This is a genomic window from Burkholderia sp. BCC1047, from assembly GCF_902833155.1.
Lineage (GTDB): Bacteria > Pseudomonadota > Gammaproteobacteria > Burkholderiales > Burkholderiaceae > Burkholderia > Burkholderia sola.
The window spans coordinates 56,212-149,420 of record NZ_CADFEH010000017.1 but is presented as its reverse complement, the minus strand read 5'-3'; the positions used below and the strand labels follow the sequence as shown (position 1 = coordinate 149,420).

The 93,209-nt window shown below is 67.2% G+C and carries 84 protein-coding genes, 1 pseudogene and 1 riboswitch (1 of these 86 running past the window's edge); of the genes and pseudogenes, 51 read left to right on the top strand and 34 right to left on the bottom strand.

Features of this window, described 5'->3' with window-relative positions; translation table 11 throughout:
* Positions 1-59: 59 nt before the first annotated feature.
* Complete coding sequence (locus HWX55_RS19060; protein ID WP_175976846.1) at positions 60-971, bottom strand: hypothetical protein; 912 nt, start codon at positions 969-971, stop codon at positions 60-62.
* Between the two features lie 506 nt (positions 972-1,477).
* On the opposite strand from HWX55_RS19060, the gene HWX55_RS19055 reads away from it, so the two are divergent.
* Positions 1,478-1,831: a hypothetical protein gene (locus tag HWX55_RS19055; protein WP_244140596.1), complete on the top strand. Its 354-nt coding sequence runs from the start codon at positions 1,478-1,480 to the stop codon at positions 1,829-1,831.
* A 200-nt stretch (positions 1,832-2,031) separates the two neighbouring features.
* On the opposite strand, the gene HWX55_RS19050 is transcribed toward HWX55_RS19055, so the two are convergent.
* The 3 genes from HWX55_RS19050 to HWX55_RS19040 form a co-directional block, all read right to left on the bottom strand.
* Positions 2,032-3,273 carry an amidohydrolase family protein gene (locus HWX55_RS19050; RefSeq protein ID WP_175976845.1) on the bottom strand — a complete coding sequence of 414 codons (1,242 nt, stop codon included), beginning with the start codon at positions 3,271-3,273 and terminating at the stop codon, positions 2,032-2,034.
* 12 nt (positions 3,274-3,285) lie between these two features.
* Positions 3,286-4,602 (bottom strand): MFS transporter, encoded by a 1,317-nt coding sequence (locus HWX55_RS19045; RefSeq protein ID WP_175976844.1) that lies wholly within the window; start codon positions 4,600-4,602, stop codon positions 3,286-3,288.
* A gap of 133 nt (positions 4,603-4,735) precedes the next feature.
* A complete protein-coding gene (locus HWX55_RS19040) occupies positions 4,736-5,647 on the bottom strand; it encodes a LysR substrate-binding domain-containing protein (RefSeq protein WP_175976843.1) in 912 nt (303 codons plus the stop codon).
* A gap of 195 nt (positions 5,648-5,842) precedes the next feature.
* On the opposite strand from HWX55_RS19040, the gene HWX55_RS19035 reads away from it, so the two are divergent.
* Positions 5,843-6,253, top strand: a complete 411-nt coding sequence (locus HWX55_RS19035) for a TIGR02594 family protein (protein WP_175976852.1) — start codon at positions 5,843-5,845, stop codon at positions 6,251-6,253.
* Between the two features lie 100 nt (positions 6,254-6,353).
* On the opposite strand, the gene HWX55_RS19030 is transcribed toward HWX55_RS19035, so the two are convergent.
* The 8 genes from HWX55_RS19030 to HWX55_RS18995 form a co-directional block, all read right to left on the bottom strand.
* Positions 6,354-8,867, bottom strand: coding sequence for an EAL domain-containing protein (locus tag HWX55_RS19030; protein ID WP_175976842.1), 2,514 nt, complete (start codon positions 8,865-8,867; stop codon positions 6,354-6,356).
* Positions 8,868-9,191: 324 nt separating this feature from the next.
* Positions 9,192-9,962: an HDOD domain-containing protein gene (locus HWX55_RS19025; protein ID WP_175976851.1), complete on the bottom strand. Its 771-nt coding sequence runs from the start codon at positions 9,960-9,962 to the stop codon at positions 9,192-9,194.
* Between the two features lie 26 nt (positions 9,963-9,988).
* The gene (locus HWX55_RS19020; RefSeq protein ID WP_175976841.1) at positions 9,989-10,624 is read right to left on the bottom strand and encodes a hypothetical protein; all 636 of its coding nucleotides are present in this window, start codon (positions 10,622-10,624) and stop codon (positions 9,989-9,991) included.
* A 235-nt stretch (positions 10,625-10,859) separates the two neighbouring features.
* Complete coding sequence (locus tag HWX55_RS19015) at positions 10,860-12,302, bottom strand: efflux transporter outer membrane subunit (RefSeq protein ID WP_175976840.1); 1,443 nt, start codon at positions 12,300-12,302, stop codon at positions 10,860-10,862.
* Positions 12,303-12,320: 18 nt separating this feature from the next.
* Complete coding sequence (locus tag HWX55_RS19010) at positions 12,321-13,895, bottom strand: DHA2 family efflux MFS transporter permease subunit (RefSeq protein ID WP_175976839.1); 1,575 nt, start codon at positions 13,893-13,895, stop codon at positions 12,321-12,323.
* 13 nt (positions 13,896-13,908) lie between these two features.
* The gene (locus HWX55_RS19005) at positions 13,909-15,003 is read right to left on the bottom strand and encodes an HlyD family secretion protein (RefSeq protein ID WP_175976838.1); all 1,095 of its coding nucleotides are present in this window, start codon (positions 15,001-15,003) and stop codon (positions 13,909-13,911) included.
* Between the two features lie 64 nt (positions 15,004-15,067).
* Positions 15,068-15,499 (bottom strand): MarR family winged helix-turn-helix transcriptional regulator, encoded by a 432-nt coding sequence (locus HWX55_RS19000; RefSeq protein WP_175976837.1) that lies wholly within the window; start codon positions 15,497-15,499, stop codon positions 15,068-15,070.
* A 105-nt stretch (positions 15,500-15,604) separates the two neighbouring features.
* Entirely contained in the window at positions 15,605-16,525 is a 921-nt protein-coding gene (locus tag HWX55_RS18995) for a LysR family transcriptional regulator (RefSeq protein WP_175976836.1), read from the bottom strand.
* A 90-nt stretch (positions 16,526-16,615) separates the two neighbouring features.
* Between HWX55_RS18995 and HWX55_RS18990 the strand changes: the two genes are divergently transcribed.
* The 3 genes from HWX55_RS18990 to HWX55_RS18980 all read left to right on the top strand — a co-directional run bounded on the left by HWX55_RS18990 (position 16,616) and on the right by HWX55_RS18980 (position 18,941).
* Positions 16,616-17,044, top strand: a complete 429-nt coding sequence (locus HWX55_RS18990; protein ID WP_175976835.1) for a MarR family winged helix-turn-helix transcriptional regulator — start codon at positions 16,616-16,618, stop codon at positions 17,042-17,044.
* 207 nt (positions 17,045-17,251) lie between these two features.
* Positions 17,252-18,499 (top strand): aconitase X, encoded by a 1,248-nt coding sequence (locus HWX55_RS18985; protein WP_175976834.1) that lies wholly within the window; start codon positions 17,252-17,254, stop codon positions 18,497-18,499.
* The gene (locus HWX55_RS18980; RefSeq protein WP_175976833.1) at positions 18,492-18,941 is read left to right on the top strand and encodes a DUF126 domain-containing protein; all 450 of its coding nucleotides are present in this window, start codon (positions 18,492-18,494) and stop codon (positions 18,939-18,941) included. Before HWX55_RS18985 ends, HWX55_RS18980 begins: the two co-directional genes overlap by 8 nt.
* 20 nt (positions 18,942-18,961) lie before the next feature.
* On the opposite strand, the gene HWX55_RS18975 is transcribed toward HWX55_RS18980, so the two are convergent.
* From HWX55_RS18975 to HWX55_RS18965, 3 genes are all read right to left on the bottom strand, one after another.
* Positions 18,962-19,564, bottom strand: a complete 603-nt coding sequence (locus HWX55_RS18975) for a hypothetical protein (protein WP_175976832.1) — start codon at positions 19,562-19,564, stop codon at positions 18,962-18,964.
* Positions 19,561-20,106 (bottom strand): hypothetical protein, encoded by a 546-nt coding sequence (locus HWX55_RS18970; RefSeq protein ID WP_175976831.1) that lies wholly within the window; start codon positions 20,104-20,106, stop codon positions 19,561-19,563. The genes HWX55_RS18975 and HWX55_RS18970 overlap by 4 nt, the downstream gene beginning before the upstream one ends.
* An 80-nt stretch (positions 20,107-20,186) precedes the next feature.
* Positions 20,187-21,269 (bottom strand): AraC family transcriptional regulator, encoded by a 1,083-nt coding sequence (locus HWX55_RS18965; RefSeq protein ID WP_175976830.1) that lies wholly within the window; start codon positions 21,267-21,269, stop codon positions 20,187-20,189.
* Positions 21,270-21,344: 75 nt separating this feature from the next.
* Here HWX55_RS18965 and HWX55_RS18960 point away from each other — a divergent pair, with 75 nt between their 5' ends.
* Entirely contained in the window at positions 21,345-23,378 is a 2,034-nt protein-coding gene (locus HWX55_RS18960; protein ID WP_175976829.1) for an NADPH-dependent 2,4-dienoyl-CoA reductase, read from the top strand.
* Between the two features lie 197 nt (positions 23,379-23,575).
* Here the strand turns inward: HWX55_RS18960 and HWX55_RS18955 are convergent, their stop codons facing one another.
* A complete protein-coding gene (locus tag HWX55_RS18955; protein WP_175976828.1) occupies positions 23,576-23,980 on the bottom strand; it encodes a DUF2471 family protein in 405 nt (134 codons plus the stop codon).
* Between the two features lie 137 nt (positions 23,981-24,117).
* On the bottom strand, positions 24,118-25,011 hold the full coding sequence (locus HWX55_RS18950; RefSeq protein ID WP_175976827.1) for a LysR family transcriptional regulator: 894 nt from the start codon (positions 25,009-25,011) through the stop codon (positions 24,118-24,120).
* 86 nt (positions 25,012-25,097) lie between these two features.
* Here HWX55_RS18950 and HWX55_RS18945 point away from each other — a divergent pair, with 86 nt between their 5' ends.
* Positions 25,098-25,877 carry an NAD(P)H-dependent oxidoreductase gene (locus HWX55_RS18945; protein WP_175976826.1) on the top strand — a complete coding sequence of 260 codons (780 nt, stop codon included), beginning with the start codon at positions 25,098-25,100 and terminating at the stop codon, positions 25,875-25,877.
* A 90-nt stretch (positions 25,878-25,967) separates the two neighbouring features.
* Here the strand turns inward: HWX55_RS18945 and catC are convergent, their stop codons facing one another.
* From catC to HWX55_RS18930, 3 genes are read right to left on the bottom strand one after another with little or no spacing between them, the layout of a single operon-like run.
* Positions 25,968-26,258: a muconolactone Delta-isomerase gene (gene catC / locus HWX55_RS18940; RefSeq protein ID WP_050017398.1), complete on the bottom strand. Its 291-nt coding sequence runs from the start codon at positions 26,256-26,258 to the stop codon at positions 25,968-25,970.
* A 43-nt stretch (positions 26,259-26,301) separates the two neighbouring features.
* A complete protein-coding gene (catA, locus tag HWX55_RS18935) occupies positions 26,302-27,204 on the bottom strand; it encodes a catechol 1,2-dioxygenase (protein WP_175976825.1) in 903 nt (300 codons plus the stop codon).
* Positions 27,205-27,236: 32 nt separating this feature from the next.
* On the bottom strand, positions 27,237-28,370 hold the full coding sequence (locus HWX55_RS18930) for a muconate/chloromuconate family cycloisomerase (protein WP_175976824.1): 1,134 nt from the start codon (positions 28,368-28,370) through the stop codon (positions 27,237-27,239).
* A gap of 91 nt (positions 28,371-28,461) precedes the next feature.
* On the opposite strand from HWX55_RS18930, the gene HWX55_RS18925 reads away from it, so the two are divergent.
* Complete coding sequence (locus tag HWX55_RS18925) at positions 28,462-29,352, top strand: LysR family transcriptional regulator (protein WP_050017395.1); 891 nt, start codon at positions 28,462-28,464, stop codon at positions 29,350-29,352.
* A 147-nt stretch (positions 29,353-29,499) separates the two neighbouring features.
* On the opposite strand, the gene andR is transcribed toward HWX55_RS18925, so the two are convergent.
* The gene (gene andR / locus HWX55_RS18920; protein ID WP_175976823.1) at positions 29,500-30,465 is read right to left on the bottom strand and encodes an anthranilate 1,2-dioxygenase regulatory protein AndR; all 966 of its coding nucleotides are present in this window, start codon (positions 30,463-30,465) and stop codon (positions 29,500-29,502) included.
* A gap of 213 nt (positions 30,466-30,678) precedes the next feature.
* On the opposite strand from andR, the gene andAc reads away from it, so the two are divergent.
* The 5 genes from andAc to HWX55_RS18895 all read left to right on the top strand — a co-directional run bounded on the left by andAc (position 30,679) and on the right by HWX55_RS18895 (position 35,411).
* A complete protein-coding gene (gene andAc, locus HWX55_RS18915) occupies positions 30,679-31,950 on the top strand; it encodes an anthranilate 1,2-dioxygenase large subunit AndAc (protein ID WP_175976822.1) in 1,272 nt (423 codons plus the stop codon).
* Between the two features lie 14 nt (positions 31,951-31,964).
* Positions 31,965-32,441: an anthranilate 1,2-dioxygenase small subunit AndAd gene (andAd, locus tag HWX55_RS18910; RefSeq protein ID WP_006479528.1), complete on the top strand. Its 477-nt coding sequence runs from the start codon at positions 31,965-31,967 to the stop codon at positions 32,439-32,441.
* Between the two features lie 35 nt (positions 32,442-32,476).
* Positions 32,477-32,803: an anthranilate 1,2-dioxygenase ferredoxin subunit AndAb gene (gene andAb / locus HWX55_RS18905; protein WP_039344765.1), complete on the top strand. Its 327-nt coding sequence runs from the start codon at positions 32,477-32,479 to the stop codon at positions 32,801-32,803.
* A complete protein-coding gene (gene andAa, locus HWX55_RS18900) occupies positions 32,793-34,013 on the top strand; it encodes an anthranilate 1,2-dioxygenase system ferredoxin--NAD(+) reductase (RefSeq protein ID WP_175976821.1) in 1,221 nt (406 codons plus the stop codon). The genes andAb and andAa overlap by 11 nt, the downstream gene beginning before the upstream one ends.
* Positions 34,014-34,124: 111 nt before the next feature.
* Positions 34,125-35,411 (top strand): DUF445 domain-containing protein, encoded by a 1,287-nt coding sequence (locus HWX55_RS18895; protein ID WP_175976820.1) that lies wholly within the window; start codon positions 34,125-34,127, stop codon positions 35,409-35,411.
* Positions 35,412-35,460: 49 nt separating this feature from the next.
* On the opposite strand, the gene HWX55_RS18890 is transcribed toward HWX55_RS18895, so the two are convergent.
* Positions 35,461-35,760 carry an addiction module antidote protein gene (locus tag HWX55_RS18890; protein ID WP_175976850.1) on the bottom strand — a complete coding sequence of 100 codons (300 nt, stop codon included), beginning with the start codon at positions 35,758-35,760 and terminating at the stop codon, positions 35,461-35,463.
* Between the two features lie 12 nt (positions 35,761-35,772).
* Positions 35,773-36,111, bottom strand: a complete 339-nt coding sequence (locus HWX55_RS18885; RefSeq protein WP_175976819.1) for a type II toxin-antitoxin system RelE/ParE family toxin — start codon at positions 36,109-36,111, stop codon at positions 35,773-35,775.
* 374 nt (positions 36,112-36,485) lie between these two features.
* Between HWX55_RS18885 and HWX55_RS18880 the strand changes: the two genes are divergently transcribed.
* The 12 genes from HWX55_RS18880 (at position 36,486) to HWX55_RS18825 (ending at position 52,980) form a co-directional block, all read left to right on the top strand.
* Positions 36,486-38,126, top strand: coding sequence for an acetolactate synthase large subunit (locus tag HWX55_RS18880; protein WP_175976818.1), 1,641 nt, complete (start codon positions 36,486-36,488; stop codon positions 38,124-38,126).
* A gap of 28 nt (positions 38,127-38,154) precedes the next feature.
* Positions 38,155-39,588: an aldehyde dehydrogenase family protein gene (locus HWX55_RS18875; protein WP_175976817.1), complete on the top strand. Its 1,434-nt coding sequence runs from the start codon at positions 38,155-38,157 to the stop codon at positions 39,586-39,588.
* A gap of 229 nt (positions 39,589-39,817) precedes the next feature.
* Positions 39,818-41,401 (top strand): Na+/H+ antiporter, encoded by a 1,584-nt coding sequence (locus tag HWX55_RS18870; protein WP_050017385.1) that lies wholly within the window; start codon positions 39,818-39,820, stop codon positions 41,399-41,401.
* A 474-nt stretch (positions 41,402-41,875) separates the two neighbouring features.
* Positions 41,876-43,009, top strand: a complete 1,134-nt coding sequence (locus HWX55_RS18865; protein ID WP_124655039.1) for a hybrid sensor histidine kinase/response regulator — start codon at positions 41,876-41,878, stop codon at positions 43,007-43,009.
* A gap of 124 nt (positions 43,010-43,133) precedes the next feature.
* A complete protein-coding gene (locus HWX55_RS18860; RefSeq protein WP_050017383.1) occupies positions 43,134-44,810 on the top strand; it encodes a methyl-accepting chemotaxis protein in 1,677 nt (558 codons plus the stop codon).
* Positions 44,807-45,319 (top strand): chemotaxis protein CheW, encoded by a 513-nt coding sequence (locus tag HWX55_RS18855; protein ID WP_175976816.1) that lies wholly within the window; start codon positions 44,807-44,809, stop codon positions 45,317-45,319. The genes HWX55_RS18860 and HWX55_RS18855 overlap by 4 nt, the downstream gene beginning before the upstream one ends.
* The gene (locus tag HWX55_RS18850; RefSeq protein WP_175976815.1) at positions 45,316-46,731 is read left to right on the top strand and encodes a CheR family methyltransferase; all 1,416 of its coding nucleotides are present in this window, start codon (positions 45,316-45,318) and stop codon (positions 46,729-46,731) included. The genes HWX55_RS18855 and HWX55_RS18850 overlap by 4 nt, the downstream gene beginning before the upstream one ends.
* 47 nt (positions 46,732-46,778) lie before the next feature.
* On the top strand, positions 46,779-47,486 hold the full coding sequence (locus HWX55_RS18845; protein WP_175976814.1) for a chemotaxis protein CheW: 708 nt from the start codon (positions 46,779-46,781) through the stop codon (positions 47,484-47,486).
* Entirely contained in the window at positions 47,483-49,798 is a 2,316-nt protein-coding gene (locus HWX55_RS18840; RefSeq protein ID WP_175976813.1) for a hybrid sensor histidine kinase/response regulator, read from the top strand. Before HWX55_RS18845 ends, HWX55_RS18840 begins: the two co-directional genes overlap by 4 nt.
* Entirely contained in the window at positions 49,795-50,814 is a 1,020-nt protein-coding gene (locus HWX55_RS18835) for a chemotaxis response regulator protein-glutamate methylesterase (protein WP_175976812.1), read from the top strand. The genes HWX55_RS18840 and HWX55_RS18835 overlap by 4 nt, the downstream gene beginning before the upstream one ends.
* Before the next feature lie 78 nt (positions 50,815-50,892).
* Positions 50,893-50,998, top strand: a riboswitch (Fluoride riboswitch).
* A 79-nt stretch (positions 50,999-51,077) separates the two neighbouring features.
* Entirely contained in the window at positions 51,078-52,319 is a 1,242-nt protein-coding gene (locus tag HWX55_RS18830; protein ID WP_175976811.1) for a voltage-gated chloride channel family protein, read from the top strand.
* 76 nt (positions 52,320-52,395) lie between these two features.
* The gene (locus tag HWX55_RS18825; RefSeq protein ID WP_175976810.1) at positions 52,396-52,980 is read left to right on the top strand and encodes a hypothetical protein; all 585 of its coding nucleotides are present in this window, start codon (positions 52,396-52,398) and stop codon (positions 52,978-52,980) included.
* Positions 52,981-52,998: 18 nt separating this feature from the next.
* Here the strand turns inward: HWX55_RS18825 and HWX55_RS18820 are convergent, their stop codons facing one another.
* The 3 genes from HWX55_RS18820 to HWX55_RS18810 all read right to left on the bottom strand — a co-directional run bounded on the left by HWX55_RS18820 (position 52,999) and on the right by HWX55_RS18810 (position 56,368).
* Complete coding sequence (locus HWX55_RS18820; RefSeq protein WP_175976809.1) at positions 52,999-53,712, bottom strand: riboflavin synthase subunit alpha; 714 nt, start codon at positions 53,710-53,712, stop codon at positions 52,999-53,001.
* A 158-nt stretch (positions 53,713-53,870) separates the two neighbouring features.
* Positions 53,871-54,413 carry a GNAT family N-acetyltransferase gene (locus HWX55_RS18815; protein WP_244140597.1) on the bottom strand — a complete coding sequence of 181 codons (543 nt, stop codon included), beginning with the start codon at positions 54,411-54,413 and terminating at the stop codon, positions 53,871-53,873.
* 92 nt (positions 54,414-54,505) lie between these two features.
* Positions 54,506-56,368, bottom strand: coding sequence for an ABC transporter ATP-binding protein (locus HWX55_RS18810; protein ID WP_175976808.1), 1,863 nt, complete (start codon positions 56,366-56,368; stop codon positions 54,506-54,508).
* A gap of 489 nt (positions 56,369-56,857) precedes the next feature.
* Between HWX55_RS18810 and HWX55_RS18805 the strand changes: the two genes are divergently transcribed.
* Positions 56,858-57,739: a Dyp-type peroxidase gene (locus tag HWX55_RS18805; RefSeq protein WP_175976807.1), complete on the top strand. Its 882-nt coding sequence runs from the start codon at positions 56,858-56,860 to the stop codon at positions 57,737-57,739.
* Between the two features lie 105 nt (positions 57,740-57,844).
* Here the strand turns inward: HWX55_RS18805 and HWX55_RS18800 are convergent, their stop codons facing one another.
* Positions 57,845-58,246, bottom strand: coding sequence for an OsmC family protein (locus HWX55_RS18800; protein ID WP_175976806.1), 402 nt, complete (start codon positions 58,244-58,246; stop codon positions 57,845-57,847).
* 547 nt (positions 58,247-58,793) lie between these two features.
* On the opposite strand from HWX55_RS18800, the gene HWX55_RS18795 reads away from it, so the two are divergent.
* The 6 genes and pseudogenes from HWX55_RS18795 to HWX55_RS36130 all read left to right on the top strand — a co-directional run.
* A complete protein-coding gene (locus tag HWX55_RS18795; RefSeq protein ID WP_175976805.1) occupies positions 58,794-59,858 on the top strand; it encodes a helix-turn-helix domain-containing protein in 1,065 nt (354 codons plus the stop codon).
* Positions 59,807-61,123 (top strand): Nramp family divalent metal transporter, encoded by a 1,317-nt coding sequence (locus HWX55_RS18790; protein WP_175976804.1) that lies wholly within the window; start codon positions 59,807-59,809, stop codon positions 61,121-61,123. Before HWX55_RS18795 ends, HWX55_RS18790 begins: the two co-directional genes overlap by 52 nt.
* Positions 61,124-61,203: 80 nt before the next feature.
* A complete protein-coding gene (locus HWX55_RS18785) occupies positions 61,204-61,794 on the top strand; it encodes a phosphatase PAP2 family protein (protein WP_175976803.1) in 591 nt (196 codons plus the stop codon).
* Between the two features lie 502 nt (positions 61,795-62,296).
* Positions 62,297-63,085 (top strand): SDR family oxidoreductase, encoded by a 789-nt coding sequence (locus HWX55_RS18780; RefSeq protein ID WP_050017369.1) that lies wholly within the window; start codon positions 62,297-62,299, stop codon positions 63,083-63,085.
* Between the two features lie 37 nt (positions 63,086-63,122).
* Entirely contained in the window at positions 63,123-64,139 is a 1,017-nt protein-coding gene (locus tag HWX55_RS18775) for an NADP-dependent oxidoreductase (RefSeq protein WP_175976802.1), read from the top strand.
* A gap of 84 nt (positions 64,140-64,223) precedes the next feature.
* Positions 64,224-64,337: pseudogene (locus HWX55_RS36130) on the top strand (thioesterase); the annotation flags it as partial.
* Between the two features lie 43 nt (positions 64,338-64,380).
* On the opposite strand, the gene HWX55_RS18770 reads toward HWX55_RS36130, so the two are convergent.
* From HWX55_RS18770 to HWX55_RS18755, 4 genes are all read right to left on the bottom strand, one after another.
* Positions 64,381-65,433 (bottom strand): AI-2E family transporter, encoded by a 1,053-nt coding sequence (locus HWX55_RS18770; protein ID WP_175976801.1) that lies wholly within the window; start codon positions 65,431-65,433, stop codon positions 64,381-64,383.
* A 232-nt stretch (positions 65,434-65,665) separates the two neighbouring features.
* Positions 65,666-66,250, bottom strand: coding sequence for a YSC84-related protein (locus HWX55_RS18765; RefSeq protein ID WP_050017366.1), 585 nt, complete (start codon positions 66,248-66,250; stop codon positions 65,666-65,668).
* 64 nt (positions 66,251-66,314) lie between these two features.
* A complete protein-coding gene (locus tag HWX55_RS18760) occupies positions 66,315-66,692 on the bottom strand; it encodes a DUF883 family protein (RefSeq protein ID WP_175976800.1) in 378 nt (125 codons plus the stop codon).
* A 285-nt stretch (positions 66,693-66,977) separates the two neighbouring features.
* The gene (locus tag HWX55_RS18755) at positions 66,978-68,861 is read right to left on the bottom strand and encodes an ExeM/NucH family extracellular endonuclease (RefSeq protein WP_175976799.1); all 1,884 of its coding nucleotides are present in this window, start codon (positions 68,859-68,861) and stop codon (positions 66,978-66,980) included.
* A gap of 206 nt (positions 68,862-69,067) precedes the next feature.
* On the opposite strand from HWX55_RS18755, the gene HWX55_RS18750 reads away from it, so the two are divergent.
* From HWX55_RS18750 to HWX55_RS18715, 8 genes are all read left to right on the top strand, one after another.
* Positions 69,068-69,421 (top strand): YciI family protein, encoded by a 354-nt coding sequence (locus HWX55_RS18750; protein ID WP_059573772.1) that lies wholly within the window; start codon positions 69,068-69,070, stop codon positions 69,419-69,421.
* Positions 69,422-69,546: 125 nt separating this feature from the next.
* A complete protein-coding gene (locus HWX55_RS18745; protein ID WP_175976798.1) occupies positions 69,547-69,966 on the top strand; it encodes a YciI family protein in 420 nt (139 codons plus the stop codon).
* Positions 69,967-69,992: 26 nt separating this feature from the next.
* Positions 69,993-70,409, top strand: a complete 417-nt coding sequence (locus tag HWX55_RS18740) for a VOC family protein (protein WP_069618560.1) — start codon at positions 69,993-69,995, stop codon at positions 70,407-70,409.
* Positions 70,406-71,674 (top strand): RNA polymerase sigma factor, encoded by a 1,269-nt coding sequence (locus HWX55_RS18735; RefSeq protein WP_175976797.1) that lies wholly within the window; start codon positions 70,406-70,408, stop codon positions 71,672-71,674. Before HWX55_RS18740 ends, HWX55_RS18735 begins: the two co-directional genes overlap by 4 nt.
* Before the next feature lie 263 nt (positions 71,675-71,937).
* Positions 71,938-72,360 carry a rubrerythrin family protein gene (locus HWX55_RS18730; protein ID WP_006479492.1) on the top strand — a complete coding sequence of 141 codons (423 nt, stop codon included), beginning with the start codon at positions 71,938-71,940 and terminating at the stop codon, positions 72,358-72,360.
* Between the two features lie 122 nt (positions 72,361-72,482).
* Entirely contained in the window at positions 72,483-73,820 is a 1,338-nt protein-coding gene (locus HWX55_RS18725; RefSeq protein ID WP_175976796.1) for a heterodisulfide reductase-related iron-sulfur binding cluster, read from the top strand.
* A gap of 29 nt (positions 73,821-73,849) precedes the next feature.
* Positions 73,850-74,431 carry a DUF3501 family protein gene (locus tag HWX55_RS18720; protein ID WP_175976795.1) on the top strand — a complete coding sequence of 194 codons (582 nt, stop codon included), beginning with the start codon at positions 73,850-73,852 and terminating at the stop codon, positions 74,429-74,431.
* Between the two features lie 726 nt (positions 74,432-75,157).
* Positions 75,158-76,099, top strand: a complete 942-nt coding sequence (locus tag HWX55_RS18715; RefSeq protein WP_175976794.1) for a transposase — start codon at positions 75,158-75,160, stop codon at positions 76,097-76,099.
* Between the two features lie 123 nt (positions 76,100-76,222).
* Here HWX55_RS18715 and HWX55_RS18710 read toward each other — a convergent pair whose 3' ends face one another.
* Positions 76,223-77,764: a mannose-1-phosphate guanylyltransferase/mannose-6-phosphate isomerase gene (locus tag HWX55_RS18710; RefSeq protein ID WP_175976793.1), complete on the bottom strand. Its 1,542-nt coding sequence runs from the start codon at positions 77,762-77,764 to the stop codon at positions 76,223-76,225.
* Positions 77,765-78,195: 431 nt separating this feature from the next.
* Here HWX55_RS18710 and HWX55_RS18705 point away from each other — a divergent pair, with 431 nt between their 5' ends.
* The 10 genes from HWX55_RS18705 (at position 78,196) to HWX55_RS18660 (ending at position 91,002) form a co-directional block, all read left to right on the top strand.
* Entirely contained in the window at positions 78,196-79,569 is a 1,374-nt protein-coding gene (locus HWX55_RS18705; RefSeq protein ID WP_124553953.1) for an undecaprenyl-phosphate glucose phosphotransferase, read from the top strand.
* 69 nt (positions 79,570-79,638) lie between these two features.
* A complete protein-coding gene (locus HWX55_RS18700) occupies positions 79,639-81,051 on the top strand; it encodes a UDP-glucose/GDP-mannose dehydrogenase family protein (protein ID WP_175976792.1) in 1,413 nt (470 codons plus the stop codon).
* Between the two features lie 30 nt (positions 81,052-81,081).
* Positions 81,082-81,525, top strand: a complete 444-nt coding sequence (locus tag HWX55_RS18695) for a low molecular weight protein-tyrosine-phosphatase (protein WP_006482944.1) — start codon at positions 81,082-81,084, stop codon at positions 81,523-81,525.
* Entirely contained in the window at positions 81,519-82,697 is a 1,179-nt protein-coding gene (locus HWX55_RS18690) for a polysaccharide biosynthesis/export family protein (RefSeq protein ID WP_124466466.1), read from the top strand. Before HWX55_RS18695 ends, HWX55_RS18690 begins: the two co-directional genes overlap by 7 nt.
* A 50-nt stretch (positions 82,698-82,747) precedes the next feature.
* Positions 82,748-84,973, top strand: a complete 2,226-nt coding sequence (locus HWX55_RS18685; RefSeq protein WP_175976791.1) for a polysaccharide biosynthesis tyrosine autokinase — start codon at positions 82,748-82,750, stop codon at positions 84,971-84,973.
* Positions 84,974-85,035: 62 nt separating this feature from the next.
* Positions 85,036-85,995, top strand: a complete 960-nt coding sequence (locus HWX55_RS18680; RefSeq protein WP_175976790.1) for a glycosyltransferase family 2 protein — start codon at positions 85,036-85,038, stop codon at positions 85,993-85,995.
* 43 nt (positions 85,996-86,038) lie between these two features.
* Positions 86,039-87,184 (top strand): glycosyltransferase family 4 protein, encoded by a 1,146-nt coding sequence (locus HWX55_RS18675; RefSeq protein ID WP_175976789.1) that lies wholly within the window; start codon positions 86,039-86,041, stop codon positions 87,182-87,184.
* A 10-nt stretch (positions 87,185-87,194) separates the two neighbouring features.
* Positions 87,195-88,655, top strand: coding sequence for a glucose-6-phosphate isomerase (locus HWX55_RS18670; protein WP_175976788.1), 1,461 nt, complete (start codon positions 87,195-87,197; stop codon positions 88,653-88,655).
* Entirely contained in the window at positions 88,652-89,836 is a 1,185-nt protein-coding gene (locus tag HWX55_RS18665) for a glycosyltransferase family 4 protein (RefSeq protein ID WP_175976787.1), read from the top strand. Before HWX55_RS18670 ends, HWX55_RS18665 begins: the two co-directional genes overlap by 4 nt.
* Positions 89,836-91,002: a glycosyltransferase family 4 protein gene (locus HWX55_RS18660; protein ID WP_175976786.1), complete on the top strand. Its 1,167-nt coding sequence runs from the start codon at positions 89,836-89,838 to the stop codon at positions 91,000-91,002. The genes HWX55_RS18665 and HWX55_RS18660 overlap by 1 nt, the downstream gene beginning before the upstream one ends.
* Positions 91,003-91,135: 133 nt before the next feature.
* Here HWX55_RS18660 and HWX55_RS18655 read toward each other — a convergent pair whose 3' ends face one another.
* On the bottom strand, positions 91,136-92,371 hold the full coding sequence (locus HWX55_RS18655) for an MFS transporter (RefSeq protein ID WP_175976785.1): 1,236 nt from the start codon (positions 92,369-92,371) through the stop codon (positions 91,136-91,138).
* A gap of 153 nt (positions 92,372-92,524) precedes the next feature.
* On the opposite strand from HWX55_RS18655, the gene HWX55_RS18650 reads away from it, so the two are divergent.
* The gene (locus HWX55_RS18650; RefSeq protein WP_175976784.1) at positions 92,525-92,995 is read left to right on the top strand and encodes a helix-turn-helix domain-containing protein; all 471 of its coding nucleotides are present in this window, start codon (positions 92,525-92,527) and stop codon (positions 92,993-92,995) included.
* 162 nt (positions 92,996-93,157) lie between these two features.
* Here HWX55_RS18650 and HWX55_RS18645 read toward each other — a convergent pair whose 3' ends face one another.
* Positions 93,158-93,209 carry the final stretch of an AraC family transcriptional regulator gene (locus tag HWX55_RS18645; RefSeq protein WP_175976783.1) on the bottom strand. It continues 722 nt past the right edge of the window, so 52 of the gene's 774 nt are visible here — the last part of the coding sequence; its start codon lies beyond the right edge, outside the window; its stop codon occupies positions 93,158-93,160.

Here is a 93,209-nt window from a genome sequence, read left to right as displayed (position 1 = left end):
CCGATGATTTGTTCTTCGGTGAATCGCTTTTTCATTGCCGTTCCTCTCTGGAACGGACTCTACACCGTCACCGTACTAAACGCGGGGAGCAGGTCAACAGAGAGAAATCCCTCGTATAGATCGACGAGATTGTGACTTTGTTCTATCCTTAGTATATCTGCGAGGCCTTCTTCGTTGCCAGGCATCTCAAATGCCAACCGATAGCGCATGTATGTCTTTACACTATCGGCATAGTACCGATGTCTGTCAAGTTTGGCTCTGATATCATCCCGGTACTTCGAAACAGTCGTGCGTTCTTCATTTCTAACGCTTGTGTTAAACGCAATAAACGCGAGCAAACCTCGTTTATAGATCGACCGCACCTCTGTTGCATAGCGCTTTTGACGCTCAAGACCACCTGCTTGCTGCTCCAATGCGATTCGCAGTTGCACTGACCACAGGCTCACACCGGTGTCGAATTCGAGTTTCTGCAACATCGATATTGAAGTTTCAAAATCGCCAGAGAACGCGAAGGCTTCGATCGCCTCAACATATGCCCGGAATAGATTTATTCCGTGGCTGTTGGAGCGAATGCGCTCGGATACCCAGTGAAGCTCGACCTCAATAGGTACGGCCGTCGCTTCCTTTACGCCACTCAACTCCTCAAAGCCTATTGGCGAACGAAGTAGCTCAGGCAACTGCTTGGCGTTTTGTCCGACCACCCACTCGTTGAACGACGAAAAAGACGACGGATGCAGGACTGCACGGGAGTCGAGCAAAAGCTGCAGCAGGTTCGATCTAAACCGCATCGTCGGTGACATCGCACGGTCAGGGGCGTAAGCCTTTGACTTGAATTTTGATACCAACCCCCGATATTTATTCTTCTGTTCGAGCAGCCTGCGCTCAAGCATATTTTGGTCACCCGACAATTCAGCGCTCCCCGAAAAATATTTATAACTTGTATCAGCAACAGCAAGCCGTGTAACGAGCATACCTACTAGAGTATATTGGCAGAACTAGCTCCTGGTCCACGCCTTCTCCTCCAGTCAATTGTTTGCTGTGGTGCACAATTTTCTCGATTCCAGCCATATCGTATTGTAGTGGTCAACCAACCCGGACGTTGCGTTAAGTTTTCCTTCCGCCACGGCGGATGCCAGTCTGTTTGGACTTGCCCCTGTATTTCCGGAACCTGCGTCACACCAAGGATTACTGAATCCGTCGAGTGCCGGAGCTCGCGAGGCGAGCGGTATCTCGGTGCGCTATGGGGATGGCTGCCGGACCGTGTGCAGATCTATACCTAACGGCCAATCCCCCTCATTTCCCCATTTCTGAGATGCCAGCCCGACTACACTGGTCATGAAGCCTTGCTTCTCACCATCGGAAGCTGAACGCAGCCCTCTCCGAACCGATGGTCGAAATAAAGCCGTCTTGCCCAACAAGACACAGCGAGAGGGGAGAAAAAAGGGGAAACCCAAGGCAACAAAGAAGCGCGGGCCGCATGGGCGGCAACCCATACGACCCGCTGACCACCACCAACTCAGATGAGGAGTCGGAAATGGCTGACGCCAATACTAAGCCACGTCGTAGAAAGAACAAACCCGTCAACATGCAGAAGACGTTTGAGCTGGTCCTGCGCAACTACCCGGACCTTCCCAAGCGTGGCTGGCCGTACCTGCCGTGGATGAAGGCGATCGATATCAACTTCAAGATCTTCGGCTTCAAGCCGGGCGACCGCGTGTACCTGAGGGTCAGCGACGTTGACCGGACGATCACGATCACGCCGGATTACAGCCAGTTGGCGCTGCGAGAGCAGCCGTACCACGATCCTGACCGGGGACCGTCGCCGCTCTAACACCTGCAAGGGCCGCTTGATGCGGCTCTAGCGAGTGGAGCGCAGGCGTTGCATGAACACGACTGACCGCCGGGGCGCCACCGCCCCGGCCATTGCCACGAACACCGCGATTCACACCTCTAGCGACCTTCAACAACTGTCACGACCGCAAGGCCCGTGAGGTCGCACCGCGCCTGCCGAAATACCCGAATGGCGTCAAATCACCGCCCGCCAACCCGCCGCTTCACAACCGCCCCCCGCTGCAACACATACTCGACCCGCGCGCCTTCATCGGCCACGACTCCGATATCCTCGAGCGGATTCCCATCGAGCACGACGAGATCGGCGATCGCCCCAACCGCAACGACCCCAAGCTCCCCGGTCATATTCACAATCTCCGCCGCCACCGTCGTCGCCGCCCTAAGCGCCTCCAGATTCCCCAGCACCTCCGCCCGAATCCGAAACTCCCCGGACTGAAACGCGTGCATCTCGCCGAGCAGGTCCGACCCGAACCCCATCTTCACGCCGGCCTTTGCATAGATCTCAAGCGACTCGCGTCCTTTCTGCTGCACGGAGGCCACCTTCGCGATGGAGTCCGCCGGCATCCCAAACTCCGCCCCATGTTTAGCCAACGCGTCATAAGTCACCAGCGTAGGCACCACAAACGCCCCCCGCTCATGCATAAGCATCGCAGCCGCCTCATCCACAAGATTCCCATGCTCGATCGTCCGCACGCCGCACCTCACAGCCCGCTCAATCGCCCGCCCCGTATACGCATGCGCCATCACATAAGTATTCGCGGCCTCGGCCTCATCAACGATCGCCCGAATCTCATCCTCCGAATACTGCGTGTTCGCGATCGGATCGGTCGGCGAAGCCACGCCGCCTGACGCCATGATCTTGATCTGCGTCGCGCCTTTCTGAATCTCCTCACGCACGGCGAGCCGCACCCCTTCGACACCATCGACGACCCGCGCAATCGCCCCCGTCCGGAAACAGCAGGAGCAAGGCTCCAGCACATCGCCCCGAGGCCGGAAATCCCCATGCCCACCAGTCTGCGACAACGCCTTCCCCGACGGAAAAATCCGCGGCCCCGGAATCAGCCCGGTCTCAACGGCCTGCATCAAACCCCAATCCGCGCCCCCCGCATCCCGCACACTGGTAAACCCACGCGACAACATCGCATCGAGAATCGGCAGCGACCGAATCGCCGCGAGAATATTCGGCTGCGTCGCATTCGCCCCAAGATTCGCACTCGACGCCAGCACATGCACATGGCAATCGATGAACCCCGGCATCACGGTCTTGCCGCGCACGTCGATCACCTGCGCATTCGGCAAATCCACCGGCCGATCGGTGATTTCGACGATCCGCTCGCCTTCGATCACGACATGATGATGTTCGAGCAACACGCCTCGTTCGAGATCGAGCACGTTGCCGCCTTGAAGCACGGTAATGGTCATGGGTAAAAATCCTTATCGAGTCGTTGCGGCCGCACGCTTCGCATCCTTCACGAAGCGCGTGCCGACGAAACTGACGGCTGCCGCGAGCATCACGTAGAACGCGGGCGCCATGTTGCTGCCGGTGCGGGCGATGAGCCACGTGATCAGGAACGGCGCGAACCCGCCGAAGATCGTCACCGCGAAGTTGTACGCAACGGATAACCCGGTCGACAGCACCTTGGTCGGAAACAGCTCCGCGAACGCCGCGAGGATCGGCCCCGTATAGGCCGCGATCAGCACGCCGAACACGGCCTGGAACACGATCAGCGACGCGAACCCGGGCGCATGGTTGATCCACGAGAACATCGGCCACGCGAGCACGAGGATCGCGAGCGCCGCGCCGGACAGGAACACGCGCCGTCCCCACGCGTCGGCGAGTCGCCCGACGATCGGCGAGCAGCACATGATCATCAGCCCGCCGACCATGCCGGCCGTGAAGCCGGTCGATTGCGGCAGATGCAGCGTGCGCACGGAATAGGTCGGCATGTAGAACAGCAGCACGTAGGTGCAGACGGTCCACAGGATGACCATCGAGAAACTCGCGAACGTCTCGCGCGGATACGTGTGCAGCACTTCCTTCAGCGGCGAACTTTCCTTCGCCTGCGATTCGACGGCGCTGAACGCGGGCGTCTCGTCGATATGGCTGCGAATGAAGTAGCCGACCGGCCCGACGATGATCCCGAGCAGGAACGGCAGCCGCCAGCCCCAGCTATGCAGCGCCTGCGTGTCGAGCGACGTCGTGACGAACGTGCCGGTCGCCGCACCGAGCAGCACCGCGAAGCCGATGCTCGACTGGATCCAGCTCGAGTAATACGCGCGCTTCTCCGGGGGCGCGTATTCGGTGAGGAACGCGGTGGCGCCGCCCATCTCGCCGCCGGCCGAGAAGCCTTGCAGCAGCCGCGCGACGACGATCAGGAGCGGCGCGGCGATGCCGGCCTGTTCGTAGGTCGGCGCGATCCCGATCAACGCGGTGCCGGCCGCCATCAGCAGGATCGTGAGCGACAGCGCGGCCTTGCGTCCGACCTTGTCGGCATAGACGCCGAGCACGATGCCGCCCACCGGCCGCATGAAGAAGCCCACGCCGAACGTCGCGACGGTGAGCAGCACGGACGTCAATTCGTTGCCGGTCGGGAAGAACAGCTTCGCGATGATCACCGCGAAGAAGCTGTAGACGGTGAAGTCGAACCATTCGAGGCCGTTGCCGATCACGGTCGCGACGATGGCGCGGCGGCGCTGTTGCACCGCCGCATCGACGGAAGGCGCGGCGCGCGGGGAAAGCGTTCCTTGCATGGTCTCTTCCTTGGTCAGAAGACGGGACGGCTGCCCCGCGTGAATCCCATGCTAAGGACAGCCGGATTTTTTTCTGAAACGAAAGATTCGCATGCCTGCATGCGCTGCACGCATGCGTCGCGCTCGGGGGTATTCAGCGCGCGGTCTGCTGCTCCGCCTGTTCGAACAGCCAGCGGGTGAACAGGCGGGCGGCCTGGTTCTGCGCGCGGTCGTTCGGCGAGATCACGTAATAGCCGCCGCCGTGGCTCGCGGACGCTTCCGTCACGCGCACGAGCAGCCCGGCCTCGATGCATGCGTCGATCATGTAACGCCAGCCGAGCGACACGCCTTGACCGAGAATCGTCATCTGCACGATCTGCGGATACGAGTTGATCGTGATGTCCTGCGGCTGCGCCTTCTGCCGGTCGACGTCGTTCAGGTCGAACCATTCGGACCACGACATCCATTGGCGCTGGCCGTCTTCGAGGCGCAGCAGCGTTTCGTTCGCGAGATCGGCCGCATCGAGCGTGCGGCCGGCCAGATAGCCGGGCGCGCAGACGGGGAACACTTCTTCGTCGAACAACCGGCGTGCGGTGTATTCGGCCGGCGCCTGCTGGCGCACGTAGTAGACGCCGACGTCGAATTCCGCGGGCGACATCGATGCCAGGCCGTCGCGCACGATCAGGCGCAGCTTAATGTTCGGATACGTGGCGCGGAAGTTCGGTAGCCGCGGCGTGAGCCACAGCAGCGCGACGCCGGACGAGCACGCGATCGTCAGTTCGAGATCGCCGTACGGTTTCATCACGTCGTGCGTGGCTTCCGCGCATTGCGTGAGCAGGTGGTGGACCTGGGCCGCGTATTGTTCGCCCGCGATCGTCAGCCGCAGCGAACGGTGTTCGCGCACGAACAGCGAGCGGCCGAGGAATTCCTCGAGCTGCTGGATCTGGCGGCTGATCGCGCTTTGGGTCAGGTGCAGTTCGGCGGCGGCTTTCGTGAAACTCGCATGCCGCACGGCGGCTTCGAACGCGATGAGGCACTGAAGAGGCGGCAGGGGCGTGATGCGCATGGCGGGCAGGGAGTCGAGGGCGCTGCCTCCATGATACGGGTGAGCCCGACGAAAATCGCAACCCTGCGAAGGCAGCTGTGGATTCGCCCTATTCAATCGTGCGAAGATTGAGCGAAACAACACCGACACGTACCCGAGAACGACGTGACCCTATCAAACCCTGAGAGCAAAGTGAAAGCCGTCCATCCGCCGTGGATGCCCGTCGCGCTGGCCGAACTCGGCATCCGCCGCCACCCGCCGGGCAGCATCAACCCGCGCATCGTCGAATACAACAACCAGACGAACCTGATCGGCTACGACGACAAGATTTCCTGGTGCTCGTCGTTCGTGAACTGGTGCATGGCGCACGCCGGATTCCGCGGCACCGGCTCCGCGCTTGCACGCTCGTGGCTCGAATGGGGCAAACCGCTGGAGCGCCCGGTCTATGGCTGCATCGCGATCCTGACGCGCGACGATCCGACGAGCTGGAAAGGGCACGTCGGTTTCTACCTGCGTCACGATGCCGAATATGTTCACCTGTTCGGCGGTAATCAACTGGAAGAAGTGCGCGAACTCGCGTATCCGTTGAACGAAGTGATCGGCTACCGCTGGCCGTCCACCGAGTGAGCGTGCGGCAGCACACGCAAGGCAGCAAACAACGCCATTCCCGCTACTGCCAACCTGTCGAGCCGGCATGTCGTACTACACGACGCGCCCCACGACCGCCTCACTCCGTCAGCAGTTCAGCGCCGCGGCGCGACGAGATGCCGACCAGCTGCTCGGCGGGCTGCGGCCGCGCGAACAGGAAACCCTGCCCCTGGTGGCAGCCGATCTCCTGCAGGAAGGCCAACTGCCTGGCCGTCTCGACGCCCTCCATCACGACATCGAGCCCCAGCGCACGCCCCATCGCCACGATCGCGCGCACGATCGCGTCGTCCGTGCTGCCCGAACCGCAGTTCGTGAGGAACGACCGGTCGATCTTCAGCGTATCGACGGGCAGATCCTTCAGATACACCAGCGACGAATAGCCCGTGCCGAAATCGTCGATCGCCAGGCTGATTCCCCGCGTCGCCAGTTCGCGCAGCAGGATGCCGATTTCCTCGCGGGTGTTCATCGCCATGCTTTCGAGCAACTCGAGCTGCAGGTATTCGGCCGGCAACGCGGTTTCGCTGAGAATGGTCGTCAGGTCGCTGAGAAAGTGGTCGGTAAAGCACTGCCGTGCCGATACGTTCACCGACACCCGCCCGAACTCGAAGCCCTCGTCGAGCCAGCGGCGCGCCTGTCGGCAGGCTTCGTGCAGCACCCATTTGCCGATCGGGACGATCAGCGCGGATCGCTCCGCCAGCCCGATGAAGTCACCCGGCGGCACCAGGCCGCGATGCGGATGCAGCCAGCGCAGCAGCGCTTCCACGCCGACGATCCGGCCGCTCGCCAGATCGTATTGCGGCTGGTAGAACAGGCGGAATTCGTTCTGCTCGAGCGCGCGATGCAATTCGCCGAGCGTCTCCAGTTGCTCGATCGCCGACGACGTCATCTTGCTTTCGAAGAACTGGAACACGTTCCTGCCGCGGCTCTTCGCGCCGTACATGGCCTGGTCCGCGAGCAGGATCAAGTCCTCCGCCGCGGTGCCATCGTCCGGATAGATGCTGATGCCGATGCTGGGCGTCACGAAGATCTGGCGATCGCCGATATCGATCGCCCGTCCCACTTCGTCCAGCAGCTTGCGCGCGACGCGGCCCACGTCGCGAACGTCGTCGATCTCCTCGAGCACGAGCGCGAATTCGTCGCCGCCCATGCGCGCGACCGTGTCGTTCGCGCGCACATTGGCGACGATGCGCTCGGCGACCGTCTTCAGCACCTCGTCGCCGGCGTTGTGGCCGAGCGTATCGTTGATCAGCTTGAAGCGGTCGAGATCGAGGTACATCACCGCGACCTTGCGACCGAACCGCTTCGCATGGCTGATCGCGTGCGCGAGCCGCTCCTCGAACAGCATCCGGTTCGCGAGATTGGTGAGCACGTCGTGCGTGGCGAGGTAACCCAGCCGCTCCTCCGCCTGGCGCCGCTGCGTGATGTCGGAAAAGATCGCCGCGTAGTGAGAGATCTCGCCTGCGCTGTCGCGAATGCTGGTGATCGTCAGGTATTCGAGAAACAGCTCGCCGGTCTTGCGGCGATTCCAGATTTCGCCTTGCCAGTGGCCATCGGTCGTGAGCGAATGCCACAACTGCTTGTAGAAATCGGGCGTCTGGCGCCCGGAACTCAGCAAGCCCGGGTTGCGCCCGATCACTTCGTCCTCGCTGTACCCGGTCAGGCGCGTGAACGCCTGGTTGACGCGCTCGATCCGCGCGCGCCGGTCGGTCACCATGATGCCTTCGAGTGCCGATTCGAACACGCGATCCGCCATGCGCAGGTTGAAGCGTGCGAGCCCCAGCGCTTCGTCGCGCTCGCGCAACGCGCTGCGCAGCTCGTTCGCGTATTCGTGCTCGATGCTCTGCAGCACGTCCGCGAAGCAGAGCAGCCCGGTCAGCCGGCCATCCTCGTCCCGGATGCCGACATGCCGCATGTTGTGTTCGGTCATGAAGCGCTGCGCCGCATACAGGCTTTGGCTGGCGGTCAGCATCTGCAGCGGCCTGCTCGCATGGGCGCCGACCGCGCCTTGGGCGCCGCCGTCCGCCAGCAGCCGGACGATGTCGCGTTCGGTCAGGATGCCGTGCTCGCCGTCGTCGTAGCCGACGAGGATCGCATCGAGCCGTTGCGCGCGCATCTGTGCGATGACGTCGTGCAGTCCGGCCTGCTCGGGCACCACGACGGGCGGATGGACGCGGATCGACTCGATCGGCTTCAGGTGCAGGAAAAATTCCGGGCCCTGGTTCACGACGACGTCGGTTTGCGTCAGCACGCCGATCGCGGCGCCATCCCGCACCACCACGAAGTGCCGCACGCCCGACTGCTTGAACTTCATCGCGGCTTCACCGAGTGGCGTGTCGGCCTCGAGCGTCAGCACCGGATGGCTCATCACCTCGCTGACCGGCCGATCGAGCTCGCCCGGATTGTCGCCGGCCGACAGCGCATCATGCTCGGTCCAGATCCCGACGACCTGTTCCTCCTTCATCACGACGATCGAGCTGCACCGTTCGGCGAACATGCGTCGCGCGGCCTCCCGCACCGGCGTGGCGGGTGCGCAGGACAGAATCTGGCGCGCGACGAGGCGCGCAATCGGAACATCGTAGCTGTTCGGGTACATTCTCTGACCAAGACGAAAAATCCTTGCCGGCGCGCTTCGGTCCGGCCACCTTCGGGCGCGCCCGCGCCGGCCGGCAAGGCATGATCTTGCTCGCCTCGACGGGTTGCGCACTCATCGAACTCGCCCACGCGGAATCGATGCCCGGTTGTCCGGCGAAACCGCACGCCGGCCCACCGCCCGCGCACGGGCCGCCGCCCTGAGTTAACGGCAGATTCGGCCAAGAGTTGAGTGCGATGACCCCATTCGGGCCGTACGTCGGCAAGTCGAGCGGCTGCGGGCTGGGCGAGATTGACGGCGCGGCCGTCGCGCCGCCCATTGCAAGGCTTACTGAGGGCGGTATGCGGGTAGCCCGCGCACTTGATCGTCGTACCACGTGGTGGCAGCGAGCCAGAGCGTGGTCAGGTCGTTCGGGGTGAAGATCGGCAATGTATTGCACGCTGCGCGGATGACGTCGAAGTCCCCCGATTCCGCTGCCTCGCTGGCGTTCAAGAGCCAACCCAGCTCGCCATGTCGTTCGAGCAGTGCCCGCCGGATATCGGCGTGAATCGGCGTCGTCGTGACGACGTCCTCGATCGTGCTGCCGAACAGCACATGAACGAGTGAGAACACGCCCGCAATGAACGCGGTAGCGGCGAACCGGTCATCGTCGGGCCGCAGCCGGCCCGCGGCCAGTTCCATGAATCGCGCCCGCGCGCCGCATAGCTGCGCCAGCGGATCGGAGCGCAACGCATCCAGGCGCTCGTCGGCAAACAGGAGCAACTGGGTCCAGCGCGTAATTTGCCGCGTGCCGACCAGCATGATCGCCTCGCGCAGTGATGAAACGGGCTGGCTGAGCCCCACCGCGCTCGAATTGAGCAGCATCAGAAGGGGAATGACGAGGTTCGGAATGCGCTTGAGTTCGGCTTCGAGTTCCACGATCTCCGGTTCGCCGCCCAGAAGCACGAGCAGGCGCAGCAGCGCGTCGCGCGATGGCGTGACGCGCCGCGATGTCAGCACCTGCGGTTTCGCGAAGTAGTAGCCTTGAAACAGTTCGAAGCCCGCTTGCATCGCGGCACCATGGTCCTCCGGCGTTTCGATTTTCTCGGCGACCGACATCTTCCCGTGCTGCTTGACGGTGCCGATCAGTTCGGCAAGGTGCTCGCGCGGACATTCGAGAAAATCGATCTTGACGATATCGACGTAAGGGAGAAATTCGAACAGGCGGGGGAAACCTCGGAAACATCGTCCAGCGCGAGCCGGTAGCCCGCGCGCCGCAGTTCGCTACAGCGCTTGCAGAGCGCGTCGTCGAACGCCACCGTTTCGAGGATTTCGAGTACGAAGCGTCCATGCGGCAACAACCAGACGATGTCGGACATCAGCACCGTTCGATCGATGTTCACATAACCCGTGCGATCGCCCAGTGCGGCGGTGAGGCCGATATCCCCGATGAGTCTTCCGATGACCTGCGCGGTGGCGGCAGCGTCATCCGTGATGTGGGCGCGATTGGCTGTCCCCGAGCGGAACAATAGTTCGAATGCGATCAACGCTCCGCTGCGGTCCAGAATCGGTTGCCGCCCGAGGTAGACGTATTCCGGTGTGCCGGCTTTGGTGCCCGACTCCGGTTGATCGTCCGCGGGGCGGGGCGGCGGTGCGCTCGTATTCAATCTTGAACGGTCCCTTTGAGTTGAGGTCTCGCGGATGCCAGGCGGGTATCCGTCGCATCCGGGGAGTTCGTTGCGCCGATGACTGACGTCATCGCCGGCGCCTTCGATGCTCACGAAGATGCGCGCGGCCCTTCCGGGGCGGCGCCGACCCTCGCGGTTTGCTCCTTCTGTCAGTTTACTCGCGACACGGGTGGCCGCCTAGAAGTTGTCCCGTTCCCCCCGCCGGGGCGGCTTGCTCTACCGGCGCGGCGGGCCGATCCAGCGCTGACCGGGCTGGGGCCGGATGCGTGCCGGACGAGCCGCAGTGGGGTGCGTGTCCGGGCGGCTGACTTCGCATCGGGTGCGGCGCCTAGTTTTTCGCTACGGCCTCGGTTTCCGTCGGCGGCCCGCCCGCCGCATCGTTCCGGCTCCACCCACCCCCAAGCGACCGATACAACGCCACCGCCGCCAGCGCGTGCTCGCGCTTGACCTGATTGAGCGAATCCGAATCGCGTAGATACACTTCCTGCGCCGACAGCACGTCCAGAAAGTCCGTCGCGCCACCCTTATAAAGCTGATTCGCCAACCCGAGCGCTTTATCGGAAGCCGCCAATGCACTATCGAGTCGCCGCGTCGCCTCATCGGCACCGACGAGATTCGCGCGCGCATCCTCGACTTCCCGCAACGCTTGCAGCATCGTCTGCCGCAACCCGAGTTCGGATTCGCGCATCCGGCTTTCGCTCTGCGAGATATCGGCGGTAATCCGTCCCGCGTTGAAGATCGGGCTCGTCGCACTCAGCGCCGCGCTGAACAGGTTATCGGTCAATGTCGGCAACCCGAGATACGAAGCCGCGAGAATCCCGTCCGTCAGGTTCAACGAAAACTTCGGATACCGCTCGGCCTTCGCCACGCCCACTTGTGCCGCACGCCGCTCGACTTGAGCGTAGGCAGTCAGCACATCGGGCCGCCGCAACAATGCTTGCGAAGGCAACGTCCCCGGCGCGCCAATCGGCGGCGCGGGAATCTCGCCGGCCTGCGCCAGCACGAGTCGATCGACCGATTCCGGCGTGCGCCCCGAATATACGGCGATCAGATTCAGCTGATGCGAAATCTGCGCCTGCGTCGGCGGAATCCTGGCTTCGAGCGCATCGAGCTGGTTCTGCGCGCGGGTCACGTCGAGTTCCGTCGACAGCCCGAACGCCTGCCGTTTGCGCGTGAGTTCGAGCGCATGCTGCCGGATCTTCGCGTTGTCCTGCAGGATCTTCAATTCCTGCTGCGCCCAGCGCAGATCGACATACGCGGATGCCGCATCCGCAGCAAGCGCGAGGCGCATCGCATCCTCTGCATGCTTCTGCCCGACCAACTCCGCTTGAGCGGCCAGCAAATCGAGCCGTTCGCCGCCGAACACATCGGGCGACCAGCTCAGCGCGAGCCCCGCACCAGCCTGCCGCACATAACCGAGCGGCGGCGGCGTGTTCTGCCGCGCGTCGGCCGCATGCGCGGTCGCGTCGAGTTCGGGCAGCAGCGCCGCGCGCTTCTGCACGGTCAGCGCCTGCGCCTGCTTCACGCGTTCGGCGGCGGCCTGCAGATCGAGGTTGCCGTCGAGCACGGTCGCGATCAGCCGGTCGAGCACGGGGTCGTGGAATTGCGCCCACCAGGCGGCAGCATCGATGTCCGCGCGCGGCACGTCGGTATCCCATGCGGTGGGCGCAAGCGTCTGAACCGATTCGTTCAACGCTGGATGCTGCGCGGGCTGCACCGCGCACCCGGTGGCGAATGCGCTGACGGCCAGCGCGACGAGTAACTTTTTCATGATGATGATCCGTGGGCCTCAGTGCGCGTCCGGCGGCGGCGCGTTCAACGTAATGGGTTTGGAAAACACGACGGCAAGCAGTGCGACGACGAAGCACAGCGACAGCGCGTAGTACGCATCCGCATAGGTGAGCGTCAGCGCTTCGCGATAGATCAGCCGATGCAGGTTCGCGAGCCCGGCCTGCGCGGTATTCAGCGTATTGCCGGCCACCGATCCCCAGTACGCGGCCTGGCGGTCGAGCAGCGATCCGACCTGCGGTTCCCCGGCGCTCACGTGCTCGTTTAGCCGCAGGTAATGAAAATTCAGCCGGTCGTTGAGCATCGTCGCGCTCACCGCGATACCGATCGCGCCGCCGAGGTTGCGCATCAGGTTGAACAACCCGCTCGCCGATTTCAGTCGCGACTGCGGCAGCGAGCCGAGCGCCATCGTCACGATCGGCGGCACGCTGAACTGCTGGCCGATACCGCGCAGCGCCTGCGGCAGCAGCAGTTCCCGCCAGCCCCAGTCGTGCGTGATCGGCGTGTACAGGTAGCAGCCGAGGCCGAAGCAGATCAGCCCGAACACGAGCAGTGCACGCATGCTGACGTAGCGCGCGGCGAACGCATACGCGCACAGCGCGATCAACTGGAACGCGCCGACCGACAGCAGCGCGATGCCGATCTGCAGCGAGCTGAACGCACGCACCTGCGCGAGAAACAGCGGCGTGAGGAACACGGTCACGAAAATCCCGATGCCGGTCACGAACGACAGCAGGCTGCCGATTCCGAAGTTGCGCACCGCGAGCGCGCGCAGGTCGACGATCGGATCTTTCGCGGTCAGCGCGTGCACGATGAACAGGAAGCCGCAGATGCCGGAGATCCACGCGCAGATCACGATCGCATCGTCGCCGAACCAGTTCTTGCGCGGGCCTTCCTCGAGCACGTATTCGAGGCAGCCGAGGAAGCCCGACATCAGCACGATGCCGAGATAGTCGCCGCGCTTGATGAGGCTGAGATCGGGCGCGTCGATATGCACGTAGCGCGGCACGAGCGCGGCCACCGCGATGCCCGGCACGAGGTTCAGGTAGAACAGCCAGTGCCACGACCATTGGTCGGTGATCCAGCCGCCGATCACGGGGCCGATCGCCGGCGCGAGCGACGCGAGCGCGCCGATGGTCGTCGATGCGATCAGCCGCTGCTTGCCGGGGAACAGCACGAACGCGGTGGTGAACACGGTCGGGATCATCGCGGCGCCGAGCGCGCCCTGCAGGCCGCGGAACAGGATCATCGAGTTGATGTCCCACGCGAGCCCGCACAGCATGCTGGTGATCGTGAAACCGACGGCCGATGCGACGAACAGCCAGCGCGTCGACATCACCTTCGACAGCCAGCCCGACATCGGGATCACGATGATCTCGGCGATCAGGTACGCGGTCTGCACCCACGACAATTCGTCCTGGCTCGCGGACAGCCCGCCGCCGATGTCGCGCAGCGACGATGCGACGATCTGGATGTCGAGCGTCGCCATGAAGAAGCCGACGCACATCAGCGCGAACGCGAACACGCGCTGCCTGGTCGGTTGCGACGCGGGGTCGCCGGAAAACGCGGTGGTCATCGTCGGCTCCCGCTCAGTGCTGGTGGTCGGTATGCACGGTCACGACCGCGGACAGGCCGGGGCGCAGCACGTGCTCGATACCGGGCTGCGGATCGAGATGCACGCGCACGGGCACGCGCTGGACGATTTTCGTGAAGTTGCCGGTCGCGTTCTCGGGCGGCAGCACGCTGAAGGTCGCGCCGGTCGCGGGCGCGAGGCTGTCGACGCGGCCATGCAGGCGCGTGCTCGACGCATCGAGCGCGACGTCGACGCGGTCGCCCGCGCGCATCTTGCGAAGCTGGTCTTCCTTGAAGTTCGCGTCGATCCACAGGCCGGAGGCCGGCACGACGGTCAGCAGCGGCACGCCAACGTTCGCGAGCATCCCGACGCGGCCCGTGCGGTTGCCGACGTAGCCGTCGACCGGCGAATGGATCGTCGTGTATTCGACGTTGAGCGCCGCGACGCGCTGCGCGGCGAGCGCGGTGTTTACGCGAGCCCGCGCATCGGCGAGCTGCGCGCCGAGCACGTCGAGCTGGCGCTTCGACGCGAGCAGCGCGGCGTCGCTGCGTTCGACGGCCGCGCCGGCCTTCGAATAATCGGCGTCCGCGCGCTCGACGATCTGGTTCGATACGGCGTCCGATTTCACGAGCTCGCGGTAGCGGACGCGGTCCGATGCGGCGCGCGTCAGTTCGGCCGACGACGCGTTCTTGTCCGCCGCGTGCTGGCCGATTACCGCGAATTGCAGTTGCTGCTTCGCTTCGAGTTCGGTCACGGCGGAGCGCGCGCTGTCGACTTCGGCGCTGGCCTGCGCGAGCTTCGCGTCGTAGTCGCGCGCATCGAGCTGCACGAGCACGTCGCCGGCCTTCACGCGCTGGTTGTCGGTCACGAGAATCTTGTCGACGAAGCCGTTGACCTTCGGCGCGAGCACCGTCACGTCGCCGCCGACATACGCGTCGTCGGTGCTTTCCTGAAAGCGCAGCACGAACAGCCAGTCTAGCGCGGCGGCCGCGACCACGACGACGACGGCGCCCACCGCGATGCGCATCCACGGCACGCGGCGTCGTTGCTTCGCGGGCCGCTCGGTTGTGGCTGCTTCGCGTGACGAGGCAGCGGCTTGGGTCGTATCCATCGTTTCACCTATGTATATGCACTAATCAAAGCGATCGACGACGTCGTGCCGATCGGGAAAAGGGTTAGCGTTCCGGCAGGTTGTGCGTGATCCGGAACAATTCGTCTCTGAGGCGGGCCGCCTGCGTCGACCCGAAGCGCCGCTCGAACGCTTCCTGTGCGGCGAGCCAGTGCACGTGCGCGTCGGCCACCTTCGTTTCGCCGTGTGTGGTCAGTGCAAACGTCTGACCGCGGCATGGCGGGTCGATCCGCCCCGTCACCAGCGCCGCGCCGACGAGCGGCTTGAGCGCGCGCAGCAGCGCGGTGCGTTCGATCACCAGCACGTTCGACAGCGTCGCCATCGTCAGGCCGGGCCGCTCGCGCAGCAGTGCGAGGATGCTGTACTGCGACGGCGTCACACCCGCCCGCGACAGGTAACGCTCGTAGAACTGCGAGATCCGCCGGGCGGCTTGCCGGACCGCGAAGCAATCGTCATCGGTGAGCGTGGTCTTGTGCATGTGCACATGTTAGGGGGCGGGACGGCGTGAAGCGAGCGGCGGGACAGGATCAGATTGGTGTCGTGGCTGTACCAATCGGCGTCGGAACGGCGCGCTCGCGCCCCGTCACGCCGCCGCCGGAACGCTCCAGCCTTCGCGGTCGCAGTACGCAGCCGTGTAGTCGATGAACGCCTTCACCTTCGCGGGCAGCAGCGAGCGGTTCGCGTACGCGAGCTTGATTTCGACGAACGCATCGACGAGATCGGCGTCTTCCAGCAGCTGCACGAGCGCGCCCGACGCGAGTTGGGCCTCGACGAGCGTTTTCGGGACGACGCCGATGCCGAAGTCGTGCATCACCATTTCGCGGTTGAAGACGGGGCTGTTCGACGAGATGTCGAAGCGGAACGGCACGGTCAGCATGTTGCCGTCGACACGGAACGACAGCGCCGGCCGGCGCAGCGACGGCGAGATCGGCACGAACGGATGATTGGCAAGGTCGGCCGGCGTCTCGGGGCGCGCATGCGCTTGCAGATACGCGGGCGTCGCGACGATCACGACCGGAATGCGCTCGACCAGCCGCACGACGGTCGATTCGCTCGTCAGCATGTACGGCACGACGATGCCGATGTCGTAGCCTTCGCCGACCAGATCGACCGGACGCTCGGTCAGCGTGACGTCGAGGCGCACGTTCGGATGCGCGCGCTTGAAGCCGGCGATCAGCGGCACGAGCCGGTTCAGCGCGGCCGTCGTATGCGCGACGAGGCGCAGCAGCCCTTCGGGCTCGCGCGTATGCGTCTGCGCTTCCACTTCGAGCGCGTCGAGCTCGTCGAGCACGGCCGCGCACCGCTCGTAGATGCGCTCGGCCGTTTCGGTCAGCGACACCTGGCGCGTGGTCCGGTGCAGCAGCCGGCTGCCGAAACGCGCCTCCAGATCCGCGACCGCGCGCGAGACGACCGGCCGCGCGAGGCCGTGCATGTCGGCGGCGCGCGTGAAGCTGCGCATCTCCACCACCGACCGGAAGATGCGCAGCTTGTCGATGTAGTCCATGTCCGTCTCCTTGACGCGATGGCCGGCCATGGCCATGTTACGGCGGAGTGTACATTGACTTTATGCATATGCACATATAGATTCGGAAACATGAACGACATTCCTATTTCCGACGCGTGCAACTGCCTCGCGCTGCGTCAGGCGGCGCGCTTCGTCACGCAACTGTACGAACGCCATCTGGCCCCGGTCGGCGTCACGCCGGCCCAGTTCTCGATCATGGTGAACCTCAAACGCCGGCCCGGCCTGCTGATGAGCGAACTCGCCGATGCGCTCGTGATGGATCGCACGACCCTGCTGCGTGCGCTGAAGCCGCTGCAGCGCGACGGTTTCGTCGCGACGGCGGCGTCCGAGCACGATGCGCGCGCGCATGCGCTCCATCTCACGAAGCTCGGCGAGCGCACGTTCGCGCGGGCGTTGGTCGCGTGGCAGGCCGCGCAGGACGAATTCGACACCCAGTTCGGCCGCGATCGCGCGAAGGCGTTGCGCGCGGAGCTGTTCAGCCTGACGGCGGAACGTTAGGCGAGGCGAGGTGGGCGGTTCGGCGTGGCGATCAACTGGTGCGGAATTCAAGCCATTGATCGCCTCTGTAGCATCCGGTGGAGAGAATTGGTTTTTCTGATATCCGGTTTGATCGAAATCTGGACAGTTTATATTTCCAGTTGTAGAGTCCTCTGACGGAATTCACGAGCCGGCGCGGTCGCCGGTACGCGTCTCGAGGAGCAACCGATGCTGCAGGTGAGTGACCGCGACGACGCAATGTTGCGCGGGGATTTCGGCGACGGCGTCGCCCGCGCGATGCGGATCGTCGCGCGCACCGCGCAAGTGATGTCCGCGCCGCACCTGATCGACATCACGTCTGCCCATATCGACGGCTGTCTGTATCACGGGCAGACGAGCCTCGACTTCGTCGACTATTTCGTCGAGACGGGCGCGAAGGTCGCGGTGCCGACCACCTTGAACGTCGGCTCGCTCGACCTGATCCATCCCGAGCTGTACCACGGCGACCGCACGATCCAGCGCGATGCGCAGCGCCTGATGGACGCGCATGTGCTGCTAGGCTGCGAATCGAGCTTCACGTGCGCGCCGTATCAACTGAAGCATCGTCCCGCGCTGGGCGAGCAGATCGCGTGGGCCGAATCGAATGCGATCGTGTTCGCGAACTCGGTGCTCGGCGCGCGCACGAGCCGCTACGGCGATTTTCTCGACCTGGCCGCCGCGATCACCGGGCGCGCACCGTATGCGGGGCTGCATGTCGACGCGAACCGCGCCGCGCGGATCGTGTTCAACGCGCCGGATTTCACCGGCCTGCCGTCGCGCGACATCTATTTCGCCGCGCTCGGTCTGGCGGTCGGCAAGATCGCGGGCGCGGTCGTGCCGGCGATCGTCGGGCTGCCGGCCGATACCACCGAGGACGAACTCAAGGCGCTCGGCGCGGCCGCCGCATCGAGCGGGGCCGTCGCGCTGTTCCATGCGGTCGGCGTAACGCCCGAGGCGCCGACGCTCGACGCCGCGTTGCACGGCCGCGCCGCGCAGCGCACGATCGATATCGCGATGGCCGACCTCGACGAGATTCGTCGCACGCTGAATCACGGCGCGGCTGGCGACGCGCTCGTCGCGGTCGCGCTCGGCACGCCGCATTTCTCGCTGGCCGAATTCCGCACGCTCGACACGTTGCTCGACGCGTTCGACGGCAAGCCGGCCTGCGATTTCTACGTGAACACGAGCCGCTTCATTCTGTGGGAACTGGAGGAAGCCGGCCTCGCGGAGAAATTCGCGGCGCGCGGCGTGCAGATCGTCGTCGATACCTGCACGTACATCACGCCGGTGATGAAGCGGTTGTCGGGGCTCGTGATGACCAACTCGGGGAAATGGGCGTCGTATGCGCCCGCGAACATCGGCGTGACGGTCGCGTACGGCAGCATGCGCGAATGCGTGCGGTCCGCGTACGAAGGCAAGGTGCGATTCGATGACTGAAGCGATGGGCACATTCTTGACGGGCGACACGCTCGTGCCGGGCAGCGCGTGTGCGCGGCCTTTCGTCCTCGACAAGCCGCTCAGCTTCTGGGGCGGCTACGACTCGGGCGCGGGCAGGATCGTCGATCGCGGGCATCCGCAGGCCGGCGCGAGCCTCGCCGGCAAGGTGATGGTGATGCCGCACGCGAAGGGATCGAGTTCGAGCAGCAGCGTGCTCGCGGAAGCGGTGCGCAACGGCACCGGGCCGGTCGGGATCGTGCTGAAGGAGCGCGACCTGATCATCTCGATCGGCGCGATCGTGGCCGCGGAGCTGTATGCGATCGCGGTGCCGGTGGTGTGCGTGAGCGATGACGTGTATGACGCGATCGTCGCGGCCACGGGTGATGTGCGGATCGAAGCGGGCGAGGGGGACGGCGGCGCGCGGGTTTATATCGGGCGCTGATACACCGAGCGCTCGTCGCGTCAGAGGAAGCGGATGTTTCGCGTCTCCGTGTTCGCGAGCGACAGCGCGTGCTTCGCGGCGTTCATCTCGCGCTTGCCGCCGGGCTGCGTGAGCCGTCGGATTTCGGGCCAAACAATCAGGCCGAACGCGGTGCGCAGGATCGTGCTCAGCACGAACAGGCCGATCACGACTGCGCCGAACCACGCGATCGCGTCGACCATTCCGTCCGTGCTGCGCGCTACCGCGGACATGATGCCGAAGACGAAGGCCAGGGCGATGAGACTGAACAGCATCACGAACCTATCGGTTCGAGCGGCGGCGATTTTCGCGGGGCGCACGAGATAGACGGAGCCGTCGGTCGTGTTGCGGATGCCGTAGACGGCCAGTCGATCCCCGCCTTCGGCATAGGCGACATTCAGCCGGTCACCCGCGACGATGAACAGGCGCTGCGTGCCGTTCGTCCTGAGCACGAGCGGCGTGTCGAATGCATCGAGCTGTAGCGTGATCTCCTCGATGCCTTGTGTGGTCCAGCCGAGGTTGTTGCTCCAGACCTCCGTACTGACGGTCTTCTGGCCGACCGATGTCACGCAACCGGATGCGATTTGCAACGAGCGATCAGTCATGTGGTGCTCCGTTCCATCGTGAAACGGGTGGGCTCGTATTGCCACTTTTGCTGTGCTTCGCGCCGCTGTGGCTTGAAGATGAGGTCGGACAGGCCGGCGAGCGCCAGCAAGCCGCCCAATACGCTGACGATGCTCACGAACAGGGCCAAGGGCACGATGAGCCCCCAGTGCGAGTCGAATGCGGCTGCGCCGATCGCGAGGCTCAGCACCAGCATGCACGACGTCCAGGTGAGCAGCGACACGTTGCGCTGTTTCTGCGCGAGCGCATCGTAAGGCGCAATCGCCACGTCGTTGCTCCTGATCCACGCGATTGCGCGACGGCCACGATCCTCGAAAACGCAGGCGCGCACCGCCATGCCGGGCTTCAATTGATCGATCTGCTTGAATGCTTCCGCGTCGACGTCACCGGCCGCGATGAAGTAGCAGGCGTCCTGCATCGTCACGCGGTAAAGCGGCACTTTTTTGATGTCGGCTTCGATACGGATGAGATTCGTATCGATACGGTCGATCGTCGACTCGATCAGGGTAGTGTGATTGCGCATAGGCAAGACGAGGCACCGGTGTGTCATTGATCATACCGATGAAATTGCGGCCAGGCATCTCGTGCAGATCGCATCCCGCGTCACTCGCGTGCCGCTCTCGCAGCCGCGTCCCGAAACGCACTCGGCGTCTGTCCGGCCCAGCGCCGGAACGCGCGCGTGAAATTCGCCGGGTCGGTGAATTGCAGCCGTTCGGCGATCGTTTTCAGGTCGAGATCCGACGCGGCCAGCAACTGCTTCGCATCACGAAACCGCGCTTCGTCGAGCAATTGCCGATAGCTCGACCCGGCTTCCTCCAGCCGGCGTCGCAGCGTGCGCGTCGACACGAGCAGCGCGTCGGCGAGCATGTCCGGCCCCGGATAATCGCCGGCCGCGCGCGCCAGTTCCGCCCGCACGCGCCCGACCAGATCGCCTTCCTCCTGCCGCACCTGCGCATATTCGCGCTCGACCTGCACGAGCGCCTGCCGGTGCGCGACTTCGTCGGCGAGCGGCAGCGGCCAGTCGAGCACGTCGGGCGCAATCCACAGCGCGTTGGCCGCGCAGCCGAATGCCACCGGCGGCAACTGGTCGCGATAGCGCGCGAAATACGCGGGCTCCGGCCACGCGAATTGCAGCCTGATCGGCGGTGACGTGCGCCCGGACCATTGCGAGATGTTCTGCGCGAGCCCCGTCAGCACGAATTCGAACATCACGTGATGCTGCAGCACGGGGTTCGCCTGCACGCCGTGCAGTTCGAGCGTCGCGCCGCGTTCGTCTTCCGCATAGGTCAGCCGGTACTGGCGGTTGCGCATCCGGAAGTAGCGCTGCGTGACCGATAGCGCGTCGCGGATGTCCCGCGCGGTCAGCGTCGCATAGCCGAGAAAGCCGTGCACGGTTGGTTTCAGCAGCAGCCCGAACGCGAACCCGATGCCTGGATCGCCGCCGATTTCGATCGCGTTGAGCACGAGCCGCCCCCATTGCGACGGCGCGACGCGCGCGTCCGGCTCGGCCAGCACCGCGTCGCGCAGGCCGGTGCCGGCACGCACGGCGGCGAGATTGACACCGCGCGCGGCCAGCGCCTGCAGCAGCAGGCGCGGATAGGCGACCGGAATCGTCGGCCGGCGCAGCCCGAGGCGATCCTTGCGAGACGGGGAAGTCATGTCGATTTGGCCGGAAATGACAAGCATTATGGCTGTTTGCCCCCTCACGTTCAAGGCGGCGCGCGCCTACGATGGCAGGCATCGCTTCTTGGCCGAATCATCATGACGACACCCTTTCCCCACCTGCTCGCACCGCTCGATCTTGGTTTCACGACGCTGAAGAATCGCGTGCTGATGGGCTCGATGCACACCGGCCTCGAGGACAGCCGCAAGACGCTGCCGCGCCTCGCCGAATATTTCGCCGAACGCGCGCGCGGCGGGGTCGGCCTGATCGTGACCGGCGGCTTCGCGCCGAACGTGGCCGGCTGGACCAAGCCGTTCGGCGGCACGCTGATGACGTCGGCCGCCGCGCGCCGGCATCGCGAGATCACGGGCGCCGTGCATGCGGAGGACGGCAAGATCGCACTGCAAATCCTGCATACGGGCCGCTACGGTTATCACCCGTTCGCGGTCGCGCCGTCGAAGATCAAGTCGCCGATCTCGCCGTTCGCACCGCACGAACTGAGCGCGCGCGGCGTCGAGCGGCAGATCCGCGCGTTCGTGCGCTGCGCGACGCTCGCGCGCGAAGCCGGTTACGACGGCGTCGAGATCATGGGCTCCGAGGGCTACCTGATCAACCAGTTCATCTCGATGCATACGAACAAGCGCAGCGACCAGTGGGGCGGGTCGTATGAGAACCGCATCCGCTTGCCGATCGAGATCATCGAGCGCACGCGCGAAGCGGTCGGCCGCGACTTCATCCTGATCTACCGGCTGTCGATGCTCGACCTGATTCCGGACGGCAGCGACTGGAGCGAAACCGTGCAACTCGCGAAGGCGGTCGAGCGCGCGGGCGCGACGATCATCAACACGGGGATCGGCTGGCACGAGGCGCGCGTGCCGACGATCGCGACGTCGGTGCCGCGCGGCGCGTTCGCGTGGGTGACGAAGAAGATGAAGGGCGAGGTCGGCATCCCGCTCGTGACGACCAACCGGATCAACCGGCCCGAAGTGGCCGAGCAGATTCTCGCGGACGGTTGCGCGGACATGGTGTCGATGGCGCGCCCGCTGCTCGCGGATGCCGAGTTCGTCGTCAAGGCCGCGCAGGGGCGGGCCGACGAGATCAACACCTGCATCGGCTGCAACCAGGCGTGCCTCGATCACGCGTTCAAGAACAAGATTGCGTCGTGCCTGCTGAATCCGCGTGCGTGCCACGAGACGGAGCTGAAATACACGCCCGCGCCGCAGCCGAAGCGGATCGCGGTGGTCGGCGCGGGGCCGGCCGGCCTCGCGTGCTCGACCGTGCTCGCGCAGCGCGGCCATCAGGTCGACCTGTTCGACGGCGCGGCCGAGATCGGCGGCCAGTTCAACATGGCGAAGCGGATTCCGGGCAAGGAGGAGTTTCACGAAGCGTTGAGCTACTTCGGCCGGCAGGTCGAGTTGACCGGCGTGAAGCTGCACCTGAACCGCCGCGTCGACGCGAGCGACCTGATCGCGGGCGGCTACGACGAGATCGTGCTGGCAACCGGCGTCGCGCCGCGCGACCCGAAGATTCCGGGGCAGGACGGGCCGAACGTGCTCAGCTATATCGACGTGCTCGCGGGCAAACAGCCGGTCGGCCGGCGGGTCGCGGTGGTGGGCGCGGGCGGGATCGGCTTCGATGTCGCCGAATATCTGGTGCAGGACGGCGAATCGCCGGCACTCGACCTGGACGAATGGAAGGCCGAGTGGGGCGTGACCGACCCGGCCGCCACGCGCGGCGGCGTGACGCGTGCGCAGGTGTCGGCGCCGGCGCGGGAAGTGACGCTGTTGCAGCGCAAGGCCGCGCCGCTCGGCAAGGGGCTCGGCAAGACGACCGGCTGGATTCACCGTGCGACGCTGAAGATGAAGCAGGTGAAGATGATCGGCGGCGTGAACTACGAGCGGATCGACGCGCGCGGGCTGCATGTGTCGTACGGCGAGCAGCGCACCGATCACGAACTGATCGAAGCCGATACGATCGTGCTCTGCACGGGGCAGGAGCCGCAGCGCGCGTTGCTCGCGCCGCTGCAGGCCGCCGGGCGCTCGGTGCACCTGATCGGCGGCGCGGAACTGGCCGCGGAACTCGATGCGAAGCGTGCGATCGATCAGGGCGCGCGACTGGCGGCGCGGCTGTAACGGGCGGCCGCTGCGACGGCCATTCGGAACGTTCGTCGCGTCGCGATAATCGGCTTGAGCGATGGTTCGCGGCTCGCCGCCTGATGCGCCGATTCGCTGGTGCAGGACTGCAACGAGCCGCAGCGTCGACCGCGCCACCACCCAACGTGGCGGCGCGAGCCCGGCAGGCCGTGACCGCGGCGATCGGCCGGCGCGGCTCAGGCCGCTTCGGCCCGCTCTTCCTCTTCCGCTTCGAGCATCGCCTTGACGATCAGGTAGATGGCCGGCAGGTCATCATCGTCGCGGCGCCAGTCGACCGGCTCCTCGACATCCGCGGCGACCAGCCGGCTGCCGCGCAGCCGGATGAACGCGTCGACGACGGCTGGATCGTTGCGGTTCAGGAACCCGGGATTCGAGAACGCCAGCTCTTCGACGTTCAGCAGCGCCTGCCAGCTCATCGTGCGGACGGCCGCCGGATGCGTGCGGCGCCGCAGGCCGAGCGCTCGCTGCGCGGGGCCGCCCGCGACACGCTGTAGATCGACGACCGCACGCTGTGCGGCGCGCTCGAAGTGGACGGGATTGAAGCCGGGTTGCTCGGGATCGAATGCGGATGACTGGAACATGGTCGCCTCACTAAAGACCGTCTCGGGGTGACGGAATTCGGGTCAAATGACGCAGAAACACTGTAAATATATACAGTGATTGGTGGACTTTCAAGCCCCCGATGACAGTAAATGTCAGCCGCGTCGCGACCGGCGTGTCAGACCGCCGCCGCGATCGTCTCCCGCAACCATCGATGCGCCGGATCGCGATGCACGCGCTCGTGCCACAGCATCGACATTTCATAGCCGGGTACCTCGACCGGCGCGTCCACCACGCGCAGCGCGGGCACGTCGCGCACCAGCCGCTCGGGCAGCATCGCGACGAGATCCGTGCTCGCGACCGCCGACATCACGAACAGGAAGTGCGGCACCGACAGCACGACGCGCCGCGCGGCCCCGACCTTCGCGAGTACTTCGTCCGTCACGCCGAAGAAGCCGCCGCCGTCGGGCGACACGATCACGTGCTCGAGCATGTTGAACTGCGCGAGCGTGGGGCGCCGCTTCAGCTTCGGGTGATCGGCGCGGCCGATCAGCACGTAACGCTCGACGAACAGCGGCAGGCGCCGCATGCCGGGCGGCGACGCTTCGGTCATGTGGAAGACCAGGTCGATGCCGTTTCGTTCGGTATCCTGCTCGATACGCGGCGGCACGAGCTCGAGGACGGCCAGCCGCGTGCCGGGCGCGGTCGAACGCAGCGTGCGCAGCGCGGGCAGCACGATTGTCGATTCGCCGTAGTCGGTCGCGGCCACGCGCCACGTGTTCGTCGCGGTCGCGGGATCGAACGGCGTGGCCGGGATCACCGCGCGCTCGACTGCTTCGAGCGCGTCGCGCAACGGCTCGCGCAGCGCTTCCGCGCGTGCGGTCGGCCGCATCCCGCGCGGCCCCGGCAGCAGCAGCGGATCGCCGAATACGTCGCGCAGTTTCTGCAACTGCACGCTGACCGACGGCTGCGACATGTTCAGCTTCTCGGCCGCGCGCGTGACGTTGTGCTCGGCGAGCAGCACGTCCAGCGTGACGAGCAGGTTCAGATCGAGCCTTCTGAGATTATTCATGGCTATAGCTGAAATATCAGGAATTCATTTCAAATATACCGTCGAAGGCGGCATCCTGCAGTCATTCAATCCACGGAGTGACGAACATGAATGTGCTGATCGTGTATGCCCATCCGGAACCGCGTTCGCTGAACGGCGCGCTGCGCGACTTCGCCGTCGCGCATCTCGAGGCGGCCGGCCACGCTGTGCAGGTGAGCGACCTGTATGCGATGAACTGGAAGGCGGTGCTGGATGAGAACGACGTGACCGATCGCGCGCCCGACGCACGCTTCGATCCCGCGCTCGACTCGAAGCGCGCGTTCGCGGAAGGTACGCAGCGCGAAGACATCGCGCGCGAGCAGGACAAGCTGAAGTGGGCCGACGCGGTGATCCTGCAGTTTCCGCTGTGGTGGTTCTCGATGCCGGCGATCATGAAGGGCTGGTTCGAGCGCGTGTATGCGTACGGTTTTGCGTACGGCGTCGGCGAGCATTCCGATACGCACTGGGGCGACCGCTACGGCGAAGGTTCGCTGGCCGGCAAGCGGGCGATGATCGTCGTCACGACGGGCGGGTGGGAACCGCACTACAGCCCGCGCGGCATCAACGGGCCGATCGACGACTTGCTGTTCCCGATCCAGCACGGCGTGCTGTATTACCCGGGGTTCGACGTGCTGCCGCCGTTCGTGATCTACCGGACGGGCAAGATGAACGGCGCGCGTTTCGACGAAACGTGTTCAGCGCTCGGCCAGCGTCTCGACGAGCTGTGGACCACGCCGCCGATTCCGTTCCGCCGGCAGAACGCGGGCGACTACGAGATTCCGGCGCTGACGTTGAAGGACGAGATCGCGCCGGGGAAGGTGGGGTTTGCTGCGCATCTGGCCGCCTGACGGTTCCTGCGCACGTTGATGCAGGAGGCCGACCGGGTCGTGCATCTCGTGGCATCGCGGCCGTGGGTCACGGCCGCGATGTATCGTTGCTTACCGATCGTCTTCCCGCACCGAAGACGGATGCCGGCACAGCGCCCGCACCTCCATCTCCATATACGGAAACAGCGGCAGCTGACTCAGCACGTCATGCAACTGCTGCACGCTTTCGACGTCGAAGATGCTGACGTTCGCATACTGCCCGGCGATTCGCCACAGATGACGCCACGTGCCTTCGTTCATCAGCCGCTGGCACATCGCCTTCTCTTCGGCCTTCAGCGTGGCCGCCTTGACCGGATCCATGTCCGCCGGCAGGCGAACGGTCATTTCCACATGAAACAGCATCCTGCACTCCTTGCGTTGTCGATTCGTCGAACGGGAAGGGCGCTCACGCCTGCGCGCGGGCCCGCTCGACTTCGCTGCCCGGCACGTCCTGCTTGTCCTTGACCAGCGAGAAGTCGAAGTCGATCAGCGCGAACTGCCCGTCGACGCCGTACGGCTTGCCTTCCGCGCCCTCCGCCTGCTTGACCGGCGGGATCAGCCCGTCGCGTGTCGCGAACGCGAAGTCGTCCCACAGATGCGGATCGCCATCGATGTTGATCTGCGTCGTCAGCTTACGATAACCGTCCGCGGAAACGAAGAAGTGAATGTGCGCCGGACGATGGCCGTGACGGCCGAGCTGGTCGAGCAACTGCTCGGTCTTGCTGCCCGGCGGCACGCTGTAGCCGACCGGCAGCACGCTGCGGAAGCTGTAGCGGCCTTCGGCATCGGTGCGGATCGAGCGGCGCAGGTTGAACGCGGGTTGCGACGCGTCGAAGTACGAGTAATTGCCCAGATGGTTCGCATGCCACACCTCGACCAGCGCGTTCGCGAGCGGCGCGCCGTCCTGGCCGAGCACCCGGCCGCGCATGATCAGCGTCTGGCCCGGATCGGTGCCGTCGTCGAGACGCGCGTGGCCGACCGATTCCGGCGCACCGGCGACATACAGCGGCCCTTCGATCGTACGCGGCGTGCCGCCCTGGATGCCGGCCTTCGCCTCGGCTTCGTCCATCCGCACGTCGAGGAAGCGCTCGAGACCGAGGCCCGCGGCGATCAGCCCGAATTCGCGGCCGGCTTCGTTCAGGAAGTTGAGCGCGGTCCAGAACTCGCTCGGCTGCACGTCGAAGTCCTCGATCGTGTAGCAGAGGTCCTTCACGATCCGGTTGACGATCGCGCGCACGCGCGGGTTGCCGGGCTTCTCGGCGGCGTCGTCGAAGGTCTTCAGCAGGGCGTCGATGGCTTGCTTGTTCATCTGTGTCTCCGGTTTCGGTTGTCGTGTGGGGATCAGCGGGCGTCGCGTCGCATCCGTTCGATGCGGGCCCAGTCGAAGGTAATGCCGAGGCCGGGCGTCGCCGGCAGATGCAGCTTGAAATCCTGGTAGCGCAGCGGCTCGACGAGGATCTCCTCGGTGAGCAGCAGCGGGCCGAACAGTTCGGTGCCCCATTTCAGCGAGTCGAACGTGCTGAACAGTTGCGCGGACGCCATCGTGCCGGCCGCGCCTTCGAGCATCGTGCCGCCGTACAGGTCGATGCCGGCCGCCGCCGCGATCGACGCGACGCTCGCCGCGCCCTGCAGGCCGCCCGATTGCGCGATCTTCACCGCGAACACGTCGGCCGCGCGATCCTGCGCGAGCGCGAATGCATCGACGGGGCCGTGCAGCGCCTCGTCGGCCATGATCGGCACCTGTGCGAGTCGCGTGAGGCGTTTGAGCCCCGCGCGGTTGGTCGCGGCGATCGGCTGCTCGACGAGGCTCACGCCGGCTTCCGCCAACCGCGCGCCGGCCCAGATCGCATCGGTCTCGCTCCAGGCCTGATTCACGTCGACCCGCACGTCGCCGCGCTCGCCGAGCGCGCGCTTGATCGCGACCACGTGCGCCACGTCGTCGGCGACGGCGTTCGAGCCGATCTTCAGCTTGAACGCGCGATGGCGGCGGGCGTCGAGCATCGCTTCGGCTTCCGCGATGTCGCGCTGCGTGTCGCCGCTCGCGAGCGTCCATGCGACGTCGACCGCGTCGGTCCGGCGTCCGCCGAACAGTTCGGACAGCGGCACGCCGAGACGCTGCGCCTGCGCGTCGAACAGCGCGGTCTCGATCGCGCACTTCGCGAAGCGGTTGCCCTGGAACAGCTTGCGCGCCCGCGCCATCGCGGCGCCCGGACGCGTCGCGTCCATGCCTTGCAGCAGCGGCGCGAAGTAGGTATCGATATTGACCTTGATGCTTTCGGGGCTCTCCTCGCCGTACGCGAGGCCGCCGATGGTCGTCGCCTCGCCGACGCCTTCGATACCGTCCGTGCATCGAATTCGGATCAGCACGAGCGTCTGGCAATTCATCGTCGCGACCGACAATTTGTGGGGCCGGATCGTCGGCACGTCGACGAGCAACGTCTCGATGCGTTCGATAGTGGCGGCAGTTGCTATCATGCGATTCCTCCTGTTGGTGCACATGGTAGGAATTCCCGCCCCGCGTCGTCCAACACTCTTTCCGACTACTTCCATACCTTCGAGGCATGAAATGGAATTGCGCCAGCTCCGTTACTTCATCGCCGTCGCCGAGGAAATGAACATCACGCGGGCCGCGGAGCGCCTGCACATGACGCAGCCGCCGCTGAGCCGCCAGCTCCAGGCGATCGAGGAAGAGATCGGATTGCCGCTGTTCGAGCGCGGCGCGCGGCCGCTGAAACTGACCGATGCCGGGCGCGTGTTCTATGCGCAGGCGAAACGTCTGGTCGATCAGGCCGACGAACTGGGGCCGCTGACGCGGCGGCTCGCGCAGTCGTCGGAGCGGATCGTGATCGGATTCGTGCCGTCGGCGCTGTACGGCGCGCTGCCGGACGTGATCCGTGCGTTTCGCGAGGCGCAGCCGGACGTCGAGCTGTCGCTGATCGAAATGTTCACGCTCGAACAGCTCGGCGCGCTGAAGGGCGGGCGGATCGACGTGGGATTCGGCCGCCTGCGCTTCGACGACGACCAACTGGTGCGCGAGGCGCTGATCGAGGAAAAGCTGATCGCGGCGCTGCCGGTCGGGCATCGGCTCGCCGATCCGGCCCGGCCGCTGACGCTCGCGGATCTCGCGAACGAGACGATGATCGTCTACCCGAGCACGCCGCGGCCGAGCTTCGCCGATCAGCAGTTGTCGGCGTTGCGCGACGGCGCGGTCGTGCCGGCGGCCGTGCACGAGGTGCGCGAGCTGCAGACGGCGCTCGGGCTCGTCGCCGCGCAGGTGGGCGTGTCGCTGGTGCCGGAGAGCGTGGAGGGCGTACGCGTGAAGGGCGTCGTCTATCGGCGCTTGCCGGAGCCGGGCGCGACGTCGCCGATCATCATGAGCCGCCGGTTGCACGGCGAAAGCGCGGCGACGGCCGCGTTCTGCGCGATCGCGCGGGAGATGATCGTGCCGGCGGCGTGACGTCATGAGCTGCAACTAACGGTCGATCCCGGGCGTGCAGCCGAATTCCGACAGAGCGGTGCGACGAGATGCCGTTGCGGCACGGTCAAAGCCGGCGAGTAAGCCGCCGCGTGGTGAAGGTGGTGCGCAAGCGCAGCGGGACGACCGTCACGCCTGACGCTGCGCGTCGAGCGTCTCCGACGGCGACTCGCCGAACCTTTCCCGATACGCGATCGCGAACCGCCCGAGATGGGTAAACCCGCAATCGAGCGCGATATCGGCGATCCGCCGGTCGGCTGCCGCGCCGCGCAGCAGTTCGCGCGCGTGCGCGAGCCGCGTCGCACGCAGGTATTGCATCGGGCTCATCCCGCGGAATTGCAGGAACGCGTCGCGCAGCGTCCGTTCGGGCACGTTGGCGGCCTGGACGATATCGGCAAGCTGCAGCGGCTGCGCATAGTGCGCATCGACGAATTCCTGCGCGCGCCGCACGAAGCCCGGCGCCGGGTCGCGGTGCGACGCCTGCAGCACGGACGGCGGATGGCCTTCGATCAGCAGGTCGATCAGCAGATGCTCGAGCTGCGACGCGACACGCGGGTTCGCGTTCGCGCGTTCGAGCAGCTCGGGCGACCGCGCGACGAGCATCAGCTGCTGGCGCCACGCGGCGAGCGCGGCGTCGCTGACGTGCAGCACGGGGTCGAGCGTCGCGCGCGGGTCGCCGGTCAGCGCGCCGACGGTCGCCGCGTCGATGCGCAGCACGAACTGCTCGCAATCGGCCGACAGCACCGCGTCGAAGCGCTCGCCGGGCGCGCACAGCACGCCGGTCTGCCCGTCGACGCCGAGCTGCCGCCCCATCGCGCGCACTTCGGCCTGGCCGGACAGGCAGAACATCAGCAGGTAATAGCCGTCGACGGCGTCGACCTGCACGCGCATCGCGTCGCCGAACGCGATCGTGCCGATCCCGAGCCCGCCCAGCCGGACGAAATCCATGTGCGACGCGCCCCGTACGCGCCCGCTCGGCAGCAGCGCGTGCGGCTGCATCACGCGCGAGATCCGCTCGCGCGTCTCGTCGAGATCGCGGGATTCGAACAGCCGGTGCGCGCGCAGCGCGAGCGGCTCGAACGACGTTGGGGACATGGGCCTCAGCCTTGGTATGGACGACGCGCGCTTCGATCCGACGAATGGGTCGCGATCGCGCGCCGGGTCGCGCGTGCCGTCATGCTAGCGCAGAAATCCGCCGAAAGTGGATATTGCGCCGCCGCAATCGCACTTTCCGGATAGACGCCGAATATTAGCTTTTCAAAAATCGGCTCCATGCATTCAACGCAACGGAACCCCAAGGAGTCCGACATGGAGCAGACAGAATCGCCCGTCGTTTTCACCGCGCGCGGCGACGCATCCGACGTGAGCTTCCCGCACGACGACGGCTCGCGCGTGCCGTACAAGGTGTTCAGCTCGCGGGCCGTCTACGATCGCGAGCAGGAGCGCATCTTCCGCGGGCCGACGTGGAATTTCGTCGCGCTCGAAGCCGAAATCCCGAACGCCGGCGACTTCAAGAGCACGTTCGTCGGCGACACGCCGGTGGTCGTCACGCGCACCGAGGACGGCGCGCTGTCCGCGTGGGTGAATCGCTGCGCGCACCGCGGCGCGCAGGTGTGCCGCAAGTCGCGCGGCAACGCGAGCTCGCACACGTGCGTGTATCACCAGTGGAGCTTCGATAACCAGGGCAACCTGCTCGGCGTGCCGTTCCGGCGCGGCCAGAAGGGGATGACCGGGATGCCGGCCGATTTCGATCCGAAGCAGCACGGGCTGAGCAAGCTGCGCGTCGACAGCTATCGCGGGCTCGTGTTCGCGACCTTCAGCGATGAAGTCGCGCCGCTGCCCGAGTATCTCGGCGAGCAGATGCGCCCGTGGATCGACCGGATCTTCCACAAGCCGATCGAGTATCTCGGCTGCACGCGCCAGTATTCGAAGTCGAACTGGAAGCTGTACATGGAGAACGTGAAGGACCCGTATCACGCGAGCATGCTGCATCTGTTCCATACGACCTTCAACATCTTCCGCGTCGGGATGAAGGCGCGCTCGATTCCGGATGCGAATCACGGGCTGCACAGCATCATCACGGTGACGAAGACGGGCGACGATACGTCGGCTGCGTACAAGCAGCAGAACATTCGCTCGTTCGACGAGGGCTTCCATCTGGAGGACGAATCGATCCTCGATCTCGTATCGGAATACGACGAGGACTGCACGAACCATATCCAGCCGATCTTCCCGCAGCTCGTGATCCAGCAGATCCACAACACGCTGGTTGCGCGGCAGATTTTGCCCAAAGGCCCCGACAACTTCGAGCTGATCTTCCACTTCTTCGGCTACGCGGACGACACGCCCGAGCTGCGTGCGCTGCGCATCAAGCAGGCGAATCTCGTCGGGCCGGCCGGCTACATCTCGATGGAGGACACCGAAGCGACCGAGCTCGTGCAGCGCGGCACGGTGCGCGACGCCGATGCGACGTCGGTGATCGAGATGTCGCGCGGCAATCCGGACCAGCAGGACACGGTGATCACCGAGAGCCTGATCCGCAAGTTCTGGGTCGGCTACCAGAAGCTGATGGGCTATTGACGCGGGAGCAAAAAATGACGGAAGACATGAAGACGTGGTTCGAGATTTATATGCTCCAGAACCGCTATATCGGGCACCTCGACAACGATCGGCTCGAACACTGGCCGGAGATGTTCACCGAGGACTGTACGTACGAAATCGTGCCGAAGGAGAACGCCGATCTCGGGCTGCCGGTCGGGATCGTGCACTGCACGAACCAGCGGATGCTGCGCGACCGCGTGGTGTCGCTGCGGCACGCGAACATCTATGAAGAGCACACGTACCGGCACATGACGTCGGGCCTGACGATCGTCGCCGAACGCGACGGCGAGTTCGATACCGAGAGCAACTACGTGGTCGTGCAGACGCGCAGCAACGGCGAATCGAACGTGTACCAGGCCGGCAAGTACTACGACACGGTCGTGCGTACGCCGGACGGGCTGCGCTACAAGACCAAGCGCGTGATCTACGACACGTCGCGCGTGCAGACGCTGCTCGCGACGCCGATCTGACCGCTCTGACCGATCTGACGAAGCAAGGAATCGACATGACTGAAGCAACGCTGGCCGAGTGGCATCCGCTCGGCGCTTTCGACGAATTCTCCGAAGACGAACCGGCGGCGCGCGTCGCTGGCCAGAAGCCGATCGCCGTGTTCCGGATCGGCGACGAACTGTTCGCGATGCACGACCTGTGTTCGCATGGTCACGCGCGCTTGTCGGAAGGCTACGTGGAGGACGGCTGCGTCGAATGCCCGCTGCACCAGGGGCTGATCGACATTCGCACGGGCGCGCCGAAATGCGCGCCGATCACCGAGCCGGTGCGGACCTATCCGATCCGGATCGTCGACGGGCAGGTGGAAGTCAATGTCGGCTGACCCGTTCGTGATCGTCGGCGCCGGCCACGCGGCGCGGCGCACGGCCGAGGCGCTGCGCGAGCGCGATGCCGATGCGCGCCTCGTGATGATCGGCGCGGAGCGCGAACTGCCGTACGACCGGCCGGCGTTGTCGAAGGATGCGCTGCTGACGGACGGCGGCGAACAGCGCGCGTTCATCCGCGATGCCGCGTGGTACGACGCGCAGCGCATCGAGTTGCGGCTCGGCACGCGCGTCGATGCGATCGAGCGCGATGCACGGCGCGTGCGGCTCGACGACGGTGCGTCGTTACCGTACGGCAAGCTCGTGCTCGCGACGGGTTCGCGCGTGCGCACGTTCGGCGGGGCGATCGACGAAGGTGTCGCCGTGCACTACGTTCGCACGGTCGACGATGCGCGTGCGTTGCGTGCGCAACTGGCGCCTGGGCGTCGCATGGCGGTGCTCGGCGGCGGCTTCATCGGCCTCGAGGTCGCGGCGGCGGCGCGTCAGCTCGGCTGCGACGTGACGGTGATCGACCCGGCCGCGCGCCTGCTGCAGCGCGCGTTGCCGGAAGTGGTCGGGGCGTATGCGCGTCGGTTGCACGATGCGCGTGGCGTGAACTTTCAGATGGCGACGCTGCCGCGCGCGATTCACCGCGCGCCGAGCGGTGGCGCGATCGTCGAGACCGATCGCGGCGACGTGCCGGCCGACATCGTCGTGGTCGGCATCGGCGTGGTGCCCAACGTCGAACTCGCGCAGGCGGCCGGGCTTGACATCGATAACGGGATTCGCGTCGACGCGGGCTGCCGCACGGCCGATCCCGCGATCTTCGCGGCGGGCGAGGTGACGACGCACTTCAATCCGCTGCTCGGGCGGCATGTGCGGATCGAATCGTGGCAGGTGGCCGAAAACCAGCCGGCCGTCGCGGCCGCGAACCTGCTCGGCGCCGACGAGCGCTATGCCGAGCTGCCGTGGCTGTGGTCCGATCAGTACGACTGCAACCTGCAGATGCTCGGGCTGTTCGGCAGCGAACGCACGATCGTCGTGCGCGGCGATCCGGCGAGCGGGCCGTTCACGGTGTTCGGGCTCGGCGACGACGGAAAGATCGTCGCGGTGGCCGCGGCGAACCTCGGGCGCGACATCGGCGCGTCGCGGCGGCTGATCGCGGCAGGCGCGGTGCCCGATCCGGTGAAGCTGGCCGACCCGGCGGTCAATCTGAAGACGTTCATGTAGCCGCGCGGCGCGAGCGGCACGCATGCATCGTGCGCGCCCGCGCCGGTTGCGGGTTTGTCGGGGGCGGCGAAATCGGGGATATTAACGGCATCGCCGATCCGCCCGTCCTCCATGACGCCAGACAAAGCCCTCGAACTGAAACGCAGCAAGCGCCGCGCGCTATGGCTGCTGCTGGCCGCCGTCGCGGTGTTCGTCACGACCATCCTGCTGCCGCGCGGCCCGTGGGTCGACGGCTTCAAGGCGGTCGCCGAAGCCGCGATGGTCGGCGCGCTCGCCGACTGGTTCGCGGTCGTCGCGCTGTTCCGCCGCGTGCCGATCCCGTTCGTGTCGCGCCATACCGAGATCATCCCGAAGAACAAGGACAAGATCGCCGACAACCTCGCGGTGTTCGTGCGCGAGAAATTCCTCGGCCCCGACGCGCTCGCCGCGCAGATCCGCCAGCACGATCCCGCGCAGAAGCTCGGTGCATGGCTCGGCGAGCCGGCGAACACCGACGCGCTCGGCGGCTACGTGACGAAGCTGATGAGCTTCGCGCTCGACATGACCGACGACGCGCGGATCCAGTCGTTCGTCCACGATGCGTTCCGCGCGGTGATCGACCGGGTCGACCTGTCGCAATCGGCCGGCGCGATCCTCGACACGCTGACGAAGGACGGCCGCCACCAGGCGCTGCTCGACGACGCGATCGAACAGGTGGTCGACGTGCTCGACAAGGAAGAAAACCGCGAGGTGATCGCGGGTTTCATCGTCGAATGGCTGAAGACGCAATATCCGAAGGTCGAGAAGATCATGCCGACGCAGTGGTTCGGCGAAAACGGCGCGCGGATGCTCGCGAGCGCGGTGAGCCGCGTGCTCGAGGGCGTCGCGGCCGACCCCGAGCACGAGCTGCGGCAACGCTTCGACCGGACGGTCGTGCGGTTGACCGAGCGGCTGAAGCACGACCCCGCGTTCATCGAGAAGGGCGAGGAGATCAAGCGCTATATTCGCGACGGCGATGCGTTCAACGACTACGTGCGCGATTTGTGGGACCAGTTGCGCGCGTGGCTGAAGGCCGATCTCGCGCGCCCCGATTCGGCGCTGCACCGGCAGGCCGCGACGCTCGGCGGCTGGCTCGGCGCACGGCTCGCCGAGAGCCCGACGCTGCGCGCGTCGCTGAACGAGCACGTCGAGAAGGCCGTGCACGAGATGGCGCCCGATTTCGCCGATTTCCTGATGCGTCACATTCGCGACACGGTGCGCAACTGGGATGCGCGCGAGATGTCGCGACAGATCGAGCTGAACATCGGCAAGGATCTGCAATACATCCGCATCAACGGCACGCTGGTCGGCGGGCTGATCGGGCTCGGGTTGTATCTGGTGTCGCTCGCGCCGCGCTGGGCAGCCGGGTGGCTGCACTGACGCGGGCACGCGCGTTAGCGCCCGTGGCGCGCTGCGGTGCGCCGCCGGGTTACGCGGCCGCCTTCGCGCCGTGCAATTGCAGGCCGAGCGCCTTGATGACTTTCAGGATCGTGCCGAAGCTCGGATTGCCGTCGTGCGACAGCGCCTTGTACAGCCCTTCGCGCGACAGCCCCGCATCGCGTGCGACCTGCGACATGCCGCGTGCGCGGGCGATCACGCCGAGCGCGTGCGCGATGAAGGCCGGATCGTCGCCGCCCTCCTGCAGGCACGCGTCGAAGTACTCGGCCATGTCGTCTTCGGTTTTCAGGTGGTCGGCCGAATCCCAAGGCCGGGTCTTGATCTTGTTGATGTTGTCCATCGATCACTCCATGTCGAGGTGCGCGAGCATTGCGTGCGCGGCGCGTATGTCGGCCCGTTGCGTCGATTTATCGCCGCCGCAGAGCAGGATCACCCATATCGTTCCGCGCCTCACGTAGTAGACGCGATAGCCGGGGCCGTGGTCGATGCGCATTTCGACGACGGGGGCGCCGGCGGATTTCCAGTCGCCGGTATTGCCCATCGACAGGCGGTCGATGCGCGCCTGGATGCGGCGCTTGGCGAGGCGATCGGGCAGGCCGGCAAACCAGGCGTCGAAGACGTCGGTGGTCCGGATGCTGTACGTAGGCGCACTGTAGGGCACGGATTGCAGGATGTCAACCATGGTTCACATATTCGATGAATGGAATCGGTTGCGCCTACGGTAGCGCCGCGCGCGTCGTTTGAGGTCGAATTGGCCGTCAGGCCGATCCTGTCGCGCCGGGGGCGGCCATCCGGTCGAATTCGGAATTCCGCGAATCCGTCTACAATCAAAAGCGTCTTTGCCGCCCGTGCGCGCCCGCCGCGTGCGGGCGAATCCGTTCGTCCTCCGGCATCCGGAGGCGCCGCCGCGCGTCACCCATCGAGCATCGCGTGTCGCGCGGCGAGCAGTGCCGTGGTCTGTGTCCAGTAGGTAAGGCGTCCGCGTGCCGTAGGCCGGCGCGCGTCCTGAACGCCGCGTGTCCGTAGGCCGGGCAGGCGGCATAACCGAGAGTCCCCATGAAAGCATCGGATCTGTTCGTGAAGGCGCTGGAAGCCGAAGGCGTCGAGTACGTGTTCGGCATTCCCGGCGAGGAAAACCTCGATCTGCTCGAATCGCTGCGGCGATCGAAGATCAAGCTCGTGCTGACCCGGCACGAGCAGGCGGCCGGGTTCATGGCCGCCACCTACGGCCGCCTCACGGGCCGCACCGGCGTGTGTCTTGCCACACTCGGCCCGGGCGCGACGAACTTCGTGACGGCCGCCGCGTATGCGCAGCTCGGCGGGATGCCGATGCTGATGATCACCGGGCAGAAGCCGATCAAGTCCAGCAAGCAGGGCCACTTCCAGATCGTCGACGTGGTCGACATGATGCAGCCGCTCACGAAGTTCACGCGGCAGATCGTGTCGATCGGCAACATCCCGTCGGCCGTGCGCGAGGCGTTCCGCCGCGCAGAGGAAGAGCGCCCGGGCGCCGCGCACCTCGAACTGCCGGAAGACATCGCGCACGAGGAGGGCGACGGCAAGCCGATCCCGCGCAGCTACAGCCGGCGGCCGGTGGCGGAGGAGAAGGCGGTCGCGCATGCGGTCGACGCGATCCAGGCCGCGCGTCATCCGCTGTTGATGATCGGCGCGGGCGGCAACCGCAAGACCACCTGCAAGATGCTGCTCGAATTCGTCGACAGGACGGGCATCCCGTTCTTCACGACGCAGATGGGCAAGGGCGTGATCGACGAGACGCACCCGCTGTGGCTCGGCAACGCGACGCTGTCCGACGGCGACTTCGTGCACCGCGCGATCGAGCACGCGGATTGCATCATCAACGTCGGCCACGACGTGATCGAGAAGCCGCCGTTCTTCATGCGCACCGACGACAAGACCGTGATCCACGTGAACTTCCTCGGCGCGCAGGTCGATCCCGTCTATTTCCCGCAGATCGAGGTGGTCGGCGACATCGCGAACGCGGTGTGGCAGATGAAGGAAGCGGTGACGCCGCAATCGCACTGGGATTTCGAGCGCTTCAGGATGATCAAGGAGCATTTCGACGCGCATCTGCAGAAAGGGCAGCACGACCCGCGCTTTCCGATGTATCCGGTGCGGATCGTCAACGACCTGTACAACGCGTTGCCGGTGGACGGCATCGTCTGCCTCGACAACGGGATGTACAAGATCTGGTTCGCGCGCTACTGGCGTGCGCACGAGCCGAACTCGCTGCTGCTCGACAACGCGCTCGCGTCGATGGGCGCCGGCCTGCCGTCGGCGATCGCGACGAAGATCGTGCATCCGCAGCGCAAGGTGATCGCCGTGTGCGGCGACGGCGGCTTCATGATGAATTCGCAGGAGCTCGAAACGGCCGTGCGGCTGAAGCTCGACATCGTCGTGATGATCCTGCGCGACGACGCGTTCGGGATGATCCGCTGGAAGCAGGAAAACATGAATTTCCCCGATTTCGCGATGACGCTGCAAAACCCCGATTTCGTGTCGTACGCGCAAAGCTACGGCGCGCACGGGCACCGCGTCGAGTCGGCCGACGATCTCGAGCCGCTGCTGCGCGAGTGCTTCTCGTCGCCGGGCGTGCACGTGATCGACGTGCCGATCGACTATTCGGACAACGAGCGCGTGCTGAACCGCGAGATCAAGCGCCTGTCGGCGCAACTTTGAATTCCCGTTCACAGGAAGGAGTCGTTCCATGTTGAAGGAAACCTATCCGTACTACCTCGCCAACGAAGCCGTCTACGCGAACACCGATCTGGAGGTGACCGACAAGTTCAGCGGCAAGGTCGCCACGCGCGTCGCGCTGGCCGACGCGAAGGCGATCGATGCGGCGATCGCCGCGGCCGTCGGCGCCACGAAGCCGATGCGCGAGATGCCGGCCTACAAGCGGCAGGCCGTGCTCGATCATTGCGTCGCGCGCTTTCGCGAACGTTTCGACGAGCTGGCCGAGGCGCTGTGCATCGAGGCCGGCAAGCCGATCAACGATTCGAAGGGCGAAGTCACGCGGCTGATCGATACGTTCCGCGTCGCGTCCGAGGAATCGGTGCGCATCGACGGCGAGATCGTCAACCTCGAGATCTCCGCGCGTGCGCAGGGCTATACGGGCTACACGAAGCGTGTGCCGATCGGCCCGTGCTCGTTCATCTCGCCGTTCAACTTCCCGCTGAACCTCGCCGCGCACAAGGTCGCGCCCGCGCTCGCGGCCGGCTGCCCGTTCGTGCTGAAGCCCGCGAGCCGCACGCCGATCGGCGCGCTGATCATCGGCGAGGTGCTCGCGGAAACCGACCTGCCGAAGGGCGCGTTCTCGGTGCTGCCCGCGCATCGCGACGGCGCCGACCTGTTTACGACCGACGAGCGCTTCAAGCTGCTGTCGTTCACCGGTTCGCCGGCCGTCGGCTGGGCGCTGAAGGAGAAGGCCGGCAAGAAGAAAGTCGTGCTGGAACTGGGCGGCAACGCGGCGGCGATCGTCGATGCGGACCAGCGCGACCGGCTCGACTACGTGGTCGAGCGGCTCGCGTTCGGCGCGTACTACCAGTCGGGCCAGAGCTGCATCGGCGTGCAGCGGATTCTCGTGCATGCCGACCTGTACGACGCGCTGCGCGAGAAGCTGATCGCGAAGACGCGTTCGCTGAAGATGGGCGATCCGAAGGATCCGTCGACGTTCGTCGGCCCGATGATCTCCGAATCCGAATCGCGCCGGCTGTCAGGCTGGATGGACGCGGCCGTCGCGGCGGGCGCGAAGATCGTCGCGGGCGGCAAGGTCGACGGCGCGATGTTCGAGGCGACGCTGCTGGAAAACGTCGGGCGCGAGCAGGACCTGTACCGGAAGGAGGCATTCGGCCCGGTCGCGATCCTCGAGAAGTTCGACCGCTTCGACGACGCGCTCGCGCGTGTAAACGACAGCGACTTCGGGCTGCAGGCCGGCGTGTTCACCGATTCGCTCACGCATGCGCACCGCGCATGGGACGAGCTGGAGGTCGGCGGCGTCGTGATCAACGACGTGCCGTCGTTCCGCGTCGACAACATGCCGTACGGCGGCGTGAAGGATTCCGGTCTCGGCCGCGAAGGCATCCGCTATGCGATCGAGGACATGACCGAGCCGCGGCTGATGGTCGTGCGGCGCCGGTAACGCGCGGCAGGCGGCGCGGCGCCGCGACGGCACGCGGGCGGGCGATCGGGCCGCCCGCGTGCCGTTTTTCATCGCGGTGCGCGCAGCGGCGCGGCGCCGCGCGTGCCCCGCGCGGCGGCCGCTCGCAACAGGCTCGACTACGGGCCTTCCCTCGTGATGTAATCGCGCGAAACTGCCGACCGGGGTACGACGCCGGAACGCGCGAATTCATTCTTCACGAGGTCGATTCATGTCCCCCGTCTCGGCATTCAAGCTGGTTCTATTGTCATTCCTCGCGATTGTCGCGCTCGAATGCATCGCCAAGCGGTTGAGGCTGCCGCCCGCCGCCGCGCTGCTGATCGGCGGCATCGGCATCGCGTTCATCCCCGGCCTGCCGCCGATCAACCTCGATCCCGAGCTGGTGTTGCTGGTGTTCCTGCCGCCGCTGCTGATGGACGGCGCGTACTTCTCCGTGTGGGAAGAGTTCAAGCGCAACGTCGGCGGCATCCTGATGCTGGCGATCGGCGCGGTCGTGTTCACGACGTTCGCGGTCGGCTTCGCCGTGCACTGGGTGGTGCCGGCGCTGCCGTGGGCCGCGTGCTTCGCGCTCGGCGCGATCGTGTCGCCGCCCGACGCGGTCGCCGCGAAGGCCGTGCTCGAACGGGTCGCGCTGCCGCGCCGGCTGATGGTCCTGCTCGAAGGCGAGAGCCTGCTGAACGACGCGGCCGGCCTCGTGCTGTTCCGCTTCGCGGTCGCGGCCGCGCTCACCGGCGCGTTCAGCCTCGAGCATGCGGTCGTGCGTTTCGCGGAACTCGGGCTCGGCGGCGTGGTGGTCGGCTTCGTAGTCGGCAAGCTCGTGGTTTGGTTCCTGAAGCTGCTCGACGACGACTATCTCGTGATCACCGTCGCGGTGATCGCCGGCTGGATCGCGTACATCGCGGGCGAAATGGTCGAGGTGTCGGGCGTGATCGCGACCGTCACGGCCGGCATGATCGTCGGCTGGCATCAGCACGAGGTGTTCTCGGCGGCCGTGCGTACGCGCGGCACCGCGTTCTGGCAGGTCATCGTGTTCCTGCTCGAGGCGATGGTGTTCGTGCTGATCGGGCTGTCGCTGCGCGGCGCGATCCACCGGCTTGGCGGCTTCGAGCAGGTGCTCGCGACGATGGTGCCGCCCGTGCTCGCGGTGCTGGCGGCGGTGATCCTGTCGCGCTTCGTGTGGATCTACGCGGTCGAGGCGCTGAAGTGGCCGGTGCGCGGCCTCGTGCGGCGCGGCGACGCGCCCGACTGGAAGGCCGCGACGATCATGAGCTGGGCCGGGATGCGCGGCGTGGTGACGCTGGCGATCGCGCTGTCGCTGCCCGAGGCGCTGCCCGGCCGCGACGTGATCCTGGTTGCGTCGTTCGCGGTGATCCTTGTGACCGTGCTGCTGCAGGGCACGACGATCGGGCCGCTGATCCGGCTGCTGCGCCTGCCGCAGCGCGACGAGCGCGCCGCGCACCACCTGACCGAGCCGCAGACGTGGGCGTACGTCGAGGCCGCGCAGCTCGCGGCGATCCAGCCGCTCGTGCGCGACGCGCACGGCGTCGTGATCCATCCGCGTCTGCTCGAGCAGTACACGTATCGCGCCGAGTTGACCGAACGGTCGAAGAACGAGCCCGCGTATCCGGCGGAAGTGCGCACCGCGCACTACGACGTGGTGCTGGCCGCGATCCGGGCCGGGCGCGCCGAACTGTTGCGCCTGCATCGGTCGGGGCGCATCCACGACGAGATGCTGCACACGCTCGAACGCGACCTCGACCTGCAGGAAGTGTCCGCGCAACACGCGCGCGGGTAGGCGGGCGCAGGGGCCGGCGTCCTGCCGGCCCTGAAACGGCGGCGTCGAGCGCGCTCGTCGCGCGATTTTTTCTTCTTCCGCCTGCCGTTTGCGGCTCTTTTAATCTGGCCCCAATACACGCCCTGATACGGCCCGCCACCAGCCTTGCAGCACATGCAAACCTCATGGCGCCGGTCTCGCAAACGTTATCGTCCTTCGAATCCGGAAATGATCTGATTTATCTGATTCCGTCTCTTTCTGCATATTTGGCAAAACTAAACCGGAAGGAGATAGATGCTGTGTTCTAATTTCATTTAGAATCAGCCGGTTATGTTTATTGAGAGAAAGAATGCGGAGGTAATGTGGGCCGTCGACGGGGAAACAGGCGGCGTCCAAAGCCCCGCAAGGCAGTGCCGACAGGCCAAATCGGCGGAATCAGGCGGGTTTTTCCAACTGCCAATATAAGATAGCGTCCAAGTCGGATAAACAACTCCTATGAAAGAATCGATTGGAGATTCGGCGTTTGAAACTGTATTTATGAAAGAATCGAGCAGTGATAATGCCTCGGATTGCCTCGAATCGGGCTTATCGGTCCTCCTGGTCGACGACCAGCCGTTCGTCGGCGAGGTGATCCGCCGCGCGCTGCGCAGCGAGCACGACATCGACCTGCACGTGTGCACCGACGCGCACCGGGCGATGGCGGTCGCGCGCGACGTGAAGCCGACGGTCATCCTGCAGGATCTCGTGATGCCGGAGATCGACGGCCTCGATCTCGTGCGCGCGTGGCGCGCGGACCCCCGCACCGCGCGCGTGCCGATCATCGTGCTGTCCGCGAAGGAGGAGCCGATCGTCAAGCGCGAGGCGTTCATCGCCGGCGCGAACGACTATCTGGTGAAGCTCCCCGACGCGATGGAGCTGACCGCGCGCATCCGCTATCACTCGAATTCGTACCTGATGTCGCGGCAGCGCGACGAGGCGCTCGATTTCCTGTCGCACGACATGCGTTCGCCGCAGACGTCGATCCTCGCGCTGCTCGACGTCTACCGGGCCGAGCACGGCGACATGCCGGCGATCATGGAGCGCATCGCCGGCCATGCACGGCGCGCGCTCGCGCTCGCCGACGGCTTCATCCACCTGACCCGCGCGCAGTCCGAGCGCCGCGCGCACGAGGTCGTGAGTCTCAACGAGATCGTGCTCGACGCCGTCGACCAGCTGTGGGAGAAGGCGGCCGGGCTCGGCTGCCGGGTGAGCGCGTGCGTGCCCGATACCGAATGCGTGACGATGGGCGACCGCATGATGCTGACGCGCGCGGTCGCGAACCTCATCGACAACGGGCTGAAGTATGGGCCGGCCGGGATGGACGTACATTGCACGCTGAGCGGCGAGGACGGCGCCTGGCTGATCGGCGTCGAGGATGCCGGCGCCGGCATCGCGCCGGAGCAGCGCACGGCCGCGACCGAGTCGTTCGTGCAGCTCGAATCCGCGCACGGCGCGGCGCGCAGCGGTTTCGGCCTCGGTCTGGCATTCGTCCGCGCGACGGCGGCGCGGCATCGCGGCCAGATCCTGATGCGCAATACGGCGCGCGGCTTCATGGTCGCGCTTCGGCTGCCGGCGCAAGCGGAGCGATGATGTCGCGGCGCGGCCTGCCGGCGCCGCGCCGCCCGCGGAACCCCGATGCGCTCGTGGCGCGCCGACCGGCGCGCCAGGCGGGCGCGGATTTTTCAACGCTGAATTTAGAAAGCCCATAACGAACATGGCCACCTTGACGCCCCGCGCGACCAATGAAAGCCTGCATCCGACGATCGGCGCCGCCCGGCTGACGCTCGGCAATCGCATCCTGCTCAGCTTCGGCGTGCTGTTCGTGCTGATGCTGGTGACCGCCGGCGTGTCGTACGAGCGACTGCGCGCGATCAACGCCGAAGCCGTCAGCATCGAGCGCGACTCGCTGCCCGGCGTCTACCTTGCATCGTCGCTGCGCGGCGCGGTCAACGAGTCGTTCACGCTGCTGCAGCGCGGCATCTTCGTCGACACCGAGCCCGACGCCGCTCAGCGCGATCTCGCGAAGATCGCCGACGCGCTGAAGGAAATCGAGTCGATGTCGGTGGACTACCAGAACACGACGTTCCGCGACGACGACCGGCAGCGCTTCATGGCGTTCCGCGGCGCCTACGACCACTACGTGCCGTTGCTGAACGAAGCCGTGCAGAACAGCCGCGCATCGCACGCCGAGGCGGTCGCCGCGTACGCGAAAGCGTTGCCTGCATGGACCGAGGTCGTGCGCAACGCGAACGTGCTGGTGCAGGAGAACCGCAAGTTCGCGGAGCAGTCCGCGAAGCTGATCCGCGAATCCGTGCAGGACACCGAGATCGTGCTCGCGACCGCGCTGGCGTTCATGCTGCTGTCCGCGCTCGGGCTCGGCTACATGCTGTACCGCTCGGTGACGGTGCCGATGGCGCGGCTCGTCGAGGTGCACGACGTGATGCGCACCGGCAACCTGACCCATCGCCTCGATCTGCGCCGCCGCGACGAATTCGGCACGCTCGAGACCGGCTTCAACCGGATGGCCGACGAGCTGACCGAGCTGGTGTCGCGCGCGCAGCAGTCGTCGCTGCAGGTGACGACGTCGGTGGCCGAGATCGCGGCGACGTCGCGCGAGCAGCAGGCGACCGCGAACGAGACCGCGGCGACGACGACCGAGATCGGCGCGACCTCGCGCGAGATCTTCGCGACGTCGCGCGACCTGCTGCGCACGATGAACGAGGTGGCCGGCGTGGCCGAGCAGTCGGCGACGCTCGCGGGCGTGAGCCAGAGCGGGCTCACGCGGATGGGCGAGACGATGCGCAGCGTGATGGATGCGGCCGGCTCGGTGAACGCGAAGCTCGCGATCCTCAACGAGAAGGCGCTGAACATCAACCAGGTGGTCGCGACCATCACCAAGGTGGCCGACCAGACCAACCTGCTGTCGCTGAACGCGGCGATCGAGGCCGAGAAGGCCGGCGAGTACGGCCGCGGCTTCGCGGTCGTCGCGACCGAGATCCGCCGCCTGGCCGACCAGACGGCGGTGGCGACCTACGACATCGAGCAGACGGTGAAGGAAATCCAGTCGGCCGTGTCGGCGGGCGTGATGGGGATGGACAAGTTCTCCGAGGAAGTGCGCCGCGGGATGCTCGACGTGCAGCAGGTGGGCGGTCAGCTGTCGCAGATCATCGCCGAGGTGCAGACGCTCGCGCCGCGCTTCCAGATGGTCAACGAAGGGATGCAGACGCAGGCGAACGGCGCCGAGCAGATCACGCAGGCGCTGTCGCAACTGTCGGAGGCCGCGCAGCAGACGGCCGAGTCGCTGCGCCAGTCGTCGCAGGCGATCGACGACCTGACGCTCGTCGCGAACCAGTTGCGCACCAGCGTGTCGCGCTTCAAGGTCGACGCGTGACGCGCGCCGATCCGCAGAACGGCGCGCACGCGCTGTTCCTGATGTTCGAGCTCGACGGCGAGCGTTATGCGCTCGACGCGGCCGGCATCGACCAGGTGCTGCCGCTCGCCGTCATGAAGGCGGTGCCCGGCGCGCCCGACTGGATCGCCGGGCTGCTGATGCGCGGCGGCCAGCCGGTGCCGGTGATCGACGTGCCGATGCTGGCGCTCGGGCGGCGCGCGCAGGCGCTGCGCTCGACGCGGCTCGTGATGGTCCGCCATCGCTGCGGTCACGCCGATGGCGAGCGCACGATCGGCCTGATCGTCGAGCGTGCGACGCAGACGATGCGGATCGACCGCGCGGCATTCCGCGCCAGCGGCGTCTCGACCGCGCGCACGCGCTGGCTCGGGCGGGTCGCGAACACGCCCGGCGGCGTCGTGCAGCAGTTGTCGGTGTCCGACCTGATCGACGACGTGGCGCGCCTGTATCTGTTCGACGGCCCGTCGGGCCACGGAGAGGAGTTCGCATGAACGCGTCCGAATCGCGCTTTCGCGGCTGGTTGCTGCGCGAGACCGGCATCGACGCCGATTCGCTCGGCAACGATTTCCTGATGCGGGCGCTGACGGATCGCGTGCATGCATTGCAGGCGGACGGCGAGCGCGTGCCGTCTGCCGCGCGCCCGCCCGTCACGCCGGAAGCGCTCGACGCGTACTGGCAGCAGCTCAACGCGTCGGCCGACGAACGGCGCGCGCTGATCGAGCTGTTCGTCGTCCCGGAAACGTGGTTCTTCCGCGACCGCGAAGCGTTCGCGACGCTCGCGCGGCAGGCCGCCGAACGGGTCGCCGCGATGCCCGGCCGCGTGATCCGCGTGCTGAGCGCTCCGTGCTCGACGGGCGAGGAGCCGTATTCGGCGGCGATGGCGTTGCTGGATGCGGGGCTCGAACCGGCGAACTTCGCGATCGACGCGATCGACCTCAGCGCGCGCGCGATCGAACAGGCGCGGCTCGGCTGTTACGGGCGCAATGCGTTCCGCGGGACGGCGACGGAGTTCCGTACGCGGTATTTCACGCCGACCCGCGACGGCTGGCTGCTCGACGAGCGCGTGCGCGCGTGCGTGCAGTTCAGCCACGCGAACCTCGTCGAACCGGTGGCCGACAACGGCATTCGCTACGACTTCGTGTTCTGCCGCAACGTGCTGATCTATTTCGACCGCGATGCGCAGGATCGCGCGATCCGCTCGCTCGACGCGCGTCTTGCCGACGACGGCATGCTGTTCGTCGGGCCGGCGGAGACGGGCGTCGCGATGCGGCACGGGATGCGCTCGGCGCGCGTGCCGCTCGCGTTCGCGTTTCATCGCGAGCCGGCCGGTGCGGCGGCCGATGCAGGCGCGGCCCGGCCGGTTGCGCCGCTGTCCGCGGCGGCGCCGGACCGGCGCGCGGAGCGCTTCACGGTCGCACCGCTCCCCGCGCCGCGCCCGGTGGTGGCCGTCGCGCCGCCGGGCTGGCTCGGCGACGTGCGCCAGCCGTTCGCGGCGGCGCCGGCCGTGCAGGCTGCCGCAGTCGACGCGCGGGCCTCTCTGGCGGCCGCGACCGCCGTGGCGGCCGCCCCGGCCTACGACGGGATCGCGCCGACGATCGACGATGCGCCGACGCTGGAGGATGCGCAGGCCCTGGCGAACGCGGGCGCGTTCGACGAGGCCGAGCGCGTGCTCGCGCAGTTCTCGGCGCGCGTCGGCCCGCATGCCGACGCGTTCTACCTGAACGGACTGATCGCGGATGCGCGCGGCCGCGCCGCGGAAGCGAGCGACTTCTACCGAAAGGCGCTGTACCTGCGCCCCACGCATCACGAGGCGCTGACGCATCTCGCGACGCTGCTCGACGTCGGCGGCGATCGCGCGGGCGCGCAATGGCTGCTCGAACGCGCCCGCCGTTCGGCCGGCTGACACGACGACGGGAAATGGGACCGACACCGCGATGACCAGAGGAACGTATGAACCGCGCCGCCGCTGCCACTGACGACGCGACGCTCGACGTCGACGATTGCTGGAACCGGATCGGCACGCGCGGCGACCGCTCGTGCGAGCGGCTGAACGACTGCCTGCGCTGCCTGAACTGCCCGGTCTACGCGTCGCACGCGGCGAAGCTGCTCGAGCGTCCGCTCGACGTGGCCGAGATGGCGGACGTCACGCGCCGGATGAGCGCGCTCGGCACGGCGCGCGCGGGCGACGACGACGGCGATACGCGCCATGCGGCGCTCGCGTTCCGGGTGGCCGACGAATGGCTCGCGCTGCCGATCGGCGTGCTGCGCGAGATCGCCGGCACGCGCCCGATCCACTCGCTGCCGTATCGCCGCCATTCGGCCGTGCGCGGCGTGGTCAACATTCGCGGCACGCTGCGCATCGCGATCTCGATCGGCGCGCTGCTCGGCCTCGATGCCGGCAAGACCGGCGGGGGCGGTGGCGACGGCCGTTTCACGCGGCTGCTGGTGGCCGCGCACCAGGGCGAGCCGGTCGTGTTTCCGGTCGACGAAGTCGAGGGCGTGCTGCGCTTCGGCGCGTCCGACTGGGTGCCGGTGCCTGCGACGGTCGGGCGTGCGAGCGCCGGCCTGTCGCGCGGCGTGCTGTCGTGGCGCGGCAAGTCGGTGGGGCTACTCGACGACGATCGTCTGTTCGATGCCGTGACACGGAGCATGCGATGAGCGGCGATGATGACCTGAGCCACCTGTCGCTGCTCGAGCTGTATCGCGAGGAGACGCGCACGCAGACCCAGGCGCTGTCGGAGCGGCTGCTCGCGCTCGAATCGGGCGAGCCCGATTCCGTCGCGCTTGAGGCGTGCATGCGCGCCGCGCATTCGCTGAAGGGCGCCGCGCGCATCGTCGGCGTGCCGCTCGGCGTCGAGATCGCCGGGCGGATGGAGGAATGCTTCGTCGCCGCGCAGGCCGGCACGATCGCGCTGACGGCCACGCACGTCGACGTACTGCTGGCCGGCGTCGATTTGCTGGTGCGCGTCGGCGATCCGCAGGGGCAGCCCGTGTCGCAGGCCGAGATCGACGTGTTCGCGGCGGCGCTGACGGGCGCCGACGGCGCGCAGACGATGCAGGCGCCGGCCGCCGTGCCGCCGCCGGTGCCGATGCCGCCGTCGTTCGTGCCGTATCGCGATCACGACGGCGCCGCGAACGAGCCGGTCGGCGCGAGCGCCGCGGTGCCGCCGCTCGCCGTGTCGAGCCCGGTGCCCGATCCGGTCCAGGCCGGCCGCGTGGCGGGCGCCGGCGCGATGCGCCGTGTGCGCGCCGATACGCTGAACCGGCTGCTGAGCCTGTCCGGCGAATCGCTGGTCGAATCGCGCTGGCTCAAGCCGTTCGCCGAATCGATGCTGCGCGTGAAGCGCGCGCAGCGCGACGCGGCCCGTTCGCTCGACCTGATGGTCGAGCAGTTCGCCGACGAGCTCGACGCCGGCATGCTCGCGTCGATGAACGAAGTGCGGCACATGCTCAACGACCTGCAGCGCTCGCTCGCCGAGCGCATGGACGAATTCGACCGCTTCGAGCGGCGCAGCACGCATATCGCCGAGCAGCTGTACGACGAGGCGCTGCAGTGCCGGATGCGGCCGTTCGGCGACGCGACGCGCGCGTATCCGCGCATCGTCCGCGATCTCGCGCGCTCGCTCGGCAAGCAGGTGCGTTTCTCGATCGTCGGCGAAGGCACGCAGGTCGATCGCGACATCCTCGACCTGCTCGACGCGCCGCTCGGCCACCTGCTGCGCAACGCGATCGACCATGGCGTCGATTCGCCCGACGCGCGGCGCGCGCGCGGCAAGCCGGCCGAGGCGAGCGTCACGCTCGAGGCGCGCCACAGCGCCGGCTCGCTGCTCGTCAGCGTGATCGACGACGGGCCGGGCGTCGACATGGACGCGCTGCGCGCGGCCGTCGTGCGCCAGCGCCTGACCGACGACGAGACGGCCGCGCGGCTGTCCGACCCCGAACTGCTCGAATTCCTGCTGCTGCCCGGCTTTTCGATGCGCGATGCGGTGACCGACGTATCGGGGCGCGGCGTCGGCCTCGACGCGGTGCAAGAGATGGTGCGCGGCGTGCGCGGCGCGGTGCGGATCTTCAACGAGCCGGGCGCCGGCATGCGCTTCGTGCTGCAGTTGCCGCTCACGCTGTCGGTGATCCGCAGCCTGCTCGTCGAGGTCGGCGGCGAGCCGTATGCGTTCCCGCTCGCGCACGTGCGCCGCACGCTCGAGCTTTCGCACGACGACATCGACGTGCTCGAAGGGCAGCCGCATTTTCCGTTCGACGGCCGGCGCGCGGGCCTCGTCGCCGCGCACCAGCTGCTCGACGCGGGCGAACCCGACGTGGCCCGTGCCAGCACGGCGGTCGTGGTCGTCGGCGCCGAACCCGAGCTGTACGGCGTCGCGGTCGACCGCTTCCTCGGCGAACGGATGCTCGTCGTGCAGCCGCTCGACAGCCGCCTGCACAAGATCCAGAACATCGCGGCCGGCGCGTTGCTCGAGAACGGCGACCCGGTGCTGATCGTCGATGTCGAGGACCTGATCCGCTCGGTCGACAAGCTCGTGCGCGGCGGCCAGCTCGCGCGGGTCACGCGCGATCCGCAGCTCGCGCTGGCCGACCGGCGCCGCCGCGTGCTCGTCGTCGACGATTCGCTGACGGTGCGCGAGCTTGAACGCAAGCTGCTGGAAAAGCGCGGCTACGACGTGACGGTCGCGGTCGACGGGATGGAAGGGTGGAACGCGGTGCGCAGCGATGCGTTCGATCTCGTCGTGACCGACGTCGACATGCCGCGCATGGACGGGATCGAACTCGTCACGCTGATCAAGAGCGACCCGATGCTCAAGCGCGTGCCGGTGATGATCGTGTCGTACAAGGATCGCGACGAGGATCGCCGCCGCGGGCTCGATGCCGGCGCCGACTACTACCTCGCGAAGAGCAGCTTTCACGACGAAGCGCTGCTCGACGCCGTGCACGACCTGATCGGGGACGCACGCGGATGAACATCGGCATCGTCAACGACCTGCCGCTGGCCGTCGAGGCGCTGCGCCGCGTGATCGCGCTGCGCGCGGACCATCGCGTGCTGTGGGTCGCGACCGACGGCGACGAGGCGGTGGATTTCTGCGTCGCGCATCCGCCCGACGTCGTGCTGATGGATCTCGTGATGCCGAAGGTCGACGGCGTCGCCGCGACGCGCCGGATCATGGCGCGCGCGCCGTGCGCGATCCTGATCGTGACGGCGAGCGTCAGCGCGAACACGTCGTCGGTGTACGAGGCGATGGGCGCAGGCGCGCTCGACGCGGTCGATACGCCGACGCTCGCGCTCGGGCTGTCGACCGACGCGTCGCCGCAGGCGCTGCTCGCGAAGATCGACCAGATCGGCCGGTTGCTCGAAAGCCGCAGCGCGGCGCTCGTGCCGCCCGGGCCGACGCCCGCGCGCGGACAGCCGACGCTCGTCGCGATCGGTGCGTCGGCGGGCGGCCCGACCGCGCTCACCGCGCTGCTGCGCGCGCTGCCGGCGGATTTTCCGGCCGCGATCGTGATCGTCCAGCACGTCGACCAGGCCTTCGCGTACGGGATGGCCGAATGGCTCGACGGCTTTACGCGGCTGCCGGTGCGCGTCGCGCGGCAGGGCAGCATGCCGGAAGCCGGCACGGTGCTGCTCGCGGCGACCAACGACCATCTGATGCTGTCGCCGCGCGGCGTGCTCGGCTATACGCGGCATCCGGTCGAAACGCCGTACCGGCCGTCGATCGACGTGTTCTTCAACAGCGTCGCGGACGGCTGGCAGGGTGACGCGCTCGGCGTGCTGCTGACGGGCATGGGACGCGACGGCGCGCTCGGTCTGAAGGCGATGCGGGCGAAGGGCTGCTACACGATCGCGCAGGATGAAGCGACCAGCGCCGTATACGGGATGCCGAAGGCGGCCGCGGCGGTCGGCGCGGCGTCGGCGATCCTGCCGCTCGAACAGATCGCGCCGCAGTTGATCGCGCGGATCGCGCTCGCGCCGCGCGACTGACCGCGCGTCGGGCGGGCGCCGTCGTTGCGTGGCGCGCCGGCGCTGCATTGCATGCGTGGCGCGGCGTCGCGTACAATTGCGGCCTGCGGAGATGGCATGCCTCCCTGCGGTCGTTCCCGGCGCGTGGCGCGCGCGGTGCGGCCCTCAACCGCCGGTTTGCCCGGCTGATGATGCCTGCGTGTTCCTGGGTCGTCAGGAGGTCGCAGGCCGTCCATCCGGTATTCTGCCGCCCAGGTTTTGATGTTCTGTCGAATCTGGAAATCATGTTCTTCACCACTTCTGCCGATCTTTTCGCGACCGTGCGCTACGTGTGCCGCTGGCTCGCGCTTTCCGCGCTGCTCGGCGCGCTCGCCGGCACGGCTTCCGCGCTGTTCCTGATCGCGCTCGACTGGGCGACCGGCACGCGCGTTGCGCATCCGTGGCTGCTGTGGGGGCTGCCGGCCGCCGGGTTCGCCACCGGCTGGATCTACCATCGCTTCGGCCAGTCGGTCGCGCGCGGCAACAACCTGCTGATCGACGAGATTCACGACCCGAAGGCGCTCGTGCCGAAGCGGATGGCGCCGCTCGTGCTCGTCGCGACCGTCGTCACGCACCTGTTCGGCGGGTCGGCCGGCCGCGAGGGCACGGCCGTGCAGATGGGCGGCGCGCTCGCCGATCGCGTCACGCACCTGTTCCGTCTCGATCGCGAGCATCGCCGCGTGCTGCTGATGGGCGGCATCGCGGCCGGCTTCGCGTCGGTATTCGGCACGCCGCTCGCGGGCGCCGTGTTCGGGCTCGAGGTGCTCGCGATCGGGCGCGTGCGGTACGACGCGCTGCTGACCTGCGTCGCGTCGGCGATCGTCGCGGACGTCGTGTGCCGCGCGTGGGGCGTCCATCACACGGCCTATGCGATTCCGTTCGTGCCGGCCGTATCGGCGACCGGGCTGGCCGTGACGGTCGTCGCGGGCATCGCGTTCGGCGTGGTCGGGCGGCTGTTCGCGTTCGCGACGCATGCGCTGACCGCGTGGTTTCGCCGCGTGATCCGCTATGCGCCGCTGCAGCCGGTGCTCGGCGGCCTGCTGGTCGCGGTGGCCGCGACCGTGCTGAACGTGCCGCAGTATCTCGGCCTCGGCATCCCGACGATCGAGGCCGCGTTTCACGGCCCGCTGCCGCTTTACGATTTCGCGGGCAAGTTCGCGTTCACCGTCGTCACGCTTGCGTCGGGGTTCAAGGGCGGCGAGGTGACGCCGCTGTTCTACATCGGCGCGACGCTCGGCAATGCGCTCGGCCAGGTGCTGGCGCTGCCGGTGCCCGTGCTCGCGGGGCTCGGCTTCGTCGCGGTGTTCGCGGGCGCGGCGAACACGCCGATCGCGTCGACGATCATGGCGATCGAACTGTTCGGCGCGGATATCGGCGTGTATGCGATCGTCGCCTGTGTCGTCGCGTATCTGTTTTCCGGGCACGCGGGGATTTATCGCGCGCAGCGCGTGGCGGTGGGGAAGGGGGCGCGGGTGGAGGCGGAGTGAGGTGGGGGCGCGGTCGATGTCGTTCGATCGCGGCGGCGCGATGCGATACCCGGGACGCTAAAAAGAGAGGCATCCAATGACGTCGGACGATTTTCTGAACGAAACCAGGCGGCTTGCGAGGCCGTGCCGTCAGTACCGCTTCGCGGCTGACGGCGAACCCGTCACCGGCTACTGGCATGGGGTCGATGCCGGCGAGTTGTGCATTTCCACCGAACGCGACGGCGTCTGGCTGAACGTCCATCTCGACGATAGCGGCACGTCGGGCCGCGTGGAGACTTCCACGCAACCTGTCCGTTCCGACCGCCCGCTGTGCCGATCCGACGCGCTGTCGCTTCCGCCGGTCGATGCGGTGTTTCGCTTCGGCTGCGCCGCAATCGGCGCGTACCTCGACGCACACGGTTGGCAGCGCGACTGGGGATTCAACGGCAACTTCAAGGGTGCGGCCGCGCACGACTACGAGCGCGAGTGGATGGCGCAATGCCCGCTCTACGCGGACGGCGTGGTGGCCGTCGCGGGCGGATGGCACATGCCATGGCCCGACGACGACTGGAATGAACTGATCGACCTCGAATTCGTCCTCTGGACGTTCGAGGAATCGGAACCGTGGGTCGAGGTGTTTTCGGACGGCAGCCGTTACTCGGTGATCCAGCGGATCACCTAGCACGCGCTTAATCAGCCTTTACTGCTTCGGCAGCCGCGCGACATGACGCGCGAGCAGTTCCTCGATATCGATGCCTTTTTCCGCGAGCAGCGCGGTGACGACGCCGTTCAATTCGCCGAGCGTTTCCTTGACCGACTCGCGAATCGTATCCACGACGACCTGCGTGCTGCGCTCGATCTCGATGTTGACCTTGTCGTTGACGCCCTTCGCGTCGAACGTGGTCGCGCGGCGCGTTTCGGGAATCAGCCAGACGTCGAACCAGCCTTCGTCGCGATTGACCTCCGACACGGTGAGGCTGCAGCCGTTGATCGCGATGTAGCCCTTCGCGAACACATAGCGCTTGAACGCGGCCGGCACGCCGATGCGGATCATCCGGTTGTGCTCGGACGACGCGATGTGCGCGATGGTCCCCGTGAAATCGACATGACCGGACAGCGGATGGCCGCCGATCTCCGCGCCGTCCTTCGCGGCCCGCTCGACGTTGACGCGCGCACCGGTCGCGAGGTCGGCGAGCGTCGTGATCCGCAGGCTCGGCAGCATCACGTCGAAGTCGATCAGCACCGGCGAATGGATGGTCGTCACGGTCAGGCACACGCCGTCGACCGACACGCTCGCGCCGATCTCGATATCGTCGGTGAAGCGCTCGGGGAATGCGATGCTGAACGTTCTCAGCTCGCCGTGATCCTTGATGGCGTTGATGGTGCCAACACCCTGAACAATGCCTGTAAACATGGTCTGCCTTTCGTCGCAAATTTCCTGGCCGACATGATAAGTGATCCGCGGGAGAGGCGCGTGACGGTGGCAGGCTGGCGGCGGTAGGCCGCTTTGGTGAAAGCCCCGGCCGTGGGCAGGACCACTGAGAACAAGGTCGATCGTCACGAGTCGGCCGCCTACGCCTGGCCCGGGCTTTCGCATGTCACCGGGGCCGGTATCTGATAAATGACCGACACGAATTTCGGGGTCTCGCCATGACCCGTTACAGTGCCGCCGAGGGACTCGGCGATACGTCGGCTCGGATGGTTCTCCTCGGCGACGGGATAGTCGAAGCGCTGAACGTTGAGCGTCGAACACGCCCATTCCACGACGAGCCTGACCGCCTCTCGTCCGATCCCTTCGCGATGCCGATCTTCGCGGATCCAGACGCCCAATTCCGGGATGGCCTGCTTGACGTGATGAACCCCCACTAGGCCGAGGAAGGATCCACCGTCGCGTTGTCGAATCACGAACACGTAGTCGGTGCCGTCGGTTTGTGCGTGCAGCCACGTCTGCCAGATGCGATCGAAACTTTCCCTGTTGGCCGGAGGGTCCCAGCCCATATAGCGAGTCAGCGACGGCGTAATGCATGCAAGCGTCGCATCCGCGTCGTTCGCCGAGAACGGTGCGAGCGAAAGGCGATTCGATTCGATACGGATTTCGTCCGGTTGCAGCATCATTTCCTCGTCGTGCGTCGACCACGCCAGTCGGATCGCCGACACGGCCCGGCGGCGATGACCGCGCCGCCGGGCCGTGTCGCGCCGCGCCTGCATCAAACCTTCGCCGGCTCTCCCAGCGGCCCGGCATCGCGATCCGCCACGCGACGCGGCGAATCGGCGAGCCCCTTCGCGAGCTCCAGCGCCTGCCGTTCGAACAGCCGGCGATAGATGCCGCCGTCGATGCGGATCAGCGCGTCGTGGTTGCCTTCCTCGATCACCTTGCCGCGATCGAGCACCAGCAGCCGGTCGAGCGCACGCACGGTCGACAGCCGGTGCGCGACGACGAGCGTCGTGCGGCCGACCATCAGCCGCTCCATCGCCTGCTGGATCAGCAGCTCGCTTTCGCTGTCGAGGCTCGACGTCGCTTCGTCGAGGATCAGGATCGGCGCATCGGCGAGGAACGCGCGCGCGATCGCGACGCGCTGGCGCTCGCCGCCCGACAGCTTGATCCCGCGTTCGCCGACGAGCGTGTCATAGCCGTCCGGCAGCGCGGCGATGAAGTCGTGCGCACTCGCCAGACGCGCGGCGCGCTCGATGTCGGCGCGGCTCGCATCGGGGCGCGCATACGCGATGTTCTCCGCGAGCGTGCGGTGGAACAGCACGGGCTCCTGCTGGACGATCGCGATCTGGCTGCGCAGCGAATCCTGCCGCACCTGCGCGATGTCCTGGCCGTCGATCGTGATGCGGCCGCCCGACACGTCGTACAGGCGCTGGATCAGCTTGATGAACGTCGTCTTGCCCGACCCGGAATGGCCGACGAGGCCCACGCGTTCGCCGGGCGCGATCCGCATCGAGAAATCGTCGTACAGCGGCACCGGATGGTTGCCGTAGCGGAACGTCACGTGCTCGAAGCGGATCTCGCCTTGCCCGATCCGGATCGCCGGCGCGCCGGGGCGATCGTCGATGCCGAGCGGCTGGCGTTCGAGCGCGACGAGCTCTTCCATGTCGTTCACCGAGCGCTGCAGGTTGCGGATGTGCATGCCGACGTCGCGCAGGTAACCCTGCAGCATGAAGAACATCGTCAGCGCGAACGCGATGTCGCCGACGCTCGCCTCGTCGTTCATCCACAGCCGCAGCGCGACGCCGATCATCGCGGCCTGCATCGCGACGAGCATCGCGCCTTGCAGCCCGCCGTTGAAGGTGCCGCGCACCCACGTGCGGCGCGTGCGCTGCCGCCATTTGTCGATCACGCGCGCGAGCCGCGCTTCCTCGCGCGTTTCCGCGCCGAACGCCTTGACGACCGCGTTGCAGCTGACGGCATCGGCGAGCGCGCCGCCCATGCGCGTGTCCCACAGGTTGCCGAGCCGGGCGGCCGGCGCGACGATGCCGAGCGACACCGCGACCGTCACCGCGATGTACAGCAGCGAACCCGCGCCGACGACGAGCCCCATCACCGGCCAGTGCGTGCCGAGCAGCACGGTCGCGCCGACCAGCATCGCGACCGACGGCAGCAGCGCGATCAGCACGGTATCGTTGAGCAGATCGAGCGCCCAGATCCCGCGCGTGATCTTGCGCACGGTCGAGCCCGCGAAGCTGTTCGCGTGCCAGTCGGTCGAGAAGCGCTGCACGCGGTGGAACGACGCAGCGGCGATCTCGCTCATCATCTTCAGCGTGAGCGTGATGATGTTCAGGTAGACGCCCTGGCGCAGCACCGTCGCGCCGATGCCGAGCGCGGCGAGCGTGCCGAACGCGACGAGGGCCGAATGCCACGCGGCGGCGCGGTCGGTCAGGCCGGTCGACAGCGCGTCGACGAGGCGGCCGGCGAACAGCGGCGTGAGGACGTCGGCGAGCGCGGCGAGCAGCGCGAGGCTCGCGACCGTGGCGATGCGCGCCGGCTGCTTGCGCCAGTAACGGATGGTGAAGCCGAAGACGGCCTGGAATGCGTGGCCGCCCAGATGGGAGGTTTTTCTGGTCATGTATCGTTGCCCGGCGCATCGCGCGACGGGACTTTCCGGTTCGGAGAACGTCGAAAACGCAACAGCCGGGCCGCGCGACACACGCGGGGCGGAACGAAACGGGCTGTCGGGAAAAGCGCGGCTGACGGGTTAGCGGAAAACTCGGGAGCCGGCGCGGACGGCGGGCTGGATCAGCTGCGCCGCGAGACCACGTTCGGGAAGGTTGCTGGCATTCGGAACATCTGCACCTCCCTGAAGTGAACGGTTGAATGAAAGGACGCCGAAAAGACGTGCACTGATTTTATCAGGACAGTCGCGCGCGCCGCAACGTCTGACGAATGCGGCGTTGCTGCGTCGATACGGTGAGTATTCCGGGTTTTGGCCCCTTTTCGCGTACGTTGTGCGATGGCGGGTGCGGAGCCGGTGCGCGCATCGATTACACTTCCGCGTCCGCGGCGCGCGACGACGCGCGGCCGCCCGGATTCACTCCGAACCATTCCCGAGGAAACGATGAGCGACGTTCAGCAAGGCATCCTGGCTCCGATCGATACGGTAGCCCGATACCTCACTTTCACGATGTCGAACGACGGCAATATCGCCGCGGCGCTGGCCGCGCTGCGCGAGATCGTCGACGGACGCGACACGGTGGTCGGTTTCGGACACGCGCTGGCCGCCTATCTCGGGCACCCGGTGCCGGGCCTGACCGACTATCCGGCGTTCTCGGTGAACGACCGTACGCTGCCGATGACGCCGGCCGACGTGTGGGTCTGGCTGCGCTCGGACGACCGCGGCGAAATCGTGCTGCGCGCGCGGGCGATCGAACGCGCGCTCGCGCCGGCGTTCGCGCTGCAGGAGGCCGTCGACGGCTTCCGCTATTCGAACGATCGCGACCTGTCCGGCTACGAGGACGGCACCGAGAACCCGGAAGGCGACGACGCGGTGGCCGCGGCGATCGTCACGGGGCAGGGCGCGGGGCTCGACGGCTCGAGCTTCGTCGCGGTGCAGCAGTGGGTGCACGACTTCGACCAGATGGAGCGCATTCCGTCGGGCGACATGGACCACATCATCGGGCGTCGCCGTTCGGACAACGAGGAACTCGACGACGCGCCCGAATTCGCGCACGTGAAGCGCACCGCGCAGGAAAGCTTCGCGCCCGAGGCGTTCATGCTGCGCCGTTCGTCGCCGTGGTCGGACACGCGCCGGGCGGGCCTGTACTTCGTCGCGTTCGGCTGCTCGTTCCGCGCATTCGACGTGCAGATGCGCCGGATGAGCGGCGCGGAAGACGGGATCGTCGACGGCCTGTTCCGCTTCACGCGGCCGCTGTCGGGCGCGTATTTCTGGTGCCCGCCGATGAAGGACGGGAAGCTGGACCTCGCCGCGCTCGGACTGTAAGCGCCGGGCGGGATCGACGAACGGGCGGGTCGCGCCGGAATGCGCGGCCCGCCCGTTTCGTTTTTCAAGCTTTCAAGCGGCAGTGCGTGCGGACTGCCGCGTGCGTCAGTTCAGCGTCGTGTCGATCCGCGTGCCGCGCTTGATGAACTGCGTCACCGGGGTTTTCTCGCAGATTTCCGCGAGACGCTGGCGTTGCGCGTCGTCGAGCGCACCGTCGAGCGTCACGACGCGGCGCACGTATTGCACGCCTTCGCGATCGGCATGCAGCTCGGTGCGCACCGCGATGCGCGCGGCCGGCCACGTCTTGCGCTGCATGTACATGCGCAGCGTCGCGGCCGTGCATTGCGCGAGCCCGGCCAGCACGAACTCGTACGGCGCCGGCCCGCGATCCTGGCCGCCTTCGCGCGGCGCTTCGTCGCCGGTCAGCGCATGCGTGCCGGCCTGCAACTGGACGACGTAGTCGGGCGCGTCGGCATCGAGGACGGCGGCGGCGTGGATCAGGGACATGGCAGGTCTCCGGGAGGCAAATAAAGGAAAGCGGGCGCCGCGTGGCGGCGTGCAGCCGTCAGCATACCGTTCCGGCCGCGCGGGCGCGCGCAGCGCGCTACGCGTCGGCGATGCCGGCGCTGCTGCGCACGAGCGCGGCGATGCGTTCGCACGCGTTCGATGCACGTCGATGCCGTTCGCGTCGATACGCGAGCGTTCGCTTTGCCGATGTAACGCAATCGAACACGCACGTCATTAAGCATGACGGCTGCAATAATCGGCCGCATCGCATACGCGATTCTGTATCGGCATACCAGCGGCATGCGGCAGCCTGTAGTAATCCGCCATCATGCTGTCCCCGTCGGCCATTTCGCGCCAAAGGCACTACCCGTTCGGCTAAGATGCCGTCGCTTCATATTTCGGGATAGCCGTCCTGTCGCACGCATTCAAACCAAATATAAGCCTGACAGTTCGACGGTATTAGAAGAAGTCGAACAAGTCGGGGGCTTGGCCAGTGAATGCAGCAGATCAGCGGTGGGTCATTATCTATTTGAGTACGGGGTTTTCGTTGGCCCAGGCCGCGCGTCTCGGCGAGGCCTTCAACCTGGCGAATCGCCTGCATGGGTACGGCGTGGATTACCAGCTCAAGTACGTATCCGAAAACGGGGGACTGTTGCAGTCGTCGTCCGGCGTGCGAATCGCGGCCGATCCGCTCGGCGACGAACACAGCCGCCGTGCGCTCGCGTTCTTTCATCTTCATGGCGACCGCGCGGCCGTCAACTGGGACGACGCATTGCAACGGCGCCTGGCCGACATTCGCCAGCATGCGCGCTGGATCGTCGACGCGATGGATCTGCCCGCGCTCGCCGCCACGCAGCGGCCGTCGTCGTCGATCGACGTGCGGCCGGGCAGCGCCCGGCGCCGCGCCGCCACGACGATCGAATCGCGGGCCGGCGAGACCGACGTGTTTGCCGCCGCGCTCGACATGTTCCGCGCGGACCTCGGCGATGGCGCCGCGCGGGAGATCGCCAGCAACATGGCGCGGCCGGTCGAGCAGCGCTATGTTCAGTCGATGTGGGCGTTCCGCGAACTGAGCGCGAGCCCGTCGATCCGGATGTCCGCGCAGCGGCTGCGCGCGCAGAGCGTGAACCGCATCTCGATCGCGAACGCCGCGCAGGCGGCCGCGATGAGCGAGCGCAATTTCCTGCGACGCTTCAAGAAGGAAATCGGCGTGACGCCGACCGAGTTCGTCCAGCACGTGCGGCTCGAGCGGGCGTGCCACATGTTGATCCATACGACGCTGCCGGCCGACAAGGTCGCGCGGCGCACCGGGTTCGGCAGCGGCGAGCGGCTCGCGAAGCTGTTTCGCCAGCGCCTGCTGATGTCGCCGACCGAATTTCGCGTCGCCGAGCGGGAAAAAATCCTCGCGCACGGCGCGGCGTCGCCCGACCCGGATGACGGGCCGGCCGCCGCGTGCTGCGACGGCGACGGGGCGGAATGCGACGCGTGCGCGACCGCGCGCGGGAAAACGGGACGGATACCCGTAGAATCGTCGTGTCGCGACCTCGATTCCCGGTTTCCATGCCCTTCCTCCCCTCTACCGCCACCGCCCCTTTCTGCCCGTCGGAAGTAAAGGGCAGCATCACGATCGACGCGGCCGCGCCGCGCTGGCAGAAGCTCAAGCGTTTCTTCGGCCCCGGCCTGCTGGTCGCGATCGGCTACATGGATCCCGGCAACTGGGCGACCGATATCCAGGCGGGTTCGCAGTTCGGCTATTCGCTGCTGTGGGTCGTCGCGTTCTCGAGCCTCGCGGCGATCTTCCTGCAGATGCTCGCGGCGCGGCTCGGCCTCGTCGCGGGCAAGGATCTCGCGCAGGCCAGCTACGACCGCTACGGCCGGTTCGGCCGCGTCGTGCAGTGGATCACCGCCGAAGTGTCGATCATCGCGTGCGACATCGCGGAAGTGCTCGGCTGCGCGCTCGCGTTCAAGCTGCTGCTCGGCGTGCCGCTCGCGTGGGGCGTCGTGCTCACCGCGCTCGACACGGTGATCGTGCTCGGCCTGCAGGGCAAGGGGTTCCGGCAGATCGAGGCGATCGTGCTCGGGCTGATCGCGACGATGGCGTTCTGCTTCGTCGCGCAGGTGGCGATCACGCCGCCCGACTGGCACGCGGTGATCGGCGGGCTCGTGCCGGGCGACCCGGGCCACGACCGCAAGGACGCGATCGTGCTCGCGCTCGGCATCGTCGGCGCGACGATCATGCCGCACAACCTGTACCTGCATTCGTCGGTCGTGCAGACGCGGCATGTGGTCGGCGGCGCGCGCGGCGTGATCCGCGACACGCTGGGGCTCGTGCGCATCGATACCTGCGTGTCGCTGTTCGTCGCGATGCTCGTCAACGCGGCGATCCTCGTCGTCGCGGGCGCCGCGTTTCATGCGACGGGCCAGCACAACGTGACCGACATCGAACAGGCGTACCGGCTGATCACGCCGATCGCAGGCGGCGCGGCCGCGCTGTTGTTCGGCATCGCGCTGCTCGCATCCGGGCAGAGCTCGACGCTGACCGGCACGATCGCCGGCCAGGTCATCATGGACGGCTTCCTGCATACGAAGATCCCGTGCTACCAGCGCCGGCTGATCACGCGCGGGCTCGCGCTCGTGCCGGCGCTGATCGGCGTGCTGTGGCTCGGGGACGGCTCGGTCGGGCAACTGCTCGTCTGGAGCCAGGTGCTGCTGAGCCTGCAGTTGCCGTTCGCGATGTGGCCGCTGATCCGCTCGGTCAGCGACCGCAACACGATGGGCGACCACGCGATCGGCCGCGGGATGCAGGTGGCCGCCTGGGCGCTGTTCGCCGTGATCACCGGCACGAACCTGCTGCTGATTACCGGTGTCGCGGGCTGATACAGCCTGTCACAGGCTGACACAGGCGTGCGGCGCGCATGCGGTAAACTGCGGCCTTTCGATTGTCCTCGAAGTCCGTTATGTGGAGTGACATCAGCAATATTGGTGATGCCGCGCTGACCTTGCCGATCGCGCTGACCTGCGCGGCATGGCTCGTGTTGACCGACTGGCGCCTCGCCGCCCGCTGGGGCGTGCTGCTGGCCGCCGGCATGGGCGTCGTCGGCGCGACGAAGATTCTCTATGCCGGATGCGGGATCGAGCTTCCGCAATTCGATTTCCGCGTGATCAGCGGCCATACGATGCTGTCGACGTCCGTGTGGACGGTCGCGCTGTCGATGCTGTGGCAGGCGTTCCGGCCGGGCAGGGCGCCCGGCATCGCGACCGGACTGGCCGTCGGCGCGATCACGGCCGTCGCGCGCGTGTTCGATCATTCGCACACCGTGCCGGAAGTCGTCGCCGGCTGGATGCTCGGCGCGCTGGTCGCGCTGGTGTTCCTGCGCGGCTACGACGGCGTGCGGCAGCGCGCGTTCTCGCCGCGCGTCGCGGCGGCGTGCCTGCTGCTGGTGTCGGGCATCGCGTACGGGCACCGCGCGCCGTTCCAGCAGATGATCGACACGCATTCGCCGCAGCTCTGCGCGTTCGTGCGCGCGCCGTCGGACGACCGGTTCTGACCGGTGCCGATGGCGGGTGCGCCGGCGCCGCCTTTCTGCCGCTGGGGTTCGTCCGGCGTTTTCCGGTTTTCCGGCGGGTCGCACGATGTCACGCCGGTTCATTTCCCCGATTGCTTTCCCCGGTTGTGCGGACGCAACGCCCGGCATCCCGAAAATCGACCCGCTCGCCAGTCCGCTCGATCGGCGCGCGTGGACTCGCACGTCGGTGCCGGTATGCGCGAGTCATCAACGCTGTCTATGACCGGGCATAACGAATATTCATTTCATCGATCGGGTGCACTCGCGTACGCTGGCTGTCGTTCAACCGCGGACAGCCTGCCCGGCCGGGCACGCGTGCGTCGCGTTCGTCTCGATATACTCGCGGAAACCGTGTGGCGCGTCGTCATGTCGGCGCACCGGCCATCGGCGCACGTCGGCCGGCAGCGGCACTGAAGGCGCGGAAAGCACGCACACCCGGTCGCGGCAGCGTTCCGCGACGACGATTCAAGACAGGAGCAGACACATGACAATCGTTTCTCCGCGCCTCGCCGGCAAGTGCGCATACATCACGGGCGCCGCGGGCGGCCTCGGCCGCGCGATCGCGCGCCGGATGGTCGAGCAGGGCGCGCGCGTGTTCGTGACCGATATCGCGGAAGCGGCGGTGCTCGACGCGTTCGCGCAGGAGCTCAACGCGGGCCACGCGACGCCGGTCGCGTTCGCCGCGACCCAGGACGTGCGCGACGAAGCGCGCTGGCAGGCGTTGCTCGTGCAGGCGACCGATGCGATGGGCGGCCTGTCGGTGCTCGTCAACAATGCGGGCGTCGGCTCGATCGGCTCGCCCGCGCAAATCGAGCTGGACGAATGGCGCCGCGTGATGGCGATCAACGTCGAGAGCATCGTGCTCGGCTGCAAGCATGCGCTGTCGTATCTGGCCGAGAGCCATCCCGCATCGATCATCAACATTTCGTCGGTCGCGGCGTTCAAGGTCGAACCGGATTTCACCGCGTACAACGCATCGAAGGCGGCGGTCGCGTCGCTGACGAAGTCGGTCGCGATCGATTGCGCGCGCCGCGAGATCGACGTGCGCTGCAATTCGATTCACCCGGCGTTCATCCGCACGGGGATCGTCGAGCCGCTGTTCCAGTCGCTCGGCGAACGCGACGCGACGCGCAAGCTCGCGCGCGGCATTCCGCTGCGCCGGCTCGGCGAGCCGGACGACGTCGCGCATGCGGCCGTGTATCTCGCGTCCGACGAGAGCCGCTTCGTGACGGCCGCCGAACTCGTGATCGACGGCGGCATGTGCGCGGTCTGACGCGCATCCCGAACCACAACGATTGGAGGAGAACAGCATGTCGACACCCGTGAACCGCCAGCTGCTATTGAAGACGCGCCCGGAAGGGCGGGTCGGCCGCGAACATTTTTCGCTCGTCGAGACGCCGGTGCCGGCGCTCGCCGACGGCGAGGTGCTCGTGCGCGTGTTGTATCTGTCGATGGACCCGACCAACCGCGTATGGATGAGCGACGTGCCGCAGTACCTGCCGCCCGTCGCGATCGGCGAGGTGATGCGCGCGCTCGGGATCGGCCGCGTGATCGCGTCGCGTAACGCGGGGTTCGCGGAGGGTGACCTCGTGCAGGGGCTCGTCGGCTGGCAGGACTACGCGGTCGTGCCGGCCGAGCAGGCCGCGCAGCTCGTGAAGCTGCCCGCGCAGTCGGGCCTGCCGCTGCCGACGCTGCTCGGCGCGTGCGGGATGAGCGGGTTGACCGCGTACTACGGGCTGACCGACATCGCGCCGGTGCAGCCGGGCGAAACGCTGGTCGTGTCGGCGGCGGCCGGCTCGGTCGGCTCGATCGCCGGGCAGATCGGCAAGATCCACGGCGCACGGGTGGTCGGCATCGCGGGCGGCGCGGACAAGTGCCGCTACCTGACCGAGACGCTCGGCTTCGACGCGGCCGTCGACTACAAGGCCGACGATTTCCGCCAGCAACTGAAGGCGGCGACGCCGGACGGCGTGCACGTGAACTTCGAGAACGTCGGCGGCGAGGTGATGCGCGCGGTGTTGTCGCGGATGGTGATCGGCGGGCGCGTCGCGCTGTGCGGGGTGATCTCGAACTACAACAGCGGCCGCGCGTCCGACGACGTCGGCGTGCTGATCTCGAAGCGGCTGACGATGCGCGGCTTCCTGATCCTCGACTACCGCAAGAGCCGCGAAGCCGTGCAGACGCTCGCGGGCTGGCTGCGCGACGGTCGGCTCAAGGCCGAGGAAACCGTGGCCGACGGTCTTGAAAACGCGCCCGACGTGCTGAATCGCCTGTTCGACGGCGACCATCGCGGCAAGCTGGTGCTGCGCGTCGATCCGGACGCGTGACGGGGGTGTCTCGCCTGTCGGATCGGGCCGCGGGCGCGTATCGAGCGCGCTGAGTTCGATCAATCCGGCCGCAGTTGCACATGGCTGACGCCGGGCCGCGTTCATCGCGTCGGCCCGTACGGCGGCGTGATGACCGTTGCTTCGGATGAAGCAACGGGCGCCGTGGCGCCCGTCGTGATCCATATCCGTCATCCTTGACCGGCGAGGTCCGCACGCATGCGGATCGCCGGCCGGCCGCGCGTCATTCGCCCTGTTCGGCGCGCGCGTAGATGTCCCAGCTCGCCATGAACAGCGCGGCGGCGAGCGGCCCGATCACGAAGCCGTTGATGCCGAACAGCGCCATCCCGCCGAGCGTCGAGATCAGCACGACCCAGTCGGGCATCTTCGTGTCCTTGCCGACGAGGATCGGGCGCAGCAGGTTGTCGACGAGGCCGATCACGCCGACGCAGAACGCGACCAGGATCACGCACTTCCATACCGCGCCGATCATCAGGAAGTAGAGCGCGGCCGGCACCCACACGAGGCTCGCGCCGATCGCGGGCAACAGCGACAGGAACGCCATCAGCGCGCCCCACAGCACGACGCCCTCGATCCCGAGGATCCAGAAGATCAGCCCGCCGAGCGCGCCCTGGACGAGCGCGACCGCGATGTTGCCCTTCACGGTCGCGCGCACGACCGTCGTGAATTTCGCGAGCAGCAGGTTTTTGTGCTCTTCGTCGAGCGGCAGCGCGCGGCGCACGCGGCGGCCGATCTCGCCGCCGTCGCGCAGCAGGAAGAACACCATGTACAGCATCACGCCGAAGCTCACGACGAACTGGAACGTGTTCTGGCCGATGCTGAGCGCCTGGGTGGCCGCGAACTGGCTGATCTGCGCGGCGCCGTCGGTCAGCTTCTTCTGGATGCCCGGGATGTTGGTCAGCCCGTATTTCTGCAGCAGGTTCTGGATCGACGTCGGCAACGCATGGATGATGTCATGGAAGTACTGCGAATAATTCGGCTGCGCATCCTTGAGCTCCTGGTACACGTACGCGATTTCCTGCACGAGCGTGGCCGTGACGAACACGAGCGGCAGGATCACGATCAGGATGATCAGCGACATCGTGACGAGCGCGGCCAGATTGCGCCGCTTGCCGAAGCGTGCGGCCAGCCAGCGCTGCACGGGCTGGAACAGGATCGCGAGAATGGTGCCCCAGAAGACGGCGCCGGAGAACGGCGCGAGGATCCAGCAGAGTCCGACGGTGACCGCGAACAGCAGGAAGTAGAAGAATTTTTGGTGATCGTGTCCGCTATCCATGGGTACATTCGCGCAGATTGATGCGTGGTTTGATTGAATCTCGTTGCCCTGCGCGTGATCGGTTCGCGAACGTCAGGTTCGCGGCGCAATGCGCGGCCGGGCGGCCCATGCGGAGTATGCCCGCAAAGGTGCCGCCATCATAGCCGCTGCGTGAGACACATGCGAAAACGCCGCGGCCGGGGCCGCGGCGCTGCCGGGAAGCGAACGCGGCGCGAGGCCGCGTGCCGGATCGTCAGATATTGAGCTTGGTGACCTTCGTGCCGTTCACCGACAGGTCGCCCATCAGGCCCGCGTTGGTCAGGACCAGCACTTCCACCGGTGCGGTAGCCGTGTTGGAGTCGACCGCGCCGTTCGCGCCGACCTTCACGACCGCGACCGACGCGTCGGCGCCGGCCGACCAGCCGTCCGACTTGCGGAACGAGTCGAGCGCATCCTGCGTCATGAACAGGAACACGACCGCCTTCGATTGCGCGCCGGCCTGCAGGCCGACCGACAGCGACGACGTGTTGTAGTAGCCGACGGTGCTGCCGCCGACGCGCAGCGCGCCGTTGCCGGACTGGGCGCCGACGATGAAGCCGGCTTGCAGCACATTCGGGAACACAAGGACGCCGCGTGCTTTCGAGACCAGGTCGCGCGAGCCGGGCACCGTCGAATACAGGCGCGACAGCGTCGCATTCACGCTGGCGTCGATCGACTCGCGCTTCGACGCGCTGGCCGCGGCGCTATCGGGTTTGCCGGACGTGGTCGTGCAACCGGCGAGGGCGAGGCTGCCGAGCATCACGGCGGCGGCGGCTTTCATGGCGAGGGATTTCTGCATGGCGTTTCTCCTTCGTTGTCTGATGGGTGACGGGCGAGGCGGGCGGCGGTACACGCCGCCCCGTTCAACGGCGGGAAAGGAGCAGGCCCGCAACGAACGCAAGGCCCGCGACGACGCCGGCGGTTTGCCACGGATTCTCGTGCACGACCTGCGACACGCGTTCGGCCGAATCGCGCAGCCGGGCGGCCGCGCTGCCCGACGCATAGTCGAGCGCGCCGCGTGCTTCATCGAGGCGGGATTGCACGCGCTTGCGCAGCGCGGCGATATCGCCATCGCCGTCGTTTTTCAGCAGATCTTCCAGTTCGTCGACCAGCCCGCGCAGATCGTCGGTCACGTCGGCATGCAGATCGCGGGCAGCCGCGCGCGTCGTGCGGCCCACGCGCCGGCCGGTGCGACGGATATCGGACAGCCCGCGGTGTTCGATCGAGTCGGTAAGCGCCATGGTGTTTATCCTCCTTTGATTCCAGGCAATTTGAAGATAAGACGAATCGCTGCAACTGATGTGATTCACTTGATCCCATTGAGTTTCGAGACAAATTTTCAATTCGTCGGCAGGATCGCCGGGAAACCCCGTCGCGCGGGGCGGCGCAGCGGTTGAAAAAATTTCGCGCGTCGGGGCGATACAGCGTGTCGAGCAGCGGATCGCAGTGAAGGTGCGGTAAATATGGCGCCGCCACGGGCATCAGGTAAATAGTGCCATTGCAGGTTGAGCGCTGATGCAAATGCACTACTCGACGCCCGGTCGAGGCGCACGATTCGTGCCTGATGCCGGCGGTCGGCCGCTATCGTTCAGTGCGACGTCGATGACGACGGGATCGTGGTCCGACGAGCGGTAGGCGTCCGGTGCGTAATAAGCCGACCGTCGCGTGCGCGTTTTGTAATCGGGCACGGATTGCAGCGCGACCGGTTCGTCCGCATTGATGTGCCAGAACCGCACGGCCTTCACGCGCGCGGCGAGCGGCGGCGTGGCGAGCGCGTGGTCGAGATTGCCGGCTTCGCCGCGAAATACGTAGCTGTACGCAGCATCGCCGACGAAGCGCGCAACCAGGTTCGCGTAGCCGCGCGCTTCGAGCGTGCGGACCGGGTCTTCCTTTGCATAACTGTTCAGATCGCCGATCAGCAGCACGCCGTCGGCCGCGACGCCCGTCGGCGACGTGGCGAGCCAGTCGGCGACGCGTGCGGCCGCCCGCGTGCGCGCCGCATTCCAGCAGCCCTGGCCGTCCGACTGGTCGAGATCGGCGCCGCTCGCATGCGGGCAGTTCTTCGACTTCAGGTGATTGACCGCGACCGTGAACGCACGCGTGCCGCCGATGCGCCGGAACGTCTGCGCGAGCGGCGGGCGGTGCCGGCCGCCGAGCGAGACGGTGGCGGCGCGCCCGACCGGCTCGATCGTGCGGCTGTCGTACAGCAGCGCGACCGCGATCGCGTCGCGGCCCAGGCGCGCGGTGCCGGGATCGACCGCGCGCCAGCTGTCGCCGAGTTGCGCGGCGAGCCGACGGATGGCGCTCGCGTCGCCGTGGCCGTTGTTCGCGATTTCCATCAGCCCGATCACGTCGGCGCGCAGCGCGCGCAACGCCGCGACGATCTTCGCTTCCTGCCGCGCGAACGCGGCGGGTGTTTTCGCGCCGCGGTTGGCCGGCGCGTCGAATCCGCCGCCACGGCCGTCGCCGTTGAAATAGTTGAAGACGTTGAACGACACGATGCGCACGTCGGCATCGGGATGCCGGGCCGGCGCCGCGGTGCGCGGGTTCGCGGCGGCATCGAATACGGGCGCCGCGCCGGCCACCGGTTGCAGCCGCCATGTGCCGTAGCGCAACTCGAGCACGCCTTCGACGCCGCGTACCGTGTAGCCCGCGCGCAGCGTGTTGGCGGCGCTCAGCGCGGGCGGCGGATAGCGGACGGTCGCCGGGTTGCGGCGGTTCGAACCGTCGTCGAGCACGAGGCGATTCAATGCGTTGGCCGCTGCCTGCGCGGCAGCGTCGGCCGGCGGCGCGACCTGGGTCGGCACGCGCAGCCGGCCGTGGCTCAGCACGATGCTGCCGTAGCGGCCGAGTTCGTAGGTATCGCTGACCGTCAGCGTTTGCGGCAGGCGTACGCGCATGGCTTCGTGCGCGGCGAGGACGGCGGGCGACGCAACCGGCAGCGCGAGCGCGGCCGGCGTGACCGTCTGCCCGCGTGCGCAGACGGCCACGCGGCCCGACAGCGTGAGCTGCGTCCGGCCGTATTTCTCGTCGACCTTGCCGGTCAGACGCACGAGATCGCCGGGTTCTGCGCGCGCATCCGGTGCGTAGACGAACAGGCCTTCCGGAACGCCCGGCCGGTGTTGCCGTTGCGCGTCGGCCTGCTGGACGAAGAAGCCGCCGAGGCCGTCGGCGCCGCCGAACGCCGCGGTGACGACCGCTTCGATCGACGTCGTTTGCCCGGCAAGCCGCGACGGACCGCCGGCGCGGCGGATCTCGGCGATCGCCGTGGCGGGGCCGCCGCAACCGCTGCCGACTGGCAGCGCGGCGGGGGTCGGCCGCGCGCAGAAGGCCACGGACAGCAAGGCGGACGACACGACGAACAGCGCGACGAACAGCGCGACGGCAAGCAGGGGGAGCGGGCGTGACATGGGACGGTCCACAGGATGAAAATCCGACAGTTCGGGACCGCATCTTGAAGGCAAAATGTCAGGCTGCGGGCGAATTGGCCGTTCGGCCATTGCCGGTTGGCCAACGATGCGGCAAGCCGCCCCGCGGCTGTTACGCTTTCGCACCGGGCGTCGTGTCCCGCTCGTCCGCTGCATGCCGCCGCACCCCGCTCCCACAGGAGAAATCCATGTCTTACATGCTGTTGATTGTCGAACCGACCGAACAGCGCGCCGAGCGCACGCTCGACGAAGGCCAGGCGCTCTATGCGCGGATGGTCGAATTCGCCGAGTCGCTGAAGGCGCGCGGCGTGCTGCGCGGCGTCGAGTCGCTGGAGCGATCCGAGCGCGGCACGCGCGTGCAGGTGCGCGACGGCGAGACGCGTCTGCTCGACGGGCCGTTCGCGGAGGCGAAGGAGATGGTCGGCGGCTTCTTCCTCGTCGACGTCGACACGCGCGAGGAAGCGATCGAAATCGCGCGCCAGTGCCCGGCCGCGCAATGGTGCACGGTCGAGGTGCGCGCGGTCGGCCCGTGCTTTCTGTGAGTGTCACGACTCGGTATTTACCCTGATTTGTCGTGGCGCGTGTCGATCCGGCCGTCTTCCGCCCGTCGTCCGGGTAAGGCGCCGCGGAACGGGCGCCGCCTTTCACCGACGACAAGGAGTGAACGATGCGATTCATGATCATGATCCGGGCGAATGCCGTCAGCGAATCTGACGCGTTGCCGGACAACCGGCTGGTCGAGGCGATGACGGTCTATCACGAGGAACTGGCGAAGGCCGGCGTGCTGCTCGACGCCAACGGCCTGAGGCCGAGCGCCCGCGGCTGGCGCGTGCGCTACACGGGCGGCAAGGGCACGGTGATCGACGGCCCGTTCGCCGAAACGAAGGAACTGATCGCCGGCTACACGCTGATCCAGGTGCGCTCGCGCGACGAGGCGCTCGAATGGACGCGCCGGTTCCCCGCGCCGTTCGGCGCCGAGCTCGATTGCGAGATCGAGGTGCGGCCGCTGTTCGAGCTCGACGACCTGACGCCGAGCGACGCGGTCGAGCGGTTCCGCGATCTTCACGTCGGCCGCAGCCACGCCTGAATCCAATCTCACCGGGAGCACCCGTCATGCACAAGATGGTTTTCATCAACCTGCCGGTAGCCGACCTGCCGCGCGCGAAGACGTTCTACCAGGCGCTCGGCTTCGAGGTCGTGCCGGCCTATACCAACGAGCAGGCCGCCTGCATCAAGATCAGCGACACGATCTTCGCGATGCTGCTCGTGCGGCCGTTTTTCCAGACCTTCACCGACAAGACCATCATCGATCCGGCGACGCACATCCAGGTGCTGTCGTGCCTGTCGTGCGACAGCCGCGCCGAAGTCGACACGCTCGTCGCGAAGGCGCTGGCGGCCGGCGGGGCCGCGCCGCAGGCGCCGCGCGAGTACCCGAATATGTACGGCCACGGGTTCACCGATCCGGACGGCCACACGTGGGAACTGATGGCCATGCCGCTGGAGGCGTCCGCCCAGGGGCAGGCGTCGTGACGCATGAGGCGACGCATCGTGCGATCGAAGCGGTCTGGCGAATCGAGGCGCCGAAGATCATCGCGCGCGCCGCGCGCGTGGTGCGCGACGTCGGCGTGGCCGAGGAACTGGCGCAGGACACGCTTGTCGCGGCGCTCGAGCACTGGCCCGTCGACGGCGTGCCCGACAACCCGGCCGCCTGGCTGATGACGGCCGTGAAGCGTCGCGCGCTCGATCGGGTCCGGCAGGAGTCGCTTCATGCGGCCAAGCGCGACCAGCTCGGCCACGAGATGGACGCGCTCGAAGCGCACGTCGTCCCCGACATCGCCGATGCGCTCGCCGACGCGCGCGACGACGACATCGGCGACGATCTGCTGCGGCTGATCTTCACGTCGTGCCACCCGGTGCTGTCGACCGACGCGCGCGTCGCGCTGACGCTGCGGCTGCTCGGCGGCCTGACGACGGGCGAGATCGCGCGCGCCTTCCTGACGCCGGAGCCGACGATCGCGCAGCGGATCGTGCGCGCGAAGCGCACGCTCGCGGCCGCGCACGTGCCGTTCGAGGTGCCGGCCGCCGATGCGCGGCCCGCGCGGCTCGCGTCGGTGCTCGAAGTGATCTATCTCGTGTTCAACGAAGGCCATGCGGCGACGGCGGGCGACGACTGGATGCGTCCGGCGCTGTGCGACGAGGCGTTGCGGCTCGGCCGCGTGCTGGCCGGGCTCGCGCCGGACGAAAGCGAAGTGCTCGGGCTCGTCGCGCTGATGGAACTGCAGGCGTCGCGCATGCATGCCCGCGTCGACGCGCAGGGCCGGCCCGTGCTGCTGCTCGACCAGGACCGCAGTCGCTGGGATCCGTTGCTGATCCGGCGCGGCCTCGCGGCGCTGGAGCGGGCGACGAAGCTCGGCGGCGTGCGCGGGCCGTATGCGCTGCAGGCCGCGCTCGCCGCGTGTCACGCGCGGGCGCGGCACGCGGCGGACACGGATTGGGCGCAGATCGTCGCGCTGTATGATGCGCTCGCCGAAGTCGCGCCGTCGCCGGTCGTCGAGCTGAATCGCGCGGTCGCGGTGGGGATGGCGTTCGGGCCGGCCGCGGCGCTCGAACTCGTCGACGTGCTGCGCGACGATCCGGCGCTCGCGCGCTATCACTGGCTGCCGAGCGTGCGCGGCGATCTGCTCGCGAAGCTCGGCCGCGCCGACGAGGCGAAGCTGGAATTCCGCCGCGCGGCGGAACTGACGCGCAACGAGCGTGAGCGTGAATTGCTGCTGAAGCGCGCGATGGATGCGTGACGCATGACGAGCGCGGCGCCGCCGCGCGCCGCACAATGCCCGTCGTCCCGTCCGCTCCCCGCGCACCGCATGGCGCCGTCTTCCCGCCATCCGCCGCACACCGCCCCCGACACTATCGCCCGCATTGAAAAAGCCTATTGGGTGATGCGAACGCGAGCGCCTAGATTGAAGAGCACGATGCGCGCCCGCCGCACGCATCGTTCCCCACATATCTGATCGGCCCGGCGTCGCACGCGGCCGCGCCGACTCGAACGGAGGCGCAAATGGCTCAACTCAAGGGCAGCAAGACCGAAGAGAACCTGAAGGCCGCATTCGCGGGCGAATCGCAGGCGAATCGGCGCTATCTGTATTTCGCTTCGAAGGCCGACGTCGAGGGGCAGAACGACGTCGCCGCGCTGTTCCGCTCGACCGCCGAAGGCGAAACCGGCCATGCGCACGGCCATCTCGAATATCTGGAAACCGTCGGCGATCCGGCCACGGGCTTGCCGTTCGGTTCGTCGCGGCTGAATCTCGAATCGGCGATCGCCGGCGAAACGCACGAATACACCGACATGTATCCGGGCATGGCGAAGACCGCGCGCGACGAGGGTTTCGACGAAATCGCGAACTGGTTCGAGACGCTCGCGAAGGCCGAACGCAGCCACGCAAACCGCTACACGAAGGCGCTGGACAGTCTCGTCGACTGACGGGCCGCCGCGGGCCGTACGGCATCGCCGTGCGACCGGCACGCGGCCGGCTGTTCGTTCATCGCCGCCCGCATCGTGCGGGCGGTGCGCTTGCGCACATGCGCGCCATGCGGGAGCGCCCCATGCCCCACAAGGAAGGCAGTCTCGAAGCGCCGACCCGGCATCCGCTCGACTGGCAGTCCGAAGCGTTCTACGACCAGGCCGAGATCGATGCGGAAATGACCCGCGTATTCGACATCTGCGCCGGCTGCCGGCGCTGCGTGTCGCTGTGCGGCGCGTTTCCGGCGCTGTTCGACCTGGTCGACGACACGTCGATGGGCGACGTCGAAGAAGTGTCGAAGGAAGCGTTCGGCAAGGTCGTCGACCAGTGCTATCTGTGCGACCTCTGCTACATGACGAAATGCCCGTACGTGCCGCCGCATGCATGGAACGTCGACTTCCCGCATCTGATGCTGCGCGGCAAGGCCGCGCGTTACAAGCGCGGCGAAGCGACGCTGCGCGACAAGGTGCTGTCGAATACCGATGCGCTCGGCCATTTCGCCGGCATTCCGGTCGTCACGCAGACGATCAACGCGGTGAACCGCACGCCGCCCGCGCGCCACGCGCTCGAAGCGGCGCTCGGCGTCGATCGCAACGCGTGGCTGCCGGAGTTCGCGCCGCGCACGTTCCGGCGCGCAGCCGAGCGCTCGGCGAACCCGCCCGTGCGCGACGGCGAACGCACGCCCGGCAAGGTCGCGATCTATGCGACGTGCTACGTGAATTTCAACGAGCCGGGGATCGGCCACGACCTGCTCGCGATCCTCGCGCACAACGAGATCCCGTACGAACTCGTCACGCGCGAAGCGTGCTGCGGGATGCCGCTGCTGGAGCAAGGCAACCTCGCCGGCGTCGCCGCGAAGCAGGCGGTGAACATCCCGGTGCTCGAACGCTACGCACGTGAAGGCTATGCGCTGATCGGCGCGATTCCGAGCTGCGTGCTGATGTACAAGAGCGAGCTGCCGCTGATGTTTCCCGCCGACCCAGCCGTGCGCGCGGTGGCCGACGCGTTCTGGGACCCGTTCGAATACGTGATCGCGCGCCATCGCGACGGGCTGCTGAAGACCGATTTCAAGACCGGCCTCGGCAGCGTGTCGTATCACGTGCCGTGCCATGCGCGAGTGCAGAACATCGGCCGCAAGACGGCCGATGCGCTGTCGCTCGTGCCCGATACGCGCGTGACCGTCGTCGAGCGTTGCTCGGGCCACGCGGGCACGTTCGGCGTGAAGAAGGAATTTCATGCGGATGCGATGCGGATCGGCACGCCGGTGTTCAAGGCGATGGCCGAGCCGCGGCCGGACGTCGTGTCGTCCGACTGCGCGCTCGCCGGCCATCACATCGTGCAGGGCATCGACGAGAACGGGCTGCCGCCGGCGCCGCTCGCGCATCCGCTGACGCTGTTGCGGCGCGCGTACGGCATCTGAGCCGCGGCCGGCCATCCACGAGGACTTCCATGACGCTGACCCGCGACTCCCTGCTGACGCTCGAAGCGTACGCGAAGATCCGCAAGGCCGAACACGCGAGGCTCGTCGCGTACAAGCGCCGCCGCGCGGTGGCGCTCGGCAACCACCTGCGGTTCCTGTTCGAGGACGAGACGACGATCCGTTATCAGATCCACGAGATGCTGCATATCGAGAAGATCTTCGACGAAGTCGGCATCGAAGGGGAGCTCGACGCATATCTGCCGCTGGTGCCCGACGGCACCAACCTGAAGGCGACGATGCAGATCGAGTACGAGCACGAGATCGAACGGCGCGCGGCGCTCGCGCGGCTGATCGGTGTCGAGGATCGCGTGTACCTGCGGGTCGACGGGCACGCGAGCGTCTACGCGATCGCCGACGAGGATCTCGAGCGCGACAACGCGGAGAAGACGTCGGCCGTGCACTTCGTCCGCTTCGAGTTCGATGCGCCGATGCGCGCGGCGCTCAAGGGCGGGGCGGCGCTGTCGATCGGCTGCGATCATCCGGCCTACACGATGCCCGCGCAGCGCATCGACGCGGACGTGACCGCGTCGCTGGCCGGCGATCTGCGCTAGCGCCGCCGCCGTCGCGAGCCGCGCAAGCCGGCTTCCCCCTTTCCGTTCGGACCCGAAACAGCCGCGTCGCAGCCCCTGCGGCGCGGCCGCTTGCCGGTTGCGGCGAAAATGTAACAAGCGTGACGGATTTGCATGCGGGGACAGAGTGGGCGCGCCGCGTCAGCGTATTTTCATTCCTCGCAGCGAAACAATAAAAAGATTGTGCATCGAGATAATTTGATTCAGGTCAAATTGAATGATTTACCGATTCGTGAATAACTTGTTACGAATTTTTCCCTGATTTACCGATTCCCCGTAACCCCTCCGGAAGAGCTTGCCGGCTAGGGTCGGAGCAGGCGGAAACCGCCGTTTCAGCGCATTCTTCAGACGCTGCGGAGCCCCGCCAGACGGGCCTTTGCAGCCATCGGCATAAAGATCCCGCAAAAAAATTCAAGCGTAAATCGATTGCTCGCCGATGGCAGGTTGTTTCAGTGCGTAACATTAAGTCATTGTCATATTGAGATAAACCCTGAGGATGGTATGCTTCGTGCACAAAAATTCCCACATTGGAGTGAGACCGCGATTTGTGCGCCATTGCCGGGAATCGCGGCACCGTGAAAGTGCGGTGTCGCCCGGTATGCACAACGCCGGATAACCATAATGTGCAACCTGACCGCCCCGCGACGCGATGTGTCGTGACGGCGCCGCCAATCGCAGCCCCGGCCTGGCTGCGTGGAGAGATCGACTATGTTCTTCGATGAGCTTAACGATGAAGAGTGGTTTCGCCTTTCAGCGCTGATCGCCGATGAACCCATCAGGCTGAACCGTCGTGGGCGTCCACGTGCCGAACCGCGCGTCGTCGCGAACGCGGTGCTCTGGATCCTGACGACCGGCGAAGCCTGGTCCAAGCTGCCCGGCCGCTATCCGTCCGGGCCGACGTGCCGTCGTCGCTACGAGGAGTGGCTCGCGAACGGCACGCTGCTGAAGATGATCGACGTGCTGACCCAGTTCAGCGGGCGCACGTTCGCGTATATTCCGCCGCCGCCGGAGGCCGTCGTGCCGGCCCGCCGCGCGGAGCCCGCGCCCGACAACGACCGTCTGCGCGGCGTGTTCTGGCAGAACCCCGAGTCGTGGCAATTGCCAGGCGCGCAGGCAAACGTTTGGCAGGGCGAGGGCGCGTCGCTGAGCGCGATGGCGGACGACCAGGTGAACGGCCGCGTCGACGTGTCGTTTACCGTACCCGGCGCGCCGGCCGCGGAGTCGCGGCATGCGCGCGCGTCGGCCGCGAACTTCGCCGCGGCCGAGCCGCAGGTCGACGAGTATCGCGGCTATACGATCAGCGGCATCGCGCAGCCCGTGCAGAACCTGATGTATCGCGCGTGGGCCGAGATCTCGCAGGACGACCGTCGGGTCGAACGCTCGGGCCTGATCGGCCCGCGCTTCACCGACGCCGAGGCAGCCGAGCAGTACGCGCTCGACTGGGCACGCCAGTGGATCGATCGCCACGGTGCGAGCGACGCACCGGCGCGCGAGCCGCAAGGCGAAGTGCTGGCCGGCTTGTCGGCGCTGGCGCGCGCGGAATCGGACATCAAGCGCTTCATCGCCGAGCGTCGCGCGGGCGCGTTGTCGGAAAGCCGCAACGATCCCGTGCAGGCGGAGCGTCGCGAATACGCGTACCGCGTGGGCTGATCGCCGTTGCCGTGTCACGCGCGGGCCGTCGTGTGCGACGATGCCCGCGCGGAAGTCCCGTGTCTCCATGTCTGCCTTGCTCGGGCGCCGCTGTGGAAGCGGCGCCCTTTATTGCATGACGCGTTACTGCCGGCCGTAGGTATCGTCGAAGCGGACGATGTCGTCCTCGCCGAGATACGCGCCCGACTGCACTTCGATCAGCTCGAGCGGCATCTTGCCCGGGTTCTCCAGGCGATGCGACACGCCGAGCGGAATGTACGTCGATTCGTTTTCGGACAGCAGGAACGTTTCGTCGCCGCGCGTGATGCGCGCGGTGCCGCGCACGACGATCCAGTGTTCGGCGCGGTGGTGGTGCATCTGCAGCGACAGTTGCGCGCCCGGCTTCACGACGATGCGTTTCACCTGGAAGCGCTCGCCCGTGTCGACCGAGTCGTAGTGGCCCCACGGACGATGCACCTTGCGGTGATCGGTCGCTTCGGTGCCTTGTCGCGCCTTGATGTGCCCGACGATCTTCTTCACGTCCTGCACGCGCGATTTATCCGCGACGAGCACGGCGTCGGGCGTTTCGACGACGACCAGGTTCTGCGTGCCGACGCACGCGACGAGCCGGCTTTCCGAATGCGCGAACGTCGAGTCGGCGCCTTCGAACAGTACGTGGCCGCGGCCGACGTTCCCGGCGTCGTCCTTCGGCGAGATCTGCCAGATCGCGTCCCACGAGCCGACGTCCGACCAGCCCGCGTCGAGCGGCACGACGACGCTTTCGCACAGTTGCGGCAGGCTCGCGAGCGGTTCCATCACCGCGTAATCGATCGAGTTCGACGGCGACGCGGCGAACGCATCGCGATCGACGCGGAAGAAATCGCCGTCTTCCTTGCCCTGTGCGACCGCCTGTTCGCAGGCCGCGTAGATTTCGGGTTCGAGTTGGCGGATCGCCTTCAGCCAGACCGACGCGCGCACGATGAAGATCCCGCTGTTCCACCAGTATTCGCCCGACGCGACGTACTGCTGCGCGAGTTCGAGGTGCGGCTTCTCGACGAAACGGTCGAGGCGGCGTACGTCGAGGCCGCCCGTGCCGGCGTCGCCGAGCGGCGCGCCGACGCGGATATAGCCGTAGCCGGTTTCCGCGTGCTTCGGCACGATGCCCATCGTCGCGATCTTGCCTTGCGCCGCGCAGTGCACGCCGGCCGCGACGGCCGCGTGAAAGCGCGGCACGTCCGCGACCGCATGGTCGGCCGGCATCACGGTCATCACCGCGTCGTTGCCGCCGGCGACGAGCCGCAACGCGGCGAGCGTCAGCGCGGGCGCGGTGTCGCGGCCGAGCGGCTCGAGCATGATGGTCGCGTGCTTGGCCGTCAGGCGCAGCTGTTCGGCGGTCGTGAAGCGGTGATCCTCGCCGCACACGATCAGCACGTCGTCGTTCAGCGGGTGATCGGCGGTCAGGCCGTCGAGGCGCAGTGCGGTGGACTGCAGCAGCGAATGATCGCCGAGCAGGCCGATCAGCTGTTTCGGAAAGCGCTCGCGCGACATCGGCCACAGACGCGTGCCGGAACCGCCGGCGAGAATCACGGGCTGCACGGCAAGACGGGTACCGACGGCGGGCGTGCCGACGGCGGGTGCGGCGGAAGAAGAATGGCGCGTTTCGGCGACCACTGCCGGAACATTCATGATGACACTCTCCACGGTTGAAGTCAGTGCCTGTCGTTGTAGCATGAAGTAAATCGACAATAAAACCGGACCCAATGCCGGATATCCGCCGCGCCGTGATCCGGGAGAACTTTCCGCGGTAGCACCGGCCGCAAATAAAAAAATAAAAAATAATTCCCGGCGTTGGCCTGTCGCGCCCGCCTGCAAAGGGCGAGCGGAAAGCGTAAAGATTCAGAAAAAATCCCCGATCGAGCCCGATTCGGGAAATCCTGCCGATTTAATTAAAAAAGATCGCGGCAAGAATTTCCGATTATTTTTCGAAATACTTGTGCGCTTGAGGATGAATTTTCTTGTCGCTTCAATAGCGTCATGCAACGTTTGAATCGAATGTGCGGCACGGGTCGCGCAAGGCGCTGTTCGGCAAACGCCTGTTCAAAGAAGAGGAAACAGACATGTTGAGCGTGCTGGCGAGAGTCATCGATATCGCGATGGTCGTGACGGGCGCGCTGATCGCGGCCGCGTTGCACGACGGCAGCATCGGGCTCAGCGACCTGCAGCGCACGACGGTGCTGTTCGACTGCCTGCTGGTCGTCGTGTTCTTTCCGGCCATCGGCATCTACCAGTCGTGGCGCGGCAAGCGTCTCGTCGGGCTGGTGGTGCGCGTGGCGTTCGCGTGGCTCGCGGTCGAGCTCGCGGGCATCCTGATGAGTTTCAGTTTTCACCAGTCGGGCGACCTGTCGCGGCTGTGGCTCGGCTACTGGGCGCTCGTGACGATGGCGCTGCTCGCCGGCTCGAAGACCTGCGTGCACGTCGTGCTGCGGCAGTTGCGCCGCGGCGGCTACAACCTGAAGGCGGTCGCGATCGTCGGCGGCACGCCGGCGGCGCGGCGGCTGATCGCGCAGATGCGGGCGCGGCCGGAAGCCGGCTTCAACCCGGTGTGCGTGTACGACGAAAGCGAGGCGCCGGGCGAAGTCGCGCTCGACGACGTGCGCATCGAGCGGCAGTTCGAATCGCTGGTGTGGCTGGTGCGCAGCCGCGCGATCAGCGAGCTGTGGCTCACGCTGCCGATCACGGAGGAGCGCCGGATTCACCAGATCGTGACGGTGTTCCGCCACGACTTCGTGAACATCCGCTTCATCCCGGACGTGCGCACGCTGTCGTTCTTCAACCAGGAAGTGGTCGAGGTGCTCGGCGTGCCGGCGATCAACCTCGCGGCGTCGCCGATCACCGACGTGCGGATCCTGCCGAAGTTCGTGTTCGACCGGCTGTTCGCGCTGGCGGCGCTCACCGCGCTCGCGCCGGTGATGGTGCTGATCGCGGCGCTGATCAAGCTGACCTCGCGCGGGCCGGTGTTCTTTCGGCAGAAGCGCAAGGGCATCGACGGGCACGAGTTCGAGATCTACAAGTTTCGCTCGATGAAGGTGCACCAGGAAGTGGCCGGGCAGGTCACGCAGGCGACCAAGAACGACTCGCGCGTGACGCCGGTCGGCCGGTTCCTGCGGCGCACGAGCCTCGACGAGCTGCCGCAGTTCATCAACGTGCTGAAGGGCGAGATGTCGGTGGTCGGCCCGCGCCCGCATGCGCTCGCGCACGACGACATCTACAAGGATCTGGTCAAGGGCTACATGTTCCGCTACCGGATCAAGCCCGGCATCACCGGGTGGGCGCAGATCAACGGCTATCGCGGCGAGACCGACCAGATCGAGAAGATGATGGGCCGCGTGAAGCTCGACCTGTACTACATGCAGAACTGGTCGTTCTGGCTCGACATCAAGATCGTCGTGCTGACGCTGTGGAAAGGCTTCACCGGCAGCAACGCGTACTGACACCGACGCGCCGCACAGGCATTCCGGTTTTCCGAATTTCGAATCATTGGTCAAGGGGTCCGACACATCATGAATCTGACTATCATCGGCAGCGGTTACGTAGGGCTTGTCACCGGCGCCTGTCTCGCCGACATCGGGCACGACGTGTTCTGTCTCGACGTCGACCAGGCAAAGATCGACATCCTGAACGACGGCGGCGTGCCGATCCACGAGCCGGGCCTGAAGGAAGTGATCGCGCGCAACCGCTCGGCCGGCCGCCTGCGCTTCTCGACCGACATCGAGGCCGCGGTCGCGCACGGCGACGTGCAGTTCATCGCGGTCGGCACGCCGCCCGACGAGGACGGCTCGGCCGACCTGCAATACGTGCTCGCGGCGGCGCGCAACATCGGCCGCTACATGACCGGCTTCAAGGTGATCGTCGACAAGTCGACGGTGCCGGTCGGCACGGCCGAGCGCGTGCGCGCGGCGGTTGCCGAGGAGCTCGCGAAGCGCGGCGGCGACCAGATGTTCTCGGTCGTGTCGAATCCGGAATTCCTGAAGGAAGGCGCGGCCGTCGACGATTTCACGCGGCCGGACCGCATCGTGATCGGTTGCGACGACGACGTGCCGGGCGAGCGCGCGCGCGAGCTGATGAAGAAGCTCTACGCGCCGTTCAACCGCAATCACGAGCGCACGCTGTACATGGACGTGCGCTCGGCCGAGTTCACGAAATACGCGGCGAACGCGATGCTCGCGACGCGCATCTCGTTCATGAACGAGCTGGCGAACCTCGCCGACCGCTTCGGCGCGGACATCGAGGCCGTGCGTCGCGGGATCGGCTCCGATCCGCGCATCGGCTACCACTTCCTGTACGCCGGCTGCGGCTACGGCGGCTCGTGCTTCCCGAAGGACGTCGAGGCGCTGATCCGCACGGCCGACGAGCACGGCCAGTCGTTGCAGATCCTGAAGGCCGTGTCGTCGGTCAACGCGACGCAAAAGCGCGTGCTCGCCGACAAGATCGTCGCGCGTTTCGGCGAGGACCTGAGCGGCCGCACGTTCGCGCTGTGGGGCCTGGCCTTCAAGCCGAACACCGACGACATGCGCGAGGCGCCGAGCCGCGAGCTGATCGCCGAGCTGCTGTCGCGCGGCGCGCGCGTCGCCGCGTACGACCCGGTCGCGCAGCAGGAAGCGCGCCGCGTGCTCGCGCTCGATCTCGCCGATCACCCGAGCTGGCTCGAGCGCCTGTCGTTCGTCGACGACGAGGCGCAGGCCGCGCGCGACGCCGACGCGCTCGTGATCGTCACCGAATGGAAGGCGTTCAAGAGCCCCGACTTCGTCGCGCTCGGCCGCCTGTGGAAGGCGCCCGTGATCTTCGACGGCCGCAACCTGTACGAGCCGGAGACGATGAGCGAGCAGGGCATCGAGTACCACCCGATCGGCCGGCCGGGCTCGCGCCAGGCCGTCGCCGCGCGCGTGCCGGGCGCCGCGCGCGCGAGCGCGTAACCCGTTTTTCGTCACTCGTTACGAGACGCCATGTTCCGGAACATCCTGATCGTCTGCCACGCGAACGTCTGCCGCAGCCCGGCGGCGGAAATGCTGTTCAAGTCGCACGCCGCGTCGCGCGGCGGCCCGCGCCCGACGTTTCATTCGGCCGGCGTCCACGCGAACGACGGCGACGGCATCGATCCGGTGATGCGGCAACTGCTGGCCGAGCGGGGCGTCGATGCGACGACCCATCGCTCGCGGCGGCTGTCGCGCCGGATCGTGCGCGACGCCGACCTGATTCTCGTCAGCGAGCGCCGGCAGATCGCGGCCGTCGAAGCGGTCGATCCGTTCGCGCGCGGCAAGGTTCACCTGCTCGGCAAGTGGGAAGGGGCCGAGATCGCGGACCCGCACGGCGGCCCCGAGGCCGACTACCGCGAGAGCTACTCACTGATCGAACGTCTGGTTCAAGGATGGCTACAGAAACTATGCTGAAACGCCCGATGCGCCCGGTGGCGCTTGCCGTCGCGCTGACGACTTTCCTGTCAGCCTGTGCAACCGCGCCCGGCAACTACCTCGACTCGTCGAACCTGAAGGACGAAGGCCGGCAGGAAGCGGCCGAAACCTATCCGGTTCATTACATCGACGCCAAAGTGGTGATGGACCAGCTGCAGAAAGCGCAGGTCGATCATCCGCTGCCGCCCGGGCGCTATACCGATCCGTCGCAGTACACGTATCGCGTCGGCCCGCAGGACATCCTCGGCGTCACCGTGTGGGATCACCCGGAGCTGACGACGCCGCAGGGCCAGTCGTTCTCGAGCGGCGGCAACACGACGCAATCGGTCGCGGGCGCGTTGCAGCAGCCGTATACGACCGCGCTGCCGGGCCAGGCCGATCCGTACGGCCAGACGGTCGCCGCCGACGGCACGATCTTCTTCCCGTTCGTCGGCCGCATTCGCGTGGCGGGCAAGACGGTCGCGCAGATCCGCGACGAGATGGCGTCCAGCCTGTCGCGCTACGTGAAGAATCCGCAGCTCGACGTGCGCGTGCTGTCGTTCCGCAGCCAGAAGGTGCAGGTAACGGGCGAGGTGAAGCAGCCGGGCCCGCTCGCGGTGAGCGACGTGCCGCTCACGCTCGTCGACGCGATCTCGCGCTCCGGCGGCTCGACCGCCGAGGCCGACCTGCAGCGCGTGCGGCTGACGCGCGACGGCAAGCTGTACACGCTCGACGCGAACGGCGTGCTCGATCGCGGCGAGGTGAAGCAGAACGTGATGCTGCAGCCGGGCGACATCGTCAACGTGCCGGATCGCAGCGACAGCCGCGTGTTCATCATGGGCGAGGTCAAGACGCCGGTCACGGTGCCGATGCTCAAGGGCAGGCTGACCATCGCCGACGCGCTGACCGCGGGCGGCGGGATCCTCGACACCGATGCGAACCCGCGCAAGATCTACGTGATGCGCGGCATGCGCGACAACCCGACGAAGCCCGAAGTGTATCGCCTCGACATGACGCAGCCCGATGCGCTGATGCTGTCGAGCCGCTTCCCGCTTCAGCCGCTCGACGTCGTCTACGTCAGCACGGCCGGCTCGGTGCAGTTCAACCGTGTGCTGCAGCAGGTGCTGCCGACGATCCAGACGATCTTCTACATGCGGCAAATCACGCGCTGATAGCCCGCCGGGGCGGCGTCCGCCCCCCGGCACCACTCAAGTGGGAACGAATGGTGAACACGCAAGCGAAACACTCCTACGCGGACCTGACCGCGAAGACCGAGGAAGAGGACTTCGTTCTCGGCCAGTTGCTCCAGGTGATCATGGACGACATCTGGCTGCTGATCGGCATCGCGGTGACGGTCATCGCGCTCGCCGGCCTCTACTGCTTCATCGCGAAGCCGGTCTACCAGGCGGACGTGCACGTGCGGGTCGAGGGCAACGACAATACGTCGCAGGCGCTCACGCAGACGCAGACGGGCGCGTCGATCAACAGCGGCCCGCAGCAGGCGCCGACCGACGCGGAAATCGAGATCATCAAGAGCCGCGGCGTGGTCACGCCGGTCGTCGAGCAGTTCAAGCTGAACTTTTCGATCGCGCCGAAGACGCTGCCGGTGCTCGGCAGCCTCGCCGCGCGCCTCGCGACGCCGGGCGAGCCGTCGCGGCCGTGGCTCGGCCTGAAATCGTACGCGTGGGGCGGCGAGCTCGCCGACGTCGACTCGATCAGCGTCGTGCCGGCGCTCGAAGGCAAGAAGCTGACGCTGACGGCCGGCCCGAACGGCACCTATTCGCTGGTCGGCGAGAACGGCACGCGGCTGCTGGCCGGCCGCGTCGGCGAAGCGGCGCAGGGCGGCGGCGTGACGCTGCTCGTGCAGAAGCTCGTCGCGCGCCCCGGCACGCAATTCACGGTGGTGCGCTACAACGATCTCGACGCGATCAGCGGCTTCCAGGCCGGCATCCAGGTGAGCGAGCAGGGCAAGCAGACGGGCGTCGTGCAGATTTCGCTGGAAGGCAAGGACCCGGACCAGACCGCCGCGATCGCGAACGCGCTCGCGCAGTCGTACCTGAACCAGCACGTGGTCGCGAAGCAGGCGGAAGCGACCAAGATGCTCGACTTCCTGAAGGGCGAGGAGCCGCGCCTGAAGGCCGACCTCGAACGCGCGGAAGCCGCGCTCACGCAATACCAGCGCACGTCGGGCTCGATCAACGCGAGCGACGAGGCGAAGGTCTACCTCCAGGGCAGCGTGCAGTACGAACAGCAGATCGCCGCGCAGCGCCTGCAGCTCGCGTCGCTCGCGCAGCGCTTCACCGATTCGCACCCGATGGTGATCGCCGCGAAGCAGCAGCTCGCGGAGCTGCAGGGCGAGAAGGACAAGTTCAGCAACCGCTTCCGCAGCCTGCCGGCGACCGAGGTGAAGGCCGTCCAGCTGCAGCGCGACGCGAAGGTCGCCGAGGACATCTACGTGCTGCTGCTGAACCGCGTGCAGGAGCTGTCGGTGCAGAAGGCCGGCACGGGCGGCAACATCCATCTCATCGATTCGGCGCTGCGTCCGGGCGCGCCGGTCAAGCCGAAGAAGGTGCTGATCCTGTCGGCCGCCGTGTTCCTCGGGCTGATCCTCGGCACGGGCGTCGTGTTCCTGCGTCGCAACCTGTTCCAGGGCATCGAGGATCCCGACCGCATCGAGCGCACGTTCAACCTGCCGCTGTATGGGCTGGTGCCGCAAAGCGCCGAACAGGTGAAGCTCGACGCGGCCGCGGAGAAGGGCGGCAGCCGTGCGCGGCCGATCCTCGCGAGCCTGCGTCCGAAGGACCTGAGCGTCGAAAGCATGCGCAGCCTGCGCACCGCGATGCAGTTCGCGATGATGGACGCGAAGAACCGCGTGATCGTGCTGACCGGCCCGACGCCGGGCATCGGCAAGAGCTTCCTGACGGTCAACCTCGCGGTGCTGCTCGCGCATTCTGGCAAGCGCGTGCTGCTGATCGACGCCGACATGCGCCGCGGGATGCTCGACCGCTACTTCGGCCTGACCGTCCAGCCGGGGCTGTCCGAGCTGCTGAGCGATCAGTCGCCGCTCGAGGAAGCGATCCGCGAGACGCCGGTGCAGGGCCTGTCGTTCATCGCGGCCGGCACGCGCCCGCCGAACCCGTCGGAGCTGCTGATGTCGACGCGCCTGCCGCAATACCTCGAAGGGCTCGGCAAGCGCTACGACGTCGTGCTGATCGATTCGCCGCCGGTGCTGGCGGTGACCGACGCGACCATCATCGGCCGCATGGCCGGCTCGACGTTCCTCGTGCTGCGCTCGGGCATGCATACCGAAGGCGAGATCGCCGATGCGATCAAGCGCCTGCGCACCGCGGGGGTCGACCTGGAAGGCGGGATCTTCAACGGCGTGCCGCCGAAGGCGCGCGGCTATGGCCGCGGCTATGCGGCCGTGCACGAATACCTGAGCGCTTGATCGCATTTCACGACACCGGGCCGGCGCGAGCGGCGCCTGCCCGGCCGACTGGAGAATCCTTGATGAAAATTTCCGTGCTCGTTCCGACCTATCGGCGTCCCGCCGACCTCGCGCGCTGCCTGCTGGCGCTGCAGCGGCAGCAGCGGCTGCCCGACGAGGTGATCGTCGTCGCGCGCCCGGAGGACGACGCCACGCACGAACGGCTCGCCGATCCGGCGGTCGGCGGCGCGCTGCCGCTACGCATCGTGCCGGTCGAGGTGGCCGGCCAGGTCGCCGCGCTGAACAAGGGGCTCGACTCGGTGAACGGCGACATCGTCGCGATCACCGACGACGATGCGGCGCCGCACGCGGACTGGCTCGCGCGCATCGAAGCCGCGTTCCTGTCCGACCCGCGCGTGGGCGCGGTCGGCGGGCGCGACTGGGTGCACGAGAAGGGCCGCCTGCTCGACGAATCGCGCGAGCTCGTTGGCCAGCTCACGCTGTCGGGCAAGATCATCGGCAACCATCACCTCGGCGTCGGCGGCGCGCGCGCCGTCGACATGCTCAAAGGCGCGAACATGAGCTACCGCCGCGCCGCGATCGAACGGCTGCGCTTCGACACGCGGCTGCGCGGCGCCGGCGCGCAGGTGCACAACGACATGGCGTTCAGCATGGAAGTGCAGCGCGCGGGCTGGACGCTGCTGTACGACCCGGCGATCGCGGTCGACCATTTCCCGGCCGAGCGCTTCGACGACGACCGGCGCGATGCGGCGTCGCTGAACGCGATCAGCAACGGCGCGTACAACCTGCAACTGACGCTGCGCGAGCATCTGCCGCCGGTACGGCGCGAGATCGCGTGGTGGTGGTGGACGCTGGTCGGCACGCGCGTCTATCCGGGCTTCGCGCACGTGCTGCTGTCGCTGCCGACCGCGCGGCGTGCCCGCGTGCTCGCGCACTGGCGCGCGGTGCGCCGCGGCGCGCGCGATGCGCGTCGCACCGACCTTGCCCCCCATCGTGCGGCGATGCCGCCGGTGACGTCTTGAACGGCCTGCGCGCCTCGCGCGCGGCCATGCCCGGAGGGCTCGCATGACCACGAAGGCTGCAACGAACGTTCACGTCCATCTGTTCTACGGCGCCGATCCGCGTACCTACCGGAAAGGCGACGACATCGGCTGCCTGTACGGCTATCACCACGCCGAATCCGACGAATTCCGGCTGACCTATTCGCAGGACGGCCGCGAGAACCGCGTCGTGAGCGTCGCGCGCCGCGCGCTGAAGGCGGCGCTCGGCTTCGATATCGTGCATGCGTGGCGCAACCGCGCGGCGCTGCTCGCGACCGACGTGATCTGGACGCATACCGAGCAGGAGCATCTGGCCGCCGCGCTGATCCTCAAGCTCGCCGGCGCGCAGGGCAAGCGCCCGCTGCTGCTCGCGCAGAGCGTATGGCTGTTCGACAAGTGGGGCAGCTTCGGCGGCCCGCGCCGCTGGCTGTACCGCAAGCTGCTCGCGCGCGCCGACGCGCTGACCACGCTCGCCCGCGACAACGCCGACCTGTGCCGCCGCTATCTCGGGCGCGACGCCGAATTCGTCTATTACGGGCTGAATACGCAGGATTTCCCGCCGGTCGAGCCGCGGCAGTGGCGGCCGAACCGGCCGCTGCGGATCGCCGCGATCGGCAACGACCGCGACCGCGACTGGCGCACGTTCCTCGCCGCGTTCGGCGGCGACGCGCGCTACGACGTGCGGCTCGCGACGCGCCGCCGCGTGCCGCGCGAATGGCATGCGTCGAACGTGAAGATCGGCCCGGCGTCGGGGCTCGCGAAGCAGCACGAGCTGTACGCGTGGGCCGACGTGATCGTCGTGCCGCTGCGGCCGAATTTCCATGCGTCGGGCATCACCGTGATGCTCGAGGCGGCGGCCGTCGGCAAGCCGATGATCGTCTCCGACGTGGGCGGCCTGAGCGACTACTTCCCGCACGATACGGCCGCCTATGTGCCGGCGTTCGACGTGCAGGCGATGCGCCAGGCCGCCGATCGCTTCATCGCCGATCCGGCGGCGGCGCTCGACTGCGCGCGGGCCGCCGCCGCCTGCCTGCGCGAGCGCGACCTGACCACGCAGGCGTTCGCCGAGCAGCACGTGCGGATCACGCGCGACATGCTGCGCCGGCGCCGAACGCCCGCGGCGGCCGGCGTCGCGATGCCGCTCGCCGATTCGCACCCTTCGTCGCAGTGAGCGCGGATCGATGAGTACGATTGCCGCCGAACGCGCGCCGTCGCGCAACTGGTTCGCCGAGCCGAAGCACTGGGCCGGGCAGGCCGGGCTGTGGACGTTGACCGCCGCGCTGATCGCGATCCACCAGGGCAAGGTGCTGACGCTCGCGTTCCCGGTGCTGGCCATCGGCGTCGGCATCTGGCTGTATTTCAAGAGCCCGGCGCGCTATGTCGGCTTCATGTGGTGGGTGTGGTTCCTGAGCCCGGAAGTGCGGCGCCTGGCCGACTGGTCGAAGGGCGCGTTCACGCCGACGAGCCTGATCCAGGTCGCGCCGCTCGCGGTGACGATGATCGCCGGCCTGGGGCTCATCCGGCATTACCGCGTGCTCGCGCAGCGACGCGGGATTCCGGTACTGCTGATCCTGTTCGGGCTCGTGTATGCGTACCTGGTCGGGATCGTGTCGAGCGGCGTGATGGCCGCAACCTACGACCTCGCGAACTGGCTGTACCCGATCCTGATCGGCTTTCACATCATGGTGAACGCGCGCAACTATCCGGAGTATCGCGACGTGCTGCTGTCCACCTTCATGTGGGGCATGCTCGTGATGGGCGTGTACGGCGTCGTGCAGTACTTCGTGATGCCGCAGTGGGACGTGCTGTGGATGGTCGGCTCGCAGATGGGCTCGCAGGGCGAGCCGGTGCCGTACGGCGTGCGCGTGTTCAGCACGATGAATTCGTCCGGGCCGTTCGCGTTCGCGATGATGGGCGCGCTGGTGTTCGTGCTGGTCGCGCCGCAGAAGATCCGCTGGTTCGCGGGCGCGGCCGGTTTCGTGTCGTTCGCGCTGTGTCTCGTGCGCTCGACCTGGGGCGGCTGGGTGATCGCGCTCGCGATCCAGCTCGTGCAATCGAGCAACCGCGTGCGGATGCGGATCCTGATCAGCGGCGTCGTGCTGGTCGGGCTGTGCGTGCCGCTCTTGACCGTCGGGCCGGTGGCCGACCGGCTCGGCGCGCGCCTGCAGTCGATCACGAACCTGAAGGACGACCGCAGCTACGACGACCGCAACAAGTTCTACGCGACCTTCGCGCAGACGGCGTTCACCGACGTCGCCGGCGAAGGGATGGGCGCGACCGGCGCGTCCACGAAGCTGTCGAGCGACAGCGGCGAGCTCGGCAAGTACGGCAGCTTCGACAGCGGCGTGATGAACGTGCCGTTCGTGCTCGGCTGGCCCGGCACGCTGCTGTATCTCGCCGGGGTCGTGATGCTGTTCGGCCGCACGTTGCGCGCGGCGTTCAAGCTGCGCCAGGACAAATTCGTCGGCGCGTGCCTGAGCCTGTGCCTGTCGACCTTCGCGATGCTCGTGTTCACGAACTCGCTGATCGGCACCGGCGGCCTGCTGATGTTCACAGCCATTTTTTCGATACTTGCCGCGGCGCACTGGCAGAAGGCGCAACGCCTGCTGGCCGCCGCGCGTTCACGGGGAGGCGACCATTGAGAATCGCGATCGTCACGCACGTCGTGCGACATAACGACGGGCAGGGCCGCGTCAATTACGAAATCGCGCGCGCGGCGCTGGCCGAACACTACGAGGTCACGCTGGTCGCGTCGCATGTCGCGCCCGAGCTGCTGGCCGATCCGCGCGTGCGCTGGGTGCCGGTGAAGGTCGGCGGCTTCTGGCCGTCGAATCTCGTCAAGCAGCAGGTGTTCGCGCTGAAAAGCGCGGCGTGGCTGCGCGCGCACCGTGGCGAATACGACGTGCTGCACGTGAACGGCTTCATCTCGTGGATCAAGGCCGACGTGAATACCGCGCACTTCGTGCACGGCGGCTGGTTCAAGAGTCCGTACTATCCGTTCGGGCCGACCAAGGGGCTGTGGTCGGCCTACCAGTACGTCTATACGCGCGTGAATACCGTGCTCGAGCGCTGGGCGTACAAGCGTTCGCGCGCGATCACGGCGGTGTCGCAAAAAGTGGCCGACGAGATCGCCGGGCTCGGCATCGACAGCCGCAAGATCAGCGTGATCTACAACGGCGTCGACGGCAGCGCGTTCGCGGGCGCGCAGGCCGACCGTGCGGCGTTCAAGTTGCCGGACGACGCATTCCTGCTGCTGTTCGTCGGCGATCTGCGCACGCCGCGCAAGAACCTCGGCACCGTGCTGAAGGCACTGACGAAGCTGCCCGCGAACGTGCATCTGGCGGTGGCAGGCTATCTGCCTGGCAGCCCGTATCCGGAAGAAGCGCGCGCGCTCGGCATCGATTCGCGCGTGCATTTCCTCGGGCTCGTGAAGAACATGCCGACGCTGATGCGCTCGGTCGACGCGTACGTTTTTCCGTCGCGCTACGAAGCGATGAGCCTGTCGCTGCTGGAGGCGATGGCGGCCGGTCTGCCGGTCGTCACCGCGCGCACGGCGGGCGGCGCGGAAATCATCACGCGCGAATGCGGGATCGTGCTGGAGGATCCGGACGACCCGGCCGCGCTCGCGCAGGCGATCGGCGCGCTCGCGGCGTCGCGCGACACCTGTCGCGCGATGGGCGACGCGGCCCGCGAACTGATGACCCGTTTCGGCTGGGCGCACATGGGCGCCCAGTACGTCGCGCTTTACCGGCGCATCGGCCAACCCACGCAGCCGTCCGCGTTCGAGCGGGTCGAGCATGCAATCACGCAGGAGCAACCGTGATGTCCCACTCTTCCCGGCCGATCAAATCGTTGCAGATCGGCATGCACTGGTTCCCCGAACGCGCGGGCGGCCTCGACCGGATGTACTACTCGCTCGTCGGCGCGCTGCCCGGCGCGGGCGTCGAGGTGCGCGGGCTCGTCGCCGGCTCGCCGAAGGTCGCCGACGACACGGGCGGCGCGATCCAGGGCTTCGGGCCCGCGTCGCAGCCGCTCGCGCGCCGGATGCTCGCCGCGCGGCGTGCGCTGCGCGACGAGATCCGCAGCGAGCGGCCGGACGTGATTTCGTCGCACTTTGCGCTGTACACGTTCCCGGGCCTCGACGTGACGCGCGGGATTCCGCAGGTGTCGCACTTCCAGGGGCCGTGGGCCGACGAAAGCCAGGTCGAGGGCGCCGCGTCGCTCGGGCAGCGCGCGAAGCGCTATCTCGAACAGGCCGTCTATACGCGCTCGTCGCGGCTGATCGTGCTGTCGCAGGCGTTCGGCCAGATCCTGACGCACCGCTACGGGATCGATCCGTCGCGGGTGCGCGTGATTCCCGGCTGCGTCGATACCGCGCAGTTCGACACGCCGCTCACGCCCGCCGAGGCGCGGCACAAGCTGCAACTGCCGCAGGACCGGCCGATCGTGCTCGCCGTGCGCCGGCTCGTGCGGCGCATGGGGCTGGAGGACCTGATCGACGCGATCGGCATCGTCAAGCGCCGTCACCCGGACGTGCTGCTGCTGATCGCCGGCAAGGGCAAGATCGGCGAGGAACTGCAGCAGCGCATCGACGAAGCGGGGCTGCAGGACAACGTGAAGCTGCTCGGCTTCGTGCCCGATCATCATCTCGCGGCGCTGTACCGCGCGGCGACAGTCAGCGTCGTGCCGACGGTCGCGCTCGAGGGCTTCGGGTTGATCACCGTCGAATCGCTGGCATCCGGCACGCCGGTGCTGGTGACGCCGGTCGGCGGGCTGCCGGAGGCGGTCGCCGGGTTGTCGAACGATCTCGTGCTGCCGTCGACGGGCGCCGATGCGATCGCCGAAGGGCTCGGCGGTGCGCTGTCGGGCGCGATCGCGTTGCCCGACGAGACCGCGTGCAAGCGCTATGCGCGCGATCATTTCGACAACGCGGTGATCGCGCGACGCGTGGCTGGCGTGTACGAAGAGGCGATTCAGGCGGCAGGCTGAACGCTCGCGGCGCGCAGCGGAGCCGCAGCGCGACCGAAAGCCCGACCGGCGCGCGTGCGCGGCCGGTTCGCATGCCGGCCGCCCGTCTGGGGCGGGCCGGCTTTTCCCATTCCATCCGCACGACCGGCGCGCATCATGCGCGCCGCAGCGTCGCGGCCCATGCGCCAAGCGCGGCCACGCTCACCCCCGCGCCGAGCACGCACACGCCTGTCCATCCGGCGCGCGCATACATCATCGTCGCCGCGATCGCACCGAGCCCGCTGCCGGCCGAATAAAACAGCATGTAACAGCCGACGAGACGCGCATGCGCGTCCGGCCGCGTGCCGAGAATCATGCTCTGGTTGACGACGTGCACGGCCTGTCCGCCGACGTCGAGCAGCACGATGCCGACGATCAGCGGCGCAATCGACGTAGTGCCGAATGCGAGCGGCAGCCACGCGCACGCGAGCAGCGCGAGTGCGGCGCCGGTCGTCGCTTCGCCGCGCCCGCGATCCGCGAGCCGGCCCGCGCGCGCGGCGGCTGCCGCGCCCAGCGCGCCGACGAGGCCGAACGCGCCGATCTGCGTGTGCGACATCGCGTGCGGCGGCGCGCTCAGCGGCAGCACGAGCGCGCTCCAGAAGATGCTGAACGCCGCGAACATCAGCAGCGCGATCGCACCGCGCACGCGCAGCACGCGTTCGTCGCGCAGCAGCGCCACCATCGAGCGCAGCAGCGCCGCGTAACCGATGCGTTCGCGCGGTGCGTGCCGATCCGGCAACAGCCGCGACAGCACGACGAGCATCGCGATCGCGAGCGCACCCGATACCAGATAGACGGCCCGCCACCCGGCGATGTCGGTGACGACGCCCGCCACCGAGCGCGCGACCAGTAGCCCGACCACGACGCCGCCCTGCGCGGCACCCACCACGCGGCCGCGTTCGCCTGCGCCGGCGAGCGCGGCCGCGCACGCGATCAGCCCTTGCGTCATCGCGGTGCCGAGCAATCCGACCGCGACCATCCCGGCCAGCAGCGCGACGCGTGTCGACGCGGCAGCCACGCCGATGCAAGCCGCGCTCAGCAGCACAAGCTGCACGGAGATCAGGCGCTTGCGGTTCAGCAAGTCGCCGAGCGGCACGACGAACAGCAGCGCGAGCGCGCAGCCGAGCTGCGTCGCGGTGACGACGCCGCCGACGGCGGCCTGCGACACGCCGAAATCCCGCGCGATCGAATCGAGCAGCGGCTGCGCGTAGTAGACGTTCGCGACGCTCGCCGCGCAGCAGACGGCCAGCAGCGCGACGCGCGCCGACGACAGGCGGCCGCCGTCGGCCGGATGGACCGCATCGGTTCGCGCGTTCGATGCAACGGTGCCGGAACGGCAGGATGACTCCATGGTTGCCTCACGCAATGTAGTTGCAATTTGAAACTTGTTTGGAGTGTAGGGAAAGTGGTTTTAAAATGCAACCTGTTGGGTGACGGGCCAAAGGCCCGCGCACGGATGGCCGGCATGCCCGCGAAGGCGGCCGGCGCGATTGCGGAGAGGAAGATGGCCAGGCAGAAAAGTCTTGCGGATTCGCCGTGCCCGGTGGCGCGCGCGACCGATATCGTCGGCGATCGCTGGGCGTTGCTGATCGTGCGCGATGCGTTCGACGGCGTGCGCCGCTTCGGCGATTTTCGCGCGAGCCTCGGCGTCGCGAGCAACATCCTGTCCGACCGGCTGAAACGGCTGGTGGACGCCGGCGTGTTCGACGTCGTGCCGGCCTCCGACGGCACCGCGTATCAGGAATACGTGCTGACCAAAAAGGGCGAGGGGCTGTTTCCGGTCGTCGTGATGCTGCGGCAGTGGGGCGAGGCCAACCTGTTCGCGCGCGGCGAGCCGCATTCGGTGCTGGTCGACCGCGGCACCGGGCGCGCGATCCGCAAGCTCGCGCTGCGGCACGACGACGGCCGGCCGGTGAAGGCGGCCGAGACTATCGTGAAGAAGATCGGTGACGAAGCGGGCACGACGCGTCGGTGAGCGCGATGCGCGGCCACCATCGGCTGGACGCGCAGCGCGTTTATGCGCGGTACGGCCTCGCACGGAACGGACAGCGGCTGTCGAAGCTCATTCGGCCGTGATGCCACGGCGCGAGCGAGCGCCGCATCCGCTATCGCGGGAAAACCGGTGTCGCTGGGCCGTTCATTGCCGTCCGCCGCGCCAGCGTCCCGGCGCGACGCCGAAGCGCTTCGTG

Bases quoted from the DNA above. Each gene is read 5' to 3' on its own strand.
- HWX55_RS18895 (WP_175976820.1), top strand. From the start codon at position 34,125: ATGACGCCAGACAAAGCCCTCGAACTGAAACGCAGCAAGCGCCGCGCG.
- HWX55_RS19025 (WP_175976851.1), bottom strand. From the start codon at position 9,962: ATGTCGGTCGCCGAGAAAATCGAAACGCCGGAGGACCATGGTGCCGCG.
- HWX55_RS19060 (WP_175976846.1), bottom strand. From the start codon at position 971: ATGCTCGTTACACGGCTTGCTGTTGCTGATACAAGTTATAAATATTTT.
- HWX55_RS18990 (WP_175976835.1), top strand. From the start codon at position 16,616: ATGAACGACATTCCTATTTCCGACGCGTGCAACTGCCTCGCGCTGCGT.
- HWX55_RS18970 (WP_175976831.1), bottom strand. From the start codon at position 20,106: ATGCGCAATCACACTACCCTGATCGAGTCGACGATCGACCGTATCGAT.
- HWX55_RS18775 (WP_175976802.1), top strand. From the start codon at position 63,123: ATGTCGACACCCGTGAACCGCCAGCTGCTATTGAAGACGCGCCCGGAA.
- HWX55_RS18975 (WP_175976832.1), bottom strand. From the start codon at position 19,564: ATGACTGATCGCTCGTTGCAAATCGCATCCGGTTGCGTGACATCGGTC.
- HWX55_RS18820 (WP_175976809.1), bottom strand. From the start codon at position 53,712: ATGTTTACAGGCATTGTTCAGGGTGTTGGCACCATCAACGCCATCAAG.
- HWX55_RS18850 (WP_175976815.1), top strand. From the start codon at position 45,316: ATGAACGCGTCCGAATCGCGCTTTCGCGGCTGGTTGCTGCGCGAGACC.
- andAc (WP_175976822.1), top strand. From the start codon at position 30,679: ATGGAGCAGACAGAATCGCCCGTCGTTTTCACCGCGCGCGGCGACGCA.
- HWX55_RS18815 (WP_244140597.1), bottom strand. From the start codon at position 54,413: ATGATGCTGCAACCGGACGAAATCCGTATCGAATCGAATCGCCTTTCG.
- HWX55_RS18885 (WP_175976819.1), bottom strand. From the start codon at position 36,111: ATGGTTGACATCCTGCAATCCGTGCCCTACAGTGCGCCTACGTACAGC.
- HWX55_RS18810 (WP_175976808.1), bottom strand. From the start codon at position 56,368: ATGACCAGAAAAACCTCCCATCTGGGCGGCCACGCATTCCAGGCCGTC.
- HWX55_RS18660 (WP_175976786.1), top strand. From the start codon at position 89,836: ATGTCCCACTCTTCCCGGCCGATCAAATCGTTGCAGATCGGCATGCAC.
- catC (WP_050017398.1), bottom strand. From the start codon at position 26,258: ATGCTGTTTCATGTGGAAATGACCGTTCGCCTGCCGGCGGACATGGAT.
- HWX55_RS18955 (WP_175976828.1), bottom strand. From the start codon at position 23,980: ATGTTCCAGTCATCCGCATTCGATCCCGAGCAACCCGGCTTCAATCCC.
- HWX55_RS18720 (WP_175976795.1), top strand. From the start codon at position 73,850: ATGACGCTGACCCGCGACTCCCTGCTGACGCTCGAAGCGTACGCGAAG.
- HWX55_RS18930 (WP_175976824.1), bottom strand. From the start codon at position 28,370: ATGATAGCAACTGCCGCCACTATCGAACGCATCGAGACGTTGCTCGTC.
- andR (WP_175976823.1), bottom strand. From the start codon at position 30,465: ATGTCCCCAACGTCGTTCGAGCCGCTCGCGCTGCGCGCGCACCGGCTG.
- HWX55_RS18950 (WP_175976827.1), bottom strand. From the start codon at position 25,011: ATGAATAATCTCAGAAGGCTCGATCTGAACCTGCTCGTCACGCTGGAC.
- HWX55_RS18840 (WP_175976813.1), top strand. From the start codon at position 47,483: ATGAGCGGCGATGATGACCTGAGCCACCTGTCGCTGCTCGAGCTGTAT.
- HWX55_RS19035 (WP_175976852.1), top strand. From the start codon at position 5,843: ATGCCCGTCGCGCTGGCCGAACTCGGCATCCGCCGCCACCCGCCGGGC.
- HWX55_RS18710 (WP_175976793.1), bottom strand. From the start codon at position 77,764: ATGAATGTTCCGGCAGTGGTCGCCGAAACGCGCCATTCTTCTTCCGCC.
- HWX55_RS18980 (WP_175976833.1), top strand. From the start codon at position 18,492: ATGACTGAAGCGATGGGCACATTCTTGACGGGCGACACGCTCGTGCCG.
- HWX55_RS18780 (WP_050017369.1), top strand. From the start codon at position 62,297: ATGACAATCGTTTCTCCGCGCCTCGCCGGCAAGTGCGCATACATCACG.
- HWX55_RS18960 (WP_175976829.1), top strand. From the start codon at position 21,345: ATGACGACACCCTTTCCCCACCTGCTCGCACCGCTCGATCTTGGTTTC.
- HWX55_RS18870 (WP_050017385.1), top strand. From the start codon at position 39,818: ATGTCCCCCGTCTCGGCATTCAAGCTGGTTCTATTGTCATTCCTCGCG.
- HWX55_RS19055 (WP_244140596.1), top strand. From the start codon at position 1,478: ATGGGCGGCAACCCATACGACCCGCTGACCACCACCAACTCAGATGAG.
- HWX55_RS18680 (WP_175976790.1), top strand. From the start codon at position 85,036: ATGAAAATTTCCGTGCTCGTTCCGACCTATCGGCGTCCCGCCGACCTC.
- HWX55_RS18770 (WP_175976801.1), bottom strand. From the start codon at position 65,433: ATGGATAGCGGACACGATCACCAAAAATTCTTCTACTTCCTGCTGTTC.
- HWX55_RS18690 (WP_124466466.1), top strand. From the start codon at position 81,519: ATGCTGAAACGCCCGATGCGCCCGGTGGCGCTTGCCGTCGCGCTGACG.
- HWX55_RS18790 (WP_175976804.1), top strand. From the start codon at position 59,807: ATGCCCTTCCTCCCCTCTACCGCCACCGCCCCTTTCTGCCCGTCGGAA.
- HWX55_RS18880 (WP_175976818.1), top strand. From the start codon at position 36,486: ATGAAAGCATCGGATCTGTTCGTGAAGGCGCTGGAAGCCGAAGGCGTC.
- HWX55_RS18755 (WP_175976799.1), bottom strand. From the start codon at position 68,861: ATGTCACGCCCGCTCCCCCTGCTTGCCGTCGCGCTGTTCGTCGCGCTG.
- HWX55_RS18715 (WP_175976794.1), top strand. From the start codon at position 75,158: ATGTTCTTCGATGAGCTTAACGATGAAGAGTGGTTTCGCCTTTCAGCG.
- HWX55_RS18685 (WP_175976791.1), top strand. From the start codon at position 82,748: ATGGTGAACACGCAAGCGAAACACTCCTACGCGGACCTGACCGCGAAG.
- HWX55_RS18705 (WP_124553953.1), top strand. From the start codon at position 78,196: ATGTTGAGCGTGCTGGCGAGAGTCATCGATATCGCGATGGTCGTGACG.
- HWX55_RS19010 (WP_175976839.1), bottom strand. From the start codon at position 13,895: ATGACCACCGCGTTTTCCGGCGACCCCGCGTCGCAACCGACCAGGCAG.
- HWX55_RS18745 (WP_175976798.1), top strand. From the start codon at position 69,547: ATGCGATTCATGATCATGATCCGGGCGAATGCCGTCAGCGAATCTGAC.
- HWX55_RS18995 (WP_175976836.1), bottom strand. From the start codon at position 16,525: ATGGACTACATCGACAAGCTGCGCATCTTCCGGTCGGTGGTGGAGATG.
- HWX55_RS18650 (WP_175976784.1), top strand. From the start codon at position 92,525: ATGGCCAGGCAGAAAAGTCTTGCGGATTCGCCGTGCCCGGTGGCGCGC.
- HWX55_RS18925 (WP_050017395.1), top strand. From the start codon at position 28,462: ATGGAATTGCGCCAGCTCCGTTACTTCATCGCCGTCGCCGAGGAAATG.
- HWX55_RS18695 (WP_006482944.1), top strand. From the start codon at position 81,082: ATGTTCCGGAACATCCTGATCGTCTGCCACGCGAACGTCTGCCGCAGC.
- HWX55_RS19000 (WP_175976837.1), bottom strand. From the start codon at position 15,499: ATGCACAAGACCACGCTCACCGATGACGATTGCTTCGCGGTCCGGCAA.
- HWX55_RS18750 (WP_059573772.1), top strand. From the start codon at position 69,068: ATGTCTTACATGCTGTTGATTGTCGAACCGACCGAACAGCGCGCCGAG.
- HWX55_RS18725 (WP_175976796.1), top strand. From the start codon at position 72,483: ATGCCCCACAAGGAAGGCAGTCTCGAAGCGCCGACCCGGCATCCGCTC.
- HWX55_RS18805 (WP_175976807.1), top strand. From the start codon at position 56,858: ATGAGCGACGTTCAGCAAGGCATCCTGGCTCCGATCGATACGGTAGCC.
- HWX55_RS18985 (WP_175976834.1), top strand. From the start codon at position 17,252: ATGCTGCAGGTGAGTGACCGCGACGACGCAATGTTGCGCGGGGATTTC.
- HWX55_RS19030 (WP_175976842.1), bottom strand. From the start codon at position 8,867: ATGTACCCGAACAGCTACGATGTTCCGATTGCGCGCCTCGTCGCGCGC.
- HWX55_RS18800 (WP_175976806.1), bottom strand. From the start codon at position 58,246: ATGTCCCTGATCCACGCCGCCGCCGTCCTCGATGCCGACGCGCCCGAC.
- HWX55_RS19040 (WP_175976843.1), bottom strand. From the start codon at position 5,647: ATGCGCATCACGCCCCTGCCGCCTCTTCAGTGCCTCATCGCGTTCGAA.
- HWX55_RS19045 (WP_175976844.1), bottom strand. From the start codon at position 4,602: ATGCAAGGAACGCTTTCCCCGCGCGCCGCGCCTTCCGTCGATGCGGCG.
- HWX55_RS18740 (WP_069618560.1), top strand. From the start codon at position 69,993: ATGCACAAGATGGTTTTCATCAACCTGCCGGTAGCCGACCTGCCGCGC.
- HWX55_RS18765 (WP_050017366.1), bottom strand. From the start codon at position 66,250: ATGCAGAAATCCCTCGCCATGAAAGCCGCCGCCGCCGTGATGCTCGGC.
- HWX55_RS19050 (WP_175976845.1), bottom strand. From the start codon at position 3,273: ATGACCATTACCGTGCTTCAAGGCGGCAACGTGCTCGATCTCGAACGA.
- HWX55_RS19015 (WP_175976840.1), bottom strand. From the start codon at position 12,302: ATGAAAAAGTTACTCGTCGCGCTGGCCGTCAGCGCATTCGCCACCGGG.
- HWX55_RS18845 (WP_175976814.1), top strand. From the start codon at position 46,779: ATGAACCGCGCCGCCGCTGCCACTGACGACGCGACGCTCGACGTCGAC.
- HWX55_RS18830 (WP_175976811.1), top strand. From the start codon at position 51,078: ATGTTCTTCACCACTTCTGCCGATCTTTTCGCGACCGTGCGCTACGTG.
- HWX55_RS18945 (WP_175976826.1), top strand. From the start codon at position 25,098: ATGAATGTGCTGATCGTGTATGCCCATCCGGAACCGCGTTCGCTGAAC.
- catA (WP_175976825.1), bottom strand. From the start codon at position 27,204: ATGAACAAGCAAGCCATCGACGCCCTGCTGAAGACCTTCGACGACGCC.
- HWX55_RS18655 (WP_175976785.1), bottom strand. From the start codon at position 92,371: ATGGAGTCATCCTGCCGTTCCGGCACCGTTGCATCGAACGCGCGAACC.
- HWX55_RS18760 (WP_175976800.1), bottom strand. From the start codon at position 66,692: ATGGCGCTTACCGACTCGATCGAACACCGCGGGCTGTCCGATATCCGT.
- HWX55_RS18670 (WP_175976788.1), top strand. From the start codon at position 87,195: ATGAGTACGATTGCCGCCGAACGCGCGCCGTCGCGCAACTGGTTCGCC.
- HWX55_RS18675 (WP_175976789.1), top strand. From the start codon at position 86,039: ATGACCACGAAGGCTGCAACGAACGTTCACGTCCATCTGTTCTACGGC.
- HWX55_RS18860 (WP_050017383.1), top strand. From the start codon at position 43,134: ATGGCCACCTTGACGCCCCGCGCGACCAATGAAAGCCTGCATCCGACG.
- HWX55_RS19005 (WP_175976838.1), bottom strand. From the start codon at position 15,003: ATGGATACGACCCAAGCCGCTGCCTCGTCACGCGAAGCAGCCACAACC.
- HWX55_RS18730 (WP_006479492.1), top strand. From the start codon at position 71,938: ATGGCTCAACTCAAGGGCAGCAAGACCGAAGAGAACCTGAAGGCCGCA.
- HWX55_RS18835 (WP_175976812.1), top strand. From the start codon at position 49,795: ATGAACATCGGCATCGTCAACGACCTGCCGCTGGCCGTCGAGGCGCTG.
- HWX55_RS18825 (WP_175976810.1), top strand. From the start codon at position 52,396: ATGACGTCGGACGATTTTCTGAACGAAACCAGGCGGCTTGCGAGGCCG.
- HWX55_RS18965 (WP_175976830.1), bottom strand. From the start codon at position 21,269: ATGCTTGTCATTTCCGGCCAAATCGACATGACTTCCCCGTCTCGCAAG.
- HWX55_RS18875 (WP_175976817.1), top strand. From the start codon at position 38,155: ATGTTGAAGGAAACCTATCCGTACTACCTCGCCAACGAAGCCGTCTAC.
- HWX55_RS18865 (WP_124655039.1), top strand. From the start codon at position 41,876: ATGAAAGAATCGATTGGAGATTCGGCGTTTGAAACTGTATTTATGAAA.
- andAa (WP_175976821.1), top strand. From the start codon at position 32,793: ATGTCGGCTGACCCGTTCGTGATCGTCGGCGCCGGCCACGCGGCGCGG.
- HWX55_RS18785 (WP_175976803.1), top strand. From the start codon at position 61,204: ATGTGGAGTGACATCAGCAATATTGGTGATGCCGCGCTGACCTTGCCG.
- andAd (WP_006479528.1), top strand. From the start codon at position 31,965: ATGACGGAAGACATGAAGACGTGGTTCGAGATTTATATGCTCCAGAAC.
- andAb (WP_039344765.1), top strand. From the start codon at position 32,477: ATGACTGAAGCAACGCTGGCCGAGTGGCATCCGCTCGGCGCTTTCGAC.
- HWX55_RS18700 (WP_175976792.1), top strand. From the start codon at position 79,639: ATGAATCTGACTATCATCGGCAGCGGTTACGTAGGGCTTGTCACCGGC.